We start from the raw sequence: 114112 nt of genomic DNA on the forward strand, positions 1-114112 counted from the left end.
CTTCCTGCTCGCGTTGCAGTTGCTGGCCCAACCTGTTTTCCAGCGCCAGCCGGGATTGGCTGCTTTGCACGGCGTGTTCTTTTTCACGCTGCGCCCGTTCTTGTTCCAGGCGGCGTATTTCCTGTTGCCCGGCCTGGAGTTGCTGGGCGTGCGCCTCCTCCCGTTCGGCGTGCTGGCGCCGTAGTGTCTTGACCTGCTCCCGATGCATGCGGGCCTGGTCTGTCGTGTCCCTTGCGGCTTGCAGTTGACCGGCCAGCAGCTGCGTGCCAACGTCCTGCTCACGTTTGGCGCGGTCCTTCAGCAGGTTTTGAAGATCCTGCTGCCGGGCTTGCAGTTGCTGACTGAGAGACTGTTCCCGCTCACTGTGCTGACTGACCAGTGCGTGCTGTTGTTCCCCATGGCTGCGGACCTGTTCGGCTTTATCGTCGGCAGTTTTCTGTTGAATTTCCAGCATTTGAACGGCCGCCGCGCGCTCCCGTTCGGCTTGCGTTTTTTCCAGCAAAGCAATGCCAAGGGTCAGTCGTTCGATCTCACTGCTTGTCAATTGCCTTTGCTGCTTGACCAGTGCAGAGGCTTCGGCGACCTTCTCCTGGTAGCGCTCATCAATCTTTTTGTGGAAAGTCGCGCTGGCTGTGCCGTTGAGGGTAAATTGGTCGAAGACGTTTGGCGGTGCCGCAAACGCTTCCCTAAGCTCGGGATGCTCGTTTGACACGTAGTAGCGGTTGAGTCCGTCGAAATAGACATGGGCATATCCATAGGCAACAAGAGTCGCTTCCCAGTTTTCGCGCGTCTCTATCTGCGTGAGCGGCAGAGTGCTTTCCACCACGACTACCCACGGGCGTACCGCAGAGGAGCGCCAGCTGGAAAGCACTTGCTGCTCAAAACCTTCAACGTCAACTTTTAGCCAATGGATATCGGGCGCCGTACAGGTATCAAAAATTGCAGACAGGGCGATGCAGGGAACGGTGGTTTCGCGAACATCAAATCCACGCTCTCGGTGCTGCGCTGCAATAGTGGCGTCTGCGGTCGAGATTCCAGTGTCCGGAATTTCAAAAAAGCGCAACACCCCTGGGCGAGTCCCGACAGCCGCCTGAATGACGGTGTCGCCCGGGCGCTGCTGCCTTAGCAATTCAGCATACCGCGGTGTGGGCTCAACATGAATGCCGTGCCAGCCATGCTCATGAAACGCGAGGCTGACAGAGTCAACTACCGGGTCTTGGGCGCCGACGTCTATGTATGTACCGCTTCTAATATGGCCAAGCGCCCGCCAGAGCATGACGTCTTCAAAATTTTGGGCGTAGGAGTTAATGCTCATACCGCTGCGCCTCGTGCGGCTCGCGCGCTTCGGTTTGAGCGCTTGACGGTGGAAGCCGCTGCTGCGGTGCCCTGCGGCAAGCCCAGCGCGTGCGTGAGCTGCGCTGCCGCAAGCTGCCATGTGGGCAGCTTTGCGCGCGCCCAACCAGGCAAGGCAGCACCAGCTCGTGGCAACCATTGATTGATGGCAGTTGCCAGGCCCTGCGGCGTTTCGCCATTGAAATAGGTAACGCCCGCGACTTCAATTTCGCGAAAAACCGGTATGTCTCGCACCAGCACCGGCTTGCCATGTAGCGCCGCCTCCACCAAAGGCAAACCGAAGCCCTCTGCGCGAGACGCCACCAGAACGCCCCTGCATGTGGTGTACAACCGAAGCAAAAATTCATCGCTGATGTTGTCAAACCAGAACAGTCGTTTGCCGGCTTGGGGGTGCCTGCGTAGCCGTTCTTGCAGTGCCTCGGTCTTCCAGCCTGGGCGGCCCACTATGACCAATAGCGGCACAGGGACGGGTGGGGTTGGCAGTTTCCATAGATGTTCAAAGGCGGCTAAAGTCTGGTCATGACCTTTGCGTGGCTCCAGCGTGCCCACCATCAGCACGGCAGGCGTGTTGCGCAGGCGGGCAAGTAAAAAACCGGCATCCGGCGGCAGACCGCCGCTGGGCGCGCTAGCTTCAATGTCGGCTCCCAGCACCATCTTGCTGGCGGGCAGCGCGGTGCCTGGAAGGTCAAACTTCGCACTGAGCCAGGCGGTCAATTCGTCTTTAACGGACTCAGAAACGCAGATGGCGTTGTCAGCGTATACCGCCACCCATTTAATCCAGCGCTTGAAGTTGCGCGTGGTCGTTTTGTTGAACCATTGCGGGTGCTGAAGTGGTAGCAAGTCATACACCACCACATGCACCGAGACGCCGCTTTTTTTCCAGCCAAGCACTTGTGCCTGGTGGCGCGGCAGCAGGTGGGCAGCCAGGTCAAGAGCCAGAAACAGGTCACCGTTCTGCGCCTTGACCGGTGCGCCCAGGCCTTGCTGCGGCTCATCTGGCTGCGCCATAAAGCGTGGCGCCGCATGGCAGTAACCCTGGTGCCGCGTGGCAAAAACGGGACACACCCGAAAGCCCCTTGGCGGCGCTGCAATCAACTGAAGCAGCAGCGCGCGCACCACGCGCTGGATGCCGGTGCGTGCGTCGCTTTGATGAATGACGGAAACGTCAATTAGCAACTGCCGCATTAAGGTATCCGTTGGCAGCGACGCCTGAACGCCAGTCATTGCACTCTGCCGTGCCAGTTGCACGGGGAGCAGCTTGAGAAGCCACGCGGGCAGATTACGCGAAATTTTCATCATGCAGTGGCGTGGTCTTGATAAAACGCAAAAGCTTCGTCCACTTCGTCAAATGCAACGAGCTTGCCTTTGTCCAACACGGCTGCGTGCTGGCAATGCATCCTGATGTAGCCCGGGTCGTGCGAGACGATGATCATGGCGCGGTCTTTGCGCTTTTCGAACAGTTCGACTCGGCACTTTTCGTGAAAGCGGCTGTCGCCCACGGCCACGATCTCGTCGATCAAAAAGCAGTCAAACTCCACCACCATGCTGATGGCGAAGGCCAGGCGCGCGCGCATGCCGGCCGAGTATGTTTTTACGGGCTCGCGCAGGTAGCGCCCCAGTTCGGAAAACTCCTGCACAAACTCAATCTTGTCTTCAGGGCTGGTGCCATACACGCGGCAGATGAAACGCAGGTTGTCCAGCCCTGTCAGCGTGCCCTGAAAAGCACCGCCAAAAGCCAGCGGCCACGACACGCTCATGGAACGGCGTATGCGGCCCGCGCTGGGGCGCTCGGCGCCGCTGATCAAGCGGATGATGGTGGACTTGCCGGCGCCGTTGCGGCCCAAAATGCCCACCTTTTCACCCGGCTTGATAGTCAGGTTCACGTCGTCCAGCACGGTGACGTCGCCGTGGCGTGTGCCATAGCGCTTGATAACGTGTTCGATGTGAATCATTCGGGCATCACCTTGCGGCTGATCTCGTGGGTTTTGACCAGACCCAACAGTGTTAGCGCCGCGCAGACCACTGCCATGTACGAAATGTCGTAATGCGCCTTGAAGATGGAGCCGAAGTAGCCCTCGCGCAGCAGCTCAACGCCATGAACCATAGGCAGCAACAACACGAAATCTTGCGCGGCCGGAGGCAATGCGTCCACCATGAAGGCAGCGCCTGAAAGCGGAAAAAGCAGGTACGAAGTGGGGCCCCATAACTTTTCAACTATTTCAGACTGCTCGCTTAAGGCGCCCATTAATAACGCAAGGGAAAAGCCAAACCAGGCCAACATGAACCATGCGAAAAGAACTTTGCCGACGTCTTCGGGTGCGCTGAGCCAGCCGGTAGCATAGAAAAGCAGCCCCAACACCACAAACGAAATAGTGGCACCAGCCCCTTCCAACAGCAGACGGGAAACAAAGATGTCGATCACTTTGACATGGCGGTGGTACATGAGCGACAAGTTTGGAGTAATGGCGCATATGCAGCGGCCAGGCATATTTCGCCAGAGCAAGACGCTTGAGTAGCCTGTAAGCGCAAAGGCAACGATGGGTAAATTGGAGCCATGCCCAAGACCGGCAATCGTCCACATCGCGGTCACGCCCAAGGTAAACAGCATGGGTTCTACAAACAGCCAAAGAAAACCGATGTTGTGGCGGCCAAAGCGCGTGAGAATTTCGCGCATGAGCAGCGCGCCGATCACCCGGCGCTGAATAGCCCATGACTGGCTTAAAGAAGAGGAGCCTTCCATAGCGCCCTTAGTCCTGGTGCTCGCGCACGCCTGCCAGCAACATGCTCAGGATGCCCCACGCCACCAGGCCCAACACGAAGGTTGCCAAAATGCTGCGCAAGCGCCGGGGTTCCATGGCCAGATCAGGCTGACTGGGTTGCACAATGCGTTCTATATAAACCTGTTTGCGCTGCGCCTCGTTTCGCGCTAGTTCTAGTGAAGCCATCGCGCTGCCCAACTGCTTGTCAGCAAACTCGCGCTCCAGTGCCAGGCGCTGGTAGTCAGCGGCCTTGTTGGACAGCGAACGCCCGTCGCCGGTCACCTTGCCAGTTTCTATGTCCATTTCACTTTGCAAGGTTTTCGCCCGCAGTTGCATGGCCGGGATTTGCGGGTTTTGCGGGGTGAAGGCTTTGAGTTGCGCAAGCTGGGTCTTGGTCGCGATCAGCTCGTCTTGCAATTTGGCTATTTGTTGCAGTTGCGCGGTGGCCTGTCGCTCAGGGTCTACCACGCCTTTGGCGGTACGGTAAGCCGACAACGCCAGGCCAGCGGCCTTGGCCTTGGTTTCGGCGTTGGACACCTCAAGGGCGGCGGAACGGATCAAGTCTTGTCGGCCGCGCTCGTTCATACGGTTGACAAGCGCCTCGCTCAACTCCAGCAGTTTTTGGTTGATGCCGACGGCGTCTTGCGCGGTGTAGGCACGGACCGTGAGCGTTGAGATGGAAGAAACCGAGTCTTGCAGCATCTCCACCTTTTTTTGGTAGTAGCGGTGCAGGGCTTCAAAACTGACGTCAAAGTCCAGTCCACCAAAGCGGCTGAACAGGTCTACCTGGCTGCTGGAAAAGGCCTTGCCCACGCCAAGTTTGTCGTTGATTTCCTTGAGCGCGTCGCGCGAGAGCACATAGTCATGAACGGTGTAGCTGTCGTCTTGCGCGCGCGAAAAACCCGCGCCTTTAAGCAGGGCACCGAGGCCACTACCCATCTGCTTATCGGGGCTGCGCACCACAAAGCGCGACTCCGAAACGTACACGTCCGACGCGATCAACCCGAAGTAAATGGTCGCCAGAACGGTTGGCAAAAACACTGTCAGGAGAAACAGGCGGTTGACTCGAGACAAGCGTTTTTTCACAGCGCGGCGCCAGGTACCGGCGGGGGCTTTCAACTCTAGGGCAGATTGCATTTCCAAGTGAGAATTCCTAATATCGCTTTAACTTTGAGGTGGGGAAAGAAGAGGGAGAGCTGCGGAGTTGGTCCGCTAAAAAACACGAAAGGTACGAAAAGGAAATGTCAAAGCACAATGGCTCCGACATTTTTTAAAATATCTTTTCGCGCGCTTCGCGGACAGAACTCTTCGCGTTGCTGTCTTGGGTGCCTTCTTGCGTGTTTCGTGGCCGAGTCGTCAGACCCGCCCGTACACGTCCTCAAATCGCACGATGTCATCTTCGCCAAGGTACTGGCCGCTTTGAACTTCAATCATCACCAGGTTCATGACCCCAGGGTTCTCTAGCCGGTGCTTGAAGCCCGCAGGTATGTAGGTTGATTCATTGGTTCTGACAAACAATTCGTTTTCACCGTTGACCACCCTGGCCATGCCGCTGACAACAATCCAGTGCTCGCTGCGGTGGTGGTGCATTTGCAAAGACAAGGTCTCGCCCGGCTTGACTTCAATGCGCTTGATCTTGAAGCTGGGGTCTTCTTCAATGACCGTGTAAGTGCCCCACGGCCGGTGCACGGTGAGGTGGTGTTTGTGCGCGTCGTGCGCCTTGTCTTTAAGCGCTGTATAGAGGTGCTTGACGTCCTGGGTGTGGGCTTTGTCCACCACCAAAAGGGCGTCGGGTGTGTCCACGATGATCAGGTTGCTGACCCCGACGGCGCCCACCACGCGCTTGTCGCTCTGGATGAAGCAGTCGGTGACGTCATGCAACAGCGCTTCGCCTTCAATGCGATTGCCGTCATCGTCCGGCACTGAAAGATCGCCCAGCGCGCTCCACGAGCCAATATCGCTCCAGCCGATGCTGCAGGGAACCACGGCTACCTGGTCAGACCGTTCCATCACGCTGTAGTCGATGGAACTGTCAGGCACCTGGGCAAAGCTCTCTTCGTCAAGAGTGAGTTTTTCAAAGCCCTTGCCTTCAGCCCGGCTGGATTGTTCTAGGCAAGCCATGGTGGTTGAAAGAATTTCCAGGCAGTGCTTTTCCATCGCTTGCAGCATGACGCTGGCCTTGAAGCAGAACATGCCGGAGTTCCACAAAAAGTGGCCCGATGCCAGGTATTCCTGGGCTTTTTCAAGCGAAGGTTTTTCTACAAACTGCACCACCTTGTTGCCATCGGCTTCGATATAGCCATAGCCGGTTTCAGGCGCATCGGGCTCAATGCCAAAGGTGACCAACTTTCCGCCTTTAGCCAGCTTGACGGCTTTGCTGACCGCTGCGGCAAACGCTTCCTGGTCTGCAATCAAATGGTCTGCGGCAAGCACAAGCATGACGGCATCTTTGCCGTGCGTCTTGACAACCGTCAGCGCAGCGGCGGCAATGGCGGCCGATGTATTGCGGCCAAAAGGTTCAAGGATGAAAGAAGTCGGCAGCTTGGCATTGTTGACCTCCCGGAACTCGTCTTCAGTCTGAAACGCAAGTTCGCGGTTGGTGACGGTCAGGATTTCCTTGACGTCGGGCAGTGCGGCGCCTCGCAGAAAAGCCTTTTGCAGCAGGCTTTGCCCGTCCGCAAGGCGAATAAAAGGCTTGGGGTGCAGTTCGCGAGAAACAGGCCACAGGCGGGAGCCTGCGCCACCACAAAGAATAACGGGAATGAGCATGTTGGTTTCCTTAAAAGTTGGGTATGTTTAAGTCAGAGATGGCGCCAGGGTATTGGCTCGTCTCGTAGTGCATACAGGCTGACAGGCGCCTGGGTAAGGTTTTTCATCTGTGCCAGAAAGGTCGCCGTGGCGGCTTTGTCCGCCGGGCGCGCCTGCGTCCAGAACGCATCCAGATCACCAGAAAAAGTAAGCTGTGGATGCTTGTATAAGGCTTCACCCAGTGCCATCACCGGGGCGCCGCGTTCCAGAGCCTGCAAGCCAACCGTGCTGTTGATCAGCACAACACCCGCAGCGCGCTCTGCGATATCAGGTGTATCGCCCTCTACCAGATGATGAATACGATGGCGAACTCCCAACTCGGTTGCTAGGCTAAAAATCAGGCCCGTGTGCCCTGCTCCACCACGTGATTGAGGATGCTGGCGAAACACCAGCATGGCACCTGAAGCAGCGTGCCCGGCAAATGATCGCATGACACGAATGATGAAATCGGCGTTCTGTTCAAACGGGCTGTGGTGGGAGATCTGTGCATCATCATCGTGCTGCAGCGGCACAAAAAAGTAAGGAGGAAGGTTCTTAAACAGCCAGGACTGAAAGCGGTAGTCGGCCGTCCTGGCCAACAATTTGCGCCGCCATGATCGAGCCCAGTAGCCAAGGTAATGGTAGGGGTCGTCCTGGCGGTGGTGCACATAGTGCGGGTAGGCGGCACGCGACTTGTGCATGGCAATGTAGTGCTGGGCGGCATGCCAGGCCATTTTTTGAAAGTGGTGGCGCGAGGTGTGCGGCTCAATACCGTTAAGAGCGACTGAACTGGAGGTGTCGCTCTGCACCAGGGCCATCGGTTTCCAGGAGTAGCGCTGCAGCGTGGTGGAGTAGCCGTTCACCCCATCGAGTTCCATGGTGAGAAAACCTGGTCGAAAATAGCCTTCTTCCAGCACGACCGCGGGCAGGCCAAGGACTCGCACCAGTTCCAGGGCCATCGCGTGGTACTGGCGCGATTGGCCGAACAGCACTACGCAATCGATACCCAACTGTTCGATCAGCGTTTCAAGGAATGCAGGCCAAGCGTCAGGCTTACCTTTGTAGGTTGCAGGCCTGAGCAGTTGGCAGTCATGCTCATCCCCACCCTGAAACACGACTCTATGAACTTCGGCGCCGCCGATTTGCAGCCAACGGCTTAAGCGGTCATAGAAGGGCCCCAAAGGCCCTTGAAGCAACAAGACTTTTTTGGACTTGGCAAGCCGGGTAAGCGCCGGATTGCCCGGGACGCTGCGTTTGACCTCATTGAGCTGAGGCAGAGAAGGGCTTCCTGAGTCGAGCTCTCGCCACACTTCTTGAGGGATGACATGCATCAATTGTTCAATTCCTTAATCGCAGTGACTACTAAAGTCCGAATTACCGACCGGCTACGAGACCAAGGTCTCCGGATCGCAAAATTCAGAATGATTTTTCCCCTGAGGGAAGCAATCAACGATTGACATCAAGCAAAGCTCGGAAGATGTAATTGCTAATATTGTCAGTTCTATCAAGTTTTTAAAATTCTACGCCGAAAACTACTGCTCAATCATTTAAAGCCAAATAAATCCCTCGTAAAAGTTAAATTACAATTGGTACAAACCCTAACTTAATACACAAAACAAGAAGGGTGAGAAGGCCGAACTGACCGAGATAAGTAATTACAAATTGATACCAAAACGACGCGGAATCGCGTTCAGCCTACACTCGCCCAAGTTGGGGCGAGGAAATGGCCGAGCACTATGCAGCCGGCAGGCCTATCGGATTGACGTGGAACCGCGCAGGCTAGTCATCGCGCTATTATTTCAATAGCATGGTGCGCCCGTCAGTCGTGGGCTAGAGGCTACTTTTATTGCAAAAATAGCCGTAATCACTGAAAACGGAATCAGGGTGCGCGCAACGCCGCCTTCAATTGCAGCCCGATCTCGGGTTTGTCGGCAAACGGATCGGTCGGGTTGCGCGCCTGCAAGATGTCTTCGAGCCGCGTTTGCACCGAATTGATGGCTTTGGGGTGGCTGTAGATGTAAAACTGATTGCTTGCGATTCCATCAAATACCCGTTGCGCCACGTCGGCCGCGCTTACCTTGCCGGAGCCGACGGCCTTGCCTGTCATTGCTTGCTGAATCAGCTGGCTCTTCGTCGGCTTGTCGCCGCTTAACTCAGCCGGCCGATTGCGCTGGCTCTGGCCTATGCCGGTGGCCACAAAAAACGGGCACAGCACTGAAGCGCCGATCTGATCGGTCACCAGCGCAAGGTCCTGGTACAGGGTTTCGCTTAATGAGACCACTGCATGCTTGCTCACGTTGTAAACCCCCATGTTGGGCGGATTGAGCAAACCGGCCATGCTGGCGGTGTTGACAATATGTCCCTGCCAGGACGGGTCTTTGGCGGCAGCTTGCAGCATCATGGGCGTGAAGATGCGCACGCCGTGCGCCACGCCCATCACGTTGACGCCGAGCACCCATTCCCAATCCTTGACGCTGTTTTCCCAGATCAGGCCGCCCGAGCCGACGCCGGCATTGTTGAAGACAAAGTGCGGCGCGCCAAAACGCTCGAACACGGCCTGGCCCATGGCCTCCATCTGGTCGGCACTGGAAACATCGAGCCGGAAGCTGAGCACCGGGGCACCGCTGGCCTTGATCTCTGCGCTGGCCTGGTCCAGCGCATCTTGCTGCACGTCGACCAGCACCAGGTTCATGCCTAGCCTGGCGCCTATGCGCGCGCACTCCAGGCCAAAGCCCGAAGCAGCCCCGGTGAGAACGGCCGTTTTACCTTTGAAATTCGTGATCATGAATAATTCCTCCAATTAAGCGGGGCGCAGCATTTCGATGTGGGCAATGCCGTCTTCCAGGTACGGCGCCCCGGCGGCTTCAAAGCCATGCTGCTGGTAAAAACCTTCCAGCCGCGCTTGGGCGCCAATGCGTATGGGCTGGGCGCCCCAATGCTGCGTCAGGCAGGCCACGGCCTTTTTCATAAGCACATGGCCTGCGCCGCTGCCGCGCGCGTCATGGTGCGTCACCACGCGGCCAATGCTGCTTTCGGCAAACTTGATGCCCGCAGCGAAGCAGCGCGCATACGCTACCACCTGACCCGCTTGTCCCGGTTCTTCGCCGAGATGGCCCAGCAGGTGCATGGCCTGCGCATCCGCGCCATCCATGTCCTGAAAGACGCAGGCCTGCTCGACCACAAAGACCTCGCTGCGCAGTTGCAGCAGCTGATACAGCTCAGCCGTCGTCAGCGCATTAAAGGCGACAAAGCGCCATGTGAAGGAGGTGGTGGACAGGCGGCTGATAGGGGTCGTTCTGTTCATGCGGCCTTCAGCGAGTAGCCGATGCGCGGGAAGTGCACATGAACCGTGCCGGCGCGCTCGTCGGTGCGGCGCAGCGTGTAGTGCATGCGGGTGGCGGCCATCAGTTCGCCTTCGGTCGCCTCGTGCCCGAAGCTTTCGCTACTGACCAGCACGCGACTGCCCAGCGCTATGCCATGCTCGTCCTGAAAGATATCGTCTTTCAGCGGCAGCGGCGTGGCGGCCGCCGCTGCGGCAATCGCCTGCACCGCGCTAAATTTATTCATGGTGCCGTGGCCGATTGCGGCCATCCGGTCCATCCAGTCCAGCACGGCGGGCGTGGCGTTCAGAATATCTGCCAGCACCGAGGTGCGCACGCGCGTGAACCACAGCGGGTGGTACATCGCAAAGTCGGTGATGCAAGGCACTTCGCCCAGCAAAAAAGGCCAGTCATCAAGCATGTCCGACAGGCGGCGCAGATAGGATTTGTAGGCGGCTGCGGCGTCTGCCGGGTGCAGCCGCGTCATGCCGCTGCTCATGGCTCTGCGGTCTTCGCCAAATGCGCGGGCCGCCTCCGGCGGTACGTTGTTGAACACCTGGTCCCTGCCCTTGGGCTGAAAGTTGAACGCCATGGCGGTCCAGAACAAGGTGTTGTCTGCCCAGTGCGCCAGGGTGCGCGCCATGCCTTTGCTGGGCTCCGGGTACAGCGCGGGCGCGGGCTGCAGGTGTTCCAACAAATCGGCAATCAGCGTGGTGTCGCAATAAATGTCGGCACCAATTTGCAGTACCGGGGTTTTGCGGTAGCCCCCCGTCAGGGCCACCACGTCGGGCTTGGGCATGATCGCCGGAATGATGACGGACTTCCAAGGCAGGTTTTTGTAGCCCAGCATCAACCTGGTTTTTTCGGCGAAAGGCGAGGTCGGGTAATGGTGAAGAATCAGCTCGATCATAAATCTCCCTGTGGGTTCTCTGACTGTCTCGATATCCCGATGCCTTGGTTGTTACCGAGGCATGGCACGGGCGATGATGCTTTTGAAATCGGTGCCGGAGGCCAGTGTGCCAAACGCCTGACCCCAATTGCCGGCCAGGCGCGAGTCGCAGAAAGCGCCAAACACCGCGCCCGGGGCCGTCTGGTATAGCAGCGCGGCCTGAACTGCCAGCGCCACGTCCTGCGCGAGGCGACGCGCCTGGAGCTCTGCGGTCTCAGCGCTCATGTTTTCGACACGGACCAGCAAGGCGGCAACAAGCCGGTCCAGCGCCGGGTGCGCGCCTTTGGCAGCAGACAGCTCGTGGGCCAGCGCGGCTACTGCATCGGCCTTGCGCAGGGCACGCAGCAGGTCCAGCGCCATGATGTTGCCCGCGCCTTCCCAGATTGAATTGACCGGCATTTCGCGGTAAATGCGCGCCATCACGCCTTCGCCGCCCTCCTCCACATAGCCGTTGCCACCCAAGCATTCCATGGCCTCCTGGGCGAGGTGGCTGCCGCGCTTGCAGATCCAGTATTTGGCGATCGGGGTTAACAGGCGCGCCATGACAGCTTCATGGGTGTCGGTGCCCCGGTCAAAAGTGCGGGCCAGGCGAATCGCCAGCGCGGTCGCGGCTTCAGACTCCAACGCCAGATCGGCCAGCACATTGCGCATCAGCGGCTGATCAATCAGCAGCTTACCAAACGCCGTGCGCTGGGCGCTGTGGTTGAGGGCCAGGCTCAGGGCCTGGCGCATCAGGCCACTGCTGCCCAAGGCGCAGTCGAGGCGCGTCATGCTGCCCATCGCAAGGATTTGCGAAACACCACGGCCTTCATCGCCAACCAGCCATGCCTGCGCCCCTTCGAATTCGACTTCGGAGCTGGCATTGGCCTTGTTGCCCAGCTTGTCTTTCAGGCGCTGGATGCGTATGGCGTTCAGGCTGCCGTCGGCCAGAACGCGCGGCATAAAAAAGCAACTCAAGCCGTCCGGCGTCTGGGCCAGCACCAGAAAGGCGTCGCACATCGGCGCCGATAAAAACCACTTGTGCCCGGTCAGCGCGTAGCGCTCGCCCCAGCTGTCCTGGCCCGCCGGCTCGGCCCGCGTGGTGTTGGCCCGCACATCAGAGCCGCCCTGCTTCTCAGTCATGCCCATGCCCATAGTCAGGCCGGGCTTGCCTTGCCAGGGTTTCAGCACCGGGTCGTAGGCGCGACTGGTGAGTTTGGGACCCCAGTCGGCATAAATCGCCGCGTTGCTGCGCAGCGCCGGTGTGACGGCGTAAGTCATGGAAATCGGGCACAACGTGGACGGCTCAAGCTCGGTAAACAGCATGAAACCGGCGGCGCGCTCGACATGCGGCGATAGGCCAAGGCGTTTTGGCGCCGGGCCGCCCCAAGCCGAAACAGCCCCCTCGGGGCTGAAGGCTGCGGCTCCAAGCCCGCCTGCGCGGGTTTGGACAGCCTGCAGATGCGACGCCTCAGGCGGCGCGGCGCCCTGCAAGGGCAGCGCAGCACGCGAAGCGGCAAGCGTGGGGGCCACTTCTGCCCAGGGCGTGCCATGCAAGCCGGCGCCCACGGCTGCCGCCATCAGCGCGTGGTAGCTCGGATGAAACTCCACATGATCGACGCGCCGGCCGAAGCGGTCATGGCTGTGCAGCTCGGGCGCATGGGTGTTGGCCAGCCGCGCGTGGACCTGCATATCGGCACTGCCCAGCATTGCGCCCAGCCGGCTGAGCTGGGCCGTGTCAAGCTGCGGCGCGTTGAACTTCAGCGCGCCCAGCAGCGGCCGGTTGCTGTCGAACAGGTTGTAATTGACCAGCGGCTCGGGCTGGTTGAAGACCTCATGGGTGATATCCACGGCGACCTCCCGTGCAAAAGTTAAATCAGCTTGACCAGCTGCTTGCCAAAGTTCTTGCCTTTGAGCAGGCCCAAAAAGGCTTCTGGCGCGGCCTCCAGCCCCTGCGCCACGGATTCGCGCGGCCGCAGCTTCGCCGTGGCCACCAGGGTGCCGAGTTCCTTAAGCGCCTCGGGCCAGACGTCCATGTGCTCGCTGACGATAAAGCCCTGCAGCTTCAGGCGGCTGAGCAGGATCAACGAGGGCTGGGTGATGGGCAGCGGCTTGCCGTCGTAGCCGGCAATCATGCCGCACACGGCAATGCGGCCAAAGGCGTTCATTTGCGACAGCACGGCGTCCAGCACCATGCCGCCGACATTTTCGAAGTGGCCGTCAATGCCTTTGGGGCAGGCTTCTTTCAGCGCCTTCGACAGCGAGGCCGCGTCGGGGTGCAGTTTGTAGTCGATGCAGGCATCAAAGCCCAGTTCGTCCACCGCGTACTTGCATTTGTCCGGCCCGCCGGCAATGCCGACCACGCGGCAGCCGCGCGCCTTGGCCAGCGCGGCGAAGGCGCTGCCGACGGCGCCGGTGGCAGCGCTCACCGTGACGGTCTGGCCGGCCTGGGGTTCGATAATTTTGAGAAGGCCGTACCAGGCGGTGACGCCCGGCATGCCGACCGCGCCCAGGTAATGCGACAGCGGCACATGCGTGGTGTCGACCTTGCGCAAGGCGCCCGGCTGCGCCGCGTCGACGACGCTGTACTGCTGCCAGCCGCCCATGCCGACCACCTTGTCGCCAGGTTGAAACAGCGGCGAGCGGCTTTCCACCACTTCGCCCACCGTGCCACCCTGCATGACCTGGCCCAGTGGCTGCGGCACCGCATAGCTTTTGGAGTCATTCATGCGGCCGCGCATGTAAGGGTCCAGGCTCAAAAAGTGATGGCATACCAGCACCTGACCCTCTTGCAAGGCCGCTGTCTGGCTGCTCACGAGCTTGAAATTGCTGGTGACGGCTTCGCCGCTGGGACGGTTGTCGAGCAGGAATTGTTGATTGACGGGCATGTGGATCTCCTGAATGGGATTTGAGGACTTCTGGACAAATAATGAAGCTATAGTTTTGATAGCTGCTCGCGCCCGCATTCATTGGGCTAGAGCACGATTTAATAGGTAAAACGCACTTTAGTCGGTTGAAATGGGACTGACCGCAGCGCTGCCCGCATCAGCCGGATTGGCGCTTTTGGTCTGCCGTTTGACGTATTTAAATGTTCCGGTCGCGTGAGCGCAAGGCCTGCCCTGCGCGTCGTACAGCGTGGCTTCCGTAAATGCCAGCGAGGTGCTGCGGTGCATCAGGCGGCCCTTGCCCGTAAGCTTGCTGCCGTCGCCCGGTGCCGGCTGCATGAAACTGGTTTTCATTTCGATAGTGACCACGCCCATGTCTTTTTGCACACTCCGCGCGGCAACGGCCATCGTCACATCAAGCAGCGTCATGATGGCGCCGCCGTGAGTGACGGCAAAGGAATTGAGGTGCTCAGGCCGGGGCGTGTAGCCAATCGCCGACTGGCCGCCTTCAAACAGTTCCAGCGCAAAGCCGAGGTGGCTGACGAAGGGTATTTCCGCGCCGAAGTTCATCATGGCGTGCGCAGCGCAGGGCCGCCCCAAGCAAGCACAGCCCTCCCCTGGGGCAGCGCCGTACGCGAAGCGACAAGCGTGGGGGCGACGAACGAAGCGCCGGGCCGCCCCAAGCGAAGTTCAGCCCCCTCGGAGGGCAGCGCCGTACGCGAAGCGACAAGCGTGGGGGCGACGAACGAAGCGCCGGGCCGCCCCAAGCGAAGTTCAGCCCCCTCGGGGGGCAGCGCCGTACGCGAAGCGACAAGCGTGGGGGCCATTCTTAGCCGCCAGCGATGACTGAAACGCCGCCGTCCACCGCCAGCCACTGGCCGGTGATGTGCTTACCCGCGTCGGACGCATAAAGCACGCACAGACCCTTGAGGTCTTCGTCATCGCCAAGCCGGCCCAGCGGGGCGTGCGCGGCGAGTTTTTCTTCGCCCATGGCCTTGAGCGTACCCATGGTCATCTTGCTCGGGAAAAAGCCCGGGCAAATGGCGTTCACGTTGATGTTGTGGGCGCCCCATTCGCAAGCCAGGGCCCGGGTGAAGTTGACCACCGCACCCTTGGACGTGTTGTAGGCAATCGTGGTCATCTCGCGCGGGTTGCCACCCAGACCGGCAATCGAAGCCACGTTGATGATGCGCCCCGACTTGCGCGGGATCATGCTGTGTTTGGCGATGTGCTGCGACAAGATGAAATAGCCGCGAATATTCAGGTTCATGACCTTGTCCCAGGCGTCCACCGGGTGATCTTCGGCCGGCGCGCCCCAGGCGGCACCGGCGTTGTTGACGAGGATGTCCACATGGCCGAAACGCTTGATGGTTTCATCGGCCAGCGTGCGGATATCGGCTTCTTTGGAGCAATCGGCGGCGATCCAGTCCACCTCGATGCCGGCAACCTGCAATTCGGCCGCCGCCTTGATCAGATCATCGGCCTTGCGCGAGCTCAGCATGACCCGGGCGCCGGCCTCGCCCAGCGCCTGGGCGAGTTGCAGGCCCAGGCCGCGCGAGCCGCCGGTGACAAGCGCGGTTTTGCCCTTGAGGTCAAACAGTTGCTGGATGGTACGGGTGGCTTTCGGCATAGGGTGTCTCCTTATTATTCAGTCTTGATAAAGGGATTAATGGCTGTCGATGATTTCGTAGTCCAGCACGCTGCGACTGTCGCGCAAGGCGCCCAGCACGCTGCTGATGTACTGGTGCTGCGGGTGCTTTTGGTAGGCCGCCAGCGCCGCGCTGCTTTCAAATACCGAGTAAAGCACAACATCGCAGCTGGCCTCAAGCGCGACTGTCCGGGTGGCGACTTCAAACTTCAGCATGCCCGGCACCAGATCGCGGCAGCTGTCGAGCTCGGCCTTGAAATGCGGCGCATCGACGGGATTTTTGAGCTTCCACATCACGATATGTTTGATCATGGATCAACCTTCATTCTGGAACGGACAACGATCAAGGCAACGCCGACTGCCGCGGCGATCCCGCCACCCACTATCAGCAACCAGGCCATGTTGTCGTCAATCGGCGCCACGGACAGGCCCAGCACGAGCGTCAGCAGGCCGCCATAAATCAGCACCCAGATCACACCGTGCAAACGCGCCGCGGATGTATTGGATGTGGTGCTGGCTGAAGGTTTGAAAAAGCCCACTAAAAGGCCTCCTCCGGAAATTCGGCACAGGTGGGATCGCGCGCTTCAACAACTTTCAACCAAGCGTCTATTTTGGGCAATTCATAGTGATAAAAATAGCGTGTAGCGCCCAGCTGGCCTACGGTAGCAGCTATTGATTTAGTAGCATCGTACTTCAGCGCGGCAAGCGCTACATCCAGCCAGATCCAGGCCAGCACGGTATGGCCGACGCCCTGCATATAGGGCACGGCATTGGCCAATGCGTCGGCGGGTTTGCCGGTCGCCCAGGCCTGCTGGGTGGCGCTTCCAACACGCTGCAAGGCCTGGCCCAGCGCATCGGCGTAGGCGGACAACTCGGGCTGCTGATGGGCGCGGGCCACGGTGGCAGTTATGCGCGCGGCCAGCAGTTCCAGCCCCCTGCCCCCCTCCATCCGCACCTTGCGCCCCAGCAGGTCCATGGCCTGAATGCCATGCGTGCCTTCATGGATCATGTTCAGGCGGTTGTCGCGCCAGTACTGCTCTACAGGGAAGTCGCGCGTGTAGCCGTAGCCGCCATGCACCTGAATCGCCAGCGAATTGGCTTCCAGACACCATTCGCTGGGCCAGCTCTTGGCAATTGGCGTCAGCACTTCAAGCAGCAGCCGAGCCTCGTCAGCGGCTTGCGCTTCGGCGCTGTGCTGATCGTCCACCAGCCGGGCGCAATACAGTTCGAGCGCCAGCGCGCCTTCGCAATACGATTTTTGCGCCAGCAGCATGCGCTTGACGTCGGCGTGCTCGATGATGCGGCTTTGCGGGGCCCCGGCATCCTTGCCGGCGCCGGTGATGGGGCGCCCCTGCGGCCGGTTTTTGGCGTAGTCAAGCGAGGCGTAGTAACCGGCCATGCCCAACATGGTGGCGGCCATTCCTATGGCAATGCGCGCCTCGTTCATCATGTGAAACATGCAGCGCAGGCCTTCGTGCGGCTTGCCGACCAGGTAGCCCACGGCACCGGCCGCGCCGTTGACCGGGTACTTGCCTTCACCGAAGTTGAGCAAGGTATTGGTGGTGCCGCGCCAGCCCAGCTTGTGATTCAGACCCGCCAGCGCCACATCGTTGCGAACGCCGGTGAGTGCGCCATCGGTGCCGACCAGTTTTTTGGGCACGATGAACAGCGAAATGCCGCGCGTACCGGCAATCAGCTTGCCATCGGGGCCGGGAATCTTGGCCAGCACTAGGTGAATAATGTTGTCGGTAAGCTCGTGTTCACCGGCCGAGATCCACATCTTGTTGCCCTTGAGGCGATAGCGGGGGCCCAGCGGGTCTTGATCCCACGGCTCCGCGCTGTCGGCGGTTACCCAAGGGCCTTGGTCAGGTATGGCACGGGTTGTGATATCGCTGAGCGAGGAGCCCGCTTGCGGTTCCGACAGGCACATGGTTCCGGAAAAGCGACCGGAAAATTCGTTTTTCGCGAACACGTCCTGCTGCGTCCGTGTGCCGTGCACCATCAGCAGATTGGCATTGCCGGTCGTCAGCATGCCCGAACCGATGCTGACCGAAGCCATGGCGAAAAAGGCATTGGCTGCGGCTTCCACCGTGTAGGGCAGTTGCATGCCGCCTATGTCGTAATTCTGCGCGGCGCTTAGCATGCCCGACGCCGCATAGGCTTTTTGCGCGTCGTAAGTGGCTTGCGGCAAGATGACTTTTTCGCCATCGAAATGCGGCTCCTGCGTGTCAACCGTGCGGTTGAATGGGGCGTATTTCTCGCGGGCGATGCGCTCGCAGGTGTCGAACACCGCATTGAAAGTCTCGCGCGAATGGTCGGCGAAGCGTTCGCGCTGGTTCAGTGATTCGGCGTCAAGCCACTGGTAAAGCAGGAAGTCAAGGGTGCTGCGAAGAGGCATGGCATGGACTCCAAAAAAAATGTCATCCCGGGCCAGACCCGGAACCCGGTATCCGGAACACATGCCCTGCATGACTGCGAAGTCAAGCCCGAGGGTATTGGGTTCTGGGCAGGCAGTGAGATGGATTGCGGGTCAAGCCCGCAATCGCAATTTCTTTTTACAAGACTTCAAAAACGCCCGCAGCGCCCATGCCGCCGCCAATGCACATAGTGACGCAAACCAGCTTGGCGCCGCGCCGTTTGCCTTCAATCAGCGCATGGCCAGTCAGGCGCTGGCCGGTAACGCCGTAAGGGTGACCCACCGCAATAGCGCCGCCATTGACGTTGAGCTTGTCCATGGGAATGCCCAGCTTGTCGGCGCAGTACAGCACCTGCACGGCAAATGCTTCGTTGAGTTCCCACAAGTCAATGTCACTGACCTTTAAACCCAGCTTGGCCAGCACCTTGGGAATGGCGAACACCGGCCCGATGCCCATTTCATCGGGCTCGCAGCCCGCGACGGCAAAACCAAGGAAGCGTCCCAGCGGATTCAGGCCTTTCCTCTCAGCCACTTTTTCGTCCATGACCACCACGGCGCCGCCGCCATCCGAGAACTGGCTGGCATTGCCGGCTGCGATCACGCCGCCGGCAATGGCGGGCTTGATGCCGCTGATGCCCTCTTTGGTCGTGCCTTCGCGGATGCCTTCGTCCTTGCTTACCGTGACTTGCCGGGTGGTCAGGCCCATCACCGTATCTGCCACGCCCATAGTGACGGTGATCGGTGCGATCTCGGCCTCAAATAGGCCAGCAGCCAGCGCGGCCGTGGCCCTTTGCTGGCTGCCTGCGCCGTATTCATCCATGCGCTCACGTGCAATGCCATAGCGCTTGGCGACCTGCTCGGCCGTTTGCAGCATGTTCCAGTAAATCTCGGGCTTGTTCTTGACCAGCCAGTCTTCGCGCAGCATGTGGGTGTTCATCTCTTGCTGCACGCAGGAAATGCTCTCGACACCGCCAGCAACATAGATGTCGGCTTCGCGCGCCATCACGCGCTGGGCCGCCAAGGCGATGGCTTGCAGGCCGGAGGAGCAAAAACGGTTGACGGTCATGCCCGACACGGTGATGGGGCACCCTGCGCGCAACGCAATCTGGCGCGCAATATTGGCCCCGGTGGCGCCTTCCGGCGTGGCGCAACCCATGATCACGTCATCGACTTCGGCGGCGTCTATGCCGGCGCGGGCAATCGCCTGCTCTACGGCGTGGCCGCCCAGGGTGGCGCCATGCGTCATGTTGAAAGAGCCCTTCCAGCTTTTGGCCAGAGGGGTGCGGGCGGTTGAAACAATTACAGCGTTGGTCATTAAAATCTCCGAAATCAGTGAGCGTGGATCAGTTAAAGGTCTTGCCTTCGGCGGCAAGCTTGGCCAGCAGCGGTGCAGGCTTCCAGAAGTTGGCGTCGTCCAGCGGGTTTTGCGCAAAGCGGTTCATGCTCTGCACCACGTTGAAGAGGCCGACCTGGTCGGCATACAGCATCGGGCCACCGCGGTAAATCGGGAAACCATAGCCCATGAGGTACACCATGTCGATGTCGCTGGCCCTGGACGCAATGCCCTCCTCCAAAATGTGCGCAGCCTCGTTCACGAGTGCGTACACCAGGCGCTGGACAATCTCTTCGTCCGAAATCTTGCGGGGGGTGACGCCCAATGACTTGCGGTGCTCTTCAATCATCTGCACCACTTCGGCATTGGGAATCGCGTCGCGTTTGCCGGCCACGTAGTCATACCAGCCGGCACCGGTCTTCTGGCCGAAGCGTCCTTTCTCGCACAACAGATCGGCAGTTTTGCTGTATTTCATGCCTGGCTTTTCCTGGTAGCGGCGCTTGCGAATAGCCCAGCCAATGTCGTTGCCCGCCAGGTCACCCATGCGAAACGGCCCCATCGCGAAACCAAATTTTTCAACGGCTTTGTCTACTTGCGCGGGGGTGCAACCCTCGTCCAGTAGGAACCCGCCCTGGCGGCCGTACTGCTCGATCATGCGGTTGCCGATGAAGCCGTCACAGACGCCGGACACTACCGCCGTTTTGCGAATTTTCTTGGCCACACCCATGACCGTGGCCATGACGTCCTTCGCGGTTTTTTCGCCGCGCACCACTTCAAGCAGCTTCATAATATTGGCCGGGCTGAAGAAATGCAGCCCAACGACATCTTGCGGGCGCTCGGTGAACGAGGCGATCTCGTTGACATCCAGCGTCGAGGTGTTGGACGCCAGGATGGCACCGGGCTTCATGACACGGTCGAGTTCCTTGAAGACCTTTTCCTTCACACCCATTTCCTCGAACACAGCTTCGATCACCATGTCAGCGTCTTTCAGGTCGTCGTAGCTCAACGTGGTGCTGAGCAGGCCCATGCGCTGCTCGTACTTGTCTTGTTTGAGCTTGCCTTTCTTGACTTGCGATTCGTAGTTTTTACGAATCGTGGCGATGCCTCGATCAAGCGCTTCCTGCTTCATTTCCAGCATCTTGACCGGAATGCCGGCGTTGAGGAAGTTCATGGAGATGCCGCCGCCCATGGTGCCGGCGCCAATCACGGCGATCGACTTGATCTCGCGCAGCGGCGTGTCTGCAGGAACGTCCGGAATCTTGGAGGCAGCGCGCTCGGCCATGAAAATATGGCGCAGCGCGCGGCTCTCTGGAGTCCACATCAGATTGATGAAAATTTCCCGCTCGAACTTCAAGCCGTCCTCGAATTTTTGCTTGGTCGCGGCTTCCACGGCGTCCACGCACTTGAGCGGCGCGGGAAAGTTTTTGGCCATGCCCTTGACCATATTGCGGGCAAACTGGAAATAGGCATCGCCGTTGCGATGCTTGCAGGGCAGATTGCGTACCTGCGGAAGCGGTCGCGTGTCGGCAATGGACTGCGCATAGGCCAGCGCTTCTTCGGCCAGCGACTCGGGCGAATGGGCCATTTTGTCGAACAGCTTCTGGCCAGGGATCTGTGCCAGCAGCTCGCTCTTGACGGGTTCACCGCTGACGATCATGTTCAGTGCCGGCTCGACACCTAGCGCGCGCGGCAGGCGTTGCGTACCGCCGGCCCCGGGCAACAGGCCCAGCTTGACTTCGGGCAGCGCGACACTGCAGCCTGGCGCGGCAATGCGGTAGTGACAACCCAGTGACAGCTCCAGTCCGCCGCCCATGCACACTGAATGAATCGCGGCCACCACGGGCTTCGATGAGTTTTCAATCATCTGGATGACGCTGTGCAAATTGGGCTCTTGCAAGGCCTTGGGCGAGCCAAATTCCTTGATGTCGGCGCCGCCCGAAAAAGCTTTGCCGGCACCGGTGATCACGATGGATTTGACGGCGGCGTCCGCGCTGGCCTTCTGCAAGTTGTCAGTGAGGCTCAGCCGCGTGGCGTGACCGAGGCCATTGACGGGAGGATTGCTCAGGGTGATCAGTGCCACGCTGCCGTGAACTTCGTAGAGGGTTGTCATTGGTGTGTCTTTCCTTGAGTGAACTTGATTGAACTTGAGCGAAGTTTCAGTTTCAGTTTTGAGGCTTCAGGTTGCAGTTTCGGCTGTTTTTGACCCCCGGTGCAAGGGACCTGCATTAAACAAATAGAACGATCGTTCTTTTATAATTGTAGAGGGGCTTCATGAGCTTGCAAGTACGCCCTCAGTTCCAATTTGCCCAGATTTGTCCCGGCGGTGACAAGCCCGGCAAATTTTTACACTTCCAGCCACTCTTTTCGCGTGTACGCGTCGGCCCGCAAGCTGTCGGGCGTGCCATCAAACACGATGCAGCCATGCCCCATTACCAGTGCGCGGTCAGAAATAGCCATGGCAATGGTCAGCTTCTGCTCAATCAAAAGCACGGATATGCCTTTGACCTTAAGCGTTTGCAGGAATTGACCGACGAGGTGCACAATTTTCGGCGCCAGTCCTTCGGTCGGTTCGTCAATGATGATGAGGTCCGGGTCGCCCATGAGGGTGCGGCACAGCGTGAGCATCTGCTGCTCGCCACCCGACAACACCCCGGCTTCGGTGTGCTGGCGCTCCTGCAGCCGTGGAAACATGCTGTACATGTCGCTGAAAGACCAGCGCGATCCTTTTCCGGCATCCTTTTGCCCGAGCAGCAGGTTTTGGTGCACCGTCAGTTTGGGAAAGATGTCGCGGTTTTCCGGCACGTAGCCAATGCCCAGATGGGAGATCTGGTAGGCCTTTTTACCCACAATCTCGCCCGCCTTCCAGTTAATGGAGCCCTGACAATCGACCAGACCCATGATGGCTTTAGCGGTGGTGGAGCGGCCTGAGCCATTGCGGCCCAGCAAAGCCACAATCTGGCCGGGCTGCACGTCGAATGAAACGCCATGCAGCACATGGCTTTTGCCGTAGAAGGCGTGGAGGTTTTTGACGCTTAGCATATGAGGCTCCGACGGGCCGCCCCTAGGAAGCCTTGAGCCCCCTTGGGGGGCAATGCAGTGCGCGAAGCGACAAGTGTGGGGGCCATATTTTCAATGCCCTCCAACTTGCTGATCTGCAACCGGAGAACCCAGATAAGCCTCTTGAACGCGCTGGTCAGCGCGCACGGCTTCGGGGCTGTCGTAGGCAATAATTTCGCCGTAGACCACCACCGCTATCTTGTCGGCCAGGCCGAACACCACGCCCATATCGTGCTCAACCGTCAGCAGGGTCTTGCCCACGGTGACTTGCTTGATCAGGCTGATGAAACGCGCGGTCTCCGAGCGGCTCATACCGGCGGTGGGCTCGTCCAGCAAGATCACGCTGGCGCCGCCGGCGATGGTGATGCCGATCTCGAGCGCGCGTTGCTCGGCATAAGTCAGATTGATCGCGAGGACATCGCGCTTCTTGTCAAGCTTGATCATGGCCATCAATTGGTCGGCCCGTTCGTTGGCGTCATCCAGACCTGCCAAAAACTTCAAAAAGGTGTATTTATAACCGAGGCTCCAGAGCACACCGCAGCGCAGGTTTTCAAAGACGCTGAGCTTTGGAAAAATGTTGGTGATCTGAAAGCTGCGCGACAGACCGAGCCGGTTGATTTCGAAAGGCTTTTTGCCATTAATGCGCTGGCCATTGAGCAACACCTCCCCACTGCTGGGCTCAAAGCGCCCGCTGATCAAATTAAACAGCGTCGATTTGCCGGCGCCGTTGGGCCCGATGATGGCCACGCGCTCGCCAGGCATGACGGCCAGATTGGTGCCGCGAATGATCTCGGTTTTTCCAAAGCTTTTGCGCAGGTCTCTAAGTTCCAGCGCGTAGTGTTGTGCTGCGCTCACAGGGCCTCCCGCCGTTTGATTTCTTTTTCAATCGACTCCTGGATATCACTCCATTCGGCTACAAACCGGCGCCGCGCCACCGCAAAAAGGCCAAGCCCCAGCAGCATCACCGCAGCAGCAGCCCCCCAGCTGCCCGCCGCAGCCGCGTTGAGTTGCATGCCGAGGTAGCGAAGTTTCGAGCCCAGCGCAGCATCGAGTTGCAGGTGGTAGAGCATCTCAATCATGGCGGCTGCACCGGCAAAGGCGATCAGGCCGGTTAGCAGCAGCGCCAGGTAATTGCGCCACAAGGGCTTGAGCTTGCCAAAAGCCGCCACTCGCACATTCATCATGATGAGGCTGGCAAAGCCGCCAGGCGCAAACATGACCATGAACAAAAAAATCAGTCCCAGGTAAAGCAGCCAGGCCTTGGTGAATTCACTGAGCAAAACAAAGGCCAGCACCATCAGCACGGCACCAATGATCGGACCAAAGAAGAAGGTGGCACCACCCAAAAAGGTAAACAGCAAATAAGCACCCGAGCGATAGCCGCTGACAACTTCCGAGGTGACGATCTCAAAGTTCAATGCAGCCAAGCCGCCCGAAATACCGGCAAAAAAAGCGGCAATCACAAAGGAGAGGTAGCGTACTTTCTGCGTGTCATACCCGACAAACTCCACGCGCTCGGGGTTGTCGCGCACCGCGTTCAGCATGCGGCCGAGCGGCGTGCGGGTGAAAGCGAACATCAGGCCCGTGCAGACAAAGGTGTAGAGCGCGATCAGGTAATACAGCTGTATTTGCGGGCCAAACGTGATGCCCAGCGGCTTGGGACCGGTGACGCGGTTGCCTGAGACACCGCCTTCCCCGCCAAAAAACTCGGGAAACATCAGCGACATGGCCCAGACCAGCTCACCCACGCCCAGCGTGATCATGGCAAAGGTGGTGGCGGCTTTTTTGGTGGTCACCCATCCAAGAAGCAGGGCAAACAGCAGGCCAGCCAAACCACCCGCCAGCGGAATCAGGCTGACCGGCAGCGGCAGCCGTCCCTGGCTGACCAGGTTCAGCGCGTGAATGGCCACAAACGATCCAAGCCCCGAATACACCGCATGGCCGAAGCTCAGCATGCCGCCCTGCCCCAGCAACATGTTGTAACTCAGGCAGACAATGATGGCGATGCCCATCTGCGACAGGATGGTGTGGCTCAGGCTGCTGGTGAACAGCAGCGGAACCAGCATCAGCACCATGGCAAAAATGCTCCAGACAAGGAAGCGCCCGATGTTGAGCGGTTTGAATTGGTAATGTGTGGCTGACATGACGACCTAACCCTCCCGGGTACCCAGCAGACCCTTGGGCCGGAACGTCAGCATCAGCACCAGAAACAGGTAGGGCAGGATGGGGGCAATCTGGCTGACCTTGAGCTTCAACAAGGCGTAGCCGAAGGTCGCGGGCGTCACAGTGACACCCAGCGTCGCGGCGGCGCCCAACAATGAACTGTCGACGGCCACCGCAAAGGTCTGGATTACGCCAATCAGCAGCGAAGCCAGAAACGCCCCGACCAGTGAGCCCATACCGCCCACCACCACCACCACAAATATGACCGAGCCCACCGCGGCCGCCATGCTGGGCTCCGTCACAAAGGCGTTGCCGCCAATCACGCCTGCCAGGCCCGCCAGCGCAGCGCCACCGCCAAACACCAGCATGAACACACGCGGCACGTTGTGGCCGAGCGCTTCGGCAGTTTCGGGATGCGTCAGCGCCGCCTGAATCACCAGACCGATGCGGGTGCGCTTGAGCAGCAACCAGACCGCCAGCAGCATGAACAGCGCCACCAGCATCATGAAGCCGCGGTACATTGGAAACTGGGTGCCATACAGCGTAAACAACGGGCCGCTCAGCGACTCCGGCACCCGGTAATCGACCGCGATGCGGCCCCATACCAATTGCACTAGCTCCACCAGGATGTAGCTCAGGCCAAAGGTCACCAGCAGCTCCGGCACGTGACCAAACTTGTGGACGCGGCGCAAACAGAATTTTTCGAATGCCGCACCGATCAGACCCACTAGCAAGGGGGCAATAATGAGCGCCGGCCAGAAGCCCAGCACACTGGTGACGGTGTAGGCAAAGTAAGCGCCCAACATGTAGAAAGACGCATGCGCAAAATTGAGCACCCCCATCATGCTGAAAATCAGCGTCAGGCCAGAACTCAGCATGAACAGCAGCAGGCCGTAGCTAAGCCCGTTCAAAAGCGAAATAGCAAAAAACTCCATGCAGGCTTTCTCAGATCAGCGACGGTGGGAAAGGAAACAGCACTTAACCCTTTCGCTGTGTCATAAAAAAACGCCGGGGAGCTGGAGCCGACCCCGGCGTTGCGTCAGAAAAATGAGTTCAAGGACGCTTCATTTCGCAGCTGGTCGGCGTGCTGGCAATGTAGGTGTCGAGGTATTTCACCGGTGCAAAGGTGTAGCCGGTGTTCTCCACGCTGTAGTTATTCTTGGCATCGACTTTTTGCCACTTCGAGATGTAGAGTCCTTGCTGCAGCTGGTGGTCTGACTTGCGCATCTGCGACTCGCCGTTAAAGCCCTTGAATGTCAAGCCTTCCATAGCTGTTGCGACCTTGAGGGGATCGACAGACTTGGCTTTGTTCATGGCTTCGGACAACAGCACCACCGCGTTGTAAATCGCGAAGGTGTAGAAGTCGTCGTTGAACTTCTGTTTGAACTCTTTGGTGATAGCCCCCAGCTCGCCGGTGTAGTTGGAATGGTTGTAGGCAATCTGGTAGACCTCAATATCACCAGCGGCAGCCAATGCCGTCGGGGTACCGGACACGCCTGCGTAGTAGGCATAGATCGGAATCTTCAAGCCGGCCTCGGTAATCGCCTTGACCAGCAGGGTCATGTCCTGACCCCAGTTGCCAGTGACCAGGGTGTCCGCACCGCTGGCCTTGATTTTGGCAACATAGGGCGCAAAGTCCTTGACCTGTCCGAATGGATGCAAATCTTCACCGGCAATCTGGGCATCAGGCCGTTTGCGGGCCAGCCCCTCCTTGAAATACTTCGCGACCTGTTGGCCGTGCGAGTAGTTCTGGTTGAGCAGATACACCTTTTTGACCTTGGGCTGATCTTTCATGAAAGAGGTCAAGGCTTCCATCTTCATGGAGGTGTCCGCATCAAAGCGGAAATGCGCAAAAGAGCATTTCTCGTTGGTCAGCGCGGGGTCAACTGCAGCATAGTTGAGGAAAATAACTTCCTTGCCCGGGTTGCGCTCATTGTGTTTGGCAATGGCATCGGCCAACGCCAGCGCCACTGCCGAACCATTGCCTTGCGCGACATAGCGGATGCCCTGGTCGATGGCAGATTTGAGTCCGTTGAGCGCTTCCTGGGGCGAGCTCTTGCTGTCTATGCCGACAATCTCGAATTTGACACCCGCCGCATTTTTGGCCCCATTGAGACGATCAGAAACGAATTGCCAGTTTTTCAGCTGGTTTTGGCCCACATTGCCAAAGGGACCAGACAGGCCTTCGATCATGGCGATTTTGACAGTTTCACCTTTTTGGGCAAAAGCGATGGTAGTCCCCGCCAGCATTACGCATACAGCTACTGATTTAATAGCAAACTTCATTCCGCGTCTCCTTCGTTTAACAAGATTCTGAGCGTACGAGTTTTGTCCCCCGCAGCGCACAGGGATTGCCCCTAGAACGCCGCCTGGCTATCGCGTTGGTGACTCGTACCGACTGCTCAAAGCGGCAGTTTGTAGTCCTTGAGCAGCTCGCGAAGTCGGGTCTTCAGCATCTTGCCGGTCGCGCCCATGGGCATGGCCTCGACAAACACCGCGTCATCGGGAATTTGCCATTTGGCGGTCTTGCCTTCGTAAAACTTGATGAGTTCGTCGCGCGTGACGTCCATGCCCGGCTTTTTGACCACCGCGATGATGGGCCGCTCATCCCACTTCGGGTGGGCCACGCCAATGCACGCGGCCATGGCCACCGCCGGATGCGCCATGGCAATGTTTTCAATCTCTATGGAACTGATCCATTCACCGCCCGACTTGATGACATCCTTGCTGCGGTCAGTGATCTGCATGTAGCCATCGGCGTCTATGGTTGCCACGTCACCGGTCAGGAACCAGCCATCCACCAAGGGGTCGCCGCCTTCGCCCTTGTAGTACTCGCGCAAGATCCACGGGCCCTTGACGTACAGGTCACCAAACGTCTTGCCGTCCCAGGGCAGTTCCGCGCCAGCCGCGTCGACAATTTTCATGTCAACACCGAAAATGGCGCGCCCCTGTTTGAGGCGAATTTTCATTTTTTCATCGGCGGGCAGCGCATCGTGCTTGTTTTTGAGCGTGCAAAGCGTGCCCAGCGGACTCATTTCGGTCATACCCCAGGCGTGCAACACCTCCACGCCATAGTCGTCGTTGAAGGCCTTGATCATGGCTGGCGGACAGGCTGATCCGCCAATGACGGTACGGCGCAAGGTCGAAAACCGCAGGCCCGCCGGCTTCATGTGGCTGAGCAGCATTTGCCAGACCGTGGGCACGCCGGCGGCGTAAGTGACTTTTTCAGCTTCTATCAGTTCGTACACCGACTTGCCATCGAGCGCCGGTCCAGGAAAGACCAACTTCGCGCCCGTGAGTGCTGCCGAGTACGGAATGCCCCAGGCATTGACGTGAAACATCGGCACGACCGGCAAGATGGCATCGCGCGCCGAGATGCACATCACATCGGGCAGGGCCGCGGCATAGGCGTGCAAGGTGCTGGATCGGTGGCTGTACAACGCCGCCTTGGGGTTGCCCGTGGTGCCACTGGTGTAGCACATGCTGGAGGCGGTGTTTTCATCAAAAGTTGGCCATGCATAGTCGACCGCCTGCGCGCCAATCCACGCTTCGTAACTCTGCAGGTTGGGGATACCGGAATCAGTTGGGAGCTTGTCCGCATCACAAAGCGCGATGTAGTGTTTGACGGTGGGGCATCGGCCATGCACCGCCTGCACCAGAGGCAAAAAGCTCAAATCAAAGCACAGCACCTGGTCTTCCGCATGGTTGGCGATCCAGGCGATCTGGTCCGGGTGCAGCCGGGGGTTGAGGGTGTGCAGCACCCGGCCCGAGCCACTGACGCCGTAATACAGCTCAAAGTGCCGGTAGCCGTTCCACGCCAGCGTTGCCACGCGGTCGCCAAAAGCCAGCTTCAGGCTATCCAGCGCATTGGCGACCTGGTGGGCTCGCTGGGCAGCGTCCTTGTAGGTGTAGCGATGCAGGTCACCCTCGACCCGGCGAGAGACGATTTCTGCATCGCCATGGTGACGTGCTGCAAACTCAATCAGCGAAGAAATCAGCAGGGGCTGACTTTGCATCAAACCTAGCATGGTCTGGCTCCTTGGTGGCCCGGCAGGGCATGTTTTTAATTCTGAAAACCCACGAATAGTAACGCGCGCGCCCTGCTGGGTGCACCGGGGAAATCCATAGCGACGCCACGTTGGCGACAGCGGTCAAGCGGTCGAAAAGCACCTTAACCCCCCGTGTGCAGGGCTGTTGACCCCATAGCACAATGCTTTCATGACCTTTGCCACCGCCACCCCATCTGCCGAACGGACCCTTGCCGAATCGGAGCTGAAATGGGGCAACAGCTTTGCGCGGCTTGGCCCGGATTTCTACACCGAGCTCCAGCCCACCCCCTTGCCCTCGCCCTACTGGGTCGGGCGTAGCCACGCTTTGGCGCGAGAGCTTGGCCTGGAAGACCAATGGCTGGAGTCCGACTATGCGCTGGCGCTGCTGACCGGCAACCAGCTGGCAGCTGGCTCCCGGCCGCTAGCCAGCGTTTACAGCGGTCACCAGTTCGGCGTGTGGGCGGGACAACTGGGCGACGGCCGGGCCATCTTGCTGGGCGATATAGCAACAAATGCCGGCCCGCGAGAAATTCAGCTCAAGGGCGCGGGCAGGACGTCCTACTCGCGCATGGGCGACGGACGTGCCGTGCTGCGCAGTTCGATTCGCGAGTTTTTGTGTTCCGAGGCCATGCAGGGCCTGGGCATTCCGACCACCCGCGCGCTTTGCGTTACTGGCTCCGATGCCGCCGTGCGGCGCGAAGAATTTGAAACCGCTGCCGTGGTGACGCGCACGGCGCCCAGCTTCATCCGCTTCGGGCATTTTGAGCACTTCAGCTACAGCAACCAGCACGCCCAGCTCAAAACGCTGGCCGACCATGTCATCGACCGGTTTTATCCGGCTTGTCGCGACGCTAAGCAACCCTATGCCGCACTGCTTGAAGCGGTCAGCGAGCGCACGGCCCACCTGATGGCTGCCTGGCAGGCCGTCGGCTTTTGTCACGGCGTCATGAACACCGACAACATGAGCATTTTGGGCCTGACCATCGACTACGGCCCCTTCCAGTTTCTTGATGCGTTTGACCCCGGGCATATCTGCAACCACTCCGACAGTGAAGGCCGTTATGCCTATAACAAGCAGCCCAACATGGCTTACTGGAACCTGTTTTGCCTGGCTCAGGCCCTGCTGCCGCTGATGGACAACCAGGAGCAGGCGCTGGCCGCGCTGGAGTCTTACAAGACGGTTTTTCCCGAGGCGCTGCACGCCAGGATGTGCGCCAAGCTCGGTCTGCTCGATGCGCAGCCGGAGGACGCGGCGCTCATTGAGAGCACCTTCAGGCTGCTGGCGAGCAACAAGGTGGACTACACCATTTTCTGGCGCCGCCTGTGCAGTTTCACACCGCAAAGTGGTCACGAGCCGCTGCGCGATTTGTTCTTCGACGGCGAATCATTCAATGCCTGGGCGCTACAGTATTCAGAGCGGCTTACGCCCGTGGATAGTGGGCTACGGGCAGATTTAATGTTAAAAAGCAACCCGAAGTTCGTGCTGAGAAACCATCTGGGCGAAGAAGCCATACGTGCAGCGAAACTAAAAGACTTTTCCGCAGTCAATACCTTGCTGACATTGCTGCAAGCCCCCTTTGACGAGCATCCAGGCCATGAGCATTTCGCAGCCTTTCCACCGGACTGGGCTACTTCAATTGAGATCAGTTGCAGCTCGTAACATCCTTGCTGCCCACAGTACCGATACTTCAAACTTTCAATACCCTCGGGATTTCACCACCATGAGCACGATGAACACGACAGGCAGCAAGATCCAGAAATCCGATGAAGAATGGAAAGCCCTGCTGGCCGAAAAGGATGCAGAGCGCGGCGCCTTTGAGGTTACCCGGCACGCGGCCACCGAGCGCCCCTTCACCGGCAAATACGATAACAACTATGCCGACGGCACTTACCGCTGCAAATGCTGCGATGCCGAATTGTTTGACTCGTCCAGCAAATTCGACGCGGGCTGCGGCTGGCCCAGTTTCGCCCAGGAAATCAAAGAAGGCGCGATTGAAGAACATGTGGACCGCGCGCATGGCATGACGCGCACCGAGACCGTTTGCGCCAACTGTGGCGCCCACCTGGGCCATGTGTTTCCTGATGGGCCTACGCCGACCGGACTGCGCTACTGCATGAACTCGGCTTCGCTGGATTTCAAGCCAACGTGACCCCCACGCTTGTCGCTTCGCGTATTGCGCTGCCCCCCGAGGGGGTCGCTGCGACTGCGGCCCGGCAAAGCCGGTTGCGCGGTCCTGACTGGCATGGGCGCCTGCAGCCAGTTCCGGCGCGCAGCGCTTATCGCTTCTTGTGCGGCGTTACCTGAGTCAACCTGGCCCTCATTTTTTATTGAAAACCGCTCCGCCATAATCTCCCCATGAAAATTCTCTTCGACTTTTTGCCGATTGCCCTCTTTTTCGGCATGTTCAAGTACGCTGAAGGTAACAAGGACTGGGCCGCCAGCACCGCCACGGAATGGCTGGGGTTCATGGTATCGGGGGGTGTAGTGGGGGCGGCCGAAGCGCCCGTGCTGCTGGCGACGGTGGTGGTGATCGTGGCCACGCTCGCGCAAATCCTCTGGCTGAAGGCGAGCGGCAAAAAAATTGACCTGATGCTCTGGGTTAGCCTTGGGCTGGTCACCGCGCTGGGCAGCGCCACTATTTACTTTCACAGCGAAAGCTTCATCAAATGGAAGCCCACCGTGCTTTACTGGGTCATGGGCAGTGCCCTGCTGTTTGGTCAGCTGGTGCTGAAGAAAAACGGCATTAAGTCCTTGATGGGTGCGCAGATGGACTTGCCCGACGCCATCTGGCGCTTGGTTAACTTCAGCTGGGTGGCGTTTTTTACCGTCATGGGTTTTCTCAATCTCTGGGTCGCCTTTAACTTCCCCACCGCTATCTGGGTCAACTTCAAGCTGTTTGGCGGACTGGGCCTGATGATGCTGTTTGTGCTTGTTCAGGCGGTTTACCTGAACAAGCACATCAAACCAGGCGCCACGCCATGAGCGCCGGCCTTAACTCCGGGCTAGTCAGCGCGAAGCCGCTGCCGGTGCGCGTCAGCGAGATTGAGCAGTTGCTCAGGGCACGGCTTGATCCCACGCACCTGGAAGTACTGGACGAAAGCGCCGCCCATGCGGGCCATGCGGGCGCCAATGAACAGGGCTTTGGCAGCCACTTCCGCATCCGCATTGCCAGCCCCCAGTTTGCCGGCAAGAGCCGGGTGGTGCGCCATCGGCTTGTGTATGATGCAATGAAGCCTTTCATAGCACAGGGACTGCACGCCTTGGCCATTGAAATCGTAGACATTCCCTGAACCTCTTTTGCGTTGCCGCATGGGCCAAACTGCAATCGGCAAGCATGCAGAAACAGCAAGTCTTACTTATTACCAAAGGATTACACAGACATGATGAAGAAAAATTTTCTAGTGACCACCGTCGTTGCCGGCCTGCTGGCCCTGAGCGCACAAGGAGTCCTCGCCCAGAATGTTGCCATCGTCAATGGCAAGGCGGTTCCCAAGACCCGTCTTGATTCATTGGCACAGCAGGTTGCCCGCTCCGGCCGTCCCGTGACACCGGAAATGGAAGGTCAGCTGCGCGAAGAAGTGATCGCGCGCGAGGTCTTCATGCAGGAAGCCGAGAAACAGGGCCTGTCTGCCAGCGAAGACTTCAAGGCGCAAATGGAACTGGCGCGCCAGACCATTCTGATCCGCGAACTTTTCGCCGAGTACCAAAAGAAAAATCCCATCGTCGATGCTGAGCTGAAGGCCGAATACGACAAGTTTGCGACGGCCAATGGCGGCAAGGAATACAAGGCCCGCCACATCCTGGTTGAAAAAGAAGCCGACGCCAAAGCAATTGTTGCCAGCCTGAAAAAGGGTGGCAAATTTGAAGATATCGCAAAAAAGCAGTCCAAAGACCCCGGTTCGGGTGCTAAGGGCGGCGATCTGGATTGGGCCAACCCGGCCAGCTACGTGCCAGAGTTTAGTGCGGCATTGACCAAGCTGAACAAGGGCCAGATGACCGAGACCCCGGTGAAAACCCAGTTTGGCTACCACATCATCCGCGTCGACGATACCCGCGATGCCAAGCTGCCTTCATTTGATGAAGTCAAGCCGCAAATTTCCCAGCAGATGCAGCAGCAAAAGCTTTCCGCGTTTCAGGACGAGTTGCGTAAGAAAGCCAAGGTCGAGTAAAGCTGCCGACCGCTTCGCTTAGCTGGCGAGGCTTTCCTAAAAAAAGCGCGGTCTGTCCGCGCTTTTTTTTTCGCCCGCCTAAGAACGGGCTGCTGAATGAGGCGCTATTTCAGGGCGGCCAACGCCATAAAAAGCCCGATAAGCACCGGCTGGTGCAGCATGTAATAGCTCAAGCTCCAGCGGCCCAGCCACGCCAGCGGACGGCTTGCCGCACGAGCTCCATTCCCGCCAAGCCCGCCCGGCGTCTGCCGAAACCATTGAGGCCGCTGGCGCAGCGCCCAACTGCCCGCCGCCATGCCCCACCACATCACGCCCAGCCAGGGGATCAGCGGCACATAGTCCTCAGTCACCGGCTTGCGGCTGATCAAGCCCAGCCAGTTGAGCCAGTTTTGATTGAGAAATTCGGCTCCAGCCCAGGCAGAATGGGTGTAAGCAGCTATAAATTGCATAGCAATCGCGGCCGCTCCCAAGGCCCACAGCCAGCCGCCCCAACCGGCTGTCAGGCGCACCAGCAGCAGCATCACAGCCATGCCATGCAGCACGCCGAAATAGATGAAGCTTTGCGGATACATCCAGTAAGAGCCGGCGCTGACCAGCAAGGCACAGCCCGCCACCTGCGCCCAACGCCGCCAGAAGCGCGGCCAGCTCTGGCCACGATGCACGGCAATCGCCTGCCCCAAACCCGCGGTAAAAAGAAACAGGCTGACAATCGCCGAGCGCTGCCAGGTCCAGAAAGGGTCGGCGTAGAAATTTTGCTGGAGGTAGCCGAAGTGGTTCAGGTCAAAGCAGAAGTGATAGACCGTCATCCAGACGATGGCCACGCCACGCAGTACGTCTACCGAGTCAAGGCGGGGAGCAGGCGCTACAGGAGGCGTGGAAGTCATGCGGCAACGATACCGCATGCGGTCCGGCATTCCCGAGGCGGCGACAATCGGCCAATAAATAAGACATAAAACAAGCCTCTAACCCACGTCAGATAAGCGTAAGCCGCTATATTTTCAGTAGCAGCTTGCGGCGCTTGTCAGGTCCGCCCGATCAACCCACCCACTTGCGCGCGTTGACCCACAGCTGCATCCACGGGCTCAGGCTGCTCTCGTCGCCGATACTCCAGCTCATCTGGATATTGCGGAACACCCGTTCGGGGTGCGGCATCATGGCGGTGAAGCGGCCGTCTGCGGTGGTGACCGCCGTCAATCCGCCCGCGCTGCCATTGGGGTTGGCCGGGTAGGCGTCCGTCGGCTGGCCATGGTTGTCGGTAAAGCGCATGGCGGCAATCGCTTTGGATGGATCGCCACGCCCACCGTGCTGTTGCTCGAAATTGGCATAGCCCTCGCCGTGCGCCACGGCGATCGGCAGCCGTGTGCCGGCCATGCCGGCAAAAAACAGGCTGGGCGAATCGAGCACTTCAACCTGGCTCAAACGCGCCTCAAAGCGTTCGCTGCGATTGGTGGTAAAGCGTGGCCAGGCTTGGGCGCCCGGAATGATGTCGGCGAGTTCAGCAAACATCTGGCAGCCGTTGCACACGCCCAGGCCAAAGGTGTCTGGCCGTGCAAAGAAGGCCTTGAACTGGTCGGCGAGCGCCGGGTTGAAGGTGATGGAGCGCGCCCAGCCTATGCCGGCGCCCAGCGTGTCGCCGTAACTGAAGCCGCCACAGGCCACCACGCCGGCAAAGTCGGCCAGCTGGGCGCGGCCGGTTTGCAAGTCGGTCATGTGTACGTCGTAGGCTTCAAAACCGGCTTGTGTGAAGGCGTAGGCCATTTCTACGTGAGAATTGACGCCCTGCTCGCGCAGTACGGCGACCTTGGGCCGGCTCAGGTTCAGCGCTGGCGCCGCCAGCGTCTTGACCGGATCAAACGTCAGGTGCACATGCAGGCCCGGATCGGCAGCATCACCGCTTGAGGCGTGTTCCGAATCGGCACAAGCCGGGTTGTCGCGCTGCTGGCAAATCTTCCAGCTCACTGCATCCCAGACCTGGTGCAGGTCTTGCAGCGGTGCCTTGAACACGGCCTTGGTGTCGCGCCAGATCTGCACTTCGCCCTTGCCGACTTCCAGCGCGGCGTGTTGCGGCCGGGTTTTGCCGACAAAGTGGCTGAACTTTGACAAGCCGTGCTGGCGCAGCGTCTGCATCACTTCATTGCGCACGTCGCTGCGCACCTGAATCACCGCACCCAGCTCTTCGTTGAACAGCGCCTTGAGCGCGAGTTCTTCCCGGCGCGCACTGACCTGCGACGCCCAGTTCTTGCTGTCGCCGTAGTCCATGCGGCTGTCGCTGATGCCGTCGCCTTCGACCAGCAGCATGTCAATATTGAGCGATACGCCGACGTGGCCGGCAAACGCCATTTCACAGGCAGTGGCAAACAAGCCGCCGTCGCTGCGGTCGTGGTAGGCCAGGATCTGCCCCTGCGCGCGCAAGGCGTTGACGGCGTTGACCAGGTTGACCAGGTCGTTGGGGTCGTCGAGGTCGGGCACTTCGCCGTGTTCTAAATCGAGGCTTTGCGCCAGGATGGAGCCGCCCATGCGCATCCGGCCCTTGCCCAGATCGATCAATATCAAGGTGGTGTCGGCTTCCCGCGTGTTCAGCTCGGGCGTGAGTGTGCCGCGCACATCGGGCAGTGTGGCGAAGGCGCTGACGATCAGCGACACCGGTGAGGTGACTTTCTTGGCTTCGCCGCCCTCGCTCCAGACCGTGCGCATCGACAGCGAATCCTTGCCGACCGGAATCGACACGCCGAGCGCCGGGCACAGTTCCATGCCGACCGCTTTCACCGTTTCGTACAAGGCCGCGTCCTGCCCCGGCTCGCCGCAGGCGGCCATCCAGTTGGCCGAGAGCTTGACGCGCGCCAGCTCGATCGGCGCGGCCAGCAGGTTGGTGATGGCTTCGGCCACGGCCATGCGGCCGGAAGCTGCAGCATTGATGGCGGCCAGTGGCGTGCGCTCGCCCATGCTCATGGCCTCGCCGCCAAAGCCTTGGTAATCAGCCAACGTCACGGCGCAATCGGCCACCGGCACCTGCCAGGGGCCGACCATCTGGTCGCGGTGCGTCATGCCGCCTACGGTGCGGTCGCCAATAGTGATGAGAAAGCGTTTGGACGCCACCGTCGGGTGGCTCAGCACGGCGATGCAGCTTTTTTGCAGATCGACGCCGGTCAGGTCAATCGGCTGGATGCTGCGCGCCACGCTGCTCACGTCGCGCTGCATTTTGGGTGGCTTGCCCAGCAGCACGTTCATCGGCATGTGGACAGGTGCCTCCACGCTCCCCACTGCGTGTGATTCGCTGCCTTTCAAGGGGGCTGCGTCTGTGACTATCAGATCCCGCTCCTCTGTCGCCACGCCAATCACGGCAAACGGGCAACGCTCGCGCTCGCAAAACGCCTCAAACTGCGCCAGCGACTCGGGCGCAATCGCCATGACGTAACGTTCCTGGCTTTCGTTGCTCCAGATTTCCTTGGGCGACAAGCCGCTTTCTTCCAGCTTGACGGCACGCAGGTCGAAACGCGCGCCGCGCCCGGCGTCGTTGACCAGTTCGGGGAAGGCGTTGGACAGGCCGCCGGCACCGACATCGTGAATCGCCAGGATCGGATTGGCCAGACCGAGCTGGGCGCACTGGTTGATGACTTCTTGCGCGCGCCGCTCGATTTCAGGATTGCCGCGCTGCACCGAATCAAAGTCCAGTTGCGCCGCGTTGGCGCCCGAGGCCATGGAACTGGCCGCGCTGCCGCCCATGCCGATGCGCATGCCGGGGCCGCCCAGCTGAATCAGCAGCGTGCCGGCCGGGAACAGGATTTTGTGAGTCAGTTCAGCGTCAATCGTGCCGACACCGCCGGCAATCATGATGGGCTTGTGGTAACCCCAGCGTTGGCCGCCCACGGTTTGCTCGTATTCGCGGAAGTAGCCGGCCAGATTGGGCCGGCCAAATTCGTTGTTGAAGGCGGCGCCGCCGAGTGGGCCTTCCGTCATGATCTGCAGCGGGCTGGCGATGTGATCGGGCTTGCCATAACCCTTATAACCCTGGCCGTCGCCGTCGAAAAGCCTGGACACGGTAAAACCCGTCAAACCCGCCTTGGGTTTGGAGCCGCGCCCGGTGGCGCCTTCATCGCGGATCTCGCCGCCCGCGCCGGTCGATGCGCCAGGGAAAGGCGAGATCGCCGTCGGGTGATTGTGCGTCTCAACCTTCATCAGCACATGCGTCAACACGGCGTCTGAGGCGCTATACTTTTGATAGCTGCTTGCGCCCGTAGATATTGGGCTAGAGGCCGATTTTGCATGGAAACGCTGAATTTTTCCACCTTCCATGACCGAGGCGTTGTCTGAATACGCCACCACCGTGTGCTGCGGGTTCAGCTTCTCGGTGTTGCGGATCATGGCAAACAGGCTCTTGTCCTGCACTACGCCGTCAATCGTGAAGCCGGCGTTGAAAATCTTGTGGCGGCAGTGCTCGCTGTTGGCCTGCGCAAACATCATCAGCTCGACATCGGTCGGGTTGCGCTCAAGTTGTGTGAAGGCATTGACCAAGTAGTCAATTTCATCGGGCGCCAGTGCCAGGCCGAACTCGCTGTTGGCGCGCTCCAGCGCCGCTTTGCCGCCCTGCAACACGTCAATGGTTTGCAGCGGCGCGCCGTGCAGTTCTGTGAAAAGGCCGACTTCCGCCTGCACCCGCTCGGCCATCACGCTTTCGGTCATGCGGTCGTGCAGTAGCGCGGCGACCCGCGCGTGCTGGGCCTGGCTCAGCGCGCTCTTGCTGAAAAAGCCGGATTTCAGCGTCAGGCGGTATTCGGTGATGCGCTCTATGCGTTTGACGGCCAGCCCGCAGTTGTGCGCGATGTCGGTCGCTTTGGAGGCCCAGGGCGACACGGTGCCAAAACGCGGCGAAACGATGAACAGCAGATGGTTGGCCGCGTCGAGTGCCTCGGTAGCGGGCTGCGGGCACGGGTCGCCATAAGTCAGCAAAGCCGCCAGCTGCTGCTTGAGTGATTCGGTCGGCACCGCCTCGGTGGCCACCAGATGCACAAAGCGCGCACTGATGCCGGCGATCTTGTCATGCACCGTTTGCAGACGCGGAAGAAGTTGCTGGACGCGAAAGTCGCTCAGGGCGCTGATGCCTTGGGCTTCGCCCTCAAAAATGGTCAGGTGCAGGGTCACGGGGACGGCGGCCTTGTAGTGAAAGGTAGAAAAAGAAAAGGTCAGCCAGCAAGCTGTTTTTGCGGGTTTGCCAGCGCCTGCAGGCTAGAGACCGGCAAGAATTTGAAGGGAGGACGGGACAAGATAATTTTATCAGCGACTCCATTTACCCTGGCAAAAGCAGCTTGCTTCCAAGGCTTGCTGCGCCGTGCCAGTAAAAAGCCCTTGCTGACAGCCCGCCATTACCCCCGGATTGCGCCAGTGGGATAATCCAAAGCATGAGTATTACGATCAAAGATGAAGCCGGTATTGAGGGTATGCGCGTCGCTGGCAGGCTCGCTTCCGAGCTGCTGGACTATTTGACGCCCTTCGTCAAACCCGGCGTCACCACCAACCAGATTGACAAGCTGGCCCATGACTACATGGTCCAGGTTCAGGGCACGATTCCGGCCACCCTGGGCTACCAGCCCCCCGGCTATGGGCCCTACCCCAAGTCGCTGTGCAGCTCGGTCAATCACCAGGTGTGCCACGGCATTCCCAACGACAAGCCGCTTAAGAAAGGCGACATCGTCAATCTTGATGTGACCGGCATCAAGGACGGCTGGCACGGCGACAGCAGCCGCATGTTCCTGGTCGGCGAGGTATCGATTGCCGCCAAGCGGCTGTGCCAGGTCACTTACGAAGCCATGTGGCAGGGCATCATGCGCGTCAAGCCGGGGGTGCGGCTCGGCGACATTGGTTTTGCCATCCAGACGTTTACCGAAAAACAAGGGTTCACCGTCGTGCGCGAATTTTGCGGCCACGGCATTGGCGTCAAGTTTCACGAGGACCCGCAGGTGTTGCACTACGGCCGCCCCGGCACACTGGAAGAACTCAAGCCTGGCATGACCTTCACGATCGAGCCCATGATCAACATCGGCAGGCGTGACATCAAAGACGGCCCCGAAAAAGATGGCTGGAGCATCGTGACACGCGACCATTCGCTGTCAGCCCAGTGGGAGCACACCGTGCTGGTCACCGAGACCGGCTACGAGGTGCTGACGCTGTCGGCCGGCAGCCCGCCGATACCGGCGTTTGTGACGCAAAGCAACCCGGCCCAGCTCAGCGTCAACGCCTGACCGGCGCTGCTTGCTGCGCCGCGCTCCCGTGACTGCACCCGCATGACCGAACCGGCCAACCTGGCCGACTTCTCCGAGCTGCGCGCGAAGTACCGAGCGGGCAAAACCGCGCTGCTCGCCTCACTGGCGAGCAGCGGCGCTTCTTACCGCGGCATTCACGGCCTGCTGAAAAAGCTGGCCCAACACGCCGACACCACATTGCAGTTGCTGTGGCAGCGCGCCGACTTTGCGGCAACCGCTTGCCTGGTCGCGGCGGGCGGCTACGGCCGGGGCGAGTTGTTTCCGCATTCCGATGTCGATGTGCTGCTGCTGCTACCCGATGACGCCGATGTCGAGGCTGACCCAGCCCTCAAGGCCAAGGTGGAAAGCTTTATCGGCAGTTGTTGGGACAGCGGGCTGGAGATCGGTTCCAGCGTGCGCACGGCGGCCGACTGCGTGGCCGAAGCGAGCAAAGACGTCACGGTGCAAACCTCTTTGCTGGAGGCGCGGCTGGTGGCTGGCTCGAAAAAGAACTTTCAGAGCCTGCAAACGCAGCTGGCGGCCGTGCTGGATCCGAAAGCTTTTTATGTGGCTAAAACGCTGGAACTGCGCCAGCGCCACAACAAATTTGAAGACACGCCCTACTCGCTCGAACCCAATTGCAAGGAATCGCCGGGCGGCCTGCGCGACCTGCAGGTGGTGCTGTGGGTGGCGCGCGCGGCTGGTCTGGGCAAGTCCTGGGATGAGTTGGCCGAGAGCGGGCTGGCCACCTCTTTTGAGGTGCGGCAGATCAAGGCCAACGAAGCGCTATTGAGCCTGATACGGGCGCGTCTGCACCTGATTGCGGGGCGGCGCGAAGACCGGCTGGTGTTCGATCTACAGACCGCCGTTGCCGAGTCCTTCGGCTATGGTGACACGGCCCCCACGCTGGTTGCTTCGCGTGCCTCCGGCGTTGCGCTGCCCCTTGCACCTGAAAAAGGGGCTGTTTCGCCTAAGGGCGGCCTGTCGGCGAACCTTGCCTCCACGCTTGCCACTGCGTGTGCTGCGCTGCCCCCCGAGGGGGCTGTTTCGCCTAAGGGCGGCCTGTCGGCGAACCTTGCCTCCACGCTTGCCACTGCGTGTGCTGCGCTGCCCCCCGAGGGGGCTGTTTCGCCTAAGGGCGGCCTGTCGGCGAAACGTGGCGCCATCCGTCCGAGCGAAGCGCTGATGCGCCGCTACTACTGGGCGGCCAAGGCGGTGACGCAGCTCAACCAAATTCTGCTGCTCAACATCCAGGAGCGGATCAACCCGCACACCTACCCGCTGCGCCCCATCAATGAACGCTTTCTGGACAAGGCGGGGATGCTGGAGGTGGCCAGCGACGATTTGTACCTGCGCGAGCCGCATGCGATTTTGGAAACCTTCCTGGTCTATGAAACCAGCGTAGGCATCAAGGGGCTATCGGCGCGTACGCTGCGCGCGCTGTACAACGCACGCAGCGTGATGGACAGCCAGTTCCGCCGCGACCCGGTCAATCGCGACACCTTCAGGCGCATCCTGCAGCAGCCGCAGGGCATCACGCATGCACTGCGGCTGATGAACCAGACTTCGGTGCTGGGCCGCTACCTCTGGATTTTCCGCAAGATCGTCGGGCAGATGCAGCACGACCTGTTCCACGTCTACACGGTGGACCAGCACATCCTGATGGTGCTGCGCAATGTGCGTCGCTTTTTCATGGCCGAGCATTCGCACGAGTACCCGATGTGCTCGCAGCTGGCGGCTGGCTGGGACAAGCCCTGGATACTCTTTGTGGCGGCCCTGTTTCATGATATTGCCAAGGGCCGCGGTGGCGATCATTCCGAGCTGGGCGGCAGGGAGGTGCGCGTTTTTTGCCGCCAGCACGGCATTGCGGCGGCTGACGCGCAACTGATCGAATTCCTGGTGAGCGAGCACCTGAGCATGAGCCGCATTGCCCAGAAAGAAGACCTGAGCAACCCCGAAGTGATTGCCGCGTTCGCCCGGCGCGTCTGCAATGAGCGCTACCTGACGGCGCTGTACCTGCTGACGGTGGCCGACATCCGCGGCACCAGCCCCAAGGTCTGGAACGCCTGGAAAGGCAAGCTGCTGGAAGACCTGTACCGCTACACACTGCGCGTGCTGGGCGGCCGCGCCCCCGATGCAAATGCCGAAGTGGAAGCGCGCAAACGCGAAGCGCTGACCACGCTGGCCCTGCATGCCGAACCTTTTGAGGGGCACAAGGCCTTGTGGGCAACACTGGACGTGAGTTACTTCATGCGCCATGAGGCCAGCGACATTGCCTGGCACGCGCGCCAGCTTTCGCGCCACGCCGGCAAGGCCAAAGCGATTGTGCGCGCGCGCCGTTCACTGGCCGGCGAAGGCATGCAGGTGCTGGTGTACACGCCCGATGTGCCGGAGCTATTTGCACGCATCTGCGGTTACTTTGACCAGGCTGGCTTCAGCATTCTGGATGCCAAAATTCACACCGCCAACAACGGCTACGCGATCGATACCTTCCAGGTCGTCAGCCCGACGCTGGCCGACCATTACCGCGAACTGGCCGCCATGGTCGAGGCCGAACTGGACCGCGCCATTGCCGAGCGCGGCCCGCTGCCGCCGCCTGGCAAAGGCCGCGTGTCCCGCCGCGTCAAGAGCTTTCCGGTAGCGCCGCGGGTCGACTTGCGGCCCGATGAAAAAGCCCAGCGCTGGCTGCTCAGCGTGTCGGCCAGCGACCGCGTCGGCCTGCTGTACCTGATCGCCCGGGTGCTGGCGCACCACCGCATCAATCTGCAGCTGGCCAAGGTCACCACGCTGGGCGAGCGTGTTGAAGACACCTTTTTGATCGACGGGCCGGAACTGCAGCACAACAAGGCGCAGATCGCGATTGAAACCGAGTTGCTGCAAGCGCTGAACGACTGAACGCCTGGCCCGAGACGCACGGCCCGCGTGCTTTTCAGTGCGCTGAGGTCTTCAGGTATTTCAGCAACCGCCCCTTGTACTTACCGCCCTCGCCTGGCAGCGCGGCGACGCGCGTTTCGCTGTGCGAATAGCCGCGCGCAGCCATTTCGCGGTTGAAGGCGGCGCGGTTGCCACGGTCGGGGTCGACGATTAGCACCTGCGCATCGGGCTGCGCGTGCTGCTCTATGAACTGCGCCAGCACTTGCGGCTGGCCGCGGTCGTACAACACGTCGCTGCCAATAATTACGTCAAAACGACCCAGCAGCGGATTGCTGCGCGCCCAGTTGCCGCTTTGGTACTTCATGGCGGGCAGCTGATTGAGCAAGAGGTTCTTTCGCAGGAATTCGCCAGCCAGCGGATGGCAATCGCTGGCGGTGACGTCGCCGCCGCGCCGGTGCAACACCAAACTGGCAAGTGCCAAACCGCAGCCCAGTTCCAAGATGCGCTTGCCGTCGAGCGGATAGCTCAGCATGGCATGCGCCAGCACCCGGCCCGAGGGCCAGAGCATGCCAAAGATCGGCCAGGCCGATGAAGAAATTCCTTCGCGCTCGGCCTCGCCCAGCGGATCGTGGTATTGCTGCCTGTCGAGCAGGCAGCGCAGCCGCAGCTCGGCACCGATACCGCTGACCGGCTCAATTTTCAGCAAATAGGGCAAGTTGGTGCAGGAGGTGACGGGCTTTGCCGAAACCGGGGCGGAAACCTCTGATACCGCCGCATTCTGGGGGGCGTCTTGAGCCAATTATTCGTCCCGTTCGTCCAGCCCCGGAAACAGCACTTCGGTGTAACCAAACTGGCTGAAATCGCGAATACGCATGGGGTAAAGCTTGCCCAACAGGTGGTCGCATTCATGCTGCACCACGCGGGCGTGAAACCCCTCCACAGTCCGGTCAACCGGATCACCGTACTGATCGAATCCGGTGTAGCGGATGTGAGAGAAACGCGGCACCATGCCGCGTAGGCCGGGCACCGACAGGCAACCTTCCCAATCGCTTTCTTCCTCCGCGCTCAGGGGCATGATGACGGGGTTGAGCAGCACGGTGCGCGGCACCAGCGGCGCGTCGGGGTAACGCGGGTTGATCTGGTCGGTGCCGAAGATCACCAGTTGCAAATCAACCCCAATCTGCGGTGCCGCCAAACCAGCGCCGTCGGCCGCCCGCATGGTGTCAAACATGTCCGAGATCAGCAGGTGCAGCTCGTCCGTGTCAAAAGCCGAAACGGGAGCGGCTACGCGCAGCAGCCGCACGTCGCCCATTTTGAGAATTTCGCGAATGGTCATGCAACGATTATCGCGTTGCCGACCCATTGACTACCGCGATGCTTGAAGCAGCCCTAGCGATGGCCGTAGCCAGGCCCGTAGCCAGGCCCAAAACCGGGCCCATAGCCAGGCCCAAAACCGGGCCCATATCCTGGCCTATAACCGGGCCCATAGCCAGGTCCGTAACCACGGCGTCCATAGCCGTAATAGCCCGGTGCGGGCACGACGATGACAGGCGCCGGTTCGACGTAAACAGGGCGTGGCCCGTACACGCCATACGGACGCGCACCAATCGGCGCCACCACGCAGCCCGACAGCAAAGTGGCCAGGCCACCCGCCGCCAGTAAACTGGACAAACGCTTGTAATTCATGGAAAGCTCCAGTGTGTTCAGAACTATTTAACGTCTGACAGTCTTGCGTGGGCTCACGTACGGCGTGCAAACCTCGGTAACACCATGTATGAACAGCGTTTAAGGGCTCTTAAGCGCCCGGCCGCAATAGCACCTTGGTCCAGCCATCCTTGCGCTCATCAAAGTTCTTGTAAGCCTCAGGCGCCTGCTCCAGCGGAAGCTCGTGCGAGACGATGAACGATGGATTGGCCTTGCCTGCGGCAATCAGATCGCGCAACTGACGGTTGTAAGCCTTGACGTTGGCCTGTCCGGTGGCAATGCGCTGGCCTTTAATCCAGAACTTGCCAAAATCAAATGCCATCTGTCCCTGCTTTGCCAACTTGTCCTTCGCGCCTGGGTCCTCGGGAATAAAGACACCCACCACACCGATGCTGCCGGTGGCGCGCACCGTTTCCACCAGGTTGTTCATGGTCAGATTGGGCACTTCGTGGCCCGCCTTGTCGCAGCACTGGTAACCCACGCATTCGCAGCCGCGATCGGCGCCTTTGCCTTTGGTCAGTTCCATGATTTGGTCGACGCCTGAGCCATCGGAGTCATCAATCGCGATGGCGCCGGCTTCTTCTGCCAGCGCCAGCCGGTCTTTGTGCCTGTCCACCACCATGATCTGGCTGGCGCCCTTGATGGATGCCGAATGCGCGGCCATCAGCCCGACCGGACCGGCGCCGTAGATGACGACGGTTTCGCCCGGCAGCACGCCGGCCAGCTGGGTGGCGTGATAGCCGGTCGGAAAAACGTCAGACAGCATCACGTAGTCGTTGAATTTCTCTTCAGAGTCGGGCGGCAGCTTGAGGCAGTTGAAGTCGCCGTAGGGAACGCGCAGGTATTCGGCCTGGCCGCCGCTAAAAGGTCCCATGCCAGCAAATCCGTAAGCTGCGCCCGCCATTCCAGGATTTGCGATCAGGCAATAACCGGTCAGGCCGCGTTCGCAGTTCTTGCAGAAGCCGCAGCCGATGTTAAAGGGTAGGCAGACCTTGTCGCCGATCTTGATCCGGTCGACTGCCTTGCCTATTTCTACAACCTCGCCCAGATTTTCATGACCCAGAATGCGGCCCGATTCCATATTGGTACGGCCTTCATACATGTGCAGGTCAGAGCCACAGATGTTGGTCAAGATAATCTTGACCAGCACGTCCGTGGGACGTTCGATTTTGGCGTCAGGCATGTCCATGACGCGAACGTCACGCGGTCCTTGATAAACCAATGCTTTCATAGTAATTTCCTTTAAAGTGGGGTTGAACATAGGGTGGCTGACAGAGCCTACCGGTGAGACACAGGCGGGGGTCCGGGTGCAGAGCGGTTGATTTTCCGAGCGGTATCCTGCACCAAGGTCAGGTTAAAGGCGCGCGCCTTTGGCAACTTGTAGGCCAGCGCCTAGTGGTTTGGTAAGCAGGCAACAGACGAACAGGTCCGCCTGCAACAAGATGCGTCCGGGGCAGCTTTTCTGACCTGACATTCAGCACATCGGGTTAAGCGCAAGCGCCACCCGGACAAAATGGCAAGTAAAACAGCCTCTAGACCAATGAATACGGGCGTCAATAGCTATCTATTTAGTAGCAATTGTCAGCGTTGCCAGCCCTGGCAAGCGGTGCCGACGCCAAGCCCGGCGGACCTTCGCGCTGCTCAGTCGGCCGCTGCAGCCAGCAGCGCCAGCAGCGCCGCCTCATCTATCACCACCAAGCCCAGCTCCTGAGCCTTCAGCAGCTTGCTGCCAGCTTCGGCGCCGGCGACCACGAAGTCGGTTTTTTTGCTGACCGAGCCTGCCACCTTGCCGCCTGCCGCTTCCACTCTGTCTTTGGCTTCGTCGCGGCTCAGGCTGGGCAAGGTGCCGGTGATGACAAAGGTCTTGCCGGCCAGCAGCCTGGGCGCGGCAGCGGCAGGCCTTCCCTCTTCACTCTCTTCCCAGCGCACGCCGCAAGCGCGCAGCTGCGCCACCACTTCGCGGTTGTGCGGCTGCTCAAAGAAAGTGCGCAGGCTTTTGGCGACGATGGGGCCTACGTCGCCGACCTCGATCAGCTGCTCTTCAGTCGCGTCCATTACCGCATCGAGCGTGCCGAAGTAGCGTGCCAGCGCCTTGGCGGTGGCCTCGCCGACATGGCGAATACCCAGACCAAATAGAAAGCGCGGCAGCGTCGTCTGCTTGGACTTTTCCAGCGCGTCGATCAGATTGCTGGCCGATTTGTCGGCCATGCGGTCCAGGCTGGCGAGTGCCGTCAGGCCCAGCTTGTACAGATCGGGCAAGGTGCGAATCACGTTGGCGTCGACCAGCTGCTCGACCAGTTTGTCGCCCAGGCCTTCAATTTCAACGGCGCGGCGGTGCGCGTAATGCAGGATCGCTTCCTTGCGCTGGGCCGCACAGAACAGGCCGCCGGTGCAGCGGTAGTCGGCTTCGCCCTCCAGGCGGACCGCGTCCGAGCCACATATCGGGCACTGGCGCGGCATGGTGAATTGCGGCGCGTCCTGCACACGCTTTTCCAGCAGCACGCTCACCACTTCGGGAATCACATCGCCGGCGCGGCGCACGATCACCGTGTCGCCAACGCGCACGTCTTTGCGGCGCGCCTCGTCTTCGTTGTGCAGGGTGGCGTTGGTCACGGTGACGCCACCGACGAACACCGGCGCCAGCTTGGCCACCGGCGTCAGCTTGCCGGTGCGCCCGACCTGCACGTCAATCGCCAGCACGCTGGTCAGCTGCTCCTGCGCCGGGTATTTGTGCGCCACGGCCCAGCGCGGCTCGCGCGAGACAAATCCGATCTGCCGCTGCAGCGCCAGGCTGTTGACCTTGTAAACCACACCGTCAATGTCGTAAGGCAACTGGTCGCGCGCGGCGCCCATACGTTGATGGTACGATATCAATTCAATAGCACCTTGCGCCCGTTCCACCTGGGCTGCAACCGGAAATCCCCATGATTTGAGGGTTTGCAGCAGCTCAAAATGGGTGTTGAAGTCGGGCCCGCCCTGCGCCGGTGCAGTGACTTCGCCCAAGCCATAGGCAAAAAAGCTCAGTCGCCGCTGCGCCGCAATCGCCGGATCGAGCTGGCGCACACCACCTGCCGCCGCGTTGCGCGGGTTGACAAAGGTTTTTTCATTCTTGGCGCCCTGGCCGATCTTTTCACGCTGCTTTTCATTGAGCGCCTCGAAATCGGCGCGCCGCATGTAAACCTCGCCGCGTACTTCCAGCACCGCCGGCGGGAATGTGGCCTCCACGCTCCCCAGGGCGGCCAGCCTTGCTTGGGGCGGCCCTGCGCTGCGGCTCGGCAACTTCAGTGGTATCTGATTGATCGTGCGAATGTTCTGCGTCACGTCTTCACCGACTTCCCCGTCACCCCTCGTCGCCGCCTGCACCAGCACCCCGTTCTCATAACGCAGGCTCATCGCCAGTCCGTCGAACTTCAGCTCGGCCACGTATTCAACCGGGGGATCGTTGGCCGTCAAACCGAGTTCTTTGCGTACGCGCGCATCAAAATTTTTTGCACCGGTTGACTCGGTATCGGTTTCGGTGCGAATGCTGAGCATGGGCACTTTGTGGCGCACGCTGGCAAATTGCGCCAGGGGCTTGCCACCCACGCGCTGCGTCGGCGAGTCCGCGCTCAGCAGCTGCGGGTGCGTCGCTTCCAGCGCCTGCAACTCCTTAAACAACCTGTCGTATTCGCTGTCGGGAAGCGTGGGCTCGTCAAGCACGTAGTAGCGGTGGCCATGCGCCTGCAGTTCGGCGCGCAGGGCCGCCATGCGCTCGGCAACGGCTACCGGCGTGGATAGGGGCGGGCTGGAAGCCGGCCCGAACAGGTCAGAGGTAGCCATGAGAAGTCCTACAGCAAAGCGTCAAAGCAAGGCGACACCCCTGGGGTGCCCGCAACCTCAGGAGAACACGCGCCGGCCCAGCGCCGAGCCGGCCGACAGATCGCGTCCGTCGAGCGTGTCATACAGCTGCTCCAAGTCGGCGTGAATAGCCTCCATGGCCTCAGTCGGGATGGGGTTGCCATTGTCGTCAATGATCACGCCGTCCATGCTGGCAGCCAGCGCAATGGCGGCCTCGCACATGCGCTCAAACGGATGCTCTTCGCGGGGCACCTGCGGCACGTCGAGCGACAGCGTGACTTCGCGCAGCGCCGTCTGTTCAGGGTCTTCGGCCATGGCCGCCATCGCGTCAAACGACAGGCCCAGAATCGGCGCATGACCGCTCTGGTTGCCCGGCAGCACCATGCGGCCCGGGATGGAGCCGGCAACAAAACCGATGCGGCCGGCATTTTGCTGCACGTAGCCGGGGCTCCAGGCGGTGTTGGTGGCGCGCAGCGTGAAGCTCAGCTGCGCGTCATGGGCGCTGGCAAACTGGTCCAACTCACGGGCGCGCGCGACTTCGTCCAGCATTTCCGGAAACTCCGCTTCACCGCCCACGGCGTCGGCAAAGGCCTGCGCCTTGATGACAAATTCCGAGTACTCGATCTGATTGAGCGCACCGGTCCGGTTGGCCAGCTGCACGCCGCACTGAAAGGCGCTGTAGCGCTGGCCCGCGCCAGGCACTTCCCATTCGCCGTTGATGACGCTCAGGCCTTCCACGCCAAACGGTTTACTGCCGACCCGGCGTGTGCCGGGCATGGCGGCCAGCGCGGCTTCCCCGGAAACGACAGCGTCCAGCTGCACCGCCGCCAGCGCGTCAATCAGGATGTCCAGGCCGGGCTTTTTCTCTGGCGTGGTGAAGCGGGTCAATGCGCCCAGATTGGTGTCGGTGTCAAAGCGCGGTTCATGGCGCTCCCCCAGCTCGTCCAGATCGTGCGGCCCATCACCGGCTTGGTCGGCCTGGCCGGGTTCGGCCTGCTGCGGCAGCGGCTGATGCGTCGGCTCCTGCGGCGGTGCGGCTTCGGGCGTGGCCCGCTTGGGCAGGTTGCGGCGCGACGACCACGTGCTGTGGGCAACCACGCCCGCCAGCACCAGGCCACCGACCACCGCCAAACTGATCTGAAGTGTGCTCATGGGCTTGATTGTATTTTTTAGGCAGTTTCGGCAAAGCCGAGGGCTGCTTCCATGTCGACGGCGACGATGCGAGACACGCCCTGCTCCTGCATGGTTACGCCAATCAGCTGTTCGGCCATTTCCATGGCAATCTTGTTGTGACTGATGAACAAAAACTGTGTCTCCTTGCTCATGCTGGACACCAGTTTGGCGTAACGCTCGGTGTTGGCGTCGTCCAGCGGCGCATCGACCTCGTCGAGCAGGCAAAACGGCGCAGGATTGAGCTGGAAAATCGCAAACACCAGCGCGATCGCCGTCAGCGCCTTTTCACCGCCCGAGAGCAGGTGAATCGTCTGGTTTTTCTTGCCGGGCGGTTGCGCCATCACCTGCACTCCGGCGTCCAGAATTTCTTCGCCCGTCATCATCAGCCTGGCGTTGCCGCCGCCAAACAGCTCGGGGAACATGCGGCCGAAATGCCCATTTACCGCTTCAAAGGTGCTGGCCAGCAAATCGCGCGTTTCCATGTCGATTTTCTTGATCGCATCTTCCAGCGTCGCCATGGCTTCGTTCAGGTCGGCCGACTGCGCATCGAGAAACTGCTTGCGCTCGCGCGCTGCGCTGAGCTCGTCAAGCGCAGCCAGATTGACGGCGCCCAGCGCCTGAATTTCGCGGTTGATGCGGTCAATCTCGCCTTGCAGGCCGGTCAGGCGCACATTGCCGCTCTGAATCGATTGTTCAACGGCGGCCAGATCGGCCTGGGCATCGGTCAGCAGGCCCGCGTATTGCTCAAAGCCCAGGCGTGCCGCCTGTTCCTTCAGCTGAAACTCGGTGATGCGCTGGCGCAGCGGATCGAGTTCGCGCTCAAGTGCGAGTCGCCTTTCATCACTTGCCCGCAGCTTGCTGGTCAGGTCATCGTACTGGCTGCGTTTGGCGCCCAGATCGGCTTCGCGTTCAAGCTTGGCGCCAAGCGCGCTTTGCAGGCCGGCCTGCGCCGCCGCGTCGGTCAGGCGCGACAGCTCTTCTCTAGCGCGCTCTTCCTCGCTGGCAATCGACGCCGCCTGCTGCGCGGCGATGTCAATCGAGCGCGTCAGTTCCTCGCGGCGCGAGGCCAGGCTGCGCAGCGCAAACTGCGCCTCCTGCGCCTGGCGCTCCAGCGTGCGTTGCTGCTCGCGTGATTCGCCCAGCTTGCGCTCCAGCTCTATCACCCGGTCATCGAGCTGCGCGTGGCGCTCCTGGCTGTCGGCCAGCTGCATGTCGAGCTCTTCAAAGCGGCCCTCGGCCGTCACCTTGCGCTCTTGCAGCTCGCCAAGATGGGCGTCAATTTCCGCCATGTCGGACTGGATTTGCTGGCTGCGCGCCCGCGTCTGCTCGGCCAGCTGCGACAGGCGCAGCACTTCAACCTGCAGCTCGTGGGCGCGGCTTTGGCCTTCGGCGGCTTCGCGGCGCGCCGTGGCCAGGCGCTGCGCCGCATCCGCATAGGCGGCTTCGGCGCGTATCAGCGCGCTGCGCGCTTCGTCGCTGATCATGGCTTGCGCCCTGAGCTGCTTGTCAAGGTTTTCGATTTCCTGGGCGCGCGCCAGCAGGCCGGCCTGCTCGGAATCGGGCGCATAAAAACTCACGCTGTGCTGCGTCACCGCGTGGCCGCCCTTGACGAAAATCACTTCGCCGGCCTGCAGCTTGTCGCGCGCACCCATGGCGTCGTCGAGGCTGGGCGCGGTGTAGCTGCCGTGCAGCCAGTCGCCAAGCAGCGCCGACTGACCGGCATCGTTGAGGCGCAGCAGATCGCTTAGCGGCTTCAGGTTGAGCGCCGGATTGGAGCGTCCTGGCGCGGCCGCGCTGGGCGCGCTGTAAAACGACAGCTTGGCCGGCGGGCCTTCTCCGGCGGCGTGCCCGTTGGAGCCGGCAAAGCCGCGCACCAGGTCCAGCCGGCTGACTTCGAGGGCGCCCAGGCGCTCGCGCAGCGCGGCTTCCAGCGCGTTTTCCCAGCCTTGCTCAATGTGGATGCGGCTCCACAGGCCCTGCAGGCTGTCCAGACCATGCCTGGCCAGCCAGGGCTTGAGTTTGCCGTCGGTCTTGACTTTTTCCTGCAGCGCCTTGAGCGCCTCCATGCGGGCCGACAGGTCGGCGCGCTTGGCCGATTCGGTGTTGACACTTTGCTGCAGCGTGCGCCGTTCTTGGTCCAGCTGCGGCACGTTGGCTGTCAGTTCGTGCAGTAGGCCTTCGGCCACCGCTTGCGCTTCCTGCGCGCTGGCAAATTGCGCGTTGAGGTTGACCAGGCGCGCTTCGTCGGGCGCGTTCAGCGCATTGCGGTCAGCGCTCAGGCGCTCGTGGCGCAGGCTCAGCGTGCGCGATTGTTCTTCGATATTGCGCTGGTCGGCGGCCAACACCTGGATTTGCTGCTGCACCTGGGCCACGCTGGCGCGCTGCTCGCTGGCCTTGGCCTGAGCCTGGCGCAGCGCTTCATCCAGCGCTGGCGATTGCGTGGCGTGCTCTTCGTTTTGCGCCACCAGCAGCTCGGCTTTTTCTTCGGCCTCAATCGCCTGGGCGGCCAGGCTTTCGGTCTCGATCGCCGCGTCTTCCTTGCGCGTCGCCCACTGGGCGGTCTGCTCTTTCAGCTGGGCCAGGCGCTGCTCGACGCGCAGCCGGCCATCCACCACAAAGCGGATTTCAGACTCCAGCCGCCCGACTTCGGCGCTGGCCTCGTAAAGCTTGCCCTGCGCCTGGTTGACCTGATCGCCCGCCGCATAGTGCGCCTGCCGCACGGTTTCCAGGTCGGCTTCAATGTGGCGCAAGTCAGCCACCCGGCTTTCCAGTTCATTCACGGCTTTTTCAGCATCGGCCTTGACCCTGGCCTGGTCGGCTTCGCTCTCGGCACGCTTTAAAAACCACAGCTGGTGCTGCTTGAGCGAGCCATCGGACTGCAGCGTGTTGTAACGCAGGGCGACGGCGGCCTGCTTTTCAAGGCGCTCAAGATTGGCATTGAGCTCGCGCAGGATGTCTTCGACGCGGGTCAGGTTTTCGCGCGTGCCCGAGAGCCGGTTGGCGGTCTCGCGGCGACGCTCTTTGTACTTGGAAACACCGGCGGCTTCTTCAAGGAACAGGCGCAGCTCTTCGGGCTTGGACTCGATGATGCGGCTGATCGTGCCCTGGCCGATGATGGCGTAGGCGCGCGGCCCCAGGCCGGTGCCCAGAAAAACGTCCTGCACGTCGCGCCGGCGCACCGGCTGGTTGTTGATGTAGTAGCTCGACGTGCCGTCACGCGTCAGCACGCGCTTGACGGCGATCTCCAGAAACTGCCCCCACTGACCGCCAGCCCGGTGGTCGGCGTTCTCGAACACCAGCTCGACGCTGGCGCGGCTCGCTGCCTTGCGCGTGGTGGTGCCGCTAAAAATGACGTCCTGCATCGACTCGCCGCGCAGCTCGGACGCCTTGCTCTCGCCCAGCACCCAGCGCACCGCATCCATGATGTTGGACTTGCCGCAACCGTTGGGCCCGACCACGCCGACGAGCTGCCCCGGCAGTATGAAATTGGTGGGCTCCGCGAACGATTTAAACCCGGATAACTTGATCGAATTAAGCCGCACGGCTTTCCCTGTTTTCTTGAGCCTGGAGGTAACTCGTTGATTCTTATAGCGCGTTGACGAGGCGCCGAGACCACGCGCGGCACATGCCGCAACGCACGGCCTGCAATGTTACCCCGAGCGCGCGGCCGGTTTTTGTCAATCAAAAGCGCATGGCGCGCCGGCCAGCCTCGAAAAAAGCTCACCAGCCGTAAATAGGTATCAAATAGGCCTCTAGCCCAATAGAAACGGGCGTAATCAGCTATTATTTTCATAGCGAATAAAGGAAATCGCCACCCGGCACAACGCAAGCGGCCAATTAGCTTGCGGCATCAAGGCCGGATAATCCGGGCATGAATCCCCTGCTTTCACGCCTTCAGCCCTATCCCTTTGAGCGGCTGCGCCAACTGCACGCCGACATCACCCCCAACCCAGCCTATAAACCCATCAGCCTGGGCATTGGCGAGCCACGCCACGCTACGCCGCAGCTGATCAAGGATGCGCTGAGTGCCAGTCTGGCCGGTCTGGCGAGCTACCCGGCGACCGTGGGGGAGCCCAAGCTTCGCCAGGCCATGAGCGACTGGCTGGCACGCCGCTACGGCCTGAAGGTAGACGCGGCGACGCAAATCCTGCCAGTCAATGGCTCGCGCGAGGCGCTGTTTGCATTGGCGCAGACCGTGATTGACCCCAGCCAGAGCGGCGCCCGACCGCCGCTGGGCCGCCCCAAGGCGGGCGACGCCCCTTCTCCCCGTGCAAGGGGCAGCGAATCGCCGGAGGCTCACGAAGTGGCGAGCGTGGGGGCACCCATAGTCGTCTGTCCCAATCCTTTCTATCAAATTTACGAAGGCGCGGCGCTGCTGGCCGGCGCCCAGACCTGGTTTGCGCCCAGCGACCCGGCGCGCAACTTTGCCGTGGACTGGGCCGGCGTGCCCGGGGCGGTGTGGGCCAAAACCCAGCTGCTGTTTGTCTGCTCACCGGGCAACCCGACGGGCGCCGTGATGTCGCTCGCCGAATGGGAACTGCTGTTCAAGCTGAGCGACCGCTACGGCTTCGTCATTGCCTCTGACGAGTGCTACAGCGAGATTTACTTTCGCGACGAAGCGCCGCTGGGTGGCCTGCAGGCGGCGGCGCAATTGGGCCGGGCTGATTTCAAAAACCTGATCGCGCTGACCAGCCTGTCCAAGCGCAGCAATGTGCCCGGCCTGCGCAGCGGTTTTGTGGCGGGCGATGCGGCGCTGATCAAGTCCTTTTTGCTGTACCGCACCTACCACGGCAGCGCCATGAGTCCCATCGTGCAAGCAGCCAGCATCGCCGCCTGGAACGACGAGCAGCATGTGGTGGATAACCGCGCCCAGTACCGCGAAAAGTTCGCCCAGGTCACACCGCTGCTGGCCGCCGTGATGGACGTGGCGCTGCCCGACGCCGGTTTTTACCTGTGGGCGGCCATTCCCGAAGTCTTCAAGGGCTCCGACACCGCGTTCGCGCGCGAACTGCTCGCTCTTTACAATGTCTTGGTGTTGCCCGGCAGTTACCTGGCGCGCGAGGCCCAAGGGTCTAACCCGGGCGCCGGCCGAATCCGCATGGCGCTGGTGGCCGAAACCGCCGAATGCGTCGAAGCAGCACAGCGCATCGTTCAATTCATTCATTCCAAAGTTCACTGAAGACCCTCACATGACTCAAGACAACTTGCAAGCCACCATCGACGCCGCCTGGGAAAACCGCGCCAACCTGTCGCCCGCCGCAGCGCCCCGGGAAGTGCTTGATGCCGTGGAACACACGATTGATCAGCTCAACAACGGCAAGCTGCGCGTGGCAACGCGTCAAAGCGTGGGCCAGTGGACAACGCACCAGTGGATTAAAAAGGCGGTGCTGCTGAGCTTTCGGCTGAAAGACAACGAAGTCATGCGCGCCGGCGACTTTGGTTTTTATGACAAGGTGCCCACCAAGTTTGCCCACCTGAGCGAAGATGAAATGCGCGCCACCGGCGTGCGCGTGGTGCCGCCTGCGATGGCGCGGCGCGGCAGCTTCATCGCCAAGGGCGCGATCCTGATGCCCAGCTACGTCAACATCGGCGCTTATGTCGATGAAGGCACGATGGTGGACACCTGGGCTGCTGTCGGCTCGTGTGCCCAGATCGGCAAAAACGTGCACCTGTCGGGTGGCGTCGGCATTGGCGGCGTGCTCGAGCCGATGCAGGCCAACCCGACCATCATTGAAGACAATTGCTTTATCGGCGCGCGCTCTGAAATCGTCGAAGGCGTGATCGTTGAAGAAAACTCGGTGATCTCCATGGGCGTGTACATCGGCCAGAGCACGCCGATTTACGACCGCGAGCTCGACACCGTGAGCTACGGCCGCATTCCGGCCGGCTCTGTCGTGGTGTCGGGCAACCTGCCCAAGGCGGGCGGCAAGTACAGCCTGTACTGCGCGGTGATTGTCAAGCGCGTCGATGCCAAAACGCGCGCTACGACCAGCCTGAATGATTTGCTCCGCGACTAGAGATTTGGCCCCCACGCTTGTCGCTTCGCGTACTTTGCTGCCCCCCGAGGGGGCGGGCCTTGCTTGGGGCGGCCCGACGCGGCGGCCGCTGGCTGGTTTTGCTGCGCCGGGCTTCGACCCAATTTCAATCAACGAGGGTGGATCATGAGCACGATGGAAAGAATTCTGCGTTTGATGGTGGAAAGAAAGGCGTCGGACGTCTACCTATCGGCGCACTCGCCCGCCCTCATCAAGATCAACGGACACGCGCTTCCCATCAATTCGCAGCTGCTGCCGGCCGAGGCACCGCTCAACTTGCTGGCCGAAGTGTTGCCGCCCGAGCGGATTGAAGAGCTGAGAGAAATCGGCGAGCTCAATATGGCGCTGCCGGTGGCGGGTTTGGGCAACTTCCGCATCAGCGGCTTTCGCCAGCGCGGCAGCTATGCGGCGGTGATTCGCTACATTCCAACCGACATTCCGGCGCTGGCCAGCCTGAAGCTGCCGCCCGTCCTGTCCGAGCTGATCATGGAAAAGCGCGGCCTGTTGCTGATGGTGGGCTCCACCGGGGCGGGCAAAAGCACCACGCTGGCGTCCATGCTGGATTACCGCAACGCGACTGCCATGGGTCATATCCTGACGATTGAAGACCCGATCGAGTTCATGTTTACCAACCGCAAATCGGTGGTTAACCAGCGCGAGGTGGGCAGCGACACGCAGTCGCTGCAGGTGGCACTGAGAAATGCGTTGCGCCAGGCGCCCGACGTGATTCTGATCGGCGAGATTCGCGACCGCGAAACCATGTCGGCGGCCATTGCTTATGCGCAGTCTGGCCATTTGTGCCTGGCCACCATGCACGCCAACAACAGCTACCAGGCGCTCAACCGCATTCTGAGCTTTTATCCGGTAGAAGTGCGCAACACCATGCTGGGCGACCTGGCCGCGGCGCTCAAGGCCATCGTGTCGCAGCGCCTGCTACGCACGCTGGACGGCACGCGCACGCCGGCCGCTGAAGTCATGCTCAACACCAAGCTGGTGGCCGAGCTGATTGAAAAAGGCGACTTTTCGGGCGTCAAGGAAGCGATGGAAAAATCCATGGCCGAAGGCTCGCAAACCTTTGAAGAAGACATCGCCCGGCTGATCATGGACAAAATCGTCACGCGCAAGGAAGGCCTGCAGTATGCCGACTCGCCAACCAACCTGATGTGGCGTCTGGAAAATGATTTTGCGGTGGCCCATACGCAGGCGCAGGAGCTGCATGACGACCACGATGACGAACCGAGCTTCACGGAAATTACGCTGGATGTCAGGCACTGACCATGTCCCGAACACTTCACCTTGCTGAGCAGCTGATCGCACGCCCTTCCGTCACGCCCGACGACGCCGGCTGCCAGGAGATTCTGGCGGCGCGGCTGGCGTCGCTGGGCTTTCAATGCGAAACCATTGTCAGCGGCCCGGCAAACGCGCGCGTCACCAATCTCTGGGCAAAAAAGGAAGGTTTTATCCCGCTAGCCCAATCAGGACGGGCGCAAGCAGCTATTGAATCAATAGCACTCCAGGCACCGCCCAAACCACTGATCAAAACCCTGGTATTTGCCGGCCATACCGACGTGGTGCCCACGGGACCGCTGGAGCAATGGCTCAGCCCGCCGTTCACGCCTAGCCGGCGCGACGGCAAGCTGTACGGGCGCGGCGCCGCCGACATGAAGACGTCGATTGCGGCGATGGTGGTGGCGGTCGAGGAGTTTCTGGCCGACCAGCCGCAACCGGCGCTGTCGATCGCCTTCCTGCTCACCAGCGACGAAGAAGGCCCAGCCCTCGATGGCACGGTGAAGGTCTGCGAGCAGCTGAGCGCGCGCGGCGAGGTGCTGGACTACTGCATCGTCGGCGAGCCGACCTCGGTCGACCAGCTCGGCGACACGATCAAGAACGGCCGCCGCGGCACCCTGAGTGGCCGGCTCACAATCAAGGGCGTGCAGGGCCACATCGCCTACCCGCACTTGGCCAACAACCCGATTCACCGCTTTGCGCCTGCCCTTAGCGAGCTGGTGGCGACCGAGTGGGACCGTGGCAATGAATTCTTTCCCGCCACCAGCTGGCAGGTGTCGAATCTGCACGGCGGCACCGGCGCGTCCAACATCATTCCCGGCGAGCTGGTGGTGGACTTCAATTTCCGCTTTTGCACCGAGTCCACGCCCGACAGCCTGCAGCAGCGCCTGCAATGCGTTTTGCACCGGCACGAGCTGGAATATGACCTGAAATGGACGCTGGGCGGCCTGCCCTTTCTGACCACGCCGGGCGCGCTGGTCGAAGCGGTTCGAGGCGCCATCCAGGCCGAGACCGGCCTGGATGGCGCGCTTTCGACCAGCGGCGGTACCAGCGACGGCCGCTTCATCGCCAAAATTTGCCCGCAGGTCATCGAGTTCGGCCCGGTCAATGCGTCGATTCACAAAATCAACGAGTGCGTCCTGGTGGCGTCGCTCGATCCGCTGAAAAACATCTACAGGGGCGTGCTGGAACGGCTGGCGGCGCCATGAGCGCTGAAATGCCCGTGACGGTACAGGCGCTGGTCGAGCAGATGGCGGACCGGCTGGAAGCGGCGGGGCTGAGCTATGCCGACGGCTTTGGGCAAGGCACCACCAACGCCTTCGACGAAGCCGCCTGGCTGGTGCTGTGGCAGCTGGGGTTGCCGCTCGACGACCTCGACTCAGTGGCAAATCAGCCTGTAGCCCAAGCAGAGCGGGCGCAAGTAGCTATGCTTTTGGAAGCACGCATCAGCACCCGCAAGCCCGCCGCCTACCTGACGAACGAGGCCTGGTTGATGGGCGTGCCCTTTTATGTCGACGAACGCGTGATCATTCCGCGCTCCCTGATTGCCGAGCTGCTGGTGGACGTCAGCATTGACCCCTGGCTGAACGAAGAAACCCGCCGCGTGCTGGACCTGTGCACCGGCAACGGCAGCCTGGCGGTGCTGGCGGCAATGACCTATCCCGACGTGAACGTAGATGCCGCCGACATCAGCCCGGACGCGCTGGCCGTGGCGCGCATCAATGTGGAGCGGCACCAGCTGGCCGGCCGCATCAGCCTGATTGAATCGGACGGCCTGGCCGCCTGCCACGGACTGACCAACGGCGGCTACGACCTGATTTTGTGCAATCCACCCTATGTAAACGCTGCCAGCATGGCCGCCCTGCCCGCTGAATTCAGGGCCGAACCAGCGCTGGCGCTGGCCGGCAATAGTCTTGGCGGAAGCGACGGCATGGACTTCATTCGAGGCCTTTTTCTAAACGTTGCCGCGCAAATGAACGAAAATGCAGTATTGGTGCTGGAAATAGGCCACGAACGCGCCAATTTCGAGCGCGCCTTCCCTCACCTTGCGCCGCTCTGGTTTGAAACCAGCGCTGGCGCTGACCAGGTGATGTTGCTGACCCGGGAACAATTGGCCTGAAAGCTAGCTTGAATTTTGGCAGCCGCCCTGAAGGTGCGGCGTCAGGTGCTCCCCGTTTAATCCTCTTGAGTCTTTGAGTCTGTTTGTTTAAATGATTACCCTTAAAAATGTGGTGCTGCGTCGCGGCTCCAAAGTAATTCTCGACAGCGCGTCTGTCACCCTCAACCCGGGCGAAAAAATCGGCCTGGTGGGGCGGAACGGCGCTGGCAAATCCTCGCTGTTTGCCATGCTCAACGGCACGCTGCACGAAGACGGCGGCGAATACTACATTCCCGCGCAATGGAAAATGGCGCAGGTCGCGCAGGACATGCCCGAGACCGAGCAAAGCGCCACCAGTTATGTCATCGAAGGCGACGTGGTGCTGCTGGCCGCGCAGACCGAGGTCGAGGCAGCCGAAGCCAGCGGCGACGGCGACCGCATGGCGCACGCCTACATGGACCTGTACGACTCCGGCGCGCATGACGCGCAGGCGCGCGCGCAGGCACTGATCCTCGGCCTGGGCTTCAAGATCAACGAACTCGACAACCCGGTCAACAGCTTTTCCGGCGGCTGGCGCATGCGCCTGCAATTGGCGCGCGCGCTGATGTGCCCGTCCGACCTGCTGCTGCTGGACGAGCCGACCAATCACCTGGACCTGGACGCGCTGGTCTGGCTTGAAGCCTGGCTCAAGCGCTACCAGGGCACCATGCTGGTGATCAGCCATGACCGCGAATTCCTGGACGCGGTGACCGACGTGACCGTGCACATCGAAAGCGCCAAGCTGACGCGTTACGGCGGCAACTACAGCAAGTTTGAAGACCTGCGCGCCGAGCAGATGGCGCTGCAGCAAGGCGCTTTTAACAAGCAGCAGGACAAGATTGCCCACCTGCAAAAATTCATTGCCCGCTTCAAAGCCAAGGCGAGCAAGGCCAAGCAGGCGCAAAGCCGCGTCAAGGCACTAGACCGAATGGAGAAAATCGCGCCGCTGCTGGCCGAAGCCGATTTCACCTTCGAGTTCAAGGAACCGGCGAATCTGCCCAACCCGATGCTGTCGATGCAAAACGCTTACTTCGGCTACCCCGCCCCTGAAGACGCGCCCGAAGGCACGCCGCCCACTGTGATCGTGCAAAACGTCAGCAAATCGGTGCTGGCCGGCCAGCGCATCGGCATTCTGGGCGCCAATGGCCAGGGCAAGTCGACGCTGGTGAAAACCGTGGCGCGCGCCCTGGCACCGATCAGCGGCGACATGACCGAAGGCAAGGGCCTGAACATCGGCTACTTTGCCCAGCAGGAACTCGACGTGCTGCGCCTGGGCGACAACCCGCTGGAGCACATGATCCGGCTCGTCAAGGAAGTCAGCGCCGCCGGCAAGATGGGCAATCAGCCTACGCGCGAGCAGGACTTGCGCAGTTTTCTGGGCAACTTCAATTTTGGCGGCGACATGGTCAAGCAGGCCGTCGGCTCCATGAGCGGCGGCGAAAAAGCCCGGCTGGTGCTGTGCATGATCGTCTGGCAGCGCCCCAATTTGCTGCTGCTTGATGAGCCGACCAACCACCTTGATCTGGCCACGCGTGAGGCGCTGTCGATGGCGCTCAATGAATTTGAAGGCACCGTGATGCTGGTCAGCCACGACCGCGCCTTGCTGCGCGCGGTTTGCGACGAGTTCTGGATGGTGTCACGCGGCGGCGTCGAACCGTTTGACGGCGATCTGGACGACTACCAGCGCTATTTGCTCGACGAGGCCAAGCGCCTGCGCGAGGAAGCCAAGAAAACCAACAGCAGCGCCGCTGCGCCCGTTGCTACTAAAAACGTAGCTGCCAGTGAAGTTGCAGCCAACGCATCGAATACTAAAAGCAATTCGGATACGCATAAAAATTCCAGCAAGAAAGAGGAAGCCCAGCGGCGCCAGCAGCAGTCGGATGCCACCAAGCCGCTGCGCAAGGAGCTGGAAAAGATAGACCAGAAGATGCAGTCGCTCGGCACCGAGCAAGCCAGTTTGCAAACCTTGCTGACCAGCACCAGCGTCGCCGCGGAAATTGTCCAGACCGGCAAACGGCTGAAGGCCATTGAAAACGAACTGGGTACGCTGGAAGAACGCTGGCTGGCGTTGACCGAGCAAATTGAGGTTGCTACGGTCTAGCAGGATTTTTTCGTCAACTTGTCACCCACCTGAAAGGCTCTTGATTCATGCCCACCGCCCTGCACATGGCCGCGGACGATGCGGCGCTGGAAGCCGCCGTCAAACGCAGCCGCAAGCTGCTCAACAAGCGCGCCATGGTGGCCGCCGTTGCCAGCGCGGTGCCGGTTCCGGGCCTGGACTGGGCGGTTGACGCGGCCCTGCTGTCCAAGCTGATTCCCGAAATCAACAAAGAGTTTGGCCTGACGCCGCAGCAGCTTGACCAGCTGGACCCGAGCAAACGTGAACAGGTTCAAAAGGCCGTGACCATGGTCGGTTCGGTGCTGATAGGCAAGCTCATCAGTCGCGATCTGGTCCTGAAGGCCGCCACCAAAATTGGCATGCGCCTGACCAGCAAGCAGCTCGCCAAGTACGTGCCCTTCGCCGGCCAGATCGTGGCCGCCGCCGTGGGCTATGCGGCGATTCGCTACTTTGGCGAAGAGCACATGAAGGACTGCATCCGGGTGGCCAGGCAGGCGCAGCTGGAACTCCCCCTGCTGGGCTATACCCCCTGAGCGTCGCGCCTAATCTCCTATCAAATTTGAAATGGAATTAGTCCTGGCGGCTTGCGCCTGGCTCGGCACTGGCCTGGTCGCTTCCCAGCGTGAAGTAAAACGTGCTGCCTTGGTCAACCGCTGAAGAGGCCCATATCTGTCCACCGTGCCGGCTGATGATGCGCTTGACCGTGGCCAGGCCAATACCACTGCCGGAAAACTCTTCCGGCGAATGCAGTCGCTGGAACGTACCGAACAGTTTGTCCGCATAGGCCATGTCAAATCCTGCACCGTTGTCCCTGACGAAATACACGGGCTGATGGTCGGCGCCAGTCTCCCGGCCTACCAAAATTTCAGCGCAGGGTTTTTTCGAGGTGAACTTCCAGGCATTCGCGATGAGGTTCTCCAGCACCAGTCGCAGCAGCGAAGGGTCCGCCCGCACCAGCAGGTCTGGCTCGACTGTCACCTGCACCACCCGCGCAGTGTCCTTCTCCATGCATTGCTGGACCACCGTGGTGGCCTCGGCAGTCATGTCAACCGCAGACCAGGTCAGGCTGGTGCGCGACAAATGGGCCAGCGAAAGCAGTCCATCCGTGAGTTCGTCCATGCGTCTTACCGCGTTTCGTATCCTGGCCAAATAGTGCTGAGCCCGCTCCCCCGCATCTAAAGGAAGCGCCTTTTGCAGCAAGGCGCTGAAGCCGTCGATAGTATTGAGCGGAGAGCGCAGATCGTGCGCCACGGAATATGAAAAGGCCTCCAGTTCCGTCATGGCGGACTTCAACTGGGCGGTACGCAATTGCACCCGTTGTTCGAGTTCGCAATTAAGGCAGAGAATTTCTTCCTGTTGTCGCCTGCGCTCTGTGATGTCGCGCCCGACGGCCACCCAGTGCGTGTATCTGCCCGATTCGTCGGCGATGGGCGCGATATCGATTTCCAGCCAGAGCTCCTTGCCGGTCTTTGTGTAGCTGACAATCTCCGAGCGCACGGGTTGCCACTTTTTCATGGCTGCACGAATTCGGTCCAACTCACGGCCCGGGGATTTGGGCCCCAACAAAAGCCGTGGGTTATTCCCGATGGCGTCGTCCCGGCCGTAGCCGGTGTACCGCTCGAAAGCATCGTTCACAAAAACGATTCGCGGACCCGGCTCGTCAGATGGCGCGGCATCCGTGATGATCACAATGTCATTCAATCTGGAGACTGCCGTTTCCAGCAGTCGCAATTGCGCCTGTTCCGAGCGCCTCAAGGTGATGTCCTGAAACGCACCTTGAATGCGGACTATTTGTCCTGCGGCATCACGAACGGCCTCCCCGGTCGAACTCACCCAGATTCGCCGCCCCGTGGCCGTGACTTTCGGCAACTCAAATTCGTAGGGAATACCTTGCTGCGCACAAGCCTCCACATAGGCGATCACCGTCGCCCTATGCTCTGGAAGAAAGAAGCCAATTCCCTCTTCCAACGTTGGTTTATAGCCTGGCGCTACGTCGTGAATAAGGCAGTTTTCATCGGACCATGTCAGCGTGCGATCCGGCAGATCGATGGTCCAGCCTCCAAGGCGCGCAACCCTGCCGGCGATGCGGATCATGGCGTGGTCTTGCTCCAGCAGCCCGGTGGCCTGTTTCAGGTCGTCAATATCGGTGTAAGTACCCAGCCATTGAGTCCTTTGGCCCGACGAATCACACAACGGGAGCGCGCGGCCCAGCATCCAGCGATAGACGCCGTCCGCCCGACGCAGCCGACATTCAATCTCATAGACCTCGCCACTTCCGGATGCTTTTTCCCAGAGCTGGGCAGCGCGCAGGCTGTCATCGGGATGAATCAGGCGGGCCGCGTTGTGACCCAGGCTCTCCTCTAGTGCCAGACCCGTATAGGCCGACCATTGTTGATTGAAGTAGATGTGCCGTCCATCCGGCAGCATCATCCAGACGATGTGGGGCATGGCCTCTGTGAGTCGGCGAAATTGCGCTTCGTTGCTGCGCTGAGCCTCCTCCGAGAGCGGGCGGCCAGCGATATCCAGTCCCGCGTCTGAAAGATTTATCGGCTTGATCATGCACACATTGTCTGCGGGCGCTGAAACCTGAACACCCAATTCAATGAATACCCCGCAACCGGCGCAATAAGCCGGTAATTGCGAGATATTTTGCTATTTGTAGGCCCCCTGGACGAAACAAAGATTCAGCTGAGTGATCGTTGACGTCCGCCATCAACCGGGCAGCACGTCAACAGTGCTGCGAATCAGCGCTCTTGGGAGGGTAGGAACTACCCACGACTTGATAGGGAAGCCTTGCGCCAAGTTGGGCTCTGCTGCGGTGAGCAGCGCCCATAAAATCCATAGAAAATGCCTGAAGCCCATATCTGACGGGCGCAAGCAGCTATTTAATTCATAGCAAACCGACTCAGGCAAACCCGCTGCGAGGCGGCTTCACGGGCCAGTACACACTGTCCCGCAGAGCAACCGGCCGCTGTTGGATGCGAAGGCTTGCGACTACCATGCAGGCAGTTTGACTCCAGGACCTGCACATGGCCACCCACACCGCCGCTAGCACCACTTCTGGCGCATCGCCCTACCCTCACCTGCTGGCCCCGCTGGACCTGGGCTTTACCACGCTGAAAAACCGCGTGCTGATGGGCAGCATGCACACCGGCCTGGAAGACGGGCGCAAGCATTTCCCAGCCATGGCGGCCTACTTTGCCGAACGCGCGCGCGGCGGGGTCGGGTTGATGGTCACCGGCGGCTTTGCCCCCAACATCGCCGGCTGGACCAAGCCCTTTGCCGGCATGCTGGCCAGCGCTGGCGCGGCGCGGCGTCATAAACAGGTGACCGATGCGGTGCATGCCGAAGGCGGCAAGATTGCGCTGCAAATTTTGCACACCGGCCGCTACGGCTACCACCCGCTGTGCGTGGCGCCCTCGCGCATCCAGAGCCCGATCTCGCCGTTCAAGCCGCGTGAGTTGAGCGCGGGCGGTATCGAGCGGCAAATCCGCGCCTTCATCCGCTGCGCCTCGCTGGCGCGCGATGCGGGGTATGACGGCGTCGAAATCATGGGCAGCGAAGGTTATTTCATCAACCAGTTTTTGGTCACCCGCACCAACCAGCGCGGCGACGACTGGGGCGGCAGCTATGCCAACCGCATGCGCCTGGCCGTCGAGATCGTGCGGCGCACGCGCGAAGCGGTGGGGCTAGACTTCATCTTGATTTACCGGCTCTCGATGATCGACCTGATCCCGGATGGCAGCAGCTGGGAAGAAGTTGTACTGCTCGCCAAGGCCGTAGCGGCGGCGGGCGCCACGCTGATCAACAGCGGCATCGGCTGGCACGAAGCGCGCGTGCCGACGATTGCCACCTCGGTGCCGCGCGGCGCCTTCACCTGGGTCACGCAAAAGCTGCGCACCGAGTTGCGTGCCGCCGGGCTGACTATTCCGCTGATCACCAGCAACCGGATCAACATGCCCGAGGTGGCCGAGCAGGTATTGGCCGATGGCTGTGCCGACATGGTCAGCATGGCGCGCCCTTTCCTGGCCGACCCCGAGTTTGTCAACAAGGCCGCGCAGAACCGCAGCCAGGAAATCAACACCTGCATTGCCTGCAACCAGGCCTGTCTGGACCATGCCTTCAAAGGCAAGCTGGCCAGCTGCCTGGTCAACCCGCGCGCCGTGCATGAAACCAAACTGCTCATCCGCATAACACCGGCCAAAAAACGCGTCGCCGTGATTGGCGCAGGCCCGGCCGGGCTGGCAGCCGCCACCACACTGGCCGAGCGCGGCCACCGCGTGACGCTGTACGATGCGGCCGGGCAGATCGGCGGACAGTTCAACCTGGCCAAACGCGTGCCTGGCAAGGAAGAGTTTGAGGAAACCCTGCGCTACTTCGGCCAGCGCATCGCCCGCAGCGGCGTCACGCTGCGACTGAACACGCGCGTGCAAACCGCCGAGCTGTTGGCTCAGAAATTTGACGAGATCATTCTGGCCACCGGCGTGACGCCGCGCAATCCACGCATCCCCGGCCAGGAGCATCCCAAGGTGCTGAGCTACATCGACGTGCTGCTGGGCCGCCAGCCGGTCGGCCAGCGCGTGGCGCTGATAGGCGCGGGCGGCATCGGGTTTGATGTGGCCGTGTTCCTCGTCACGCAGCCCGGCCACTCCAGCACACTCGACCTGCCGGCTTGGCTGGCCGAATGGGGCGTGGCCGACCCTGGCACAGTGCGTGGCGGCGTCGTCAAGCCCCACATCACCTCGCCTGCGCGCCAGGTGACGCTACTGCAGCGCAAGCCCGGCAAGCTGGGCGCCAACCTCGGCAAAACCACCGGCTGGATTCACCGCGCCGCGCTGAAGATGAAAAACGTTGAGATGCTGTCGGGTGTGAACTATGAACGCATCGGTGAAGATGCGAGCGGGGAAGCCTCAAGCCTGGGCCTGTTCATCACCTTTGGCGACAAGCGCCAAAACGGCACGCTGCTGAGCGTGGACAACATCGTGCTGTGCGCCGGCCAGGAGCCCATGCGCGAGTTGCTGGAGCCGCTGCGCGCGGCGGGCGTCAAAACGCATCTGATAGGCGGTGCCGACGAAGCGACCGAATTGGACGCCAAGCGCGCGATTGACCAGGGCACGCGGCTGGCGGCGGCCATCTAGCCAAAAGCAGATAGGCCAGTTTAATTTACTATCAGATTAATAGCTGCTTACGCCCGTTCTATATGGGCTAGAGGCCTTTTTTATTCGTTAATCTGGTACAAAATTGGCCTTGAACTTCAGTTCGTCTTCTGGCAGCTCCAGCGTGACCAGCTGTCCCATTTTGTTGTCGGCCAACCGGCAGGCGCCAAACAGGCTGTACTTGCCTTTGAGGCGGTAGCTTTCCATGTCAATCAGCATGTAGGGGTGGGGCACGAAGACCCGACACAAAAAAATCGTGCGGTGCCGGTTGCGCGGCGACGGGAAAAGCTTGTACTGCTGGTTGGTAATGATTTGAGATGAGGCCATGTTGGCTGCTGTCCGAAGTAATGCGCAAGCCTGTGACTGTAAGCTCTAGCCTGGGCTCTCAGCCTGAGGCCCCTTTTTTTATCCTGCCCCTCTCGCATGAAAGCTATGACCGAGCGCCACTTAACCCCCGACAAAGACCAAATCGCGCTGCTGGAGCCTTTTGACCGGCTGGGGCTGAACCAGATCCAGCTGGTGGCCAACGCGCAGCAAGCGGCCGAGGCGCTGCATGGACTGGGCGGCGTGACGGCGCTGGGGTTTGACACGGAGAGCAAACCCACCTTTGCCAAAAACGAGGCCTCTGACGGGCCGCACATCGTGCAGCTCTCCACGCTGGGCAGGGCCTGGATCTTTCAGCTCGAAGACGCCGACTGCCGGCGCGCCGTGGCGCAACTGCTGGAGGCGCCCGCCATCATCAAGGCCGGCTTTGGCTTGGGCGACGACCGCCGGCGCATCATCAGCAAGCTCGGCGTTGATCCGCGAGGCGTGCTCGACCTGAACACCGTGTTCAGGGAGCGCGGCTACCGCAAGGACATGGGCGTGCGCGGGGCGGTGGCGGTGCTATTCAACCAACGCTTCATCAAGTCCAGAAAAGCCACCACATCAAACTGGGCCAATGCGCGGCTGACCGAGGCGCAGCTCATTTATGCGGCCAATGATGCGTATGCGGCGCTGCGGGTGTTTGAGGCGCTGGGTCTGGGCTAAGGACGTGGGGCACAACCTGCCGGGCTGTATCGACCTGGATCAGTCGTATTGCGGCTTAGCGCTGCAATGAAAGCCCGGCCTTAATAATCCCCGCTAGAGCCGCTCGCCAGACTCTCAAACTTGGTAATGCGGTTGATAAACGCCAGCTTCACCGTGCCGGTCGGGCCGTTGCGCTGCTTGCTGATGATGACCTCGGCGACGCCGGGCTCCTTGCAGGCTTCCTTGGTGTAGTACTCGTCGCGGTAGATGAACATGATGATGTCGGCGTCCTGCTCGATGGCGCCGGATTCGCGCAGGTCGCTCATCATGGGGCGCTTGTCGGTGCGGGACTCGACGCCGCGGCTGAGCTGCGACAGGGCGACCACCGGGCACTGCAGTTCTTTGGCCAGCGATTTGAGGCCGCGAGAGATCTCGCCGACGGCGGTGGCGCGGTTTTCGTCGTTCATGCTGGTCGACACACTCATGAGCTGCAGGTAGTCGACCACGATCAGGCCGAGCTTGCCGCACTGGCGCGCCAGCCGCCTGGCATTGGCGCGCAGCTCGCTGACCGTCAGGCCGGCGGATTCGTCGATGTGCAGCGAGATGTTGCGCAGCTTTTCGATGGCTTCGGTCAGGCGCGGCCACTCTTCGTCGGTGAGCTTGCCGGTGCGCAGATGGGTCTGGTCAATGCGGCCGATCGAGCCGACGATACGCACGGCCAGCTGGGAGGCGCCCATCTCCATCGAAAACACGGCCACCGGCAGACCTTCGTTCAAGGCCACATGCTCGGCGATGTTGATGGCCAGCGCGGTTTTACCCATCGAAGGTCGTGCCGCCAGAATCACCAGATCGCCGGCCTGAAAGCCGGAGGTCATGCGGTCGAGGTCGTAAAAGCCGGTCGGCACGCCGGTGATGTCGTTGGGGTTTTCCGACATCTCGGTGACGCGATCGAGCAACTGCACGACCAGCGTGTCCATGCTCTGGAAGCCCTGCTGCATGCGCGAGCCCTGCTCGCCGATGTTGAAAATCTTCTGCTCGGCTTCGTCAAGAATGGTGGCGACCGCCTTGCCCTGCGGGCTGAAGGCGTCGGTGGCAATTTCGTCGCTGGCCTTGACCAGCTTGCGCAAGATGGAGCGCTCGCGAACGATTTCGGCGTAGCGGCGAATGTTGGCGGCGCTGGGCACGTACTGGGCCAGCGCGTTGAGGTAGCTCAGCCCCCCCACTTCGTCGGCCTTGCCGAGGTTTTGCAGGTACTCGTACACCGTGATGATGTCGGCCGGCTTGGAGGCGTTGATCAGCGCTTCGGCAGCGGCATAAATCAGCTGGTGCTCGCGTCGGTAGAAGTCCTGGTCGCTCAGCAAGTCGGCAACGCGGTCCCAGGCGCTGTTGTCAAGCAGCAGGCCGCCCAACACGCTGGATTCACCTTCAATCGAGTGCGGCGGAATGCGCAGTTGGGCGATCTGGCGGTCAGCGCTGTAGCGCGGATCGTCGAAGTTGGAAAGTACGGCAGACATGGGTTTCCTAGAGCAGTGCTAAATAGTAAGCCCGTCAGGGGAGCAGCAGGTGGACAAGCTTGTGGATAAGCGGGGGAAATCAGGTGGGAATGCAGCCTGAGAATGTGTACAAGCGGCAAACCTAAAGACCCAAGAAAAAAGCCGCTCCGAAGAGCGGCTTTTTCGGGACAGCGCGGTGGCTGCTTAGGCAGTTTCGCCGTAGACGGTGACGGTGATCTCGGCGGTCACGTCGGTGTGCAGCGCCACGCTCACAGCGTGATCGCCGACGGTTTTCAACGGACCGTTAGGCAGGCGAATCTGCGATTTGGAAACCACAAAGCCCTGTTTACTCACTTCTTGCGCAATGTCATGGTTGGTGACAGAGCCAAACAGGCGGCCGTCAACACCGGCTTTTTGCGTCAGCTTGACGGTGGTACCGCCAAGCTTTTCGCCCTGGGCTTGCATTTCGGCAAGCTTGGCGGCGGCGGCTTTTTCAAGTTCAGCGCGTTTGACTTCGAATTCCTTGATGGCCACTGCCGTGGCGCGACGGGCGCGGCCCGAAGGGATCAGGAAGTTGCGTGCGTAGCCGTCTTTGACTTTGACGACTTCGCCCAGGTTGCCGAGGTTAACGACTTTGTCGAGCAGAATAATTTGCATGGTCGTACTCCTTACAGGCTGCGGTGCTGGTCGCTGTAAGGCAGCATCGCGAGGAAGCGAGCGCGCTTGACGGCGGTGTTGATCTGGCGCTGGAAAATTGCGCGCGTGCCGGTCAGGCGCGCCGGGATGATTTTTCCGTTTTCAGAGACAAAGTCACGCAGGGTGTCGATGTCTTTGTAGTCGATTTCTTCAACGCCAGCGGCTGTGAAGCGGCAAAAGCGCTTGCGCTTGAACAGCAGGGATTGGGTGTTGCGCTTGGGGCGCTTGTCTTTATTGAAACGTTTTGGTCCGGCCATGATGGACTCCTTAAATGGGGTTCAGTACTTGTTCGAAAATTTCGAAAGCTTGAATATGAAAAACAACGCCTTTGCTGGTGCGTGCATTGATGAGAAAACCGGTGAACCTGAAAGGCTTGCTTAAGGGAAGCTTGATGGCTTGTTCAGCCAGCGATCCGAAAGCAACTGCCTTGAGCGTTAACTTGACCTGTCTGGTCACCCCTGCTTCAAGCATTTCAGACTCGTGTTCGAGAACGAAATTGGCAGCGGGAATTCCAGCGGGCGTGTAGCGAAGAGCGCTGAGCTCGGCGATACAGGCGGTCAGTTCAACGTGGTTCACTGCAAGCTCATGGGCACGGCAGCGAAGCGTTCAAAAGCATGGTGGCAATTAAGCCGCATACTCCTGCTGTTGGGTTTTACGGGCTTCTTCCCTCTCGACGTTGCGCATCATGAGGGACGGGCCGGTTTCAGCCTTTTTCTTGACCACGGTCAGGTGGCGCAGCACGGCATCGTTGAACTTGAACGCGTGTTCAATTTCTTCCATCACGGCTTGACTGGCTTCGATGTTGATGCACAGGTAGTGGGCTTTGCCGAGTTTCTGGATCAGGTACACCAGCTGGCGACGACCCCAATCTTCAACACGGTGCACAACGCCACCGCCGGCGGTGATCATGCCTTTGTAACGTTCCAGCATGGCTGGGACTTGCTCGCTTTGATCCGGGTGGATCAGCAAGACGATCTCGTAATGACGCATAAATTCTCCTTGTGGATAAATGAAAGCTGCCCCAGCGTCGTTAAGGGTGCAGCAAGGCGAAGCCCATGATTATAGCCCGTCGCCGCTTTGATGCCTGAACGCGTCATCCTGGCGCGACGCCGGCGTGGCAAAACTCCGGTCATAAACTTTCAGGTCCGGGTAGCGGATGTACTCGACCAACTCCTGCGCTTTCGGGCTGGGCGGCGGCGTGACCAGGCTCACCAGAAAAATCACCGCAAAGCCGACCGGTACGCCAAAAAGGCCGGCGGAAATCGGCTCAATGCCCCACCATAGCTCGATTGGCGAGGTGATGCCGAAAGTTGCGCGTAGCCAGGGCTGGGTGGTGAACATGTAATACGTGGTGACGCCCAAGCCAGACACCATGCCCAGAACCGCCCCGCTGCCGGTGGCGCGCTTCCAGAAAATGCCCAGGCTGAGCGCCGGAAAAAACGAGGCCGCCGCAAAGGAAAAAGCCGCCGAGACCAAAAACAGGATGTCGGCCGGCTTTTGGGCCGCCACATAAGCTGCCAGCAAGGCGACCACCAGCAGCAGGATTTTGGACACCGTGACCCGGCTTACTGTCGAGGCGTTAGGGTCAATCATCTTGTAATACAGGTCATGGCCCAGCGCGTTGGCAATGGTCAGCAGCAAACCATCAGCGGTGGATAGCGCGGCCGCCAGCCCACCCGCAGCCACCAGCCCGGAAATGACGTAAGGCAGGCCAGCGAGCTCGGGCGTCAGCAGCACAATGATGTCGCCGCCTATCGTCATTTCGTTGAGCTGCAGGAGGTTGTCCTTGTTGACATCAACCACCGACAGCAGCGCCGGATCGATCTTGCTCCAGGCGTGCACCCATGCCGGCAGATGGTCAAACGGCGTGCCCACCAGCACCGTGAAGATTTCATACTTCACCAGCACGGCCAGCGCAGGCGCGGTGAAGTACAGCAAAAAGATGAAAAACAGCGACCAGGTGACCGATTGGCGCGCCTCGCGCACCGTAGGGACGGTGTAGTAGCGCATCAAGATGTGCGGCAGGGCCGCGGTGCCCACCATGAGGCAAAAAATCAGCGCCAGAAAATTGCGCCGCGAGGTGTCGTAAAGCTCCTTTTCCTTGGGCGTGCCGTCGGGGTCACCGGAAAACTGTGCCGCATGGGCCGGCATGCCATTGAGCGGCTGGGTTTTAATGTCGGCGGCGGCTCTGGCGGCAGTCCAGGCCCTCCGGGCGGCGGCTTCGTCTCTGGGCAAGGCGGCCAGGGTCTTGCCCGCAGCAGAAATTTCTGTCACCGACGCGTTGCGCGCCTTCAGCATCTCCACCCTTTTGCTGGCAGCCTGTTTGTCGGCGGCCAGTGAAGTTGCCGGGTGCTTGAGCTTTTCGGTGAAGGCCTCGGAGCGCTGCCTGAAGATGTCGCGCACCTGCAACTCCTTCGGATCTATGGCCAGCTCTTTTTCCTTGGCGCTGACCTTTTCAAGCTGAAATCCGTAGACCAGTTGCGGCAGCGGAATGCCGGTCTGTTTGACCGACAGCCAGACCACCGGGATCATGTAGGCGACCACCAAAATAATGTACTGGGCCACCTGGGTCCAGGTCACGGCACGCATGCCGCCCAGGAATGAACACACCAGGATGCCGCCCAGGCCCAGGAAAATGCCAAGTTCGAAGGCGATCCCCGTGAGGTAAGAGGTGATCAGGCCGACGCCATAGATCTGCGCCACCAGGTAAGTGAACGAGCACAGGATGGCGGCAGACAGGCCGATCAGCCGGGGCAAATGTCCGCCATAGCGCTCGCCCAGAAAATCAGGAATGGTGAACTGGCCAAACTTGCGCAGGTAAGGCGCCAGCACCAGGGCGACCAGGCAATAACCGCCGGTCCAGCCCATGATGAAGGCCAGTCCGCTGTAGCCGGTCAGGTAAAGCGTTCCCGCCAGGCCGATAAACGAAGCCGCCGACATCCAGTCGGCACCGGTCGCCATCCCGTTGTAAATTGCCGGGACACGGCGGCCCGCCACGTAATATTCGGCGGCGTCGGTGGTACGGCTCATGACCCCTATGCCTGCGTAAAGGCCAATAGTGGCCATCAGAAAGGTAAAGCCTATCCACAGACGCGGCAGCCCCATTTGCTCAAGGCCAGCGAGCAGCGCGACAAAAAGCACAAAACCAACCGTATACCAACGGTAGACGCGGTCAAGCTGGGACTTGAACTGCTGCTTGGAGAGCTTGACGCCGTCGCGCGAACCGAAAAACCCGGCCATGGTTCAGTCGTCTCCGTCAGCAACGTCGTGCTCGATGTCAAGACGGTTCATATACCAGGCGTAAAAGCCGATGATCAGGCAATACACCAGCAAGGCGCCTTGCGCGCCCATCCAGAAGCTGAAAGGCCAGCCGAAAAAGGTGAAATTCAGCGCACGTGCAAAGTAGCTGACGACGAAGGTGACGACAAACCAGATCAGCAACAGCAGCGCCGTTACCGAGAGGTTTTTGTGCCAGTAACGGCGGTGCATGTTAGTGAGTCGCATCGCCCACCCCAGCCATGCCGGCCACGCCGACTTCCGGGCTTAGCCCAGTTTCGCGCTCGAGTTGCGCCGCTACCCTGGGCTCGAACTGGCGCAGATGGGCAATCACCCTTAGGGCTTTGTCAGGCTGCCCCAATGCCAGCCGGACCTGCGCCAGCCGATACCAGCCATAAGGGCTTAGGGGTTGCAGAGCGGTGTTCCTTTTGAGCGCCTTCACGGCGTCAAGGAATTGAGCCTGATGAATCAGCACCAGCGCCAGGCCGTACCAGGCCCGGTCCATGCAAGGGTCGCGTTCCAGCGCCCGTTGAAACGCCGGCCCGGCGTCATCGTGGCGCCCGGTCTGCTGCAAAACAAAGCCCAGGTTAAACCAGGCCGCCGCCTCTTGCGGCGCCGAGCCCCCAATGCGGGTGAGCTGCTGCAGGCTGGAGATTGCTTCTGCAAAATTGTTCAGTTGGGCCAGCAGATGCGCCCGGCTGGCGAGCGCGTAACGGTCCGCCGGTCGCAATAGCAACATCCGCTCAAACCTCGGCAGTGCGCCTGCGCAGTTGCCGGCTCCCAGCAAAAGCACGGCCTGAATCTTCAGGAACAGATACTGCAACGCAGGCTTTATTTGCACAGCGCAATGCCAATCTGCAGGCAGGTGCTGACCTTTAGGATGGCCGCCCCACCCCAAATCAGCAGCAACACCGCAAAAGCCACCAGCGGCAGGTGGCGATCAAGCACGAAGGCCGGCGAGATCCAGCGCGCTGCCTTCACCCAGGGCCGGGCGATCAGTTGAAGCACGCGATAAAACGGATTGCGCTCTCGCGCCTGGCCCGACAGCAAGCCAATCACCCACTGGCCCAATAAGGCAAGCAAGGCGATTTCAGCCAGCAGTTTGACAGTGGTGGCAACGGCAAGCATGAAGTTTGGCGAGCAGCAATCGGCAGCTAGGTAGCAAAGGGTTGGTCAATCGGCGGCATGCCTTCGATTGTCAGCCGGGCGCTTGCCGGACAGGCGCCCGGTCAACCGGGGGGTTTCCCTTGGTTGACGGGTCAGGCCATCAGCTGGCGAGGCGCTTCCAGGCATCGATCACGGTATCCGGGTTGAGCGACATCGAACCTATCCCCTGCTCTTTGAGCCACAGCGCAAAGTCTGGATGGTCGCTTGGGCCCTGACCGCAAATACCGACATATTTGCCCTGGCGCTTGCAGGCCGAAATAGCCAGGCTGAGCAGCGCTTTCACGGCCGGATCGCGTTCATCAAAGTCTTTGGCCAGAATTTCCAGCCCCGAGTCACGGTCCAGCCCCAGCGTGAGCTGGGTCAGGTCGTTCGAGCCGATGGAGAATCCGTCAAAGTACTCCAGGAACTGATCGGCCAGGATGGCGTTGCTGGGCACTTCGCACATCATGATGATGCGCAAGCCTTGCTCACCGCGCTTGAGGCCCTGCTGCGCCAGCAGTTCGGTCACGGCCTGGGCCTGGCCCAGCGTGCGCACAAACGGCACCATGACTTCGACGTTGGTTAGGCCCATGTCGTTGCGCACGCGCCTGAGCGCCTCGCATTCCATGGCAAAAGACTCGCGAAAATCGTTGCTGATATAGCGTGCCGCGCCACGAAAGCCTAGCATTGGATTTTCCTCTTCGGGCTCGTAACGCGAGCCGCCAATCAGCTTGCGGTACTCGTTGGACTTGAAGTCGGACAGGCGAACAATCACCGGTTTGGGCCAAAAAGCCGCGCCAATGGTAGCAACCCCTTCGGCCACCTTGTCCACGTAAAAAGCCCGCGGTGACGCATGACCCCGCGCCACGCTTTCGACCGCCTTTTTCAGGTCAGCATCGACATTCGGGTAGTCCAGGATGGCCTTGGGATGCACGCCAATATTGTTGTTGATAATGAATTCCAGCCGCGCCAGCCCCACGCCGTGGTTGGGAATCTGGCAGAAGTCAAAGGCCAGTTGCGGATTGCCGATATTCATCGTGATCTTGATGTCGATGGCCGGCATGTCGCCGCGCTGCACCTCGGTAACCTCGGTCTCCAGCAGGCCGTCATAAATGCTGCCGGTATCGCCTTCGGCGCAACTGACCGTCACCAGCATGCCATCCAGCAGGCGTTCAGTAGCGTCACCGCAGCCCACCACCGCCGGAATTCCCAGCTCGCGCGCAATGATGGCGGCGTGGCAGGTGCGGCCGCCGCGATTCGTCACGATGGCGCTGGCGCGTTTCATCACCGGCTCCCAGTTCGGGTCGGTCATGTCGGTCACCAGCACGTCGCCGGGCTGCACCTGGTCCATGTCCTTGATGTCGCGCACGATGCGCACCGGGCCGGTGCCAATCTTCTGGCCAATCGCGCGGCCCTCAGTCAGCACGGTGCCAGTGCCTTTTAGCTTGTAACGCTGCTCGGCCTTGCCCTTGGCCTGGCTCTTCACGGTTTCCGGGCGTGCCTGCAGGATGTAGAGCTGGCCGTCGGCTCCATCCTTGCCCCACTCGATGTCCATGGCGCGGCCGTAGTGGTCTTCAATGATCAGCGCGTAGCGGGCCAACTGCTCGACATCGGCATCGGTCAGCGAGTAGCGGTTGCGCAATTCGGTCGGTACGTCGGTGGTCTTGACCAGCTTGCCGCTGACCTTTTTTTCAGCTGCCGTGGTGAACTCCATCTGCAGCAGCTTGGAGCCCAGGTTGCGGCGAATCACGGCGCGCTTGCCGGCCCGCAGCATGGGCTTGTGCACGTAAAACTCGTCCGGATTGACGGCGCCCTGCACCACGGTTTCACCCAGGCCGTAGCTGGAGGTGATGAAGACCACATCTTCAAAGCCGCTTTCGGTGTCAATGGTGAACATCACGCCGGCCGCCCCCAGGTCGCTGCGCACCATGCGCTGCACGCCCGCCGACAAGGCCACGTCGGCATGGGCAAAGCCCTGGTGCACGCGGTAGCTGATGGCGCGGTCGTTGTAGAGCGAGGCAAACACCTCTTTCATCTTGAGCAACACGTCTTCAATACCGACGACGTTTAAAAAAGTTTCCTGCTGGCCGGCAAACGAAGCGTCAGGCAGGTCTTCGGCGGTGGCGGACGAGCGCACGGCAAAGCTGGCCTGGCTCGCCTGGTTCGTCTGGTTCGTCTGGGTATCGCCCGCGTTCAGCGCGGCAAAGCTCTGGATCACGGCTTGTTCAAATTCAGGCGGGAAAGGCTGGGTCTCGACCAGCGCCCGAATTTTGGCGCCGGTTTCTGCCAGCGCGCGCACGTCGTCAGTGTTTAGCGCATCGAGCAGCGCGTTGATTTTGCTGTCCAGCCCCGCATGGGCCAGAAACACGCGAAAGGCGTGCGCCGTGGTGGCAAATCCGGTGGGAACCCGCACGCCTTGGGGGCCGGTGGGCAATTGCGAGATCATCTCGCCGAGACTGGCGTTCTTGCCGCCGACGACCTCGACATCCGTCATTCTCAGGTTTTCAAACGGTACGACCAAGGCGGTCGCCTCAAACAGGTTGGACATGAAAATACTCCGGGAGGTTTAAAAACTGGGGTCGAAACCATGCACGGCTGGCAGCCTGATTGTTGTTTTTGGGGGCGAAAACGGGGCATGGCTGGGGAATCTGGATAATCAAACCGATTGTAGGGGCCTGTTGCCGGCCGCTCTTACCACCACTTTTTTCACCTTTACACCAGCCAAGCAGTCCGCCATGTCCAATCGAACCGTGTTTTTCATCTCCGACGGCACCGGCATTACCGCCGAGACCTTCGGCAACGCCATTCTGGCGCAGTTTGAGTTCAAGCCGCGCCACGTCCGCCTGCCCTTTATCGACAGCGTAGACAAGGCGCATCAGGCGATCCGGCAGATCAACCACACGGCCGAACTGGAAGGCAAACGACCGATTGTTTTCACGACACTGGTCAACATGGAGATTCTGGCGGTCATCAAAACCCACTGCAACGGCATGCTGCTGGATATGTTTGGCATGTTCGTGGCGCCACTGGAGGGTGAACTCGGCATCAAGTCCAACCACCGGGTCGGGCGCTTTTCGGATGCCTCCAAAAGCAAGGAATATGACGACCGGATCGAGGCCATTAATTTCTCGCTGGCGCACGATGACGGCCAAAGCAACCGTGACCTGGAGAACTCCGATGTGATTCTGGTGGGCGTCAGCCGCAGCGGCAAAACGCCGACTTCACTGTATCTGGCGATGCAGTACGGCATCAAAACCTCCAACTACCCGCTGATTCCCGAAGACTTCGACCGCCGCCAGTTACCCCCTGCCCTGGTGCCGCACCGCAAGAAAATCTTTGGCCTGACGATAGGGCCCGAGCGCCTGGCCCAGATCCGCAACGAGCGCCGACCCAACTCCAACTACGCCAGCTTGGTCAACTGCCGCAACGAAATCCATGAAGCCGAAGCCATGATGCGGCGCGAAGGCATACGCTGGCTATCGACCACCACCAAGTCCATCGAAGAAATCGCCACCACCATCCTGCAGGAGATCAGGCCGGAGCGGCTGGAGTATTAAGCCGGACTGAGCGGGCTTCACTTGCTACCATTTTAATAGCTGTCTGCGCCCGTATCTATTGGGCTAGCGCCTTTATTTCTCCTTGGATTTAAGGACAAAGCGCTGGCGTGAACGCCTTGCAGGCGGCGCAGCTTTGCTCGGCTGAATCGGGTCATAGCGCAACGCGTACATAGCGGAGTTTGTCGCGGTCTGATATTTGTTGCCCAGCACAAACAATCATGGTGAGAACCTGAGCAACTGCTAAAAGCAGCACGCTTATTGCAAATGAGAAGTGTTATCATTTGCAAACAACAATTATTCTCATTTAAAAGGTCTTGACATGCTCCCCAACAAATTCCGCCGTCCAATTAAACAAGCAGCAGCTTTCGGCTTGCTCGCCAACGCCCTGATTGCCGGTGCGGCGGAATACCCCATCGGCAAGCCGCAGCAACAATTTGGCATGGAGATTGCCGCGGTCTATCTGCAGCCGGTTGCCATGGAGCCCGAAGGCATGATGCGCAAGACTGAAGAGTCAGACATCCACATCGAGGCTGACATCAAGGCGCTCAAAGGCAATCCCAATGGCTTTGAGGAGGGAGCCTGGATTCCCTACCTGGTGGTGAAGTTCGAGATCACCAAGATTGGCACCAGCCAAAAAGTGTCGGGTGAGTTCATGCCCATGGTGGCCAACGACGGCCCGCATTACGGCGACAACATCAAGCTCTTTGGCCCCGGAAAGTACCACGTCAAATACACCATCTCGCCGCCCACGGAAAACAAGCCGGCCCATTTTGGCCGCCACATTGACAAGCTCACCGGGGTGAAGCCCTGGTTCAAGGCCTTTGCCGTCGAGAACGACTTCAGCTATGCGGGCATTGGCAAAAAGGGCGGCTACTAAACCTTGTTGCAGAAGGCCACCATGCCACTGAAATTTCATACCGCTGGCGCGCTTGCGCTGGCCTTGACTTTGTTGCTGGCGCTGGCACCAGTGCGCGCCCAGGACATGCCGTCTGTCAATTTGCTGATTCGGGCCGGCCGCTTTGTGCCGTCAACGCTGCAGGTTCCGGCCAACACCAGGTTTCGCTTGCTGATCAAGAACGAAGGACCGGGGGCGGAAGAGTTTGAAAGCGTCGATTTGCGCAAGGAAAAGGTGCTGGCACCCGGTGCCTCAAGCTTCCTGATTTTTCAGCCGCTTAAACCCGGCACCTACAAGTTCTTTGGTGACTTTCATCCCGATACGGCACAAGGCCAAATGGTGGCCAAATAAAGGAAGACTGCAATGGGGAGCACGCTCTTTATCGTCTGGCGCGAAAGCTTGGAGGCCATGCTGGTGGTTGGCATTCTGCATTCTTGGCTGAAGTTCAACGAGGCGGCGAGTAACGGCCTGCACGCGTTGTGGCTTGGGGTGGGCTGTGGCATGGCGCTGGCCGGCGCGCTGGGTTGGGCGATGGTGGCCGCGCAGGGTGAACTCTCGGGCGCGGCGCTGGAGTGGTTTCAGATTGGCATGCTGTTGGTGGCAGGCGCACTGATCGTGCAGATGGTGTTATGGATGCGCCGTCACGGCGCTGGCATGCGTAAAAGCCTGCACCAGAATCTGGCGGCAGCTATGCAGCGCTCCGGCCTGCTCGGCATTGCCATCGTGGCCGCGTTGGCGATCGCGCGCGAGGGTGCGGAAACGGCGGTGTTCCTGTACGGCGTAAGCCTGGAGCAGGGAGGTTCTGCCAGTTTGGTGGCGGGCGCGGCCTTGGGTTTTGTATTGGCGGGTCTGACCGCCTGGGCACTGGGGCGCGGATTGCGCTTTCTGGACTACCGGCGCTTCTTTCTGGTGAGCGGCTGGATGCTGTTGCTGTTTGCCGTTGCGCTGCTGGTAAACGCGGTTGATCGCCTCATAGGCGCTGGGCTGCTGCCCGCATTGGTCGATCCCTTGTGGGACAGTTCATGGCTGCTCGATGATGGCAGCCGCTTCGGCTCTTTGCTGGCCGCGCTGGCGGGCTACCGCGCTCACCCGTCGTTGATGCTGGTGAGCATCTATGCCGTTTACTGGTTGGTGGTGTCGCGTGCCATGCACCTTGAGAGGCGCGATGCGTAGCATTCCCGTCGCCCTTGTTCGAGACGAAGTGCAAGCCCCCATGCAAACCGGCGTGCTGGCGCGCGTTGGCATGGCCATGCGTCGTCATCAGCGCTTCATCCTGGGCCTGCAGTGGCTGGTGGTGGTGTTTTATTTCAGCCTGCTGATTTATCCGGTGTTTATGCCCTTGCCGGCGGAAGATGCGCACATTGTCGACAACCTGCGGCTGTTTGCGCAGTTCATGTTCTGGGGCGTCTGGTGGCCTTTCGTCATGTTGGGCACCATGCTGCTGGGGCGCGTCTGGTGCGGCGTGTTTTGCCCGGAAGGCATGTTGACCGAGCTGGCCAGCCGTCACGGTCTGGGTCGCGCCATCCCGCGCTGGCTGCGCTGGAGCGGCTGGCCATTTGTGACCTTTGTCTGCACCACGGTTTATGGCCAGTTGGTCAGCGTTTATGAGTATCCGCAAGCTGCCCTGCTGGTGCTGGGGGGCTCAACACTGGCGGCTGTCGCTGTGGGCTTGGTGTATGGCCGGGGTACACGCGTCTGGTGTCGCTACCTGTGTCCGGCCAATGGCGTGTTTGGTTTACTCGCCAAAATTGCTCCGCTGCACTTTCGGGTGAATGAAGCCGTCTGGAAGCAGAACCAGCAGCGTGCGCCTGCCGTGAACTGCGCCCCGTTGATCGACATCCGGCATATGAAGAGCGCATCTGCCTGTCATGCCTGCGGACGCTGCAGCGGTGAACATGGCGCGGTCGAACTGGGGCTGTGCTCACCGGCGCGCGAAATTCTGGCTACCAACCGCCGCGAGGTCAGGACCGATGAAGCGGTGACCCTGATTTTTGGTGTGATCGGCATCGCCACCGCTGCGTTCATATGGTCATCGAGCAGCCGCTTTGTGCAGATGAAGACCGCGCTGGCCGATTGGCTGATGGAGCGTGATTGGCTGGCCCTGCTGCAGGACAACGCACCTTGGTGGTTGCTGACGAACTACCCGGCAGCCCACGACGTGTTTACCTGGCTCGATGGTCTGTGCATTCTGGCCTTCATTCTGTGCGGCGGTGGCGCGCTGGGTTTGGCTGTCTGGGCCGGTGTCTGGCTGGCGGCGCGCGTGCTGCACGACCCGGCGCTGTCCTGGCAAAAACTGTCACTGGCCTTGGTGCCGATGGCCGGTGTCGGGGTGTTTCTGGGCCTGTCGATGCTGACGCTCGGTCATCTCAAGGCCGAGGGCATCACATTGGCCTGGGTGCCTGCGCTGCGGGGCGTGCTGCTGACCCTGGCGGCGGGCTTCTCGGCCTACCTGATGCTGCGCATGTGTCTGGTGCGCTGGACCCGGCGCGCCGTGGCGGGCCTGCTTGTCGCCTTGGCGCCCTTGGGTCTCATCGTGCGGGTCTGGCTGTGGGTGCTGTTTGCTCTGTAAGTGCCGCCGCCGGGGCTACGGTTTTTTTGCTTGCCCGATGGAGTCAGGCTGCAGACAATGAGTGCATTCAAAACCAAAAAAGGAGTTTCCATGAAAGGCGATGCCCAAGTTATCACCCACCTGCAGGCCCAGCTGAAAAACGAGCTGACTGCCATCAACCAGTATTTCCTGCACTACCGCATGTACAAGCACTGGGGCCTGGACAAGCTGGCCAAGAAGGAATACGAGGAATCGATGGGCGAGATGAAACACGCCGACAAACTGATGGACCGCATCTTCATGCTCGAAGGCCTGCCCAATTTGCAGGACCTGGGCAAACTGATGATTGGCGAAGACGTGCCCGAAGCCCTCAACTGCGACCTCCAAGCAGAGGTCGGCGCCCAGGCGACGATCAAGGATGGCATGGCCCATTGCGAGACGGTACGAGACTACGTGTCGCGCGACTTGCTGCAAGGCATTCTGGACGACACCGAAGAGCACATCGACTTCCTGGAAACCCAGATCGAGCTGGTCAGCAAAGTGGGCCTGCAGAACTACTTGCAAAGCCAGATGGGAGAACTCAGCTAGGCTCCCCGGCCACCAGCAGCACCGCCACCGAGGGCAGCACACCACTGCGCGACATCTCGCGTTCGGTCAACGTGGGTGCCGGCCCAGTTGCTGCGCGAACAGGTAGCGCACTCCACGGAAGATGCGTTGCACAACATGCCCGGCGTGGCGGCAAGTTATGGGGACGGCCAGCGCGGCCTGGCCGCCGGCACGGCCCAACAACGGTTGCGCAAGGCAGCCAATCACTTTAGCCACCCAACCCTGCTTGAGCAGCTCAGGCAGCGCCAGAGCCAGCCGGCCGTGCCGCGCTAAAACCCGGCAGCCCTATCGGACATACGCAAAATGTTACTGCAAATGCGACCGATTCGCATTTATAATAAAGTTACCGATTTACTAACCAGCAAGCCCTCCATGATCGTCTGTATCTGCCGCCGCATCTCCGACCGCGAAATTGCCCGTCACGCACGGGCAGGTCTGGGCTTTGACGAGATTCAGTTCGAGCTCGGCGTTGCCACCCAGTGCGGCCAATGCGAAAGCGGCGCCCGTGAAGTGGTGGCCCAATGCAGCGCAAGCTGCCCGAGTGCCAACATCAAGCTAGCCAACCACACTCCGGAAGGCAGCGCATGGAAAACCTCACCAACCTAATCGCAACACTCCCCGTCAGCCTGATCCTGGTGATCGGCTCCGCGTGGTGGATCTTTCGCCGCTAACGCAAGCGCGTCTTGCGCAGACCCCTGCTGCTGCTCCTGCATCCACTAAACTCCAGATGAAGGCGCTCGCCATTTCGACCTCTTCAGCTCTTCCCCCCTTGTGCGCATTCCTCTGAACCAAAATATTGTCATTGCTACCACCGTGGTGGTGTTTCATGTTGCGGTGCTCTGGGCCCTGCAAAACGGCCTGATGCGCCGGACGGTGGAAATGGTGGTGTCGGCCGAAATCCTGACCCGTATCATCGAAATTGAGCCGCCCAAGGTCGCGGCGCCACCCCCCCAACTGCCGCCGCAGCCACCCAGGCCGGCACCCAAAACACCCGCGCGGCCGCCACCACCCATGCCCCTGGCCGTGCCGGACCCGTTGCCTGCGCCAAATGCACCCATCGGTGTGCTTGAGCCGCAACCGCCCCCGCCCTTTGTGGCTACCCCGGTCGCACCCGCCCCCGCGCCGCCTGCGCCGCCGGCCGCGCCGCAGTTGGTCGAAATCACGCAGGGAGAAACCGTGTACGTCCTGCCGCCGCGGCCGGTCTACCCGTCGCTGAGCAAACGCAGTGGCGAATCCGGCGTGGTTATTGTTGCGGTGTACTACAGCGTCTCCGGTCATGCCAGACGCGCGGACGTCCTGAAGTCCAGCGGTTTCGAGCGTCTGGACCGCGCCGCGCGCGATGCGGTGCTGGCCTCGCAGGTCACCCCTTTCGGGCGCGCGGGTGTCAGCGAAGACACTCAGTTTCTGCTCAAGGCCCCGATTAATTTTGTTCTGGAGTAAGTAATGAATTCACAATTTGGCCTTGCCAACGTCTGGAGCCAGGGCGATATCGTTACCAAAGCGGTAGCGTTGCTGCTGCTGCTGATGTCGCTCGCCTCGTGGATGGTCATCATCATCAAGACGCTGGACCTGATCCGGTACAAAAAGATTTCCAGGGCCGCCGAAGGCTTCTGGCACAGCGAGGATTTCGCGGCAGGCCTCGCCAAGTTGGGCGCCGACCCCGCCAACCCTTTTCGCCAGCTGGCGCTTGAAGGCCGTGAAGCCACGCTGCACCACCGCGTCACCCGGGCCCACCTGCACGATGCGCTTGATGTAAGCGACTGGGTCACGCGCACCTTGCGCAACACCATCGATGAATTCACCGCCAAGCTGCAATCAGGACTGGCCATTTTGGCATCGGTTGGTTCCACCGCGCCCTTTGTTGGTCTGTTTGGCACGGTTTGGGGCATCTACCACGCGCTGCTGGCCATAGGCGCGGCCGGCCAGGCCACTATCGACAAGGTGGCCGGCCCGATCGGCGAATCGCTGATCATGACGGCGCTCGGCCTGGCCGTGGCCATCCCTGCCGTACTGGGCTACAACGCCCTGGTGCGCGGCAACAAGGGCGTACTGCACAAGCTCAACCGCTTCGCGCACGACCTGCACGCCTACTTTGTCACCGGCGCCCGCGTCAGCACCGGCGAAGCAGGTGGCATGGCCAATGTGGTGTCGATGAAAAAGGCCTGAACGCCGCAAAATCCTTTTAGCCCGACGTTTTTATTTAATAATCGAGAAGCACCATGGCCTTTGGAACCCAGGACGACAGCGATGAGGTGATGAACGAGATCAACATGACGCCCATGGTGGACATCATGCTGGTGCTACTGATCATCTTCATCATCACGGTGCCTGTAATGAAGCACTCCGTCAACATCGACCTGCCGCGCGCCAACAATGAGGCGCAAAACATCAAACCGGAAACGCTTCGCCTGAGCGTTGATGCCGATGGCAACTACTTCCTCAATGAAGCCAAAATCGCAGATGAAGACCTGGTGCCCCGGTTGAGGGCGGCAGCCGCCATAGCGCCGCAACCTGATTTGCATATCCGCGGTGACAAATCAGTGCGCTACGAGCGCGTGGCCCAGGCCATGGCGGCCGCACAGCAGGCCGGCCTGCGCAAGATTGGTTTCATCACCGAGCCGAAGAACTGAGCGCTTGGCGACAGGTTTCGCCAGGAAATATTCAAAAGAAGGAAGCAAAAACAAGACACCGGGCAAACTGGCTTGACTTTTAAATGATAATGATTATCATTAACTCAAAAAAACCCAATCAGGTTTACCCATCATGTCTATTGCACTTCCTGTCTCACACGTGGCCGGCATAACGCCAGCTTCAGCGCCGGCTTCTGTCCCTAGTGCCGCTAACGCGCCAGCCGGCTGTCTGAACAGCGCCGAGCTTTTGCGTGGCAAAAAGGCAGTGGAAATTAATCACAACGGCTTCACCTACCGCCTGCTGGCAACGCGTCTGGGCAAGCTGATTTTGACGAAGTAAGCGCATCAAGCGCAAGCCCATCACAAACCGATGGCGGCCATGCCAGCACGCGCAATCTGCGCATCTTCGCTGGACTTGACGCCACTCACGCCAACAGCGCCCAGGCACTGCCCGTCCTTGATGATGGGCACGCCGCCTTCGAGCATGCCTTGGATAAAGGGAGCCGACAAGAAAGAGACGCGGCCGCCATTGATCACGTCCTCATACACCTTGCTTTCGCGGCGGCCCATGGCGGCGGTATTGGCCTTGGCCGGCGCAATGTGGGCGGACACCGGTGGCGCGCCATCGAGGCGCTGCAGGTGTAGCAAATGACCGCCGTCGTCGACGATGGCAATGGTCACAGCCCAGCTGTTTTTAAGGGCTTCGGCCTCCGCCGCAGCGGCGATGAGTTTGATGTCGGCAAGTTCAAGCACGGCTTTTGATTTCATGGGGTTTCAAAAACTTTCGGATTTTGCAGTTTATCGATGGGTTATGACGCGTTTATCGGCCGAGCCTTCAAGCATAAGCAAATTTTGACCTCCGTTGCGTCCCTATTCCCCGTGAATTGGCTGGAAGAACACTTACAAATAGTGGGGAATGGGCGGTAGCCGATCCATTGAAATAGCAGGGATCACCCCTAAAATAGCATTGCCGGTATGTGCTGGCTCTATGGAGATGACGCTGATGGCTGACAATTTTCAAACACTTGAATCCAGTAGATTCGGTTCGACCGCTTCGGCTGTGCAACGCAACAAAGTGTTGCGCAACACCTACTGGCTGCTAGCCCTGAGCCTGCTGCCCACGGTAGCAGGTGCCTGGCTGGGCGTAGCAACCGGCATTACCCAGGCGCTGACTGGCGGCTTAGGGCTGGTGGTGTTCCTGGGCGGCGCCTTCGGCTTCATGTACGCCATTGAGAAGACCAAGAACTCGGCGGCCGGCGTGCCGGTGCTGCTGGGCTTTACCTTCTTCATGGGCTTGATGCTGTCGCGCATGATCGGCATGATCCTGGGCTTCAGCAACGGCTCCCAGCTGATCATGACGGCCATGGGCGGCACGGCGGGCGTGTTCTTTGTCATGGCGACCTTGTCCAGCGTGATCAAGCGCGACCTCTCCGGCATGGGCAAATGGCTGTTTGTCGGTGCATTGGTCGTCATGGTAGGCGCTATCGTCAATGTCTTTGTCGGCTCCACGGCCGGCATGATGGCGATTTCGGTCGCGGTGATCGGGATATTCAGCGCCTACATGCTGTATGACTTGAAGCGCATCCTGGACGGCGGCGAAACCAACTACATCAGCGCCACGCTGGCCCTGTACCTGGACATATTCAACGTGTTCCAGGCCTTGCTGGCGCTGCTCGGCATCATGGGCGGCGAGCGCGACTGAATTTCGCACCTTTCCATAAAAGGGCCTTCGGGCCCTTTTTTCATGCCTGCCAGCGGAATCTTGCAGGGTAAGGCGCCATTTCCCGCCAGGCCGCCCCAAGGGAAATTAGCCCCCCTTGGGGGGCAGAGAGCTTTACGCAGTGAGCGAACGTTGGGACTTACGTGGAAATCCGCTCAAAAACAGCCATGGATTCCACATGCGCCGTATGCGGAAACATGTTGACCACGCCCGCCGCGGTGCAACGGTAGGCGCCGCTCTCCACCAGCACACCGGCATCGCGCGCCAGCGTGGCCGGATTGCAGCTCACATAAACAATTCGGCTAGGCAGTGTCCAGCCGCCCAGCGCCAAGCTTTGCTGCTGTCCACCGTCGTCGCAGGGCACGCCGGTCGCGATCTGCTGGTGCAGCGCGGCCAGCGCCTTGAACAACTCAAACGCTCCTTCGCGCGGCGGGTCGACCAGCCATTTTTCCGCTGCGCCGTCTTTGACCAGCATCGCCGGGGTCATTTCAAAAAGGTTTCTAGCTACAAACTTTGTAGCAGCCAGCGCTCCTCTAGCGGGCGATGCAGCCTTGTTCATCTCATAATTCTGACGTGAACGGGCGACTAGCACTGCGCTGCCCTCGATGCCCAGCACTTCGCGCGCACGGGTGGCCAGCGGCAGCGTGAAATTGCCCAGGCCGCAAAACCAGTCAATCACCCGCTCGTGAGGCTTCACGTCGAGCAGGCGCAGCGCGCGCGACACCAGCACCTGGTTGATGTGCGGGTTGACCTGAGTGAAATCGGTCGGCTTGAAGGGCATGGTCACGCCAAACTCGGGCAAGGCGTAACTCAGCTGCTGCAGATCCTGCATGTTCTCGTCCAGCAGCGCCACCGTTTCCAGACCGCCCGGCTGCAACCACCACTGCAGGCCCTGGTGCGCCGTGGCAAAAGCGCGCAGCCGCGCCAGATCGCCCCCGCTGAGCGGCTCCATATGGCGCAGCACCAGCGCCGTCACCGCATCGCCACAGGCCAGCTCGATCTGCGGCAGGGTTTCTTTGGCATCCATGGCGCCAATCAGCTCGCGCAGCGGCAGCAGCAGATCGCTGACATGACGCGGCAGCACATGGCATTCGCGCATGTCGGCCACATAGCCGCTCTTGCGCTCGTGAAAACCGACCAGCACAGCGCCTTTTTTGCGCACATAGCGCACCGACAGGCGGGCGCGGTAGCGGTAGCCCCAAGCCGGCCCTTCAATGGGACGCAGCAAGTTGTCGGCCTTGAGCTTGCCGATGTGCTGCAAATTGTCTTCCAGCACGCGCTGTTTGACGGCCACCTGCGCGCCCACATGCAGATGCTGCATCTTGCAGCCACCGCAAGCGCCAGTGTGCATGCCGAAGTGGGGGCACGCCGGGCGCACACGCTGCGACGACTCACGGTGAATCGCCAGCAGCGTGGCTTTTTCAAATGAGCTTTTCTTGCGGTAAACACTGGCGCTGACCAGCTCAAAAGGCAGCGCCCCTTCAATGAACACCACCTTACCGTTGGCCCGGTGCGCAATGCCCTGGGCTTCGATGTCGAGCGACTCCACTTCAAGCAGATCGAGCGGGTAGTCGGCCGGTGCGGCAGGCGGTTTGTTCTGGGTTTCTTCGGTCATCACCGATTGTCTCAGGCTGCGCTACCATTTCCAGCCCGTCAGAAAAGGAAGGACTTATGGAACTGCGTATTTGCATGGACGTGAACGACATGGAGCGCGCCATCACGTTTTACACCGAGGGGCTGGGGCTGCAGCTGGGCCGCCGCTTCGGGAACGATTTTGTCGAACTGCTGGGCGCCGCTTGCCCGATTGACCTGCTCTTCAATGCCGCGGGAACGCACCCGGTGCCCGGCAGCGGCAGCCCGCGCAACTACCAGCGCCACTGGACGCCGCTGCACCTGGACTTCGTGGTCGACGATATTGATGCAGCCGTCGCCCGGCTGCAACAACTGGGCGCCGTGCTGGAAATGCCGGTGACGGACAAAGCCTGGGGCCGCATCGCCGGGCTGGCCGACCCGTTTGGCCATGGTCTGGATTTGCTGCAATTCCAGGGTCGCGGCTACGACGCGATATTGCAACCAAACTGATCTTAATTGCTACAAAATAGATAGCTATTCACGCCCGTCAATCAAGGGCTAAAGGCCAATTTCATTGTAAAAATAGCAAAAACCGCCTGCCCATAAAAAGAGGAGGCCTGCAGCGCAGGCCTCCTCTTTAATGGGGATACAGACTGCTTACTTGGCCGGCAGGTATTTGGCCGGGTCAACCGGTTTGCCCTGGCGCCGGATCTCGAAGTGCAGCTTCACGCGATCAGCGTCGCTGTTGCCCATTTCGGCAATTTTCTGGCCTTTTCTGACCGACTGGTCTTCCTTGACCAGCAAGGTCTGGTTGTGCGCGTAGGCCGTCAGGAAGGTGCTGTTGTGCTTGAGAATGACCAGGTTGCCATAACCGCGCAGCCCGGCACCGGCATACACCACACGGCCATCGGCGGATGCCAGCACGGCATCACCGGCCTTGCCGGCAATATCCAGTCCCTTGTTCTTGGCCTCGTCAAAGCCCGCCAACAGCGTGCCGTGCGCGGGCCAGATCCATGCCACATTTTCATCGCCATTGGCCGCAGGTGCCGGGCTGGCAACCACCGCAGGCGGCGCCACGACAGGCGGCGCCACGGCTGGCACCGGGGCTGACACCGGCGCGGATACCGGAGCTGAAGCGGGCCGCGCCGCGCTGGCAGCCGAAGCTGGTGCGTTGCCTGGCGTAACCGATGTCGTGGCCACAGAGCCCGACGTGACCGGCCGCGTCACGACCTGCGAATTCTCGGCGGCGAGCACCGGCGGAACCACGCGCAGCACCTGGCCGACTTCAATGATGTTGGGGTTTTCAAGGATGTTCCAGCGCACGATGTCGCGCCAGTTCTGGCCATTTTCCAGTCCGATGCGAATCATGGTGTCGCCGGGCTTGACGGTGTAGTAACCAGGTTTGCCCAGGTTTTCTATGCCTGGCAGCGGCTTGATGCTGGCCGGGTCGACCGCGTCGGGAAGCTGGCGCGAGGCGCTGCTGCCGCGGTCTTCAACCGGTGCGTTACGGGTACGCGAGCCGCAGCCAGCGGCCAGCAGCATGGCGGCGGCCAAAGCGCATGACAGCGCCAGCCCGCGCGTCCAGCGGCTTGTGTAAACCGCACCGGCGGCAAGCGAAGCTTCCCTCCGGTGCGGCGTCATATTTTGAATCATGGGTTCTTTCGTCTTCACTTTTGAGCTGATCCTGGCCGGATCTTGAAACACAATGAAATTTTCAGCTTGTGCCTGATTTTAAAGGCACAAAGTGTACGGCTTCCAGCAAGGTTTGCCGGATTCCCTGGGGAGTTTTGTCAACCACCACCAGCGCCTGTGCGCCATTGGCCGATTGCAGCGGCGCCACCAGGCGCCCGCCCATCGCCAGCTGCTCTATCCAGGCCGGAGGAATGGCTTGCCCGCCGGCCGCTGCGATGATGGCCGCATACGGCGCGCCCTTGGCATAACCAATCATGCCGTCGCCAAACAGCAGGTGCACATTGGCCAGGCGCAGCGTGCGCAGGTTCTCTCTGGCCTTGTCGTGCAGGCCGCGCAGCCGCTCAATGCTGTAGACCTCGCTCGCCAGGTGGCTCAGCAGCGCCGCCTGGTAGCCACAGCCGGTGCCAATTTCCAGCACGCGGCCCAGCTTGCCACTGGCGCCAGCACCGTGACGCAGCAATTCCAGCATGCGCGCCACCACATTGGGTTTGGAGATGGTCTGCCCCAGGCCAATCGGCAGGCTGGTGTCTTCATAGGCCTGGTTGGCCAGCGCGCTATCGACAAAGCGGTGGCGCTCCACCGCGCCCATGGCTGCCAGCACCTGCGCGTCGCAAACGCCTTGCGCCGCCAGCTTGCGCAGCATGCGCGCGCGCACCGCCTGCGAGTCCAGCCCGACACTGCCAGAAACGCTGGCCTGAACCGGCTTTTCAGTGCTTTTTTGGCCTTTAGCCCATACAGTGCGGGCGGTAGCAGCTATTAATTTAGTAGCAGACGGCATGCCCGCGTCGGGATTCAGCCGCACTGGAAACGCCGGGCGAAGCGCCAGCACCAAGGGCTTTTTCGTCGGATTGAAAGGCGGCTTGAAAGGAGGCGTCATGCGTGACTGATCAGACCGGTTACTTCAGATCGGCAACGGTTTGCGCCCAGAAAGGCAGCCGCGCGTGATCGGTCAGGTCCACATGAAGCGGCGTGATGGAAATAAAATTCTGGCCGGCCGCGTGAAAGTCGGTGCCCTCACCCGCCTCCTTGGCCAGTCCGGCGCTGCCGATCCAGTACATGGTTTCGCCGCGCGGGCTGGTCTGCGTGATGACGCGCTCGGCCGCATGGCGGCGCCCCAGCCGCGCCACTTTTACGCCCTTGAGCTGCTCGTTCGGCAAATTGGGAATGTTCACATTGAGCAGCCAGGGCGCCAGCATCGGCTGCGCGCCTGCAGCCACCGCTTCCAGCGACGGGATCAGCTGCTGCACCAGCTCTCTCGCGCGCCGCGCCGCCACGTCGATAAAAGCCCAGCCCCTTTCGGTTTGCGAAAACGCGATGGCCGGCACGCCGAACAGGTAGCCCTCCATGGCCGCCCCCACGGTGCCTGAATAAAGCGTGTCGTCGCCCATGTTGGCGCCGTTGTTGATGCCCGAAACTACCAGGTCCGGCCGGTATCCCAGCAGGCCCGTCAACGCGATGTGCACGCAGTCCGCCGGCGTGCCGTTGATGTAGCGAAAACCATTGGTCGCCGTTTGCACATACATCGGCGAGTGCATGGTCAGCGCATTGGATTTGGCGCTGTTGTTTTGCTCGGGTGCCACCACCTCGACGTCGGCGATGGTTTTAAGTGCTTCGTACAGGGCAACAATGCCTGGGGCCTGGTAACCGTCGTCGTTGCAAATTAAAATTTTCATAGCCAGATTCTACGGTCCCAGTGGTGACAGCCGCCGCGCTGAAGAGTGGCATCGATTCTGCGGCTTTTGCCTATGATGCGGAGGAACGCCTTTCGACCTCCTGCCTTGGCGCCATATCCCCATTTCTTCCCTTTCTTTTTGGAGACACCCCATGCATGCCTGGCTTTGTGAAAACCCCACCGGCGTAGACGCCCTGAGCTGGAAAGAGCTGCCCACGCCGCAGCCCAGAGCGGGTGAAGTGCTGATCGAAATCAAGGCGGCCAGCCTCAATTTCCCCGACCTGCTGATCGTGCAGAACAAATATCAGATCAAGCCGCCGCTGCCTTTCGTGCCGGGCTCCGAATACGCCGGTGTAGTGCAAGCCATGGGCGAAGGCGTGCGCAACCTGCAGGTCGGCCAGAACGTTGCCTGTCTGTCGGGCACCGGCGGCTTTGGCACCCACACAATTGCCCCTGCGGCCTTGTGCATGCCGCTGCCCGAAGGGTTTTCGCATGTGGACGCGGCCGCTTTCATCATGATTTATGCCACCTCCTGGCACGCCCTGATGGACCGGGCGCAACTTAAAGCCGGCGAAACCGTGCTGGTGCTGGGCGCCGCCGGCGGCGTCGGCACGGCCGCCATCCAGATTGCCAAGGCGGCCGGCGCGCGCGTCATTGCCGCCGCGTCAAGCGATGAAAAATGCGCGCTGTGCACCACCCTGGGCGCGGACGCCACCATCAACTACACCCGCAGCAATCTGCGCGAAGAAATCAAGCGGCTGACCGATGGCAAGGGCCCGGACGTGATCTACGACCCGGTAGGCGGTCACTATGCCGAGCCGGCTTTGCGCTCCATCGCCTGGCGCGGCCGTTATCTAGTGGTGGGCTTTGCCGCCGGCGCTATTCCCTCGCTGCCGCTCAATCTGGCGCTGCTCAAGGGCGCCTCCATCGTCGGGGTGTTCTGGGGCGATTTTGCCCGGCGCGAACCCAAGGCCAATGCCGCCATGATGGCCGAGCTGGCCAGCTGGTACGCCCAAGGCAAGATCAAACCGGTGATTGACCGCACCATGCCGATGGCAGAATTGAAAGCGGCCTTTGCCCACATGGGCTCGCGCGGCGTGATGGGCAAGCTGGTGATGGTGAACTAGCCCCGACTTCAATCACCCGCTCAGCCGCTATCATTTCAATAGCTGCTTGCGCCCGTATTTATTGGGCTACAGCCGTATTTATACACCCCGGCAGGAGCGGGATCAGCAGCCCGCCGATCACGCCAGCACAGGGGGAGCGCATTCGAAGCGGCGAATTGCGTCAAGGGCCTGGCGCAAGGTCATGTCACCGGCCTGCATCAGCGCGGTGGTCAGGTGTTCGGTCAACGCCTTGTGCTGTGTCAGCGTGGCTTTGGTTTCGCTGTACAGCCGCTCGCTTTGCGCCTCCATGATGCCGCGCGTCTCCTCGTCGGGCTGGGCACTGGCGCCGTCTTTGCCAAGCGCTGCATAGTTCAATCGCGTCTTGCGGTACATGCCCATCTCGCCCACCGCGTGGTGCAGTAGCCTGGTGACGCGTGTAATGTCGTTATGGGCGCCGTTGGTGGTGCCGTCTTCTCCGAAAAACAGCTCCTCGTTGGCCATGCCCGCAAGCAGCACGCGCGCCTCGTGCTCCATGTCGCCCTTGGTCTTGAGCAGGTTTCTGCCTTGCTTATGAAAGACAAAGCCCAACGCATTGGTGCGCGGGTTGGCTTTCAACGAAATCTTGATGGTTGTCATCTCGGCCAGAAGGGTGTCCCAGTTGCCATGGGCCAACTCGCGTTCGCGCTGGAAGTCCATCAAAAAATGGCCCCACTCGTGAACCGCGATGATGCGCCGGTCGCGATCTCGCTCTTTGGTGGTGCTGTCGTTGACGTTGCCGACCAGCACGCGCTCGGCGGCCCGCATCAAAGTGTCGGCGCTGATCATTTCGCCGGCCTGAACCGCAATGATGCCGGCCTGATTGACCATGGTTTCCAGGTCGGCCGGACTGCTGCCTTCGGTCAGTTCGACAAAGTGGCGCAGATCCAGATCAGGCAGCACCTTGTCGGCGCGCTGGCGCAGGTAGTGCCCGATGATGGCGAGCCGCTCCGCCGGGTTGGGCATGCGAAAGTCCACCTTCATCTGAAAGCGGCGCAACATGGCCTCGTCCATCTGCTGATTTTCGGAATTGAAGTTGGACGCAACAATCCAGATGATTTCGGTGTCGGATGTGGTGCGAACGCCGTCCAGCACGGCCAGCAGCATGTTCTGCGTATCGTCATCAAACTTGCGGTTGCCGCCGCGCCGCATGAACAGGTCTTGCGCCTCGTCCAAAAAGACAATGCAGCGCTTGCGCCGCGCGGCCAGCGCCAGGATGCGCGACAAGGTCTGGGAGCCGCCCCCGACAAAGCCGGTTTCAAGATTCGCGGCCGATTGAAACAGGATGGGCAGGCCCAGGTCCTTGGCCAGATAGCTGGCCAGCTTGGTCTTGCCGGTTCCTGCCGGGCCGCTGAACATCACGTTAAAAGGCTTGTTCACGCCGTAGGCTGCGTACTCTGCGCGGCGCTCGTACTGGTCCCGTATCTGCGCCACCTCGGCCTTGATGTCGTCCATGCCGATCAGGTCCGTGATGTCGCCGCTGATCTCGGCGGGCGCGAGGAACTTCAGGGCCTTGCGCTGCCCACCCATCTGAAACCACAAAAAAGCCAACAAACCCACCGTAAAGGACGCCGAAAGCATGGCACTGACACCAGCTTTCCAGGAGTCCTGTTCCGACTGCGGGCGGGCTTCGCCAAAGCGCTGCTCCAGGCGCGCCAACACTTCAGCGCTGGCACTGTCCAGCGCGGCTTTGGGAACGAAGGTCAGCTTGCCGCCCCAGGGGGCGGTGACCGCCTTGTCGGTGAGGATTTTGGTTTCCATGTCGGACGGATAGTAGGCATATTGCTTGCCTTGCGACTCGATCAATACAAAGCGCTCGGAAACGGTCCAGAGAATCGGCCGGTAAATGATGGTGATGCGCGCGACTGGGTTGGCATCCAGAAAACTCAGCACCGACCCAGTGCCAAATACCACCGGCAAGGCCTTGTTGTAGCTCCAGACCGCTTCGCCATTCGCGCCCGTCGTGGCCATGGCTTTAACCTCGTCGGCCATTTTTTCCTGGCGCATCCAGGTTGCCCACGAGTAAATAGCGGTCAATGGAATCATCAGCGCGATGGCCAGCAGCGTCAGCTTCAGGCCACGTGACTGAACTGACCACCAGTCCTGCAAACGGCTTAGCGTGTTCCTGATCCGGTTAAGCAGGCCCGATGGTGCGTCAGCTGCTTCGTCTGCCGGGTTGGCAGCGCTCCTGCCTCGTGATAAATCGGTCATCGTTTCTTTCCTGTCAAATAGTGTGACGCCCGCCGTTTGAACGCTGGTGGCTGCAAATAACTGGCTTGGTTGGGGGCGAAGCGTGCGTCGCCTGTGGGGAATGTGCCGGGGAGTCAGGGCGGGGAGGTGTGAAAAGCACGTCACGTCGCCTGTCTTGAAAGCACTAATTTGTAGGTTCAATCCTACACAAAAATCAGATTTCTTGACGTTAAGTTTGGTAAACGGCGCTGAGCCCTGCGAAGTTGCCACCTTGGCGTGACTGCCGGCGCAATCGCCTCAAAGGCGCAACAGGTCAGCGGTTAGCGGCAAGCCGGCTGGTGGCAAGACGCAACCTGAAACGGTGGCGGCGGCGCCGAGCCAAAAGGCCAGACACAAAATGCTATCGATTTAATAGCTATTTCCGCCCATGAACAATGGGCTTGGGGCCTTTTTAGCCCATTTTTTTTAAATCGGCCGGTTTCGCGCAAAATCAAAGGCATGCAACTCAATTACATCGCCAATGCATCGGTTCCCTCCTCTTCCGGCAAAACCATTCCTGTCATCGATCCCTCAGACGGCCAGGTTTTTGACGAGATCCAGCGCAGCAATGCCCATGACATCGACGTGGCCGTGGGCAGTGCCAGGGACTGCCTGGAGCTGGTCTGGAGCCGCCTCAGCGCGGCCGAGCGCGGCCGCCTGCTGATGCGGCTATCAGTCAAAGTGGCCGAGCACGCCGAAGAACTGGCGCTGATCGAGCAGCGCGACTGCGGCAAACCTGTCACGCAGGCGCGTGCCGATGCGGCGGCGCTGGCGCGCTATTTCGAGTTCTACGCCGGCGCCTGCGACAAGCTGCAGGGCGCCACCCTGCCCTATCTGGCCGGCTACAGCGTGATGACCTGGCGCGAGCCGCACGGCGTCACCGGCCACGTCATTCCGTGGAACTACCCGATGCAGATTTTTGGCCGCAGCGTGGGCGGTGCGCTGGCAGCCGGCAATGTCTGCGTCGTCAAGCCGGCCGAAGACGCCTGCCTGTCGCTGATCCGCGTCGCGCAGTTGGCCGCTGAAGTCGGCTTTCCGGCTGGCGCCATCAACATCGTGACCGGCTACGGTCATGAAGTGGGCGACGCCCTGGCGCGCCACGCCGGCATTGACCACATCAGCTTCACCGGCAGCCCCTCGGTCGGCACGCTGATCCAGCAAGTGGCGGCGCTACGCCATTGCCCCGTCACGCTAGAGCTGGGCGGCAAAAGCCCGCAAATCGTGTTTGCCGATGCCGATCTGGACGCGGCCATTCCCGCCATCGTCAACGCCATCGTGCAAAACGCCGGGCAAACCTGTTCGGCCGGCTCACGCCTGCTGGTGGCGCAAAGCATTTACGAGCCGCTGCTGGAGCGTCTCGGCCACGCTTTCGAAAACCTGCGCGTCGGCCCCGCTGCGATGGACCTGGACGTGGGCCCGCTGATTCGCCAAAGCCAGCAGCAACGCGTCTGGGATTTCCTGAGCGACGCCCACGTCGCAGGCATCCCCATGGTGGCGCAGGGCCAGATCGTTGATGAAGCACCCGACAGCGGCTTTTACCAGGCCCCGACGCTGCTGCGCGATGTGCCGGTGATGCACCGGCTGGCGCAGGAAGAAGTATTTGGCCCGGTGCTATGCGCCATGAGCTTTAACGACGAAGACCACGCCGTCGAACTTGCCAACGCCACGCAGTTCGGCCTGGTGGCCGGCATCTGGACGCGCGACGGCGCACGCCAGTTTCGCATGGCCAAGCGCGTCAAAAGCGGCCAGGTCTTCATCAACAACTACGGCGCCGGCGGCGGCGTGGAACTGCCGTTTGGCGGCGTGAAATCATCGGGCTACGGGCGTGAAAAGGGCTTTGAGGCGCTGTATGGATTTACCACACTGAAGACGCTGGCTATCAAGCACGGCTGAGCGCGAAAATTGAATGAAATCAGCCGCTAGCCCATATACAGCGGGCGCAAAGCGCTATTAAATCAGTAGTAAGTTAAAACCAACGGAAAGACCATCCATGCGCGTTAAAGACAAATCCATCATCGTCACTGGCTCCGGCGGCGGCATTGGCGAAGGCATCGCCAGGCGACTGGCCGCTGAGGGCGCCAAGGTGATCGTCAACGACATCAACGTGGCGCTCGGCGAAAAAGTCGTGGCGGCCATCGTCAAGGCGGGCGGCACGGCCTCGTTTTTTGCCGCCGATGTCACGAAGTCTGCCGAGGTCAAGGCGCTGGTCGCTGCCGCCGTGCAGCGCTACGGCAAGCTCGACGTGATGGTCAACAACGCCGGCTGGACGCACCGCAACCAGCCGGCGCTCGACGTGAGCGAAGACGATTTTGACAAGTGCTACGCCATCAACGTCAAAAGCATTTACCTCGCCACCATTCATGCCACGCCGGTGTTTCGCAGTCAGGGCGGCGGCAGCTTCATCAACATTGCCTCCACCGCCGGGGTGCGTCCGCGCCCGGGCCTGACCTGGTACAACGGCTCCAAGGGCGCTGTCATCACCACCTCGAAGTCGCTGGCGGCCGAACTCGGCCCCGACAACATCCGGGTGAACTGCATCAACCCGGTGTTCAATCCCGACACCGGCTTGTCGGTCGAATTCGCCGGTGGCCCGCTGGATGAAGAGCGCAAGGCGCGCTTTCGCGCCAGCATTCCGCTGGGGCGTTTTTCCAGTGCGCTCGATGTGGCCAACGCGGCGCTCTACTTGGCCAGCGACGAGGCTGATTTCATCAGCGGCGTGTGTATCGAGGTGGACGGCGCGCGCTGCGTTTAGCTGTTTAGGGGCTTGCGAGCAGCGCTTCAAGGCTATATTGTTCATAGCGTGCCAGTCGGGGGAATAAGGCCGGTCCCCGGCCATTGCTTGGCTCAATGGAGTAAATTCCAGCTGAAGCCTTTACACCATGACAGAAAACACCAACAAAATCATCCCTGTCGCAGACATGCGCTACGCGAGCCGCGTGCCGTCGATTCCTGCCCAGCTGCTGGCCCCCACCGGCCTGCTCAGCGACACGCGGGGCCGGCCGCTGCGCGATTTGCGCATCAGCGTGACGGACCGCTGCAATTTTCGCTGCAATTACTGCATGCCGCGCTCGGTGTTTGACAAGGACTACGCGTTTTTGCCGCAAAGCTCGCTGCTGAGCTTTGAGGAAATCACCCGGCTGGCGCGTATTTTTGTGGCGCATGGCGTTCAAAAAATCCGGCTGACGGGCGGCGAGCCCTTGCTGCGCAAACACCTCGAGGTGCTGATCGAGATGCTGGCCAAACTGCAGACGCCCGCCGGCAAGCCGCTAGACATCACGCTGACCACCAACGGCTCTTTGCTCGCCAAAAAGGCGCAATCGCTCAAGGATGCCGGCTTGCAGCGCGTGACGGTGAGCCTTGATGGACTGGACGACGCCGTTTTTCGCCGCATGAACGATGTGGATTTTCCCGTGATCGATGTGCTTAAAGGCATCGAAGAGGCGCAAAAAGTCGGCCTGGCGCCGATCAAGATCAACATGGTGGTCAAGCGCGGCACCAATGACGCCGAAATACTGCCGATGGCGCTGTATTTCCGTTACACCGGCTCGGTATTGCGCTTCATCGAATACATGGACGTGGGCGCCAGCAACGGCTGGCGCATGGACGAGGTGTTGCCCTCCGCGCAAGTCATAGAGCGCCTCAGCGCTGAGTTTCCCTTGACCGCCATTGACCCGGGCTACGCCGGTGAAACCGCAGCGCGCTGGCGCTATGCCGATGGTGCTGGCGAAATTGGCGTGATCAGCAGCGTCACGAAGGCCTTTTGCAGCGACTGCAACCGCGCCAGGTTGTCGACCGAAGGCAAGCTGTTTTTGTGCCTGTTTGCCAGCCAGGGACACGATTTGCGCGCGCTGCTGCGCGGCGGTTTCGCCGACGAACAAATCGCCGCAGCGGTCGGCCCGATCTGGCAGACGCGCGGTGACCACTATTCGGAACTGCGCGCCGCCCTGCCCGCTGATGTGGGTCTGGGTGACGGCGCGCGGCGCGTGGAAATGAGTTACATCGGAGGTTAGAGTGGCCCCCACGCTTGTCGCTTCGCGCACTACGCTGCCCCCCAAGGGGGCTGTGTGCCGCGGCTCCAAGCCTGCGATGCAGGCTTGGACGGCACGCAAAAGGGCTGCGCCTCGCAGCCCGGCGCCTGCAGCCCGGCAAAGCCGGTTCTGCGGCCCTGGCTGGTATTGGACTGCTGCGGTCACCGCGGCCGCCCCCACACTTTTCACTTCCCCTTGGAGAATTTTTTGACCAACGTTGACATGAATGCCCCACTGCATATTGAGGCCATCACCGGCGTGATTCTGGCCGGTGGACGCGGCTCGCGCATGGGCGGCGTGGACAAGGGTCTGCAAAACTTCAACGGCGTGCCGCTGGCTTTGCACACGCTGATGCGGCTGTCGCCGCAGGTCGGCGAGATCATGATCAATGCCAACCGCAACCTGTCCGCTTACGAGTCTTTTGGCGTTCCGGTCTGGCCCGACGCTACCTCGCTGGGCGAGTACGCCGGGCCGCTGGCCGGGTTTCTCACGGCTCTGGAGCGCTGTGAAACGCCCTACCTGCTGACCGTGCCCTGCGACACCCCGCTGTTTCCGGACGACCTGGTAGCCCGCATGGCCGAGGGCTTTGCGCGCGATGATGCTGACTTTGCCGTGGCCGCAGCGCTGGAGGAAGACGGGCAACTGAGGCCGCAACCGGTGTTTTGCCTGATGCGTTGCGGCATGCTGGAAAGCCTGGTGCGTTTTACGCAAGGCGGTGGCCGAAAAATTGACGCCTGGACGGCGCAGCATAAAACCGTCGTCGTGCCTTTTGACCAGCCCGGCGACGACACGCATGGTTTTTTCAATGCCAATACGCTGACCGAGCTGCACCAACTCGAATCCCGCCTGCCGTGAAAACGCTGCAACAGATTGCCGCCGAGCTGCAGGGCTACGACCCGCAGGCCCTGTCTGCCGAGCAGGTGCTGGCCTTTTTGTCCAGGCTCGTCACGCCGGTTCAGGACATGCTTGAACTGCCGCTGTTTGAAGCGCTGGGCCGCGTGCTGGCTGAAGACGTGATTTCGCCGTTTGATGTGCCGCCGCACGACAACTCGGCGATGGATGGCTACGCATTTGCTAGCCATGAATGGGCCCCCACGCTTGTCGCTTCGCGTACTACGCTGCCCCCCGAGGGGGCTGAACTTGCTTGGGGCGGCCCGGCGCTGCGTTCGCCGCGCCCCAACGCTGCACTTGAATTGCAGGTGGTAGGCACGGCGCTGGCGGGCAAGGCCTGGCAGGGCTCCGTCAAGCCCGGCGAATGCGTCAAGATCATGACCGGCGCCATCATGCCGCAGGGCCTGGACACCGTGGTGCCGCAGGAGTTCGTCAAGCTCAGCCAAGTCGGCGAGAGCAGCCGCATCAGCATTCCGCCTGGTTTGCTAGCCGCCGGCGACAACCGCCGGCTGCGCGGAGAAGACCTCATGCAGGGAAAACCAGCGCTACAAAAAGGTGAGCTGCTCACGCCCGCCCGCCTTGGGCTGGCGGCCTCTTTGGGCCTTAAGACCGTGAAAACCTGGCGGCCGCTGCGAGTCGCCTACTTTTCAACCGGCGACGAAATTTTGTCGCTCGGAGAAGCGCCGCGTGAAGGTGCCGTTTACGACAGCAACCGCTACACCGTCTTTGGCCTGTTAAGCCGCATGGGCTGCCAGGTGATAGACATGGGCGTGGTGCGCGACGACCCGGCACTGCTGGAGGCGGCCTTTACCAGCGCCGCGGCGCAGGCCGACGCCATCATCACCTCGGGCGGTGTCAGCGTGGGTGAGGCGGACTACACCAAAACCATGATGAAAAAGCTCGGCGATGTAGCATTCTGGCGCATTGCGATGCGGCCCGGCCGCCCGATGGCCGTGGGTCGCATATTATCTATAAAATCGGCCTCTAGCCCAATAGCTACGGGCGCAAGCAGCTATAAAAATAATAGCAATCCTGATGGCGCCGTGCTGTTTGGTCTGCCCGGCAACCCGGTGGCGGTGATGGTGACTTTTCTGGCCTTTGTGCGCCCGGCCCTGCTGCAAATGATGGGCGCCAGCGCCGTGCCGGCGCCGCTGCTGAAGGCGCGCAGCCTTGAAGCCATTCGCAAAAAGCCGGGCCGCACCGAATACCAGCGCGGCTGGGTATCGACCGCGTCCGACGGCTCTTTGCACGTCAAAACCACCGGCAGCCAGGGTTCTGGCGTGCTGCGTTCCATGGCCGAGTCCAACGGCCTGATGGTGCTGCACCACGCCCAAGGCAATGTCGCCGTCGGCGATGACGTCGATGTGATGATGTTTGACGGCGTGATCTGAAGCCTGGCGGAACAGAGCGCCAGCTGCACCACTGCAACCAGCGGCAGCTTATTCGATAGTCTGGTGACTACTTGGCCACCTGCTCCGCAGGCTTCGGGTGCGCCTCCGGCTGGAGGCTGGCGACGGCTTGATTGGCGCCCGGTATCAGCTTTCGGGCAAACAAGCTGTACATGGTGGGCACCACGAAGATGGTCAGCAAAGTGCCCAGCGACATGCCGCCCACAATCACCCAGCCAATCTGGGTGCGGCTTTCAGCACCCGCACCATGGGCCAGCGCCAGCGGCAAGGCGCCCAGCACCATGGCGCCGGTGGTCATCAGGATGGGCCGCAGGCGCTGCGAAGACGCTTTGACCAGCGCATCAATCATCTCCATGCCCTGCCCGCGCAGCTGGTTGGTGAACTCGACGATCAAAATGCCGTGCTTGGTGATCAGGCCGACCAACGTGATGAGTCCGATCTGCGAATAAACGTTGAGCGATCCGCCGCTCCATTTGAGCGCCAGCAGCGCGCCAATCATCGACAGCGGCACCGACAGCATGATCACCAGCGGGTCGACAAAGCTTTCAAACTGCGCGGCCAGCACAAGAAAAATGAACAGCAGCGCCAGCACAAACACTATTGCCAGCGCGCCTTGCGAGTTCCTGAACTCGCGCGACGTGCCGTTCAGGTCCGTGCTGTAGCCGGCCTGCAGCACCTTGGCCGAGGTCTGGTCCATAAACCTGATCGCTTCACCGAGCGAATAGTCTGGAGCCAGACTGGCGGTGATGGAAACCGAGCGGCGCTGCCCGAAATGGTTCAGTTCGCGCGGTGAGACGCTTTCACGCACCTTGACCATGGCCGAGAGCGGGATCATGGCGTCTACACCTCCTTTTTGGCCGCGTACATAAATGCGGTCAATGTCCTCGGGGGTATTGCGGCCGCGCGCCTCGGTCTGCACGATCACGTCGTACTGCTCGGCGTCGCGCTTGTAGCGGGTCACGTTGCGGCCTCCCAGCAGCGTCTCGACCGCCTTGGCGACCACCTCGACGCTGACGCCAAGGTCGCCCGCCTTGTCGCGTTCGACTTCGATGCGCAGCTCGGGCTTGTTCAGCCGCAAGTCCACATCGGGCGACACGATACCTGGGTTTTTGGCGATCTCCGCCAGCATCTGTGTCACCACGGTGTTGAGGTTCTGGTAGCTGTCGGAGGTCTGGATCACAAAATTGAGAGGCCGCTCGCGAAAGCCCTGGCCCAGTGAAGGCGGCGTGATCGGAAATGCCGTGACACCCGGCAGCGCGTTGAATTTGGGTTGCAGCTCGCGTGCGATGTCCAGTGTGGAGCGCTTGCGCGCATCCCAGTCGACGGTGCGGTACACCACAGAGGCCTGCGCCACGGTCGGGTTGCCAACGCTGGCGAAAATACGGTCGAACTCCTGGTAGGGCTGGCCGATGGCTTCGAGCGCCTGCGCGTAGCGGTTGGTGTAGTCCAGCGTGGCGCCGTCCGGGGCGTTGACGTTGGCCAGAATCACGCCGCGGTCTTCCAGCGGTGAGAGTTCCTGCTTCATGGTGGGAAACACCAGCGCAATGGCCAGCGCGCTGGCCAGCATGAGCGCGACAACAAGCCAGCGCGCCTGCAGGATAAATCCAGTGATGCGCTGGCCCAGCCCGGGCTGGCGCTGGCCGGGCGCATCCGCGGGTGGCTGATAGCGGGCGCTGACGACCCAGCGCAGCGCAGCGCCGTAGCGCCCGGACAGCGCCGTTAGCAACTTCTCCATGCCCCGGTCGAAGCGGTTGGGTTTGGGGTTGTGCCGCAGCAGCAGCGTGCACATCATCGGGGTCAGCGTCAGCGCGACAAAACCCGAGACCAGCACCGCGCCGGCCAGCGCCAACGCGAATTCAACAAACAGGCGACCGGTGCGTCCCGGTGTGAATGCCAGCGGCGCATACACCGCCACCAGCGTCGCCGTCATGGTGACAATGGCAAAGCCAATTTCCCGGGCACCCTTGATGCCGGCGGAAAAAGGATCCATGCCCTCTTCGATGTGCCGGAAGATGTTTTCCAGCATCACGATGGCATCGTCCACCACCAGGCCGATCGCCAGCACCAGCGCCAGCAAGGTCAGGGTGTTGACGCTAAAGCCGGCCAGCGACATCAAAGCAAAGGTGCCGACCAGACTGACCGGAATGGTGACGAGGGGAATGATGGACGCACGCAGCGTGCGCAAAAACACAAAGATCACCAAAGCCACCAGCACAATCGCCTCGATGATGGTGGTGTAGACGTTTTTGACGGAGCGGTCTATGAACACCGAGTTGTCATTGGCCACGTCAACCAGCAGGTCAGGCGGCAGGTCGGCCTTGAGCTTGGGCAGAACCTCGCGCACCCCCTTGGACAGGTCCAGCGGATTGGCGGTGGCCTGACGAATCACGCCGACCGCGACGGCAGATCGCCCGTTCAGCCTGACGGCGGTACGTTCGTCTGCTGCGCCTTCCTGCACCCTGGCCACATCTTTCAGTTTGACGGCAAAGCCGTTGATGTTCCTGATCACGATCTCGCCAAACTGGGCCGGCTTGACCAGAGCGGTCTGCGAGGTCACGCTGAACTCGCGCTGCTGCGATTCAATCCGGCCGGCCGGCAGTTCGAGGTTGCTGCGGCGAATCGCGTCTTCGACATCCTGCGTCGTCAGGCGGAAGGCGGCCAGCCGGTCGGAGTCCAGCCAGACGCGCATGGCGTATTTGCGTTCCCCAAAAATGCGGACATCGGCGACGCCCGTTACGGTTTGCAAACGCGGCTTGACGATGCGGTTTACCAGATCGTTGATTTGCAGCGGTGTCATCGATTCGCTGGAAAAGGCAATCTGTATAACGGGAAACGCATCGGCCTCGACCTTGGCGATGACCGGCTCTTCAATCGCCTGGGGCAGCCGGTTGCGCACGCGTGAAGTGCGGTCGCGCACCTCGGCGGCGGCGGAGTCGGCGTCTTTCTCTAAACGGAAACGCACGCTGATCTGCGCCTGGTCGGCGCGGCTGATTGAGGTAATCACGTCCACCGCATCAATGCCGGCGATAGAATCTTCTAGCGGCTTGGTCACCTGCGACTCGATGACCTCTGCCGAAGCGCCGGCGTAGCGCACGCTGACGGTGACGACGGGTTCATCGATCTTCGGATACTCGCGCAACGACAGGCGGTTAAAACTCACCGCGCCGACCAGCACGATGAGCAGCGACAGCACCGTGGCGAAGACGGGGCGGCGAATGGAGACTTCAGCGAGTTGCATAAGCGTAGGAGGCGTCAGTCACTCGGGGGAAAGCTTAGGTTTGGATTCGGCTAAAGCTCAGCGGGGATCGCGCGGCGCCGCAGGGGCCGGACGATGCGCCCGGGTAGCGGCCTCGTTGACCGGCACTAGCGCCGAGGGTGCTTCGGAAACCGGCACGCCGCAGGGGTTCGGGCCCGCCAATGCGGGCGCTGGCGCCGCTTTGGCAGGCGCAGTTCCAGCATCCCCGGTGCGCGGATCTGTCGCCGGGCGAGACGAAGGGCTGCTGGCCAGTTCCACCACGCTGACCGCGGTCCCATCACGCTGTATCCGTTGCTGCCCCGTCGTTACCACGGTGTCGCCGGGTTCCAGCCCTTCAATGATTTCTACCTTGCCAGGGCTGCGCAGGCCGACCTTGACCTCGATGCGCTGGGTCGTTTTGCTTTGCCCATCCGGGCTATCGAGCAGCTTGATGACAAACTGCTTGCCAGCTTGCGGAACAATGGCTTCTTCGGGAACTACCCGCGCGTTGTCGCGCACGGCAAAGACGGTGGTAACGCGGGCAAACATGCCGGGCCGCAATTGCAGCGGGCGGTTGTCAATACAGCCGCGCACACCGACAGAACGGCCGTTGGCATCAATCAGCGGGTCAATCGCCTGGATCTGCGTGGTGTATTGACGGCCGGGCAGCGCATCAATATCGAGTTGGGCCGTCTGGCCGCGCTTGAGCTTGGGCTGAAACCGCTCGGGCAGCCTGAAATCTACAAAAATGGCTTCAATGTCTTCGATATTGACGATGTCCGCACCGTCTTTCAGGTAGTCGCCGACGTTGACCTGACGAATGCCGGCAATGCCGTCAAACGGTGCGACGATTTTCAGGCGCGCCGCAGTGGCCTTGGCCAGCGACAGCTTGGCTTGCGCCACTTGCAGGTTGGCAGCGCTTTCATCGAGCGAACGCTGGCTGATGAAGTTTTGCGCCACCAGATCCTGGTTGCGCTTCTGGTTGGCTTGGGCAATCGACAGTTCGGCTTGGCTTTGCTGGACTTGCGCCAGTTGCAACTGATCGTCAAACTGCACCAGTACCTGCCCTTTTCGCACGCGTTGGCCATCGGTGAAATTAAGCCGGGTGATGCGCCCACTGACCTCCGGGCGCAGCACGACGCCCCGGCGCGAACGCAGGCTACCCACGGCCTGCGTGCTGTCGGTAAGGCGGCTGATCTCTACCCGAGCCACCTCCACCGCCGGCAGCTTGCCGTTGGCAACGCCATTGGCAACGCCATTGGCAAGCCCTTGCGTCGGCCCGATGGCCAATGACGCCATGGCAGCGCGGTCATCGGCTTTAGATTTCTGGTACCACCAGGCCGCGCCCGAGGCGGCGGCAATGCCAGCAATAGCGACCACGGTGTAAATTGCTTTGGATGCCATGAAGAATTAAAGAGAAGGAAAAGCCGCCTTGGGACAGTTAACTTGTTATGAATGGAAACAAGCTTTCAATGTAGCAGGACGGCACGAAGTCTGCGGGGTTTGCGGGGCTTCATTGAGGGGACGCGAGACCAGCTTTACCCATGCTTCACCACCCTTTAGCCCGGATGCAGCAGTTGACCACTTGCATCGCCTGCCCAAGCAGCAAGGGCATTGACGACAGTCTGATCCCGAGTTTTCGCCGTGCTTCCCTGTCCGCACTGGCCGCACAATGACGTGCGATTTCGGAGTCGCTTTTAAATGCGGCCCAGCGCTCGCTCCACGCCTTTGTTGGCCAGCGCATCGGCACGCTCGTTGCCGGGGTCGCCGTTGTGACCCCTGACCCAGCGCCAATCGATGGTGTGGCCACTCGATACCAGCAGCGCATCGAGCCGCTGCCACAAGTCGACATTTTTGACGGGCGCTTTGGCCGCCGTGCGCCAGCCCCGAGCTTTCCAGCCATGGATCCACTCGGTGATGCCCTTGAGTACGTACTGGCTGTCAAGGTAAAGGGTAATGTTGCAGGGTCGTTTCAGTGCGGCCAGCGCCTCGATGACCGCAGTCATTTCCATGCGGTTGTTGGTGGTGCCCATCTCGCCACCAAACAGCTCCTTTTCGGTGCTGCCAGTGGCCAGCAAAGCGCCCCAGCCCCCCGGTCCAGGATTACCTTTGCAGGCGCCATCGGTGTATATCACGACTTGTTGTGCTTGCTTGCTTGCTGGCGAATCGGTCATGCGTTTTTTGAGTTTCAGGAAATTTCAGGGAGAGCGGAACTGATCAAAAAGAATCAAGCCTGAGGCTTGGCGCGGGTCACGGGCTCTTTGTTGACTACGGCAACTGGTGCCGCCCCCGGCGCTTTACGCGTTTTCCAGGCGGGCTCGAGCAAACGGACGCCGCGCACGCGCTTAACGGCAACCAGAAAGTAGACCGCCCCTAAAATAGGCCACCAGCGCTCGCCGGCCCCATCCATCCAGTCAAAGCGATCCAGCCATTTCTGACTGGTCAGTGCGGGGCGGTAACAACCAAAGCGCCCTGACTCTACCTCAAAGTCAAGCAGCCTGAGCCAGTCGCGCAGGCGCCAATAACCTATGAATTCGCCCGTCTTGGGCAAAAACATGTCGTCGTAACCCAAGCGTTGGTAAAAATGGCCCCGCCGCTGACGCAAACCCCACAAGCTGGTCGGATTGAACCCGCTGATGACCACACGACCTTCAGGAACCAGTACGCGCGCGACTTCGCGCAAGGTAGCATGGGGGTCGCTGCTGATCTCAAGCGTATGCGGCAAGACCACCAGATCGAGGCTGTTTTCGGGAAACGGCAGCGCCTCTGAAGCGCAGACCAGTGCGACACGCGGGGAACTTACCGAACCAGCGAAAGTCCTAGGGCTAGCTGATTCATCGGGTTGAAGGAAAGGTCCTTGTGGCAGTTCTGAAGTTGAAGCGAGCCATTTGTGCGGCATGCGATTGGTTTGCAGGCCATTGAACTCGGGCAGGCCTAATTGCATTGCATGGTAGCCAAAAATATCGCTGACCGCCTCGTCGAAATTCGCGCGTTCCCAGCTCATTAGATAACGGCCTGGCGCGGTCTTCAACCAGTCGGTAAAACCTATAATTTCTGTGTTCATCAAAACCACTGCATGTATTTGATTCCTGTTCCCGCTTTTGCCGACAACTATCTGTGGCTGCTCCATGACGGCAAACGCGCTCTAGTCGTAGATCCAGCCGAAGCCCCGCCCGTGCTGCGCATCCCTGCGCAGCTCGGGCTTCATCCAGAGTCGATTCTAGTCACGCACCACCATGCCGATTACACGGGTGGCGTCTATGCAGGCCGGGAACGTCAAGTATCTAAAAATCCAGTCGCAGAGCGCGTGCCCTATCGCCTTCCCGCAGTAAAGCAAGCGGCTGCGAAATTCGCGCAGTGGCCAGACCAAAAACGTGGGCGCCGCAGGCTTCGCGCAATGAAAATAGCTCAGAATCTGCTGGTCAACCCCTTCTTGCGAACCCGGCAAGCCTCTATCATGGAAGTTGCCCGCCGTTTCGATGCGTCAACTCATGACGACAACATCGTATTTGCTGCCATCCGGCATTGGAAAAACCAATTCAAATGACGCCTCACTCCCGAATCGCTGCTTCTTTTTCTTTTTCTCATTCACGTTTTGCTTCGTTTGTCCTCCTTCTCGCACTGGCGCTGCTGACCGGTTGCGCCACCAAACCACCAGGCCTGCCCGATGACCCGGTGCTCACGACGGGAACGGGCACGCGGTCGGAAACCATCCCGCCAACACTGATTCCAGATGTCCCCCTGCAAGCCATTACGCCCGGCCAGACGGGATCGCGGCAGATTGCACAGACAGAACCACCCAAGGAACTGTGGGACCGCATTCGTCGTGGCTTTGCCATGCCCAACCTGGAAAACGAGCTGGTGACGGACCGCGAGCAATGGTATGCAAGCCGGCCGGACTACATCGGGCGAATGACTGGGCGCTCCAGCAAGTATCTGTTTCACATCGTTGAAGAGCTTGAGCGCCGCCAGATGCCCACAGAACTGGCACTGCTGCCTTTCATCGAAAGCGCCTTCAACCCCCAAGCGGTTTCCAGCGCAAAAGCGGCCGGCATGTGGCAATTTATGCCAGCTACCGGGAAAGACTACGCCTTGAAGCAAAATGTTTTCCGCGATGACCGGCGCGACGTATTGGCCTCCACGCGCGCGGCGCTCGACTACCTGCAACGGCTTTACGGCATGTTTGGTGACTGGCATTTGGCCCTGGCTGCTTACAACTGGGGGGAAGGCAGCGTCGGCCGCGCCATCGCCAAGAACCAGAAAGCAGGCTTGGGGACCAGTTATAGCGACCTCAACATGCCGGCGGAAACCAGACTTTACGTGCCCAAACTGCAGGCCGTCAAAAACATTGTGGCCAACCCGCAAAACTTCAGCACCGAACTTCCGCTGATTGAAAACCACCCTTATTTCCAGCAGGTACGGATCTCGCGAGACATCGACGTCGCGCTCGCCGCGCGGCTGGCCGACGTGAAAATTGAGGACTTCAAGGCGCTCAATCCTTCGGCTCACCGTCCGGTCATTCTTGCCGCGGGCACGCCTCAAATTTTGCTGCCATGGGACAACGCTCTGGTATTTCAGCGCAACTTTGACGCCTACACCCAGGGCCAGTACGCCAGTTGGACCGCATGGACGGCTCCCAGCACCATGAACCCGACTGAAGCGGCGCGGCGCACCGGCATGAGCGAAGCTGAACTGCGCGGCGTCAACAACATACCGCCACGCATGCTCATCAAGGTCGGCTCAACCTTGCTGGTGCCGCGTTCGGCCAAGATGGAAACCGACGTGACCAGCCATGTCGCGGACAACGGTCAAGTCTTGCTGGCCCCCGAAATCGTTACGCGTCGCACGACGGTCAAGGCCCGCAAGGGCGAATCGGTTACGACCATCGCCCAACGCTATGGATTGAGCGCTACCAGCGTGGCCACTTGGAACAACGTCGGCGCTTCTTCAGCTTTCAAAAAGGGGCATCCAGTCGTGGTGTTCCTCCCCCTAAAAAGCCGCGCATCTGCGCCAAGCCGTGGCAATATCAAAGCGATTAATCGCAACAGCACTCGGGCAGTAGCGAAATCAAAAAGACGGCGTTAAGCCTGGGAGGCCGGGCCGGTTTTAAAGCCGAAACGATCCGGTCCCGAACAAGCCAATCAGACCGATGACAATCAGGTAAATCGCTACGATGTAGTTCAGCAGGCGGGGCATGAGGAGAATTAAAATGCCCGCGACCAGTGAGACGATGGGACCGATGTGAAGTGACAGATTCATGGTGTTTCCTTGTTGTTTGGCTAGCCGGCTCGCCGCCGCCCCTACGCGCTAAAAACTAGGCTATAGAGACCATCACGAAGAACACTTTTACCACTGTACGCAGCTGCAGGGTGCCCAGTTGTAGGACGACAGGAAGAGTTGCAAACCGTTGTTCGACAGGGCTCTGCACCAGCAGATAGTCGTAATACGGGTCCTGACGTTTTTCGGTTTCTGCGCTGCGTGGCTGACATTTCATGAGACGTTTTTCCAACGTTCCAACCAGGCCGTCCAGCAGCAGCGCGAAGGCAGCACCACGATGCCGGCGAATACGCTATTGACATCAAAGGTGCCTTCAGCCAGCAGGATGAGGTAGCGCACCCCGCGCGCCGAGCCAGAATATGCACCAACCGACCGCCCCGCCTAAAAACGCCAGCCCCGCGGACGTGTGCAGGCTGGACAACACACAACTGGTGGTGATCGGCAGATAGACGTTGCGCGTTGATGCCGCGTTTCAGGTCTGGCCAAACATCCTTATCACACCCGAGTGCCACCAGACGGCGACGATGTTAAGCGGCGAGGGTTATCGCAGCCCGTGGGGCCGACCAGTGACACAAACGCACTGGCATCGACCCGCAGTGTGGTGTCGCTGACAGCGGTATAGCGCTGGTGCATATCAGCGCGCGACACGAATGGCTGGAGCCTGTGACGGGCCGACCAACCCCGAAGCGGGCCGGCAGCCAGTGCGTCTGGCAGAAACGACTCAAGCCTTGTAGCGCTCTTTTGCGCGGCGTGCAAACTCGTTGGTGTAGGTTTTGGCAATGTCGATTTTTTCGGGCTTGATGCTCGGGTCAAAGCTGCTCAGGGCCTTCAACGCGGTGAGTACGCCATCGTCCGGAATGATGCCGTCAAGCGAGATCGATTCGCGCACCTTGTTGAATGACGCCAGGTACAGCCCGCGGTCCCCCAGCAAGTAGCTTTCCGGCACGGTCTTGATAATGTCTCCCGGACCGGCTGTTTGCAACCACTTCAGGCCATGCACGATGGCATTGGCCAGCGCTTGGCAAGTGTTGGGGTTCTTCTTGATGAAATCCGTTGGCGCATACAGGCAGGCCGCCGGCATGGGGCCGCCAAATACTTCCATCGTGCCCTTTAACGTGCGCGTGTCGCTAATGATTTTGACTTCGCCTTTTTGTTCCAGCATGGTCATGATCGGATCGGTATTGCTCATCGCGTCTATTTGGCCCGAGCGCAGCGCGCTAAGTGCGCCGCCTGCCGAGCCGACCCCGACGAAGCTCACGTCGGTGGCTTTCAGGCCACCGCGTGACAGCACCAGGTTGGCCATCATGTTGGTGGATGAGCCGGGCGCAGAAACACCGATTCTTTTTCCCCTCAGGTCGGCAATCGATTTGTAGTCAGGCATGTTTTTGGTGGAAACGCCAAACGCAATTTGCGGCGCCCTGCCCTGCAGCACAAAAGCCTGAAACATCTGGTTCTTGGACTGCAGGTTGATGGTGTGCTCATAGGCGCCTGAGCACACATCGGCCGACCCGTCCACAACCGCCTGCAAGGCCCGCGCGCCACCGGCAAAGTCACTGATCTCCACCTCCAGGCCTTCGATTTTGAAATAGCCCAGCTGCTCGGTAATCGTCAGCGGCAAATAATAAAAAGCGGCCCTGCCGCCTACGGAGAGGGTAATTTTTGATTTCTCAAGCCTGGACTGCGCGCGCAACGCCGGCAGCGCGAGCGCAGTGGCGACCAATGCGGTGCCTCCGGTAAAAGTTCGGCGGGAAATGAGGGCTTGGTAATTCATACTGGGACCTCTCCATATCTTTTTTTGACCCACACAAGCTTATCGGGACGAAAAAAAACCCACATCGGGATGATCCCGTGCGGGTTTTTACCGAAGACTTTGGAATGGTTACCAGCGCTTACCTTGGCCTTGATGGCCCGGCCCGCGGACCATCAGCGGTAGCCCGTAAAAAGAATGCCAATATTGACGAGCAGCGCCAAGGCCCAGATCACTGAGCGCGCCTTGGCCAAGTCAGCGACATACATCATGATGTAGCCGATGCGCAGCACGACAAACATCAGCGCCAGGATGTCCAGCCGGGTTTGCCCCGCCTGTAGCAGGTGCGCAATGATGACGGCCGCAAAGAAAAATGGCAGGGCCTCAAAGGTGTTGGCCTGCGCCGCGTTGGCTCGGGCGCGCCAGTCGGTTTGCCGCGCCAGCCAGCTGCGCGGGTTGTTGTTGTCGTAACCTCCGTCGCGTTGGGTCGTGCGCAGCATGCCGGACTTGGCAATGCCTGCGCATACAAAGGGTAACAACGCTGCGATCAGCACGCACCAATAGGCAACGGTGAAACGGGCAAAGGTCATGAGGAAATTTCTTTTTATTTGAGTTGGCTAGCTGCTGCTCATTGCGCGTCGTCAGCTATCAAAATAATAGCGGCTCACGCCCGTAATACTGGGGCAAACGGCGACGGGCTCACCTTCTGTCAATCAGCGCGTGCGCGATGGTACCCAAATCGACATATTCGAGTTCACTGCCCACTGGCACGCCGCGTGCCAGCCGCGTGACCTGCACGCCACGGCTTTTCAGGGCTTGGGCAATTACATGCGCGGTGGCCTCGCCCTCGGCCGTGAAATTGGTGGCCAAAATGACTTCCTGCACTTCTCGCGACGCTGGCGCCAAGGGCTCGCCGCACGCATCCTTGGGCACCACCCGGTCAAACAGTATTTGCAGGCCTATGTCATGGGGACCAATGCCATCGAGTGGGCTGAGCTTGCCCATCAACACAAAGTAAAGGCCCCGATAGGCCCGCGTGCGCTCTAGTGCCGCTTGATCGGCCGGCGTCTCCACCACACAAAGCTTGCTGCGGTCACGTTGCAGGTTGGCGCAGGTGGCGCAAACTTCCTGCTCGGTCAGGGTGTTGCACAAGGTGCAGTGCTTGATGCTGTTGACGGCGTGTTCCATGGCCCGCGCAATCTGCAGCGCACCGGGCTTGTCGTGCTGCAGCAGATGGAAAGCCATGCGCGCGGCCGACTTCGCGCCCACCCCTGGCAGCTTGCGCAGTGCCTGGGTTAGACCTTCAAGAGCATTCGATTCAGCCACTGCAGCTTGTTGCCAGGTCAGCGGAATTCAGAAAGGCATCTTCATGCCGCCGGGAAGGCTGGGCATGCCTGCCGTCAGCTTGCCCATTTTTTCCTGGCTGACCTCTTCGGCCTTGCGCACGGCGGCGTTGAAAGCAGCTGCCACCAGGTCTTCGAGCATGTCTTTGTCTTCGGCCAGCAAGCTGGGATCGATCTCAATGCGTTTGACATCGTGTTTGCAGGTCATCGTGACCTTGACGAGGCCCGCGCCGGCTTCTGCCGTCACCTCCACAAAAGCCAGTTCGTCCTGCGCCTTTTTCAGGTTTTCCTGCATCGCCTGCGCCTGTTTCATGAGGCCGGCAAGTTGTCCTTTGTTAAACATGGTGATTCCTTTAAATCGGGGTTCTACAAACTGGTGCTGATCATATCGGCTTGGACGCAAGCGGCTTGATGCTGCCCGGAACGATTTTGGCGCCCCAGTCGCGAATCAGGCCCTGCACCAGAGGGTCGTTGTAAATCATCTCTTCGGCGCCGCGCTGGCGCTCGGCAAGCGCGGCGGCGTTGCGGCGTGCCGGGGTATCGCTCACAGTGCCCACTTCCACGGCCAGCTGCACGGCAGTGTCGCCCAGCACTTGGTGCAGTGCGGCCTGCAGCTTGTCCCGCGCGGAGGGCTGGCTCAGCGACTCGCGCTCAACGCGCAAGGTCCACACGCCACCCTGCTGGCTGCGAAGTTCAGACTGCAAGGCCAACTCGCGCGTCAGCGCGGCCACCGCTTCGGCGGCCACCAGCTGGCTTACAGCCTGGCTCCAGACGTCGCCGAGTGAACTATCCGCCGGGGCGGCGCTCACATTGGTCAGAGCAGGCTGCAGGCGCGACGTAGCCGCAGCTGACAACTCCACCGACGCTCCTGAATTGATAGCTGGTAGCGCCCGTTCTGATTGGGCTAGAGCCAGATTTGACTCCTTAATCGGGACTAAAGCAGTGCCAGGCAGTGGCACTGGCTCTGCAACTGGCACCGGTGTCGCTGCTGATACCCGCTTGTGTGACGCGACAGGAGCGCTGGCTTCGACCGCTTCGATCCGGCCCAAGGCAGGAAGCTCAGGCTGCGGCTTTTTTGGGTGCGCGGCGGCACTCCCCGCCGCGGGGGCCTGTGCAGCCGCCACTTTCCCGGCCGGTTTGAAGGCCAGCAGGCGCAGCAGCACCATGGTCAGTGCGGCGTATTCATCGGGCGCCAGGCCCAGTTCGCCACGGCCATGCAGGCACAGGCTATAGAGCAACTGGGTTTCATCAGACGGCAGGGAGTGGGCCAGCCGTGCCGTTTCAGCTATTTCGGGGTCCGCATCATCATCGCCAGCGGCCATCTCAGGCACCGCCTGCAGCACCGCCATGCGTTGCAGCACGGTCGTCATTTCTTCCAGCGTTGAAGCGGCACTCAGGCCATTGAGGCGCAGCGCTTCAGAGGTTTCCACCACGGTGCGGCCATCGCCACGCGCCAGCGCATCGAGCAGCCGAAACACATAGCTGCGGTCCACGCTGCCCAGCATGGTGCGCACGCTGGCTTCATCCAGTTGGCCCGAACCAAAGGCAATCGCCTGGTCGGTCAAAGACAGCGCGTCACGCATGGAGCCACGCGCCGCGCGCGCCAACAGGCGCAGCGCCTGCGGCTCAGCCGGCACGTTCTCCAGAGACAGCACCTGCACCAGGTGTTCAAGCACCGTCTCGGGCGCCATCGGCCGCAAATTGAACTGCAGGCAGCGCGACAGCACGGTGGCCGGCACTTTTTGCGGGTCGGTCGTGGCCAGCACAAACTTGAGGTATTCGGGCGGCTCTTCCAGCGTCTTGAGCATGGCGTTGAACGCTGTGTTCGTGAGCATGTGAACCTCGTCAATCATGAACACCTTGAAGCGTCCCACCACCGGCTTGTAAACCGCCTGTTCCAGCAGCTGCGCAATTTCATCCACCCCCCGGTTGGACGCCGCGTCCAGCTCGGTGTAGTCAACAAAGCGACCGCTGTCAATGTCCAGGCAGGCTTGGCAGACGCCGCAAGGCTGGTCCGTGATGCCCCCCTGCCCATCGACGCCCGTGCAATTAAGCGACTTGGCCAGAATGCGCGAAATCGTCGTCTTGCCCACGCCCCGAGTTCCGGTGAACAGATAGGCATGGTGCAAGCGCTGGGTGCTGAGCGCATTGCCCAAGGCCTGCACCACATGCGACTGCCCCACCATTTCAGAGAAATTTCGGGGGCGGTATTTGCGGGCAAGAACGAGATAGGACATGCAGATATTCTAAATTGGCCGGGAAGCCCCTCCGGTATAGACCTCAAAGGGCCAACGCGCTGTGCCGGGACTGATCAACAGCCACGCGGACATCATTCGCGTAAATTATTTTTACCCGGCTTTAATCTGCCCGCCACGCGGAGACCATCGCCAACTCCCTTACAATAGAACGTGACGGGCCTTCCCGCATGGTAAAGCGGCCAACCGGGTCAGATGGGGAACCAAGCAGCCCTAACTGCGGAGCCAGTGCCGGGGTAAAGGCTCGTCACCTTTTTTCTGGAAACCCTTTATACATGCGGTTTTCAGGCGTAGAGCGGCTTCCCGGACTGCCTCTGTAGTACCTTCATCAATCGATCCGTCATGACTGAAAAGACCTGTCACCATCAGGGATGAATTTACTCGGGCTACTTGATCCGTCCGAGTGGTGATGCGCGACCTTCGCGAGTCCTTCGGGGCAATCGGCTAAAACATCGCTACGGGAATCAAAACCAAAAATCCATCGACGCCAAAACGTGCACCAGATATGCAACACAGGCAAATAAAAAAACCCCGCTATCATTTAAATAGCGGGGTTTCCAGTGCCAAATAAGGCTTATTTGGTGGGACCTGCGGGGGTCGAACCCACGACAAACGGATT

The 114112-nt window shown here is 60.6% G+C and carries 101 protein-coding genes, 1 tRNA gene, 1 other RNA gene and 1 pseudogene (2 of these 104 only partly in view); 39 read left to right on the top strand and 65 right to left on the bottom strand.

All coding sequences use genetic code 11. The annotated features are described in order from the left end of the window. The 26 genes from HHJ18_RS01100 to HHJ18_RS01225 form a co-directional block, all read right to left on the bottom strand. Positions 1-1315: the 5' end (the start) of an FkbM family methyltransferase gene (locus tag HHJ18_RS01100; protein WP_296910681.1), read on the bottom strand. The gene continues 1343 nt to the left of window position 1, outside the view; 1315 of the gene's 2658 nt are visible here — the first part of the coding sequence; its start codon is at positions 1313-1315; the stop codon falls past the left edge of the window. Beyond that, positions 1312-2538, bottom strand: a complete 1227-nt coding sequence (locus HHJ18_RS01105; protein WP_296910683.1) for a glycosyltransferase family 1 protein — start codon at positions 2536-2538, stop codon at positions 1312-1314. Before HHJ18_RS01105 ends, HHJ18_RS01100 begins: the two co-directional genes overlap by 4 nt. A gap of 110 nt (positions 2539-2648) precedes the next feature. Continuing rightward, positions 2649-3305 carry an ATP-binding cassette domain-containing protein gene (locus tag HHJ18_RS01110; protein WP_296910685.1) on the bottom strand — a complete coding sequence of 219 codons (657 nt, stop codon included), beginning with the start codon at positions 3303-3305 and terminating at the stop codon, positions 2649-2651. Further along, a complete protein-coding gene (locus tag HHJ18_RS01115) occupies positions 3302-4093 on the bottom strand; it encodes an ABC transporter permease (RefSeq protein WP_296910687.1) in 792 nt (263 codons plus the stop codon). The genes HHJ18_RS01110 and HHJ18_RS01115 overlap by 4 nt, the downstream gene beginning before the upstream one ends. A gap of 7 nt (positions 4094-4100) precedes the next feature. Next, a complete protein-coding gene (locus tag HHJ18_RS01120; protein WP_296910689.1) occupies positions 4101-5249 on the bottom strand; it encodes a hypothetical protein in 1149 nt (382 codons plus the stop codon). Positions 5250-5468: 219 nt separating this feature from the next. Then, positions 5469-6881 carry a mannose-1-phosphate guanylyltransferase/mannose-6-phosphate isomerase gene (locus HHJ18_RS01125; RefSeq protein WP_296910691.1) on the bottom strand — a complete coding sequence of 471 codons (1413 nt, stop codon included), beginning with the start codon at positions 6879-6881 and terminating at the stop codon, positions 5469-5471. Positions 6882-6913: 32 nt separating this feature from the next. Next, positions 6914-8230, bottom strand: coding sequence for a capsular biosynthesis protein (locus HHJ18_RS01130; protein ID WP_296910693.1), 1317 nt, complete (start codon positions 8228-8230; stop codon positions 6914-6916). Positions 8231-8778: 548 nt separating this feature from the next. Continuing rightward, positions 8779-9684, bottom strand: coding sequence for an SDR family oxidoreductase (locus HHJ18_RS01135; protein WP_296910695.1), 906 nt, complete (start codon positions 9682-9684; stop codon positions 8779-8781). A gap of 15 nt (positions 9685-9699) precedes the next feature. Next, positions 9700-10203: a GNAT family N-acetyltransferase gene (locus tag HHJ18_RS01140; protein ID WP_296910697.1), complete on the bottom strand. Its 504-nt coding sequence runs from the start codon at positions 10201-10203 to the stop codon at positions 9700-9702. After that, positions 10200-11129 (bottom strand): glutathione S-transferase family protein, encoded by a 930-nt coding sequence (locus tag HHJ18_RS01145; protein WP_296910699.1) that lies wholly within the window; start codon positions 11127-11129, stop codon positions 10200-10202. Before HHJ18_RS01145 ends, HHJ18_RS01140 begins: the two co-directional genes overlap by 4 nt. Before the next feature lie 51 nt (positions 11130-11180). Beyond that, positions 11181-12998, bottom strand: coding sequence for an acyl-CoA dehydrogenase family protein (locus HHJ18_RS01150; protein ID WP_296910701.1), 1818 nt, complete (start codon positions 12996-12998; stop codon positions 11181-11183). Between the two features lie 20 nt (positions 12999-13018). After that, positions 13019-14035, bottom strand: a complete 1017-nt coding sequence (locus HHJ18_RS01155; protein ID WP_296910703.1) for an NADP-dependent oxidoreductase — start codon at positions 14033-14035, stop codon at positions 13019-13021. 117 nt (positions 14036-14152) lie between these two features. Then, a complete protein-coding gene (locus HHJ18_RS01160; RefSeq protein ID WP_296910706.1) occupies positions 14153-14605 on the bottom strand; it encodes a PaaI family thioesterase in 453 nt (150 codons plus the stop codon). Then, positions 14602-14859, bottom strand: coding sequence for a hypothetical protein (locus tag HHJ18_RS01165; RefSeq protein ID WP_296910708.1), 258 nt, complete (start codon positions 14857-14859; stop codon positions 14602-14604). The genes HHJ18_RS01160 and HHJ18_RS01165 overlap by 4 nt, the downstream gene beginning before the upstream one ends. A 2-nt stretch (positions 14860-14861) precedes the next feature. Further along, a complete protein-coding gene (locus HHJ18_RS01170) occupies positions 14862-15662 on the bottom strand; it encodes an SDR family oxidoreductase (RefSeq protein WP_296910711.1) in 801 nt (266 codons plus the stop codon). Positions 15663-15698: 36 nt separating this feature from the next. Next, complete coding sequence (locus HHJ18_RS01175; RefSeq protein ID WP_296910712.1) at positions 15699-15992, bottom strand: Dabb family protein; 294 nt, start codon at positions 15990-15992, stop codon at positions 15699-15701. Next, positions 15989-16219, bottom strand: coding sequence for a hypothetical protein (locus HHJ18_RS01180; RefSeq protein ID WP_296910714.1), 231 nt, complete (start codon positions 16217-16219; stop codon positions 15989-15991). The genes HHJ18_RS01175 and HHJ18_RS01180 overlap by 4 nt, the downstream gene beginning before the upstream one ends. Further along, on the bottom strand, positions 16219-18078 hold the full coding sequence (locus tag HHJ18_RS01185) for an acyl-CoA dehydrogenase (RefSeq protein WP_296910716.1): 1860 nt from the start codon (positions 18076-18078) through the stop codon (positions 16219-16221). Before HHJ18_RS01185 ends, HHJ18_RS01180 begins: the two co-directional genes overlap by 1 nt. Positions 18079-18235: 157 nt before the next feature. Continuing rightward, entirely contained in the window at positions 18236-19411 is a 1176-nt protein-coding gene (locus HHJ18_RS01190; protein WP_296910718.1) for an acetyl-CoA C-acyltransferase, read from the bottom strand. Positions 19412-19439: 28 nt separating this feature from the next. Beyond that, the gene (locus HHJ18_RS01195) at positions 19440-21539 is read right to left on the bottom strand and encodes a 3-hydroxyacyl-CoA dehydrogenase NAD-binding domain-containing protein (protein WP_296910720.1); all 2100 of its coding nucleotides are present in this window, start codon (positions 21537-21539) and stop codon (positions 19440-19442) included. A gap of 233 nt (positions 21540-21772) precedes the next feature. After that, on the bottom strand, positions 21773-22468 hold the full coding sequence (locus tag HHJ18_RS01200) for an ABC transporter ATP-binding protein (RefSeq protein ID WP_296910722.1): 696 nt from the start codon (positions 22466-22468) through the stop codon (positions 21773-21775). A 90-nt stretch (positions 22469-22558) separates the two neighbouring features. Continuing rightward, positions 22559-23341, bottom strand: coding sequence for an ABC transporter ATP-binding protein (locus HHJ18_RS01205; RefSeq protein ID WP_296910725.1), 783 nt, complete (start codon positions 23339-23341; stop codon positions 22559-22561). Continuing rightward, on the bottom strand, positions 23338-24630 hold the full coding sequence (locus HHJ18_RS01210; protein ID WP_296910728.1) for a branched-chain amino acid ABC transporter permease: 1293 nt from the start codon (positions 24628-24630) through the stop codon (positions 23338-23340). The genes HHJ18_RS01205 and HHJ18_RS01210 overlap by 4 nt, the downstream gene beginning before the upstream one ends. 6 nt (positions 24631-24636) lie before the next feature. Next, entirely contained in the window at positions 24637-25584 is a 948-nt protein-coding gene (locus HHJ18_RS01215; protein ID WP_296910730.1) for a branched-chain amino acid ABC transporter permease, read from the bottom strand. Between the two features lie 118 nt (positions 25585-25702). Continuing rightward, positions 25703-26935 (bottom strand): branched-chain amino acid ABC transporter substrate-binding protein, encoded by a 1233-nt coding sequence (locus tag HHJ18_RS01220; RefSeq protein WP_296910732.1) that lies wholly within the window; start codon positions 26933-26935, stop codon positions 25703-25705. Between the two features lie 116 nt (positions 26936-27051). Continuing rightward, positions 27052-28677, bottom strand: coding sequence for a 3-(methylthio)propionyl-CoA ligase (locus tag HHJ18_RS01225; RefSeq protein ID WP_296910734.1), 1626 nt, complete (start codon positions 28675-28677; stop codon positions 27052-27054). A gap of 190 nt (positions 28678-28867) precedes the next feature. Between HHJ18_RS01225 and HHJ18_RS01230 the strand changes: the two genes are divergently transcribed. The 5 genes from HHJ18_RS01230 to HHJ18_RS01250 all read left to right on the top strand — a co-directional run bounded on the left by HHJ18_RS01230 (position 28868) and on the right by HHJ18_RS01250 (position 32868). Then, entirely contained in the window at positions 28868-30358 is a 1491-nt protein-coding gene (locus tag HHJ18_RS01230) for a protein adenylyltransferase SelO (RefSeq protein WP_296910737.1), read from the top strand. Between the two features lie 70 nt (positions 30359-30428). Beyond that, a complete protein-coding gene (gene msrB, locus HHJ18_RS01235) occupies positions 30429-30848 on the top strand; it encodes a peptide-methionine (R)-S-oxide reductase MsrB (protein ID WP_296911876.1) in 420 nt (139 codons plus the stop codon). A gap of 206 nt (positions 30849-31054) precedes the next feature. Beyond that, on the top strand, positions 31055-31681 hold the full coding sequence (locus HHJ18_RS01240) for a septation protein A (RefSeq protein ID WP_296910739.1): 627 nt from the start codon (positions 31055-31057) through the stop codon (positions 31679-31681). Next, entirely contained in the window at positions 31678-31989 is a 312-nt protein-coding gene (locus HHJ18_RS01245) for a BolA family protein (RefSeq protein ID WP_296910741.1), read from the top strand. The genes HHJ18_RS01240 and HHJ18_RS01245 overlap by 4 nt, the downstream gene beginning before the upstream one ends. Positions 31990-32082: 93 nt before the next feature. Then, entirely contained in the window at positions 32083-32868 is a 786-nt protein-coding gene (locus HHJ18_RS01250) for a peptidylprolyl isomerase (RefSeq protein WP_296910742.1), read from the top strand. A 104-nt stretch (positions 32869-32972) separates the two neighbouring features. Here the strand turns inward: HHJ18_RS01250 and HHJ18_RS01255 are convergent, their stop codons facing one another. Then, positions 32973-33752, bottom strand: coding sequence for a heparan-alpha-glucosaminide N-acetyltransferase (locus HHJ18_RS01255; protein WP_296910744.1), 780 nt, complete (start codon positions 33750-33752; stop codon positions 32973-32975). Between the two features lie 151 nt (positions 33753-33903). After that, entirely contained in the window at positions 33904-38007 is a 4104-nt protein-coding gene (purL, locus tag HHJ18_RS01260; protein ID WP_296910746.1) for a phosphoribosylformylglycinamidine synthase, read from the bottom strand. 257 nt (positions 38008-38264) lie between these two features. Between purL and map the strand changes: the two genes are divergently transcribed. Together map and HHJ18_RS01270 are read left to right on the top strand one after the other, a co-directional pair. After that, on the top strand, positions 38265-39104 hold the full coding sequence (gene map, locus HHJ18_RS01265; protein WP_296910748.1) for a type I methionyl aminopeptidase: 840 nt from the start codon (positions 38265-38267) through the stop codon (positions 39102-39104). Positions 39105-39146: 42 nt separating this feature from the next. Beyond that, the gene (locus HHJ18_RS01270) at positions 39147-41999 is read left to right on the top strand and encodes a bifunctional uridylyltransferase/uridylyl-removing protein GlnD (RefSeq protein WP_296910751.1); all 2853 of its coding nucleotides are present in this window, start codon (positions 39147-39149) and stop codon (positions 41997-41999) included. 34 nt (positions 42000-42033) lie between these two features. On the opposite strand, the gene HHJ18_RS01275 is transcribed toward HHJ18_RS01270, so the two are convergent. From HHJ18_RS01275 to smc, 7 genes are all read right to left on the bottom strand, one after another. Beyond that, a complete protein-coding gene (locus HHJ18_RS01275) occupies positions 42034-42693 on the bottom strand; it encodes a methyltransferase domain-containing protein (protein WP_296910753.1) in 660 nt (219 codons plus the stop codon). An 84-nt stretch (positions 42694-42777) separates the two neighbouring features. Continuing rightward, entirely contained in the window at positions 42778-43314 is a 537-nt protein-coding gene (gene def, locus HHJ18_RS01280; protein WP_296910755.1) for a peptide deformylase, read from the bottom strand. Between the two features lie 53 nt (positions 43315-43367). Next, on the bottom strand, positions 43368-43664 hold the full coding sequence (locus HHJ18_RS01285) for a hypothetical protein (RefSeq protein WP_296910757.1): 297 nt from the start codon (positions 43662-43664) through the stop codon (positions 43368-43370). 109 nt (positions 43665-43773) lie between these two features. Then, positions 43774-44913 carry a glutathione-independent formaldehyde dehydrogenase gene (locus HHJ18_RS01290; RefSeq protein WP_296910759.1) on the bottom strand — a complete coding sequence of 380 codons (1140 nt, stop codon included), beginning with the start codon at positions 44911-44913 and terminating at the stop codon, positions 43774-43776. A 410-nt stretch (positions 44914-45323) separates the two neighbouring features. Continuing rightward, entirely contained in the window at positions 45324-47501 is a 2178-nt protein-coding gene (ligA, locus tag HHJ18_RS01295) for an NAD-dependent DNA ligase LigA (RefSeq protein ID WP_296910761.1), read from the bottom strand. 57 nt (positions 47502-47558) lie between these two features. Continuing rightward, positions 47559-48671: a cell division protein ZipA C-terminal FtsZ-binding domain-containing protein gene (locus HHJ18_RS01300; protein ID WP_296910763.1), complete on the bottom strand. Its 1113-nt coding sequence runs from the start codon at positions 48669-48671 to the stop codon at positions 47559-47561. 17 nt (positions 48672-48688) lie between these two features. Next, a complete protein-coding gene (gene smc, locus HHJ18_RS01305) occupies positions 48689-52234 on the bottom strand; it encodes a chromosome segregation protein SMC (RefSeq protein ID WP_296910765.1) in 3546 nt (1181 codons plus the stop codon). 329 nt (positions 52235-52563) lie between these two features. On the opposite strand from smc, the gene dapC reads away from it, so the two are divergent. From dapC to HHJ18_RS01340, 7 genes are all read left to right on the top strand, one after another. Beyond that, a complete protein-coding gene (gene dapC, locus HHJ18_RS01310) occupies positions 52564-53871 on the top strand; it encodes a succinyldiaminopimelate transaminase (protein ID WP_296910767.1) in 1308 nt (435 codons plus the stop codon). 10 nt (positions 53872-53881) lie between these two features. After that, positions 53882-54709 (top strand): 2,3,4,5-tetrahydropyridine-2,6-dicarboxylate N-succinyltransferase, encoded by an 828-nt coding sequence (gene dapD / locus HHJ18_RS01315; protein ID WP_296910769.1) that lies wholly within the window; start codon positions 53882-53884, stop codon positions 54707-54709. 144 nt (positions 54710-54853) lie between these two features. Then, positions 54854-56002, top strand: coding sequence for a PilT/PilU family type 4a pilus ATPase (locus HHJ18_RS01320; RefSeq protein WP_296910771.1), 1149 nt, complete (start codon positions 54854-54856; stop codon positions 56000-56002). Between the two features lie 2 nt (positions 56003-56004). Next, a complete protein-coding gene (gene dapE / locus HHJ18_RS01325) occupies positions 56005-57222 on the top strand; it encodes a succinyl-diaminopimelate desuccinylase (protein ID WP_296910773.1) in 1218 nt (405 codons plus the stop codon). Then, the gene (gene prmB / locus HHJ18_RS01330) at positions 57219-58133 is read left to right on the top strand and encodes a 50S ribosomal protein L3 N(5)-glutamine methyltransferase (RefSeq protein WP_296910775.1); all 915 of its coding nucleotides are present in this window, start codon (positions 57219-57221) and stop codon (positions 58131-58133) included. The genes dapE and prmB overlap by 4 nt, the downstream gene beginning before the upstream one ends. A 91-nt stretch (positions 58134-58224) precedes the next feature. Next, positions 58225-60252, top strand: a complete 2028-nt coding sequence (locus HHJ18_RS01335) for an ATP-binding cassette domain-containing protein (RefSeq protein ID WP_296910777.1) — start codon at positions 58225-58227, stop codon at positions 60250-60252. 47 nt (positions 60253-60299) lie between these two features. Beyond that, on the top strand, positions 60300-60803 hold the full coding sequence (locus HHJ18_RS01340) for a hypothetical protein (protein WP_296910778.1): 504 nt from the start codon (positions 60300-60302) through the stop codon (positions 60801-60803). 37 nt (positions 60804-60840) lie between these two features. Here HHJ18_RS01340 and HHJ18_RS01345 read toward each other — a convergent pair whose 3' ends face one another. Beyond that, positions 60841-62829, bottom strand: a complete 1989-nt coding sequence (locus HHJ18_RS01345; protein ID WP_296910779.1) for a PAS domain S-box protein — start codon at positions 62827-62829, stop codon at positions 60841-60843. Between the two features lie 470 nt (positions 62830-63299). Between HHJ18_RS01345 and HHJ18_RS01350 the strand changes: the two genes are divergently transcribed. After that, positions 63300-65408, top strand: a complete 2109-nt coding sequence (locus HHJ18_RS01350; protein WP_296910780.1) for an NADPH-dependent 2,4-dienoyl-CoA reductase — start codon at positions 63300-63302, stop codon at positions 65406-65408. Between the two features lie 87 nt (positions 65409-65495). On the opposite strand, the gene HHJ18_RS01355 is transcribed toward HHJ18_RS01350, so the two are convergent. Then, entirely contained in the window at positions 65496-65753 is a 258-nt protein-coding gene (locus HHJ18_RS01355) for a hypothetical protein (protein WP_296910781.1), read from the bottom strand. A 105-nt stretch (positions 65754-65858) separates the two neighbouring features. Here HHJ18_RS01355 and HHJ18_RS01360 point away from each other — a divergent pair, with 105 nt between their 5' ends. Next, a complete protein-coding gene (locus HHJ18_RS01360; RefSeq protein WP_296911878.1) occupies positions 65859-66455 on the top strand; it encodes a 3'-5' exonuclease in 597 nt (198 codons plus the stop codon). A gap of 80 nt (positions 66456-66535) precedes the next feature. On the opposite strand, the gene dnaB is transcribed toward HHJ18_RS01360, so the two are convergent. The 10 genes from dnaB to ppsA form a co-directional block, all read right to left on the bottom strand. Next, positions 66536-67948 carry a replicative DNA helicase gene (gene dnaB, locus HHJ18_RS01365; RefSeq protein WP_296910782.1) on the bottom strand — a complete coding sequence of 471 codons (1413 nt, stop codon included), beginning with the start codon at positions 67946-67948 and terminating at the stop codon, positions 66536-66538. A gap of 183 nt (positions 67949-68131) precedes the next feature. After that, the gene (gene rplI / locus HHJ18_RS01370; RefSeq protein WP_296910783.1) at positions 68132-68584 is read right to left on the bottom strand and encodes a 50S ribosomal protein L9; all 453 of its coding nucleotides are present in this window, start codon (positions 68582-68584) and stop codon (positions 68132-68134) included. Positions 68585-68595: 11 nt separating this feature from the next. Beyond that, positions 68596-68880: a 30S ribosomal protein S18 gene (gene rpsR / locus HHJ18_RS01375; protein ID WP_011801778.1), complete on the bottom strand. Its 285-nt coding sequence runs from the start codon at positions 68878-68880 to the stop codon at positions 68596-68598. Between the two features lie 10 nt (positions 68881-68890). Then, entirely contained in the window at positions 68891-69199 is a 309-nt protein-coding gene (priB, locus tag HHJ18_RS01380) for a primosomal replication protein N (protein ID WP_296910784.1), read from the bottom strand. A 48-nt stretch (positions 69200-69247) separates the two neighbouring features. Continuing rightward, the gene (gene rpsF, locus HHJ18_RS01385; RefSeq protein ID WP_296910785.1) at positions 69248-69613 is read right to left on the bottom strand and encodes a 30S ribosomal protein S6; all 366 of its coding nucleotides are present in this window, start codon (positions 69611-69613) and stop codon (positions 69248-69250) included. 69 nt (positions 69614-69682) lie between these two features. Next, positions 69683-71863: a sodium:solute symporter family protein gene (locus tag HHJ18_RS01390; protein ID WP_296910786.1), complete on the bottom strand. Its 2181-nt coding sequence runs from the start codon at positions 71861-71863 to the stop codon at positions 69683-69685. A 3-nt stretch (positions 71864-71866) separates the two neighbouring features. Beyond that, positions 71867-72127 carry a DUF4212 domain-containing protein gene (locus HHJ18_RS01395; protein ID WP_296910787.1) on the bottom strand — a complete coding sequence of 87 codons (261 nt, stop codon included), beginning with the start codon at positions 72125-72127 and terminating at the stop codon, positions 71867-71869. Further along, positions 72114-72740: a tetratricopeptide repeat protein gene (locus HHJ18_RS01400; RefSeq protein ID WP_296910788.1), complete on the bottom strand. Its 627-nt coding sequence runs from the start codon at positions 72738-72740 to the stop codon at positions 72114-72116. The genes HHJ18_RS01395 and HHJ18_RS01400 overlap by 14 nt, the downstream gene beginning before the upstream one ends. After that, the gene (locus HHJ18_RS01405; RefSeq protein WP_296910789.1) at positions 72731-73027 is read right to left on the bottom strand and encodes a hypothetical protein; all 297 of its coding nucleotides are present in this window, start codon (positions 73025-73027) and stop codon (positions 72731-72733) included. Before HHJ18_RS01405 ends, HHJ18_RS01400 begins: the two co-directional genes overlap by 10 nt. A gap of 139 nt (positions 73028-73166) precedes the next feature. Beyond that, a complete protein-coding gene (gene ppsA / locus HHJ18_RS01410) occupies positions 73167-75593 on the bottom strand; it encodes a phosphoenolpyruvate synthase (RefSeq protein ID WP_296910791.1) in 2427 nt (808 codons plus the stop codon). 187 nt (positions 75594-75780) lie between these two features. On the opposite strand from ppsA, the gene HHJ18_RS01415 reads away from it, so the two are divergent. The 12 genes from HHJ18_RS01415 (at position 75781) to HHJ18_RS01470 (ending at position 83621) form a co-directional block, all read left to right on the top strand. Then, positions 75781-76602 carry a pyruvate, water dikinase regulatory protein gene (locus HHJ18_RS01415; RefSeq protein WP_296910793.1) on the top strand — a complete coding sequence of 274 codons (822 nt, stop codon included), beginning with the start codon at positions 75781-75783 and terminating at the stop codon, positions 76600-76602. Positions 76603-76921: 319 nt separating this feature from the next. After that, a complete protein-coding gene (locus HHJ18_RS01420) occupies positions 76922-77479 on the top strand; it encodes an iron transporter (RefSeq protein ID WP_296910795.1) in 558 nt (185 codons plus the stop codon). 21 nt (positions 77480-77500) lie between these two features. Continuing rightward, the gene (locus HHJ18_RS01425) at positions 77501-77848 is read left to right on the top strand and encodes a cupredoxin domain-containing protein (RefSeq protein ID WP_296910797.1); all 348 of its coding nucleotides are present in this window, start codon (positions 77501-77503) and stop codon (positions 77846-77848) included. Between the two features lie 12 nt (positions 77849-77860). Continuing rightward, on the top strand, positions 77861-78670 hold the full coding sequence (locus HHJ18_RS01430) for an FTR1 family protein (RefSeq protein ID WP_296910799.1): 810 nt from the start codon (positions 77861-77863) through the stop codon (positions 78668-78670). Next, positions 78663-80066 carry a 4Fe-4S binding protein gene (locus HHJ18_RS01435; RefSeq protein WP_296910801.1) on the top strand — a complete coding sequence of 468 codons (1404 nt, stop codon included), beginning with the start codon at positions 78663-78665 and terminating at the stop codon, positions 80064-80066. The genes HHJ18_RS01430 and HHJ18_RS01435 overlap by 8 nt, the downstream gene beginning before the upstream one ends. A gap of 90 nt (positions 80067-80156) precedes the next feature. Beyond that, a complete protein-coding gene (gene bfr, locus HHJ18_RS01440; protein ID WP_296910803.1) occupies positions 80157-80633 on the top strand; it encodes a bacterioferritin in 477 nt (158 codons plus the stop codon). Between the two features lie 75 nt (positions 80634-80708). After that, complete coding sequence (locus tag HHJ18_RS01445; RefSeq protein ID WP_296910805.1) at positions 80709-80924, top strand: hypothetical protein; 216 nt, start codon at positions 80709-80711, stop codon at positions 80922-80924. Between the two features lie 99 nt (positions 80925-81023). After that, positions 81024-81257 carry a (2Fe-2S)-binding protein gene (locus tag HHJ18_RS01450; protein WP_296910807.1) on the top strand — a complete coding sequence of 78 codons (234 nt, stop codon included), beginning with the start codon at positions 81024-81026 and terminating at the stop codon, positions 81255-81257. 165 nt (positions 81258-81422) lie between these two features. After that, positions 81423-82091 carry an energy transducer TonB gene (locus tag HHJ18_RS01455; protein WP_296910809.1) on the top strand — a complete coding sequence of 223 codons (669 nt, stop codon included), beginning with the start codon at positions 81423-81425 and terminating at the stop codon, positions 82089-82091. A 3-nt stretch (positions 82092-82094) separates the two neighbouring features. Next, positions 82095-82817, top strand: a complete 723-nt coding sequence (locus HHJ18_RS01460) for a MotA/TolQ/ExbB proton channel family protein (protein ID WP_296910811.1) — start codon at positions 82095-82097, stop codon at positions 82815-82817. A 53-nt stretch (positions 82818-82870) separates the two neighbouring features. Next, positions 82871-83281, top strand: a complete 411-nt coding sequence (locus HHJ18_RS01465; RefSeq protein WP_296910813.1) for a biopolymer transporter ExbD — start codon at positions 82871-82873, stop codon at positions 83279-83281. A gap of 133 nt (positions 83282-83414) precedes the next feature. Next, entirely contained in the window at positions 83415-83621 is a 207-nt protein-coding gene (locus tag HHJ18_RS01470; RefSeq protein WP_296910815.1) for a hemin uptake protein HemP, read from the top strand. Positions 83622-83641: 20 nt separating this feature from the next. On the opposite strand, the gene HHJ18_RS01475 is transcribed toward HHJ18_RS01470, so the two are convergent. After that, positions 83642-84049, bottom strand: a complete 408-nt coding sequence (locus HHJ18_RS01475; RefSeq protein ID WP_296910817.1) for a heme-binding protein — start codon at positions 84047-84049, stop codon at positions 83642-83644. Positions 84050-84284: 235 nt separating this feature from the next. On the opposite strand from HHJ18_RS01475, the gene HHJ18_RS01480 reads away from it, so the two are divergent. Next, complete coding sequence (locus tag HHJ18_RS01480; RefSeq protein ID WP_296910820.1) at positions 84285-84983, top strand: Bax inhibitor-1/YccA family protein; 699 nt, start codon at positions 84285-84287, stop codon at positions 84981-84983. 157 nt (positions 84984-85140) lie between these two features. Here HHJ18_RS01480 and rlmD read toward each other — a convergent pair whose 3' ends face one another. Beyond that, positions 85141-86616 carry a 23S rRNA (uracil(1939)-C(5))-methyltransferase RlmD gene (gene rlmD, locus HHJ18_RS01485; protein ID WP_296910822.1) on the bottom strand — a complete coding sequence of 492 codons (1476 nt, stop codon included), beginning with the start codon at positions 86614-86616 and terminating at the stop codon, positions 85141-85143. Positions 86617-86672: 56 nt separating this feature from the next. Between rlmD and HHJ18_RS01490 the strand changes: the two genes are divergently transcribed. Next, positions 86673-87083, top strand: coding sequence for a VOC family protein (locus tag HHJ18_RS01490; protein WP_296910824.1), 411 nt, complete (start codon positions 86673-86675; stop codon positions 87081-87083). Positions 87084-87230: 147 nt separating this feature from the next. On the opposite strand, the gene HHJ18_RS01495 is transcribed toward HHJ18_RS01490, so the two are convergent. The 3 genes from HHJ18_RS01495 to surE all read right to left on the bottom strand — a co-directional run bounded on the left by HHJ18_RS01495 (position 87231) and on the right by surE (position 89938). Continuing rightward, on the bottom strand, positions 87231-88115 hold the full coding sequence (locus HHJ18_RS01495) for a peptidoglycan DD-metalloendopeptidase family protein (RefSeq protein ID WP_296911879.1): 885 nt from the start codon (positions 88113-88115) through the stop codon (positions 87231-87233). Between the two features lie 172 nt (positions 88116-88287). Beyond that, positions 88288-89142 (bottom strand): protein-L-isoaspartate(D-aspartate) O-methyltransferase, encoded by an 855-nt coding sequence (locus tag HHJ18_RS01500; protein ID WP_296910826.1) that lies wholly within the window; start codon positions 89140-89142, stop codon positions 88288-88290. Between the two features lie 19 nt (positions 89143-89161). Next, positions 89162-89938: a 5'/3'-nucleotidase SurE gene (gene surE, locus HHJ18_RS01505; RefSeq protein WP_296910829.1), complete on the bottom strand. Its 777-nt coding sequence runs from the start codon at positions 89936-89938 to the stop codon at positions 89162-89164. Between the two features lie 151 nt (positions 89939-90089). On the opposite strand from surE, the gene HHJ18_RS01510 reads away from it, so the two are divergent. Continuing rightward, positions 90090-91064, top strand: a complete 975-nt coding sequence (locus tag HHJ18_RS01510) for an NADPH:quinone oxidoreductase family protein (protein ID WP_296910831.1) — start codon at positions 90090-90092, stop codon at positions 91062-91064. 117 nt (positions 91065-91181) lie between these two features. Here HHJ18_RS01510 and HHJ18_RS01515 read toward each other — a convergent pair whose 3' ends face one another. After that, positions 91182-93290 carry an AAA family ATPase gene (locus HHJ18_RS01515; RefSeq protein WP_296910833.1) on the bottom strand — a complete coding sequence of 703 codons (2109 nt, stop codon included), beginning with the start codon at positions 93288-93290 and terminating at the stop codon, positions 91182-91184. A 477-nt stretch (positions 93291-93767) separates the two neighbouring features. Between HHJ18_RS01515 and HHJ18_RS01520 the strand changes: the two genes are divergently transcribed. The 5 genes from HHJ18_RS01520 (at position 93768) to glp (ending at position 99618) form a co-directional block, all read left to right on the top strand. Beyond that, positions 93768-95201 carry an aldehyde dehydrogenase family protein gene (locus HHJ18_RS01520; RefSeq protein ID WP_296910835.1) on the top strand — a complete coding sequence of 478 codons (1434 nt, stop codon included), beginning with the start codon at positions 93768-93770 and terminating at the stop codon, positions 95199-95201. 97 nt (positions 95202-95298) lie between these two features. Next, positions 95299-96060, top strand: a complete 762-nt coding sequence (locus HHJ18_RS01525) for an SDR family oxidoreductase (protein ID WP_296910837.1) — start codon at positions 95299-95301, stop codon at positions 96058-96060. A gap of 127 nt (positions 96061-96187) precedes the next feature. Then, positions 96188-97318, top strand: a complete 1131-nt coding sequence (gene moaA, locus HHJ18_RS01530; protein ID WP_296910839.1) for a GTP 3',8-cyclase MoaA — start codon at positions 96188-96190, stop codon at positions 97316-97318. A gap of 240 nt (positions 97319-97558) precedes the next feature. Then, entirely contained in the window at positions 97559-98191 is a 633-nt protein-coding gene (gene mobA / locus HHJ18_RS01535) for a molybdenum cofactor guanylyltransferase MobA (RefSeq protein WP_296911881.1), read from the top strand. After that, a complete protein-coding gene (gene glp / locus HHJ18_RS01540) occupies positions 98188-99618 on the top strand; it encodes a gephyrin-like molybdotransferase Glp (RefSeq protein ID WP_296910841.1) in 1431 nt (476 codons plus the stop codon). The genes mobA and glp overlap by 4 nt, the downstream gene beginning before the upstream one ends. Before the next feature lie 67 nt (positions 99619-99685). Here the strand turns inward: glp and HHJ18_RS01545 are convergent, their stop codons facing one another. From HHJ18_RS01545 to HHJ18_RS01560, 4 genes are all read right to left on the bottom strand, one after another. Further along, positions 99686-102874 carry an efflux RND transporter permease subunit gene (locus HHJ18_RS01545; RefSeq protein ID WP_296910843.1) on the bottom strand — a complete coding sequence of 1063 codons (3189 nt, stop codon included), beginning with the start codon at positions 102872-102874 and terminating at the stop codon, positions 99686-99688. A 57-nt stretch (positions 102875-102931) separates the two neighbouring features. Next, positions 102932-104275 carry an efflux RND transporter periplasmic adaptor subunit gene (locus tag HHJ18_RS01550; RefSeq protein WP_296910845.1) on the bottom strand — a complete coding sequence of 448 codons (1344 nt, stop codon included), beginning with the start codon at positions 104273-104275 and terminating at the stop codon, positions 102932-102934. A 293-nt stretch (positions 104276-104568) separates the two neighbouring features. Beyond that, on the bottom strand, positions 104569-105045 hold the full coding sequence (gene rnhA / locus HHJ18_RS01555; RefSeq protein ID WP_296910847.1) for a ribonuclease HI: 477 nt from the start codon (positions 105043-105045) through the stop codon (positions 104569-104571). 53 nt (positions 105046-105098) lie between these two features. Continuing rightward, on the bottom strand, positions 105099-105935 hold the full coding sequence (locus HHJ18_RS01560) for a class I SAM-dependent methyltransferase (protein ID WP_296910849.1): 837 nt from the start codon (positions 105933-105935) through the stop codon (positions 105099-105101). A 12-nt stretch (positions 105936-105947) separates the two neighbouring features. On the opposite strand from HHJ18_RS01560, the gene HHJ18_RS01565 reads away from it, so the two are divergent. Both HHJ18_RS01565 and HHJ18_RS01570 read left to right on the top strand, forming a co-directional pair. Continuing rightward, complete coding sequence (locus HHJ18_RS01565; RefSeq protein WP_296910851.1) at positions 105948-106418, top strand: hydroxyacylglutathione hydrolase C-terminal domain-containing protein; 471 nt, start codon at positions 105948-105950, stop codon at positions 106416-106418. Continuing rightward, positions 106415-107956: a transglycosylase SLT domain-containing protein gene (locus HHJ18_RS01570; protein ID WP_296910854.1), complete on the top strand. Its 1542-nt coding sequence runs from the start codon at positions 106415-106417 to the stop codon at positions 107954-107956. Before HHJ18_RS01565 ends, HHJ18_RS01570 begins: the two co-directional genes overlap by 4 nt. A 21-nt stretch (positions 107957-107977) precedes the next feature. Here the strand turns inward: HHJ18_RS01570 and HHJ18_RS01575 are convergent, their stop codons facing one another. The 7 genes and pseudogenes from HHJ18_RS01575 to dnaX form a co-directional block, all read right to left on the bottom strand. Continuing rightward, positions 107978-108130, bottom strand: coding sequence for a DUF3096 domain-containing protein (locus HHJ18_RS01575; protein WP_296910856.1), 153 nt, complete (start codon positions 108128-108130; stop codon positions 107978-107980). A 199-nt stretch (positions 108131-108329) separates the two neighbouring features. Next, positions 108330-108605, bottom strand: a pseudogene (locus HHJ18_RS01580) (ABC transporter permease); the annotation flags it as partial. Between the two features lie 264 nt (positions 108606-108869). Next, positions 108870-109919: an ABC transporter substrate-binding protein gene (locus HHJ18_RS01585; RefSeq protein WP_296910858.1), complete on the bottom strand. Its 1050-nt coding sequence runs from the start codon at positions 109917-109919 to the stop codon at positions 108870-108872. Positions 109920-110071: 152 nt separating this feature from the next. Further along, on the bottom strand, positions 110072-110485 hold the full coding sequence (locus HHJ18_RS01590; protein ID WP_296910860.1) for an MAPEG family protein: 414 nt from the start codon (positions 110483-110485) through the stop codon (positions 110072-110074). A 109-nt stretch (positions 110486-110594) separates the two neighbouring features. Next, on the bottom strand, positions 110595-111221 hold the full coding sequence (gene recR / locus HHJ18_RS01595) for a recombination mediator RecR (protein WP_296910862.1): 627 nt from the start codon (positions 111219-111221) through the stop codon (positions 110595-110597). A gap of 27 nt (positions 111222-111248) precedes the next feature. After that, positions 111249-111581 (bottom strand): YbaB/EbfC family nucleoid-associated protein, encoded by a 333-nt coding sequence (locus tag HHJ18_RS01600; protein WP_296910864.1) that lies wholly within the window; start codon positions 111579-111581, stop codon positions 111249-111251. A 40-nt stretch (positions 111582-111621) separates the two neighbouring features. Next, positions 111622-113475, bottom strand: coding sequence for a DNA polymerase III subunit gamma/tau (dnaX, locus tag HHJ18_RS01605; RefSeq protein ID WP_296910866.1), 1854 nt, complete (start codon positions 113473-113475; stop codon positions 111622-111624). A 173-nt stretch (positions 113476-113648) separates the two neighbouring features. Between dnaX and ffs the strand changes: the two genes are divergently transcribed. Then, positions 113649-113745: signal recognition particle sRNA small type (gene ffs, locus HHJ18_RS01610), an RNA gene on the top strand. Positions 113746-114072: 327 nt separating this feature from the next. Here the strand turns inward: ffs and HHJ18_RS01615 are convergent. Then, positions 114073-114112: transfer RNA gene (locus tag HHJ18_RS01615), tRNA-Lys, on the bottom strand (it continues 36 nt past the right edge of the window).

This window comes from Polaromonas sp., from assembly GCF_012927455.1.
In the GTDB taxonomy this organism is placed as follows: domain Bacteria; phylum Pseudomonadota; class Gammaproteobacteria; order Burkholderiales; family Burkholderiaceae_C; genus Polaromonas.

What these genes read in the sequence shown, in the direction of transcription:
- HHJ18_RS01105 (WP_296910683.1), bottom strand. Translation starts at nt 2,538, where the DNA reads ATGCGGCAGTTGCTAATTGACGTTTCCGTCATTCATCAAAGCGACGCA.
- HHJ18_RS01110 (WP_296910685.1), bottom strand. Translation starts at nt 3,305, where the DNA reads ATGATTCACATCGAACACGTTATCAAGCGCTATGGCACACGCCACGGC.
- HHJ18_RS01115 (WP_296910687.1), bottom strand. Translation starts at nt 4,093, where the DNA reads ATGGAAGGCTCCTCTTCTTTAAGCCAGTCATGGGCTATTCAGCGCCGG.
- HHJ18_RS01120 (WP_296910689.1), bottom strand. Translation starts at nt 5,249, where the DNA reads ATGCAATCTGCCCTAGAGTTGAAAGCCCCCGCCGGTACCTGGCGCCGC.
- HHJ18_RS01125 (WP_296910691.1), bottom strand. Translation starts at nt 6,881, where the DNA reads ATGCTCATTCCCGTTATTCTTTGTGGTGGCGCAGGCTCCCGCCTGTGG.
- HHJ18_RS01130 (WP_296910693.1), bottom strand. Translation starts at nt 8,230, where the DNA reads ATGCATGTCATCCCTCAAGAAGTGTGGCGAGAGCTCGACTCAGGAAGC.
- HHJ18_RS01135 (WP_296910695.1), bottom strand. Translation starts at nt 9,684, where the DNA reads ATGATCACGAATTTCAAAGGTAAAACGGCCGTTCTCACCGGGGCTGCT.
- HHJ18_RS01140 (WP_296910697.1), bottom strand. Translation starts at nt 10,203, where the DNA reads ATGAACAGAACGACCCCTATCAGCCGCCTGTCCACCACCTCCTTCACA.
- HHJ18_RS01145 (WP_296910699.1), bottom strand. Translation starts at nt 11,129, where the DNA reads ATGATCGAGCTGATTCTTCACCATTACCCGACCTCGCCTTTCGCCGAA.
- HHJ18_RS01155 (WP_296910703.1), bottom strand. Translation starts at nt 14,035, where the DNA reads ATGCCCGTCAATCAACAATTCCTGCTCGACAACCGTCCCAGCGGCGAA.
- HHJ18_RS01160 (WP_296910706.1), bottom strand. Translation starts at nt 14,605, where the DNA reads ATGATGAACTTCGGCGCGGAAATACCCTTCGTCAGCCACCTCGGCTTT.
- HHJ18_RS01165 (WP_296910708.1), bottom strand. Translation starts at nt 14,859, where the DNA reads ATGGCCCCCACGCTTGTCGCTTCGCGTACGGCGCTGCCCCCCGAGGGG.
- HHJ18_RS01170 (WP_296910711.1), bottom strand. Translation starts at nt 15,662, where the DNA reads ATGCCGAAAGCCACCCGTACCATCCAGCAACTGTTTGACCTCAAGGGC.
- HHJ18_RS01175 (WP_296910712.1), bottom strand. Translation starts at nt 15,992, where the DNA reads ATGATCAAACATATCGTGATGTGGAAGCTCAAAAATCCCGTCGATGCG.
- HHJ18_RS01185 (WP_296910716.1), bottom strand. Translation starts at nt 18,078, where the DNA reads ATGCCTCTTCGCAGCACCCTTGACTTCCTGCTTTACCAGTGGCTTGAC.
- HHJ18_RS01190 (WP_296910718.1), bottom strand. Translation starts at nt 19,411, where the DNA reads ATGACCAACGCTGTAATTGTTTCAACCGCCCGCACCCCTCTGGCCAAA.
- HHJ18_RS01195 (WP_296910720.1), bottom strand. Translation starts at nt 21,539, where the DNA reads ATGACAACCCTCTACGAAGTTCACGGCAGCGTGGCACTGATCACCCTG.
- HHJ18_RS01200 (WP_296910722.1), bottom strand. Translation starts at nt 22,468, where the DNA reads ATGCTAAGCGTCAAAAACCTCCACGCCTTCTACGGCAAAAGCCATGTG.
- HHJ18_RS01210 (WP_296910728.1), bottom strand. Translation starts at nt 24,630, where the DNA reads ATGTCAGCCACACATTACCAATTCAAACCGCTCAACATCGGGCGCTTC.
- HHJ18_RS01215 (WP_296910730.1), bottom strand. Translation starts at nt 25,584, where the DNA reads ATGGAGTTTTTTGCTATTTCGCTTTTGAACGGGCTTAGCTACGGCCTG.
- HHJ18_RS01220 (WP_296910732.1), bottom strand. Translation starts at nt 26,935, where the DNA reads ATGAAGTTTGCTATTAAATCAGTAGCTGTATGCGTAATGCTGGCGGGG.
- HHJ18_RS01225 (WP_296910734.1), bottom strand. Translation starts at nt 28,677, where the DNA reads ATGCTAGGTTTGATGCAAAGTCAGCCCCTGCTGATTTCTTCGCTGATT.
- HHJ18_RS01230 (WP_296910737.1), top strand. Translation starts at nt 28,868, where the DNA reads ATGACCTTTGCCACCGCCACCCCATCTGCCGAACGGACCCTTGCCGAA.
- msrB (WP_296911876.1), top strand. Translation starts at nt 30,429, where the DNA reads ATGAACACGACAGGCAGCAAGATCCAGAAATCCGATGAAGAATGGAAA.
- HHJ18_RS01240 (WP_296910739.1), top strand. Translation starts at nt 31,055, where the DNA reads ATGAAAATTCTCTTCGACTTTTTGCCGATTGCCCTCTTTTTCGGCATG.
- HHJ18_RS01245 (WP_296910741.1), top strand. Translation starts at nt 31,678, where the DNA reads ATGAGCGCCGGCCTTAACTCCGGGCTAGTCAGCGCGAAGCCGCTGCCG.
- HHJ18_RS01250 (WP_296910742.1), top strand. Translation starts at nt 32,083, where the DNA reads ATGAAGAAAAATTTTCTAGTGACCACCGTCGTTGCCGGCCTGCTGGCC.
- HHJ18_RS01255 (WP_296910744.1), bottom strand. Translation starts at nt 33,752, where the DNA reads ATGACTTCCACGCCTCCTGTAGCGCCTGCTCCCCGCCTTGACTCGGTA.
- map (WP_296910748.1), top strand. Translation starts at nt 38,265, where the DNA reads ATGAGTATTACGATCAAAGATGAAGCCGGTATTGAGGGTATGCGCGTC.
- HHJ18_RS01270 (WP_296910751.1), top strand. Translation starts at nt 39,147, where the DNA reads ATGACCGAACCGGCCAACCTGGCCGACTTCTCCGAGCTGCGCGCGAAG.
- def (WP_296910755.1), bottom strand. Translation starts at nt 43,314, where the DNA reads ATGACCATTCGCGAAATTCTCAAAATGGGCGACGTGCGGCTGCTGCGC.
- HHJ18_RS01285 (WP_296910757.1), bottom strand. Translation starts at nt 43,664, where the DNA reads ATGAATTACAAGCGTTTGTCCAGTTTACTGGCGGCGGGTGGCCTGGCC.
- HHJ18_RS01290 (WP_296910759.1), bottom strand. Translation starts at nt 44,913, where the DNA reads ATGAAAGCATTGGTTTATCAAGGACCGCGTGACGTTCGCGTCATGGAC.
- ligA (WP_296910761.1), bottom strand. Translation starts at nt 47,501, where the DNA reads ATGGCTACCTCTGACCTGTTCGGGCCGGCTTCCAGCCCGCCCCTATCC.
- HHJ18_RS01300 (WP_296910763.1), bottom strand. Translation starts at nt 48,671, where the DNA reads ATGAGCACACTTCAGATCAGTTTGGCGGTGGTCGGTGGCCTGGTGCTG.
- dapC (WP_296910767.1), top strand. Translation starts at nt 52,564, where the DNA reads ATGAATCCCCTGCTTTCACGCCTTCAGCCCTATCCCTTTGAGCGGCTG.
- dapD (WP_296910769.1), top strand. Translation starts at nt 53,882, where the DNA reads ATGACTCAAGACAACTTGCAAGCCACCATCGACGCCGCCTGGGAAAAC.
- HHJ18_RS01320 (WP_296910771.1), top strand. Translation starts at nt 54,854, where the DNA reads ATGAGCACGATGGAAAGAATTCTGCGTTTGATGGTGGAAAGAAAGGCG.
- dapE (WP_296910773.1), top strand. Translation starts at nt 56,005, where the DNA reads ATGTCCCGAACACTTCACCTTGCTGAGCAGCTGATCGCACGCCCTTCC.
- prmB (WP_296910775.1), top strand. Translation starts at nt 57,219, where the DNA reads ATGAGCGCTGAAATGCCCGTGACGGTACAGGCGCTGGTCGAGCAGATG.
- HHJ18_RS01335 (WP_296910777.1), top strand. Translation starts at nt 58,225, where the DNA reads ATGATTACCCTTAAAAATGTGGTGCTGCGTCGCGGCTCCAAAGTAATT.
- HHJ18_RS01340 (WP_296910778.1), top strand. Translation starts at nt 60,300, where the DNA reads ATGCCCACCGCCCTGCACATGGCCGCGGACGATGCGGCGCTGGAAGCC.
- HHJ18_RS01345 (WP_296910779.1), bottom strand. Translation starts at nt 62,829, where the DNA reads ATGATCAAGCCGATAAATCTTTCAGACGCGGGACTGGATATCGCTGGC.
- HHJ18_RS01350 (WP_296910780.1), top strand. Translation starts at nt 63,300, where the DNA reads ATGGCCACCCACACCGCCGCTAGCACCACTTCTGGCGCATCGCCCTAC.
- HHJ18_RS01355 (WP_296910781.1), bottom strand. Translation starts at nt 65,753, where the DNA reads ATGGCCTCATCTCAAATCATTACCAACCAGCAGTACAAGCTTTTCCCG.
- HHJ18_RS01360 (WP_296911878.1), top strand. Translation starts at nt 65,859, where the DNA reads ATGACCGAGCGCCACTTAACCCCCGACAAAGACCAAATCGCGCTGCTG.
- dnaB (WP_296910782.1), bottom strand. Translation starts at nt 67,948, where the DNA reads ATGTCTGCCGTACTTTCCAACTTCGACGATCCGCGCTACAGCGCTGAC.
- rplI (WP_296910783.1), bottom strand. Translation starts at nt 68,584, where the DNA reads ATGCAAATTATTCTGCTCGACAAAGTCGTTAACCTCGGCAACCTGGGC.
- rpsR (WP_011801778.1), bottom strand. Translation starts at nt 68,880, where the DNA reads ATGGCCGGACCAAAACGTTTCAATAAAGACAAGCGCCCCAAGCGCAAC.
- rpsF (WP_296910785.1), bottom strand. Translation starts at nt 69,613, where the DNA reads ATGCGTCATTACGAGATCGTCTTGCTGATCCACCCGGATCAAAGCGAG.
- HHJ18_RS01390 (WP_296910786.1), bottom strand. Translation starts at nt 71,863, where the DNA reads ATGGCCGGGTTTTTCGGTTCGCGCGACGGCGTCAAGCTCTCCAAGCAG.
- HHJ18_RS01395 (WP_296910787.1), bottom strand. Translation starts at nt 72,127, where the DNA reads ATGCGACTCACTAACATGCACCGCCGTTACTGGCACAAAAACCTCTCG.
- HHJ18_RS01405 (WP_296910789.1), bottom strand. Translation starts at nt 73,027, where the DNA reads ATGCTTGCCGTTGCCACCACTGTCAAACTGCTGGCTGAAATCGCCTTG.
- ppsA (WP_296910791.1), bottom strand. Translation starts at nt 75,593, where the DNA reads ATGTCCAACCTGTTTGAGGCGACCGCCTTGGTCGTACCGTTTGAAAAC.
- HHJ18_RS01415 (WP_296910793.1), top strand. Translation starts at nt 75,781, where the DNA reads ATGTCCAATCGAACCGTGTTTTTCATCTCCGACGGCACCGGCATTACC.
- HHJ18_RS01420 (WP_296910795.1), top strand. Translation starts at nt 76,922, where the DNA reads ATGCTCCCCAACAAATTCCGCCGTCCAATTAAACAAGCAGCAGCTTTC.
- HHJ18_RS01425 (WP_296910797.1), top strand. Translation starts at nt 77,501, where the DNA reads ATGCCACTGAAATTTCATACCGCTGGCGCGCTTGCGCTGGCCTTGACT.
- HHJ18_RS01430 (WP_296910799.1), top strand. Translation starts at nt 77,861, where the DNA reads ATGGGGAGCACGCTCTTTATCGTCTGGCGCGAAAGCTTGGAGGCCATG.
- HHJ18_RS01435 (WP_296910801.1), top strand. Translation starts at nt 78,663, where the DNA reads ATGCGTAGCATTCCCGTCGCCCTTGTTCGAGACGAAGTGCAAGCCCCC.
- bfr (WP_296910803.1), top strand. Translation starts at nt 80,157, where the DNA reads ATGAAAGGCGATGCCCAAGTTATCACCCACCTGCAGGCCCAGCTGAAA.
- HHJ18_RS01450 (WP_296910807.1), top strand. Translation starts at nt 81,024, where the DNA reads ATGATCGTCTGTATCTGCCGCCGCATCTCCGACCGCGAAATTGCCCGT.
- HHJ18_RS01460 (WP_296910811.1), top strand. Translation starts at nt 82,095, where the DNA reads ATGAATTCACAATTTGGCCTTGCCAACGTCTGGAGCCAGGGCGATATC.
- HHJ18_RS01465 (WP_296910813.1), top strand. Translation starts at nt 82,871, where the DNA reads ATGGCCTTTGGAACCCAGGACGACAGCGATGAGGTGATGAACGAGATC.
- HHJ18_RS01470 (WP_296910815.1), top strand. Translation starts at nt 83,415, where the DNA reads ATGTCTATTGCACTTCCTGTCTCACACGTGGCCGGCATAACGCCAGCT.
- HHJ18_RS01475 (WP_296910817.1), bottom strand. Translation starts at nt 84,049, where the DNA reads ATGAAATCAAAAGCCGTGCTTGAACTTGCCGACATCAAACTCATCGCC.
- HHJ18_RS01480 (WP_296910820.1), top strand. Translation starts at nt 84,285, where the DNA reads ATGGCTGACAATTTTCAAACACTTGAATCCAGTAGATTCGGTTCGACC.
- rlmD (WP_296910822.1), bottom strand. Translation starts at nt 86,616, where the DNA reads ATGACCGAAGAAACCCAGAACAAACCGCCTGCCGCACCGGCCGACTAC.
- HHJ18_RS01490 (WP_296910824.1), top strand. Translation starts at nt 86,673, where the DNA reads ATGGAACTGCGTATTTGCATGGACGTGAACGACATGGAGCGCGCCATC.
- HHJ18_RS01495 (WP_296911879.1), bottom strand. Translation starts at nt 88,115, where the DNA reads ATGCTGCTGGCCGCTGGCTGCGGCTCGCGTACCCGTAACGCACCGGTT.
- HHJ18_RS01500 (WP_296910826.1), bottom strand. Translation starts at nt 89,142, where the DNA reads ATGACGCCTCCTTTCAAGCCGCCTTTCAATCCGACGAAAAAGCCCTTG.
- surE (WP_296910829.1), bottom strand. Translation starts at nt 89,938, where the DNA reads ATGAAAATTTTAATTTGCAACGACGACGGTTACCAGGCCCCAGGCATT.
- HHJ18_RS01510 (WP_296910831.1), top strand. Translation starts at nt 90,090, where the DNA reads ATGCATGCCTGGCTTTGTGAAAACCCCACCGGCGTAGACGCCCTGAGC.
- HHJ18_RS01515 (WP_296910833.1), bottom strand. Translation starts at nt 93,290, where the DNA reads ATGACCGATTTATCACGAGGCAGGAGCGCTGCCAACCCGGCAGACGAA.
- HHJ18_RS01520 (WP_296910835.1), top strand. Translation starts at nt 93,768, where the DNA reads ATGCAACTCAATTACATCGCCAATGCATCGGTTCCCTCCTCTTCCGGC.
- HHJ18_RS01525 (WP_296910837.1), top strand. Translation starts at nt 95,299, where the DNA reads ATGCGCGTTAAAGACAAATCCATCATCGTCACTGGCTCCGGCGGCGGC.
- moaA (WP_296910839.1), top strand. Translation starts at nt 96,188, where the DNA reads ATGACAGAAAACACCAACAAAATCATCCCTGTCGCAGACATGCGCTAC.
- mobA (WP_296911881.1), top strand. Translation starts at nt 97,559, where the DNA reads ATGAATGCCCCACTGCATATTGAGGCCATCACCGGCGTGATTCTGGCC.
- HHJ18_RS01545 (WP_296910843.1), bottom strand. Translation starts at nt 102,874, where the DNA reads ATGCAACTCGCTGAAGTCTCCATTCGCCGCCCCGTCTTCGCCACGGTG.
- HHJ18_RS01550 (WP_296910845.1), bottom strand. Translation starts at nt 104,275, where the DNA reads ATGGCATCCAAAGCAATTTACACCGTGGTCGCTATTGCTGGCATTGCC.
- rnhA (WP_296910847.1), bottom strand. Translation starts at nt 105,045, where the DNA reads ATGACCGATTCGCCAGCAAGCAAGCAAGCACAACAAGTCGTGATATAC.
- HHJ18_RS01560 (WP_296910849.1), bottom strand. Translation starts at nt 105,935, where the DNA reads ATGAACACAGAAATTATAGGTTTTACCGACTGGTTGAAGACCGCGCCA.
- HHJ18_RS01565 (WP_296910851.1), top strand. Translation starts at nt 105,948, where the DNA reads ATGTATTTGATTCCTGTTCCCGCTTTTGCCGACAACTATCTGTGGCTG.
- HHJ18_RS01570 (WP_296910854.1), top strand. Translation starts at nt 106,415, where the DNA reads ATGACGCCTCACTCCCGAATCGCTGCTTCTTTTTCTTTTTCTCATTCA.
- HHJ18_RS01575 (WP_296910856.1), bottom strand. Translation starts at nt 108,130, where the DNA reads ATGAATCTGTCACTTCACATCGGTCCCATCGTCTCACTGGTCGCGGGC.
- HHJ18_RS01585 (WP_296910858.1), bottom strand. Translation starts at nt 109,919, where the DNA reads ATGAATTACCAAGCCCTCATTTCCCGCCGAACTTTTACCGGAGGCACC.
- HHJ18_RS01590 (WP_296910860.1), bottom strand. Translation starts at nt 110,485, where the DNA reads ATGACCTTTGCCCGTTTCACCGTTGCCTATTGGTGCGTGCTGATCGCA.
- HHJ18_RS01600 (WP_296910864.1), bottom strand. Translation starts at nt 111,581, where the DNA reads ATGTTTAACAAAGGACAACTTGCCGGCCTCATGAAACAGGCGCAGGCG.
- dnaX (WP_296910866.1), bottom strand. Translation starts at nt 113,475, where the DNA reads ATGTCCTATCTCGTTCTTGCCCGCAAATACCGCCCCCGAAATTTCTCT.